At 71.5% G+C, this 97018-nt stretch carries 75 protein-coding genes and 1 riboswitch; of the genes, 34 read left to right on the top strand and 41 right to left on the bottom strand.

All coding sequences use genetic code 11. The features are described from left to right. Positions 1 to 164: 164 nt before the first annotated feature. From ACIBBA_RS09340 to ACIBBA_RS09330, 3 genes are all read right to left on the bottom strand, one after another. Positions 165 to 1247, bottom strand: coding sequence for a hypothetical protein (locus tag ACIBBA_RS09340; protein WP_396695407.1), 1083 nt, complete (start codon positions 1245 to 1247; stop codon positions 165 to 167). Next, entirely contained in the window at positions 1244 to 1810 is a 567-nt protein-coding gene (locus tag ACIBBA_RS09335) for an RNA polymerase sigma factor (RefSeq protein ID WP_396695405.1), read from the bottom strand. The genes ACIBBA_RS09340 and ACIBBA_RS09335 overlap by 4 nt, the downstream gene beginning before the upstream one ends. Before the next feature lie 130 nt (positions 1811 to 1940). Next, the gene (locus ACIBBA_RS09330) at positions 1941 to 2744 is read right to left on the bottom strand and encodes a DeoR/GlpR family DNA-binding transcription regulator (protein WP_396695404.1); all 804 of its coding nucleotides are present in this window, start codon (positions 2742 to 2744) and stop codon (positions 1941 to 1943) included. A 139-nt stretch (positions 2745 to 2883) separates the two neighbouring features. Between ACIBBA_RS09330 and ACIBBA_RS09325 the strand changes: the two genes are divergently transcribed. The 5 genes from ACIBBA_RS09325 to ACIBBA_RS09305 are packed head-to-tail and all read left to right on the top strand — an operon-like array spanning position 2884 to position 8012. Beyond that, positions 2884 to 4206, top strand: coding sequence for a four-carbon acid sugar kinase family protein (locus ACIBBA_RS09325; RefSeq protein ID WP_396695402.1), 1323 nt, complete (start codon positions 2884 to 2886; stop codon positions 4204 to 4206). Beyond that, on the top strand, positions 4203 to 5669 hold the full coding sequence (locus ACIBBA_RS09320) for an L-fuculokinase (protein WP_396695400.1): 1467 nt from the start codon (positions 4203 to 4205) through the stop codon (positions 5667 to 5669). The genes ACIBBA_RS09325 and ACIBBA_RS09320 overlap by 4 nt, the downstream gene beginning before the upstream one ends. Then, the gene (locus ACIBBA_RS09315; RefSeq protein WP_396695399.1) at positions 5666 to 6556 is read left to right on the top strand and encodes a hypothetical protein; all 891 of its coding nucleotides are present in this window, start codon (positions 5666 to 5668) and stop codon (positions 6554 to 6556) included. Before ACIBBA_RS09320 ends, ACIBBA_RS09315 begins: the two co-directional genes overlap by 4 nt. Continuing rightward, positions 6556 to 7359: a hydroxypyruvate isomerase family protein gene (locus ACIBBA_RS09310; RefSeq protein ID WP_396695397.1), complete on the top strand. Its 804-nt coding sequence runs from the start codon at positions 6556 to 6558 to the stop codon at positions 7357 to 7359. The genes ACIBBA_RS09315 and ACIBBA_RS09310 overlap by 1 nt, the downstream gene beginning before the upstream one ends. Then, a complete protein-coding gene (locus ACIBBA_RS09305) occupies positions 7356 to 8012 on the top strand; it encodes an aspartate/glutamate racemase family protein (RefSeq protein WP_396695395.1) in 657 nt (218 codons plus the stop codon). Before ACIBBA_RS09310 ends, ACIBBA_RS09305 begins: the two co-directional genes overlap by 4 nt. A 75-nt stretch (positions 8013 to 8087) precedes the next feature. Here ACIBBA_RS09305 and ACIBBA_RS09300 read toward each other — a convergent pair whose 3' ends face one another. From ACIBBA_RS09300 to ACIBBA_RS09245, 12 genes are all read right to left on the bottom strand, one after another. Further along, a complete protein-coding gene (locus ACIBBA_RS09300; RefSeq protein WP_396695393.1) occupies positions 8088 to 9476 on the bottom strand; it encodes a GH1 family beta-glucosidase in 1389 nt (462 codons plus the stop codon). Then, positions 9473 to 11356, bottom strand: coding sequence for a hypothetical protein (locus tag ACIBBA_RS09295; protein ID WP_396695391.1), 1884 nt, complete (start codon positions 11354 to 11356; stop codon positions 9473 to 9475). Before ACIBBA_RS09295 ends, ACIBBA_RS09300 begins: the two co-directional genes overlap by 4 nt. Beyond that, complete coding sequence (locus ACIBBA_RS09290) at positions 11356 to 13893, bottom strand: glycosyl hydrolase 2 galactose-binding domain-containing protein (protein WP_396695389.1); 2538 nt, start codon at positions 13891 to 13893, stop codon at positions 11356 to 11358. The genes ACIBBA_RS09295 and ACIBBA_RS09290 overlap by 1 nt, the downstream gene beginning before the upstream one ends. Next, on the bottom strand, positions 13890 to 16520 hold the full coding sequence (locus ACIBBA_RS09285) for an alpha-mannosidase (RefSeq protein ID WP_396695387.1): 2631 nt from the start codon (positions 16518 to 16520) through the stop codon (positions 13890 to 13892). The genes ACIBBA_RS09290 and ACIBBA_RS09285 overlap by 4 nt, the downstream gene beginning before the upstream one ends. A 39-nt stretch (positions 16521 to 16559) precedes the next feature. Further along, the gene (locus ACIBBA_RS09280) at positions 16560 to 17153 is read right to left on the bottom strand and encodes an SIS domain-containing protein (protein ID WP_357054467.1); all 594 of its coding nucleotides are present in this window, start codon (positions 17151 to 17153) and stop codon (positions 16560 to 16562) included. Beyond that, the gene (locus ACIBBA_RS09275; protein WP_396695384.1) at positions 17150 to 18121 is read right to left on the bottom strand and encodes an ROK family protein; all 972 of its coding nucleotides are present in this window, start codon (positions 18119 to 18121) and stop codon (positions 17150 to 17152) included. Before ACIBBA_RS09275 ends, ACIBBA_RS09280 begins: the two co-directional genes overlap by 4 nt. 6 nt (positions 18122 to 18127) lie before the next feature. Continuing rightward, complete coding sequence (locus ACIBBA_RS09270; RefSeq protein WP_350873913.1) at positions 18128 to 19054, bottom strand: carbohydrate ABC transporter permease; 927 nt, start codon at positions 19052 to 19054, stop codon at positions 18128 to 18130. A 1-nt stretch (position 19055) separates the two neighbouring features. After that, on the bottom strand, positions 19056 to 20015 hold the full coding sequence (locus ACIBBA_RS09265) for a carbohydrate ABC transporter permease (RefSeq protein WP_396695382.1): 960 nt from the start codon (positions 20013 to 20015) through the stop codon (positions 19056 to 19058). Next, on the bottom strand, positions 20015 to 21370 hold the full coding sequence (locus tag ACIBBA_RS09260) for an ABC transporter substrate-binding protein (protein ID WP_396695380.1): 1356 nt from the start codon (positions 21368 to 21370) through the stop codon (positions 20015 to 20017). The genes ACIBBA_RS09265 and ACIBBA_RS09260 overlap by 1 nt, the downstream gene beginning before the upstream one ends. Positions 21371 to 21577: 207 nt before the next feature. Beyond that, positions 21578 to 22717 carry a LacI family DNA-binding transcriptional regulator gene (locus ACIBBA_RS09255; RefSeq protein ID WP_396695378.1) on the bottom strand — a complete coding sequence of 380 codons (1140 nt, stop codon included), beginning with the start codon at positions 22715 to 22717 and terminating at the stop codon, positions 21578 to 21580. Then, positions 22701 to 24521 carry a hypothetical protein gene (locus tag ACIBBA_RS09250; RefSeq protein WP_396695376.1) on the bottom strand — a complete coding sequence of 607 codons (1821 nt, stop codon included), beginning with the start codon at positions 24519 to 24521 and terminating at the stop codon, positions 22701 to 22703. Before ACIBBA_RS09250 ends, ACIBBA_RS09255 begins: the two co-directional genes overlap by 17 nt. Further along, positions 24518 to 26332 (bottom strand): MBL fold metallo-hydrolase, encoded by a 1815-nt coding sequence (locus tag ACIBBA_RS09245; protein WP_396695374.1) that lies wholly within the window; start codon positions 26330 to 26332, stop codon positions 24518 to 24520. Before ACIBBA_RS09245 ends, ACIBBA_RS09250 begins: the two co-directional genes overlap by 4 nt. Before the next feature lie 110 nt (positions 26333 to 26442). On the opposite strand from ACIBBA_RS09245, the gene ACIBBA_RS09240 reads away from it, so the two are divergent. Beyond that, entirely contained in the window at positions 26443 to 27276 is an 834-nt protein-coding gene (locus ACIBBA_RS09240) for a PIG-L family deacetylase (RefSeq protein ID WP_396695373.1), read from the top strand. A gap of 166 nt (positions 27277 to 27442) precedes the next feature. After that, positions 27443 to 28018, top strand: coding sequence for a sigma factor (locus ACIBBA_RS09235; RefSeq protein ID WP_396695930.1), 576 nt, complete (start codon positions 27443 to 27445; stop codon positions 28016 to 28018). A 112-nt stretch (positions 28019 to 28130) separates the two neighbouring features. Here the strand turns inward: ACIBBA_RS09235 and ACIBBA_RS09230 are convergent, their stop codons facing one another. Continuing rightward, complete coding sequence (locus tag ACIBBA_RS09230; RefSeq protein ID WP_396695371.1) at positions 28131 to 28841, bottom strand: YcnI family protein; 711 nt, start codon at positions 28839 to 28841, stop codon at positions 28131 to 28133. A 203-nt stretch (positions 28842 to 29044) separates the two neighbouring features. On the opposite strand from ACIBBA_RS09230, the gene ACIBBA_RS09225 reads away from it, so the two are divergent. The 3 genes from ACIBBA_RS09225 to ACIBBA_RS09215 all read left to right on the top strand — a co-directional run bounded on the left by ACIBBA_RS09225 (position 29045) and on the right by ACIBBA_RS09215 (position 31598). Further along, positions 29045 to 30487 carry a PepSY-associated TM helix domain-containing protein gene (locus ACIBBA_RS09225; RefSeq protein WP_396695369.1) on the top strand — a complete coding sequence of 481 codons (1443 nt, stop codon included), beginning with the start codon at positions 29045 to 29047 and terminating at the stop codon, positions 30485 to 30487. 205 nt (positions 30488 to 30692) lie between these two features. Continuing rightward, entirely contained in the window at positions 30693 to 30851 is a 159-nt protein-coding gene (locus tag ACIBBA_RS09220) for a hypothetical protein (protein WP_396695367.1), read from the top strand. A gap of 63 nt (positions 30852 to 30914) precedes the next feature. Next, positions 30915 to 31598 (top strand): hypothetical protein, encoded by a 684-nt coding sequence (locus ACIBBA_RS09215; RefSeq protein WP_396695365.1) that lies wholly within the window; start codon positions 30915 to 30917, stop codon positions 31596 to 31598. A gap of 64 nt (positions 31599 to 31662) precedes the next feature. Here the strand turns inward: ACIBBA_RS09215 and ACIBBA_RS09210 are convergent, their stop codons facing one another. Together ACIBBA_RS09210 and ACIBBA_RS09205 are read right to left on the bottom strand one after the other, a co-directional pair. Then, the gene (locus tag ACIBBA_RS09210) at positions 31663 to 33054 is read right to left on the bottom strand and encodes a protein kinase (protein WP_396695363.1); all 1392 of its coding nucleotides are present in this window, start codon (positions 33052 to 33054) and stop codon (positions 31663 to 31665) included. Between the two features lie 43 nt (positions 33055 to 33097). Further along, positions 33098 to 33250, bottom strand: a complete 153-nt coding sequence (locus ACIBBA_RS09205) for a hypothetical protein (RefSeq protein ID WP_396695361.1) — start codon at positions 33248 to 33250, stop codon at positions 33098 to 33100. A gap of 331 nt (positions 33251 to 33581) precedes the next feature. Here ACIBBA_RS09205 and ACIBBA_RS09200 point away from each other — a divergent pair, with 331 nt between their 5' ends. Genes ACIBBA_RS09200 through ACIBBA_RS09180 form a run of 5 tightly spaced genes read left to right on the top strand, consistent with a single transcriptional unit; the run spans position 33582 to position 37629 of the window. Next, entirely contained in the window at positions 33582 to 33932 is a 351-nt protein-coding gene (locus ACIBBA_RS09200) for an RrF2 family transcriptional regulator (RefSeq protein WP_396695928.1), read from the top strand. Then, the gene (locus tag ACIBBA_RS09195) at positions 33929 to 34948 is read left to right on the top strand and encodes a sulfate ABC transporter substrate-binding protein (RefSeq protein WP_396695359.1); all 1020 of its coding nucleotides are present in this window, start codon (positions 33929 to 33931) and stop codon (positions 34946 to 34948) included. Before ACIBBA_RS09200 ends, ACIBBA_RS09195 begins: the two co-directional genes overlap by 4 nt. After that, the gene (cysT, locus tag ACIBBA_RS09190; protein ID WP_396695357.1) at positions 34945 to 35793 is read left to right on the top strand and encodes a sulfate ABC transporter permease subunit CysT; all 849 of its coding nucleotides are present in this window, start codon (positions 34945 to 34947) and stop codon (positions 35791 to 35793) included. Before ACIBBA_RS09195 ends, cysT begins: the two co-directional genes overlap by 4 nt. Beyond that, positions 35786 to 36619, top strand: coding sequence for a sulfate ABC transporter permease (locus tag ACIBBA_RS09185; RefSeq protein WP_396695355.1), 834 nt, complete (start codon positions 35786 to 35788; stop codon positions 36617 to 36619). Before cysT ends, ACIBBA_RS09185 begins: the two co-directional genes overlap by 8 nt. After that, the gene (locus tag ACIBBA_RS09180) at positions 36616 to 37629 is read left to right on the top strand and encodes a sulfate/molybdate ABC transporter ATP-binding protein (protein WP_396695353.1); all 1014 of its coding nucleotides are present in this window, start codon (positions 36616 to 36618) and stop codon (positions 37627 to 37629) included. The genes ACIBBA_RS09185 and ACIBBA_RS09180 overlap by 4 nt, the downstream gene beginning before the upstream one ends. 56 nt (positions 37630 to 37685) lie before the next feature. Here the strand turns inward: ACIBBA_RS09180 and ACIBBA_RS09175 are convergent, their stop codons facing one another. Then, positions 37686 to 39086 (bottom strand): PLP-dependent aminotransferase family protein, encoded by a 1401-nt coding sequence (locus ACIBBA_RS09175; protein WP_396695351.1) that lies wholly within the window; start codon positions 39084 to 39086, stop codon positions 37686 to 37688. Positions 39087 to 39114: 28 nt separating this feature from the next. On the opposite strand from ACIBBA_RS09175, the gene ACIBBA_RS09170 reads away from it, so the two are divergent. Next, positions 39115 to 40101 (top strand): DMT family transporter, encoded by a 987-nt coding sequence (locus tag ACIBBA_RS09170; protein ID WP_396695349.1) that lies wholly within the window; start codon positions 39115 to 39117, stop codon positions 40099 to 40101. 72 nt (positions 40102 to 40173) lie between these two features. Here ACIBBA_RS09170 and ACIBBA_RS09165 read toward each other — a convergent pair whose 3' ends face one another. Further along, complete coding sequence (locus tag ACIBBA_RS09165) at positions 40174 to 45651, bottom strand: carboxyl transferase domain-containing protein (RefSeq protein WP_396695347.1); 5478 nt, start codon at positions 45649 to 45651, stop codon at positions 40174 to 40176. 342 nt (positions 45652 to 45993) lie between these two features. Next, positions 45994 to 46227: riboswitch (cobalamin riboswitch) on the top strand. A 202-nt stretch (positions 46228 to 46429) separates the two neighbouring features. On the opposite strand from ACIBBA_RS09165, the gene ACIBBA_RS09160 reads away from it, so the two are divergent. Together ACIBBA_RS09160 and ACIBBA_RS09155 are read left to right on the top strand one after the other, a co-directional pair. Continuing rightward, on the top strand, positions 46430 to 48751 hold the full coding sequence (locus tag ACIBBA_RS09160) for a ribonucleoside-diphosphate reductase subunit alpha (protein ID WP_396695926.1): 2322 nt from the start codon (positions 46430 to 46432) through the stop codon (positions 48749 to 48751). A 37-nt stretch (positions 48752 to 48788) separates the two neighbouring features. Continuing rightward, positions 48789 to 49808, top strand: coding sequence for a ribonucleotide-diphosphate reductase subunit beta (locus ACIBBA_RS09155; protein ID WP_396695345.1), 1020 nt, complete (start codon positions 48789 to 48791; stop codon positions 49806 to 49808). Positions 49809 to 49898: 90 nt separating this feature from the next. Here the strand turns inward: ACIBBA_RS09155 and ACIBBA_RS09150 are convergent, their stop codons facing one another. The 4 genes from ACIBBA_RS09150 to ACIBBA_RS09135 all read right to left on the bottom strand — a co-directional run bounded on the left by ACIBBA_RS09150 (position 49899) and on the right by ACIBBA_RS09135 (position 52094). Then, on the bottom strand, positions 49899 to 50222 hold the full coding sequence (locus ACIBBA_RS09150) for a plasmid stabilization protein (protein ID WP_350873890.1): 324 nt from the start codon (positions 50220 to 50222) through the stop codon (positions 49899 to 49901). A 187-nt stretch (positions 50223 to 50409) separates the two neighbouring features. Next, positions 50410 to 50904 carry a hypothetical protein gene (locus ACIBBA_RS09145; RefSeq protein WP_396695342.1) on the bottom strand — a complete coding sequence of 165 codons (495 nt, stop codon included), beginning with the start codon at positions 50902 to 50904 and terminating at the stop codon, positions 50410 to 50412. Further along, positions 50897 to 51472, bottom strand: coding sequence for an NADAR family protein (locus ACIBBA_RS09140; RefSeq protein ID WP_396695340.1), 576 nt, complete (start codon positions 51470 to 51472; stop codon positions 50897 to 50899). The genes ACIBBA_RS09145 and ACIBBA_RS09140 overlap by 8 nt, the downstream gene beginning before the upstream one ends. 67 nt (positions 51473 to 51539) lie before the next feature. Next, positions 51540 to 52094: a hypothetical protein gene (locus ACIBBA_RS09135; protein WP_396695338.1), complete on the bottom strand. Its 555-nt coding sequence runs from the start codon at positions 52092 to 52094 to the stop codon at positions 51540 to 51542. A 235-nt stretch (positions 52095 to 52329) separates the two neighbouring features. Between ACIBBA_RS09135 and ACIBBA_RS09130 the strand changes: the two genes are divergently transcribed. The 5 genes from ACIBBA_RS09130 to ACIBBA_RS09110 all read left to right on the top strand — a co-directional run bounded on the left by ACIBBA_RS09130 (position 52330) and on the right by ACIBBA_RS09110 (position 57928). After that, on the top strand, positions 52330 to 52671 hold the full coding sequence (locus ACIBBA_RS09130) for an ArsR/SmtB family transcription factor (RefSeq protein ID WP_396695924.1): 342 nt from the start codon (positions 52330 to 52332) through the stop codon (positions 52669 to 52671). Positions 52672 to 53181: 510 nt separating this feature from the next. Next, positions 53182 to 53619 (top strand): DUF6069 family protein, encoded by a 438-nt coding sequence (locus tag ACIBBA_RS09125; RefSeq protein WP_396695336.1) that lies wholly within the window; start codon positions 53182 to 53184, stop codon positions 53617 to 53619. A 14-nt stretch (positions 53620 to 53633) separates the two neighbouring features. After that, a complete protein-coding gene (locus ACIBBA_RS09120) occupies positions 53634 to 54776 on the top strand; it encodes a sensor histidine kinase (RefSeq protein ID WP_396695334.1) in 1143 nt (380 codons plus the stop codon). Continuing rightward, positions 54776 to 55384: a response regulator gene (locus ACIBBA_RS09115; RefSeq protein WP_396695332.1), complete on the top strand. Its 609-nt coding sequence runs from the start codon at positions 54776 to 54778 to the stop codon at positions 55382 to 55384. Before ACIBBA_RS09120 ends, ACIBBA_RS09115 begins: the two co-directional genes overlap by 1 nt. A 267-nt stretch (positions 55385 to 55651) precedes the next feature. Then, positions 55652 to 57928, top strand: a complete 2277-nt coding sequence (locus ACIBBA_RS09110) for a penicillin acylase family protein (protein WP_396695330.1) — start codon at positions 55652 to 55654, stop codon at positions 57926 to 57928. A 151-nt stretch (positions 57929 to 58079) separates the two neighbouring features. Here ACIBBA_RS09110 and ACIBBA_RS09105 read toward each other — a convergent pair whose 3' ends face one another. Continuing rightward, the gene (locus ACIBBA_RS09105) at positions 58080 to 59639 is read right to left on the bottom strand and encodes an acetolactate synthase large subunit (RefSeq protein ID WP_396695328.1); all 1560 of its coding nucleotides are present in this window, start codon (positions 59637 to 59639) and stop codon (positions 58080 to 58082) included. A gap of 129 nt (positions 59640 to 59768) precedes the next feature. Next, positions 59769 to 60788: an aldo/keto reductase gene (locus ACIBBA_RS09100; RefSeq protein WP_396695326.1), complete on the bottom strand. Its 1020-nt coding sequence runs from the start codon at positions 60786 to 60788 to the stop codon at positions 59769 to 59771. A 156-nt stretch (positions 60789 to 60944) separates the two neighbouring features. Between ACIBBA_RS09100 and ACIBBA_RS09095 the strand changes: the two genes are divergently transcribed. After that, a complete protein-coding gene (locus ACIBBA_RS09095; protein ID WP_396695324.1) occupies positions 60945 to 61532 on the top strand; it encodes a TetR/AcrR family transcriptional regulator in 588 nt (195 codons plus the stop codon). Positions 61533 to 61773: 241 nt separating this feature from the next. Further along, entirely contained in the window at positions 61774 to 62880 is a 1107-nt protein-coding gene (locus ACIBBA_RS09090) for an aromatic acid exporter family protein (RefSeq protein WP_396695322.1), read from the top strand. On the opposite strand, the gene ACIBBA_RS09085 is transcribed toward ACIBBA_RS09090, so the two are convergent. Together ACIBBA_RS09085 and ACIBBA_RS09080 are read right to left on the bottom strand one after the other, a co-directional pair. Beyond that, the gene (locus tag ACIBBA_RS09085) at positions 62862 to 63536 is read right to left on the bottom strand and encodes a response regulator (protein ID WP_350873880.1); all 675 of its coding nucleotides are present in this window, start codon (positions 63534 to 63536) and stop codon (positions 62862 to 62864) included. The genes ACIBBA_RS09090 and ACIBBA_RS09085 overlap by 19 nt on opposite strands. After that, complete coding sequence (locus ACIBBA_RS09080) at positions 63533 to 65224, bottom strand: ATP-binding protein (protein ID WP_396695320.1); 1692 nt, start codon at positions 65222 to 65224, stop codon at positions 63533 to 63535. Before ACIBBA_RS09080 ends, ACIBBA_RS09085 begins: the two co-directional genes overlap by 4 nt. Positions 65225 to 65323: 99 nt before the next feature. Between ACIBBA_RS09080 and ACIBBA_RS09075 the strand changes: the two genes are divergently transcribed. From ACIBBA_RS09075 to rraA, 4 genes are read left to right on the top strand one after another with little or no spacing between them, the layout of a single operon-like run. Further along, a complete protein-coding gene (locus tag ACIBBA_RS09075) occupies positions 65324 to 66331 on the top strand; it encodes a Bug family tripartite tricarboxylate transporter substrate binding protein (protein ID WP_396695318.1) in 1008 nt (335 codons plus the stop codon). A gap of 5 nt (positions 66332 to 66336) precedes the next feature. Continuing rightward, positions 66337 to 66987, top strand: coding sequence for a tripartite tricarboxylate transporter TctB family protein (locus ACIBBA_RS09070; protein ID WP_396695316.1), 651 nt, complete (start codon positions 66337 to 66339; stop codon positions 66985 to 66987). After that, positions 66987 to 68492: a tripartite tricarboxylate transporter permease gene (locus tag ACIBBA_RS09065; protein ID WP_396695314.1), complete on the top strand. Its 1506-nt coding sequence runs from the start codon at positions 66987 to 66989 to the stop codon at positions 68490 to 68492. Before ACIBBA_RS09070 ends, ACIBBA_RS09065 begins: the two co-directional genes overlap by 1 nt. A 49-nt stretch (positions 68493 to 68541) precedes the next feature. After that, complete coding sequence (rraA, locus tag ACIBBA_RS09060; protein ID WP_396695312.1) at positions 68542 to 69024, top strand: ribonuclease E activity regulator RraA; 483 nt, start codon at positions 68542 to 68544, stop codon at positions 69022 to 69024. Between the two features lie 64 nt (positions 69025 to 69088). Here rraA and araA read toward each other — a convergent pair whose 3' ends face one another. The 8 genes from araA to ACIBBA_RS09020 form a co-directional block, all read right to left on the bottom strand. Beyond that, positions 69089 to 70603: an L-arabinose isomerase gene (araA, locus tag ACIBBA_RS09055; protein WP_396695310.1), complete on the bottom strand. Its 1515-nt coding sequence runs from the start codon at positions 70601 to 70603 to the stop codon at positions 69089 to 69091. Next, a complete protein-coding gene (locus tag ACIBBA_RS09050) occupies positions 70600 to 71355 on the bottom strand; it encodes an L-ribulose-5-phosphate 4-epimerase (RefSeq protein WP_396695308.1) in 756 nt (251 codons plus the stop codon). The genes araA and ACIBBA_RS09050 overlap by 4 nt, the downstream gene beginning before the upstream one ends. Next, on the bottom strand, positions 71352 to 73091 hold the full coding sequence (araB, locus tag ACIBBA_RS09045) for a ribulokinase (protein ID WP_396695306.1): 1740 nt from the start codon (positions 73089 to 73091) through the stop codon (positions 71352 to 71354). The genes ACIBBA_RS09050 and araB overlap by 4 nt, the downstream gene beginning before the upstream one ends. A 50-nt stretch (positions 73092 to 73141) precedes the next feature. Beyond that, on the bottom strand, positions 73142 to 74200 hold the full coding sequence (locus tag ACIBBA_RS09040; RefSeq protein WP_396695304.1) for an ABC transporter permease: 1059 nt from the start codon (positions 74198 to 74200) through the stop codon (positions 73142 to 73144). Then, entirely contained in the window at positions 74197 to 75282 is a 1086-nt protein-coding gene (locus tag ACIBBA_RS09035) for an ABC transporter permease (RefSeq protein ID WP_396695302.1), read from the bottom strand. Before ACIBBA_RS09035 ends, ACIBBA_RS09040 begins: the two co-directional genes overlap by 4 nt. Next, positions 75279 to 76856: a sugar ABC transporter ATP-binding protein gene (locus ACIBBA_RS09030; protein ID WP_396695300.1), complete on the bottom strand. Its 1578-nt coding sequence runs from the start codon at positions 76854 to 76856 to the stop codon at positions 75279 to 75281. Before ACIBBA_RS09030 ends, ACIBBA_RS09035 begins: the two co-directional genes overlap by 4 nt. Before the next feature lie 130 nt (positions 76857 to 76986). Further along, on the bottom strand, positions 76987 to 77979 hold the full coding sequence (locus ACIBBA_RS09025) for an ABC transporter substrate-binding protein (RefSeq protein ID WP_396695298.1): 993 nt from the start codon (positions 77977 to 77979) through the stop codon (positions 76987 to 76989). A 926-nt stretch (positions 77980 to 78905) separates the two neighbouring features. Beyond that, positions 78906 to 79313: a hypothetical protein gene (locus ACIBBA_RS09020; protein WP_396695296.1), complete on the bottom strand. Its 408-nt coding sequence runs from the start codon at positions 79311 to 79313 to the stop codon at positions 78906 to 78908. Between the two features lie 192 nt (positions 79314 to 79505). Here ACIBBA_RS09020 and ACIBBA_RS09015 point away from each other — a divergent pair, with 192 nt between their 5' ends. The 4 genes from ACIBBA_RS09015 to ACIBBA_RS09000 are packed head-to-tail and all read left to right on the top strand — an operon-like array spanning position 79506 to position 85391. After that, a complete protein-coding gene (locus tag ACIBBA_RS09015) occupies positions 79506 to 80627 on the top strand; it encodes an AAA family ATPase (RefSeq protein WP_396695294.1) in 1122 nt (373 codons plus the stop codon). Further along, positions 80624 to 81034 carry a hypothetical protein gene (locus ACIBBA_RS09010; RefSeq protein ID WP_396695292.1) on the top strand — a complete coding sequence of 137 codons (411 nt, stop codon included), beginning with the start codon at positions 80624 to 80626 and terminating at the stop codon, positions 81032 to 81034. Before ACIBBA_RS09015 ends, ACIBBA_RS09010 begins: the two co-directional genes overlap by 4 nt. Further along, positions 80923 to 82698: a hypothetical protein gene (locus ACIBBA_RS09005; RefSeq protein ID WP_396695290.1), complete on the top strand. Its 1776-nt coding sequence runs from the start codon at positions 80923 to 80925 to the stop codon at positions 82696 to 82698. The genes ACIBBA_RS09010 and ACIBBA_RS09005 overlap by 112 nt, the downstream gene beginning before the upstream one ends. Beyond that, positions 82695 to 85391, top strand: coding sequence for a bpX6 domain-containing protein (locus ACIBBA_RS09000; protein WP_396695288.1), 2697 nt, complete (start codon positions 82695 to 82697; stop codon positions 85389 to 85391). Before ACIBBA_RS09005 ends, ACIBBA_RS09000 begins: the two co-directional genes overlap by 4 nt. A gap of 91 nt (positions 85392 to 85482) precedes the next feature. On the opposite strand, the gene ACIBBA_RS08995 is transcribed toward ACIBBA_RS09000, so the two are convergent. Both ACIBBA_RS08995 and ACIBBA_RS08990 read right to left on the bottom strand, forming a co-directional pair. Continuing rightward, positions 85483 to 86487, bottom strand: coding sequence for a LacI family DNA-binding transcriptional regulator (locus tag ACIBBA_RS08995; protein WP_396695922.1), 1005 nt, complete (start codon positions 86485 to 86487; stop codon positions 85483 to 85485). An 869-nt stretch (positions 86488 to 87356) separates the two neighbouring features. Continuing rightward, positions 87357 to 90473, bottom strand: coding sequence for a beta-L-arabinofuranosidase domain-containing protein (locus ACIBBA_RS08990; protein WP_396695286.1), 3117 nt, complete (start codon positions 90471 to 90473; stop codon positions 87357 to 87359). Between the two features lie 267 nt (positions 90474 to 90740). Between ACIBBA_RS08990 and ACIBBA_RS08985 the strand changes: the two genes are divergently transcribed. After that, positions 90741 to 91931 (top strand): cytochrome P450, encoded by a 1191-nt coding sequence (locus ACIBBA_RS08985; protein ID WP_396695284.1) that lies wholly within the window; start codon positions 90741 to 90743, stop codon positions 91929 to 91931. A 20-nt stretch (positions 91932 to 91951) separates the two neighbouring features. Here the strand turns inward: ACIBBA_RS08985 and ACIBBA_RS08980 are convergent, their stop codons facing one another. Genes ACIBBA_RS08980 through ACIBBA_RS08970 form a run of 3 tightly spaced genes read right to left on the bottom strand, consistent with a single transcriptional unit; the run spans position 91952 to position 96913 of the window. Beyond that, complete coding sequence (locus ACIBBA_RS08980; protein WP_396695282.1) at positions 91952 to 93004, bottom strand: hypothetical protein; 1053 nt, start codon at positions 93002 to 93004, stop codon at positions 91952 to 91954. 58 nt (positions 93005 to 93062) lie between these two features. After that, positions 93063 to 93695, bottom strand: a complete 633-nt coding sequence (locus tag ACIBBA_RS08975; protein WP_396695280.1) for a hypothetical protein — start codon at positions 93693 to 93695, stop codon at positions 93063 to 93065. A gap of 41 nt (positions 93696 to 93736) precedes the next feature. Further along, positions 93737 to 96913 carry a family 43 glycosylhydrolase gene (locus ACIBBA_RS08970; protein WP_396695920.1) on the bottom strand — a complete coding sequence of 1059 codons (3177 nt, stop codon included), beginning with the start codon at positions 96911 to 96913 and terminating at the stop codon, positions 93737 to 93739. Positions 96914 to 97018 lie beyond the last annotated feature (105 nt).

Here is a 97018-nt window from a genome sequence, read left to right as displayed (position 1 = left end):
GGGCTACCCACACACCCCCCCCCCCGCCCGCCCACCCCCGGCGGCCGCGCCCCGGGGGGGGGGGGGGCGGGCGCCCCCCCCCCCCCCGCGGGGGGGGGGGGCGGGGCCGCCCCCCCCCCCCCCCCCCCACGACCGTCGCCCCCCGTGACGCGACGGCTGTCCGGTCAGTCGCAGCCCAGGGCTCCCTCGTACCCGGCCGGCGGCCCTCCGGCGGCGACCTTGTCGGCGATCTCCCAGAACACCTCCGGCCAGTCGCCCTGGTCGTTCATGTCGTGCAGCACCCGCCACTGGTGGCTGCCGCTCAGCGCGTCGGCGGCCCGCTGGAGTGCCGCGTCGTCGCCGGCCCGCTTGGCGCGCAGCCACTCGGCGATCCAGGCGCAGCCGACCCGGGAGGTCACCTGGGCGCCGAACTGGTAGGAGTCGTTGGTACCGACGTCGCCCAGCGCGGCGGCGTCGAAGCCCGGCGGCAGCGGCACCTCGGCCAGCACCTTCGCCGCCTGCGCGTCCACCCGGTCCGGCGTGACGATCTCCGGCGGAAGCGCGGCCAACCAGGTGCGCACGTCGACGCGCACGACGGCGGCGAGGACGTGGTCGAACTCGTCGCGGCTCCAGCGGCTCCCGGTACGCAGTTCGACGAAGACACCGTCGCGGGGCCGGAGCATGACCGCGAAGTCGCCGACGCTGTAACGGAACAACTCCCCCGGCCAACCGTCCACTCGCACCGGCTCCGGTGGGCTGACGTTGAGCCGGTCCGCGTAGAAGTCGTGGTAATAGTCAGCCGGATACCAGTTCATCTCCAGCTGCCGCCCGCCGTTGCTGAAGGCGATGGTGCCCTGCTGCTTGGCGAACCCGTAGACGGTGGTGGCCCGCCAACCGCGCTGGTTGATCAGCAGCCGCGGGTTCTCCTCGGCGGCCTTCATCGCCACCGGCGAGTAGACGACGGGCGTACTCGCGCTGGGGCTGTCGACGGGTGCGGCCTGGCGGTCGACCGGATGCTCGCGAAGCATGGTGGACGCGGCCACGACGCCGGTGAGAACCGCGGCCGCGGTCAGCGCGCCGGCGAAGCGGCGGACCATGCCGCGGCGCGGTCGGGGGCGCGTTTGGGGTGGTTCGACGACGGGACCGGGGGTCGGCTCGGACACGATCTCCTCCAGGAGGCTCTGCCTCGCCCCGTCGAGGTGCCCGATGACGTCGGGTCGATAGGGGTCGGCGTCTCGGACCATCCGGTCAAGGTGCTCCTCGGTCATCTGCCCTCCTCCGGGGTGGGTGCGGTCAGGACGTCGAGTACATGTCCGGGTGGGGCGGGGGCGTCACCGACGAGTTCACGCAGCCTGGCTCGCGCGCGCGACAGGCGGGTCCGGACCGCGGCCGGGCTCACCCGCAGGACGGCTGCCACCTCGCGCGGCTGCAAGCCCTCCCAGACGTGCAGCATCAGCACCTCCCGGTCCAGCTCGCCCAGCCTGGCCAGCGCGGCCTGGACGGCGAGCCGTTCGGGAACCTCGCGGCCCGGGTCGACGGCGCTCACGGCCGCTATCTGCTGCCGCAGCCGCTCACCCAGCCGCTGCCGGCGGGTGCCACCCCGGTGGTGGTTCGCCAGCACGCGGCGGGCGACGCCGTACAGCCACAGCCGGGCTTCGGCGTCGGCCGGCAACTCGTGCCGGCGGCGCCAGGCGACGAGGAAGGTCTCGGCGATGACGTCGGCGGCGTCCTCGGGGTGCTCGACGCGGCGAAGGGCGTACGCCAGCAGAGGTTCGAAGTCCTCGGCGTAGACCCGTCGGAAGCGGTCCTCGTGCTCAATCGCGGAGCTCACGTCCACCCCATGTCCGGTCGGGTCCCAATCGTGACAGGACCGGTCTGACGTGGGTGGCGTTCGATTCGAATGGCGCGACGTCACGAGCATTCGGCCGGCCACCGAACCGGCCCCACCGTTACCGCCCGGGCTAGCCGACGGCGATCAGCAGGCTGGTGACCGAGGCCAGTTGGGCGCGGTCGGCCTCGATCACCCCGTCGTCGGTGATGACCGCGTCGACCTGGACGTAGTCGCAGATCGGCACCGGCGCGGTCTGGCGCAGCTTGGACGAGTCCGCCAGCAGCACGACCCGGTCGGCGGCGGCGATGAAGGCCCGCTTCGCCTCGGCGTCCAGCGGCGTGCCGCAGTACGCGCCGCAGCCGGTCAGCCCGCTGGCCGCCAGAAAGAAGGTGTGCATCCGGAGCCGGCTGACCGCGGTCACGGTGTCCGGTCCGGTGAACGCCTGGGTGGCCGGTTGGAGAAGGCCACCGAGACCGATGAGGGTCGCGTCGGAGCGTTCGCCGAGTGCCGCCATGGCGGGCAGCGAGTGGGTCACCACGGTGACGTCGCTGTCGGGCGGCAGCAGTCGAGCCAGTTCGAGGGTGGTGGTGCCCGCGTCGATGCCGATGGTGGCGCCGGGCTCGACGAACCGCAACGCCCGGTGGGCGATGGCCCGCTTCTGGCGCGACTGCGCCTGGGAACGGGTGCCGAACGGGGAGCCGGGCTGCGCCCCGCCCGGCGGGACGGCACCGCCGTACACGAGTTCGGCCAGGCCGAGGTCGGCGAGTCGCTGCAGGTCGCGCCGCACGGTGCGATCGGACACCGACAACCGGGCGCTGAGTTCGGGCGCCGAGACGTAGCCGGTACGGCACATCCAGCGCAGGATCTCCTCCCGGCGTTGCGGCGCGGAGGTGTAGCGCAACTTCTCCTCGCCTGCGGGCTGTGGACCTGTCACGGCTAGACCGTACCGGTGCCGGGCCGCGTCTCGTCGGCCCGGTGACCGTTATCGGACGGAAGTTGTCCGACCCTTGACATCTTTCGTTGGCGGACGGAGAGTGAGGTCGGCAGCCGGCGACCGGAACGGGGGACGTTGCGTGGAGGAATCCGCCGCCTGGCGGGCGGAGATCGCGGTCGATCGTCGACCGAAGGTGATCGTCGACGACGACCCCACCGGGACCCAGTCCGTCAGCGACGTCGAGGTGATCCTGCGACCGGACCGGGCCGCGTTCGACCACTTCTTCGGCTCAAGGCAGCGCGCGACCTTCGTACTGTCCAACAGCCGCGCGCTTCCCCAACGCGCCGCGACCGCGCTGGTCGGCGACATCGCCCGCACGGTGGCGGCGGCCGCCCGGGCGGTCGAGCGGCCAGCGACCCTGATCCTGCGCGGAGATTCGACGCTACGCGGTCACGTGATCGGCGAGGCCGAGGCCGTGGCGCCGCGGACACCGATGCTGTTCGTGCCCGCGTTCCTCGACGGCGGCCGCTTCACCCGCGACGGCGTCCACTATCTGCGGACCGAGACCGGGGCGGTTCCGGTGGCCGACACCGAGTTCGCCCGGGATCCGGACTTCGGTTACCGCAGCCGGCACCTCAGCGACTGGGTGAGCGAGGTCAGCGGCGGCCGTCGCCATGCGGTGACCGTGCCCCTCCCCCGGCTGGCTGAGCGCGGACCCGACGCGGTCGCCGAGGCGCTGCTGGGCGCGACGCCCGAGGCGGTGGTGGTCCCCGACTGTGTCAGCGACGCCGATGTGCTGGCCATCGCGGCTGGCCTGATCAGAGCACAGAACCGAGGCGCCCGGGTGGTGGTCCGCTGCGCCGCCTCGCTCGCCGCCGCCCTGGCTGGCCTTTCCACGCGGCCGCTGGCGCGTCTCGAACTGCCACCCCCCGGCCGGGTACTGATCGCCTGCGGCTCGTTCACCACGGCCAGCACCCGACAGCTGCGGGCCTTGGGCGGGCTGTGGCATCGTCGCGTGGACATCCCGGTCGGCGCGCGGAAGGGCGAGGACGAGCTGCTGGCCAAGGCGGTACGCGAGCGTCTCGACCGGGACGGCCGGGCGCTGGTGTCCACCGACCGGACGCCCCGGCACGACACCGTCCCCGCCGCGCCCGAGTTGCTCATGGACACCCTCGTGGCGACCGTGCGGCAGCTCGCCGCCGACGTGGACCTGGTCGTCGCCAAGGGCGGCATCACCTCCGCCCGACTCGCCACCGAGGCGCTGGGCGCGACCAGCGCCCGGGTACGCGGGCAGATCCTGCCCGGCGTGCCGGTCTGGGATCTGCGCACGTCCGGGAAGAACTCGTCCTACGTGATCGTGCCCGGCAACGTCGGCGCCGACAGCACCCTGCGGGACATCCTGGACCGGATCGCCACGGCGCCCGCCGGGCGGTCTCCGCACGTCGAGCAGGGCGACCGGTGAGCGAGGTCGAGCCGCTGCTGGCCGGCCTGGACGTGGGCACCACGCACACCAAGGCCGGCGTCTACCGCACCGACGGCGACCCGGTCGCCCAACGCCAGACCCCCACCCCGGCCGACGCCGAGACGCTGCGGGACACCGCGCTGCGACTGCTCGCGGACTGCGTGTCGGCCGCCGGTGTCCCGCCGGTCGCCCTCGGGGTCGCGAGCATGGCGGAGACGGGCGTCCCGCTGGACGCCGCCGGCGCTCCGATCGGCGAGCTGCTGCACTGGCGGGACCGCCGCGCCGGCCGGCAGGCCGAGCAGCTGGCCGAGGCCGTCGGCCCGGCGGCCTTCTTCGCCACCACCGGGCTGCACCCGAGCGCGAAGCTGCCGCTGGCCCGCTGGATCTGGCTGCGCCAGCACGACTCGGACGTGCTGCGCCGGATGACCTGCTGGGCGAACGCCGCCGACCTGGTCGTGGGCGCCCTCACCGGCACGGTCGCCACCAGCCCGACGCTGGCCGCCCGTACCGGCGGCTTCGACATCGCCGCCGGGCGGTACCGGCCCGAACTACTCGACCTGGCCGGACTGCGACCCGACCAGCTGCCGCCGGTGCTCGCCGCCGACCAGGTCGCCGGGCGGGTCACCGTCACCGCCGCACGGCGTACCGGGCTACCCGCCGGCACCCCCGTCGTCGTCGCCGGGCACGACCACCTGGTCGCCGCCTGGGCCGCCGGGGTCCGCGCCCCCGGCCAGGTGGCCGACTCCATGGGTACGGCGGAGGCGGTCCTCACCCCCGTCGTCGCGCTGCCGCCCCCAGCCGTGCGGGCCACCGGGAACTCGGTCGGCCCGTTCGTCGACGGCCGATCGTTCTGCCTGATCAGCGGCCTGTCCAGCAGCGGCGGACTGGTCGAGTGGCTCCTCGACCGGATCGCGCCGGCCGGACAGCCGGACCGGCACGAGTGGTTCACCAACCTCGTCGGCCCACCGCCCTGCCGGCCGACCGGCATCACCGTGCAGCCCTACCTGCACGGGCGGGCCAGCCCCGAACCCGATCCACACCGGACGTTGGCCTTGCACGGCATCCGCCCGGAGCACACCCTCGCCGACATCGGCCGCGCCGTCCTGGAAGGGCTCTGCATGCAGGTGCGCTGGATGATCGAGACCCAGTTGAGCATCAGCGGGCACCAACCCGACTCGGTGCGGGTCTTCGGCGGGCCCACCGCCAACCCCACCTGGATGTGGATCAAGGCTCAGGTGACCCCGGCCCCCGTCGTCGTGCTGCCCCGGCACTGTGGCGCGGCGCTCGGCGCGGCCCAACTCGCCGGACGGGCGATCGGCATCCCGCAGACACCGCCGCCGGGACCGCCGCCGCGACCGGCAACGGAGACCACACCCGACTGGGAGGCGGCGTACCGCTCGCACTTCCTGCCGTCAGCCACGACCGCCTCCAACCCGCCCCTGAACAGTGAGGAAGAATCGTGACCGTCTCACCGGCACCGACCCTGGACCGGCTCGCCCGCGGCACCGGCACGTTCGCCATGGTCGCCATGGACCAGCGGGAAAGCCTGCGCACCATGCTCAGCGAGCAGGGCCACCCCGCCGACGACGCGGCGCTGACCTCGTTCAAGCTCGAGGTCGCCACGACGCTGGCGCCACATGCCTCGGCGTTCCTGATTGACCGGCACTACGCGTACGCCGAACTCGTCCGGGACCGGCTGCTGCCGACCGGCTGCGGGTTGATCCTCGCCGTCGACGCGCTGTCCCAGCCGCCCGGCGGGCCGGTGGAGGACACCGCCATCGACGGGGACGTCGACCTCGACCAGGCCCGGCGGAACGGCGTGGTGGCGTTGAAGCTGTTGGTGATGTGGAAGCGGGACGGCGGCGAGGATCGCCGGGTGGCGATGGCCGCTCGCTTCGTGGACCTCTGCCGGCAGGCGGGGCTGCTCTCCGTACTCGAACCGGTCGCCGTCGCCGCGCCGGGACAGCGGGACTTCGACCTCGACGCGGCCATCCTCGACGCCGCCGCCGCCCTCGGCCCGCTCGACCCGACTCTCTACAAGGCACAGGTGCCCCGCCGGGGCCGTGGCGATCTCGGGCAACTCGTGGCCGCCTGCGAGAAGCTGGACCGGCAGCTCGCCCGGCCCTGGGTGGTGCTCTCCAACGGCGTGGAGACGGCGGACTTCCCGACCGCGGTCGAGGCCGCCTGTCGGGCCGGGGCGTCCGGGATGCTGGCCGGCCGGGCGCTGTGGCGCGACGCCCTCGCCACGGACGACCCGGCGGCGGCGCTACGGGAGGAGTCCGTCGCCCGACTTCGGCGGCTGGTCGAGACCGTCGACCGGCACGGCCGCCGGTGGACCGAGGCCGGCTGATGCACCCCGTCGTCAACCTGGGCCTGCTCTTCACGGAACTGCCGTGGCGGCAACGGTTCGCCGCCGCGGCCGAGGCCGGCTTCCACCGGGTGGAGTTCCCCTGGCCCCCGCTGGCACCCGACGAGGTGACGCGGTTGGTGCGCGCGGCGGGGGTACAGGTCGGGCTGCTGAACATGGACGCCGGTGACCTCGCCGCCGGCGAGCGCGGTTACGGCAACGATCCACGACTTGTCGTACGCTGGCGCGACCAGCTGCGGCAGGCGCTGGACCTGGCCCGCGACCTCGACTGCCCGCTGGTGAACGTCCTCGCCGGACGCCGACTGCCCGGGATCGACGGGGCCGACCAGCTGCGCTGCCTGACCGGCAACCTGCGCTGGGCCGCCGACCTCGCCCGGCGGTACGGCCGGACCCTCGTCGTGGAGCCGATCAACGACCGCGACATCCCCGGTTACCTGCTGCCCCGCGTCGTCGACGTGCTCGCCGTCCTGGCACAGATCGACCACGAGGCGGTCGGGCTCCAGCTGGACGTCTATCACGTCGCGGCGATGGGCGACGACGTCACCGGCGCGGTCGCGGCGGCCGGCGGCCGGCTCGGCCACGTACAACTGGCCGACCACCCGGGCCGCCACGAGCCAGGCACCGGCGAACTGGATGTAGACGCGCTGCTCTCGGCGCTGACCGCGGCCGGCTACCAGGGCGGGCTCGCTCTGGAGTACGAGCCCAGCCTGCCCTCGGCGGCGAGCCTGCGCGTCGTCGCCGCGCGGTACCCGCGACTGCGACCGACCGAGGAGCGAGCCGCATGACCCGGATCTGCCTGCTGCACACGGTCACCGGCCTGCCCGCGGTTTTCGCCGACCTGCTCCGGACCGAGGTGGGCCCGGTCGACGCGGTCAACATCGTGGACGAGACGCTGCTCCGCGACACCGTCGAACACGGGATGCTGCCGCGTACCCGTCGCCGGGTGGCCAGCTACGCGGGGTTCGCGGCGGAGTCCGGCGCCGCCGCCGTCCTGGTCACCTGCTCGTCGATCGGTGAGGCGGCCGAGCAGGCGCGCGCCGAGGTGGGCATCCCGATCTACCGGGTCGACGAGCCGATGGCCGAGCAGGCCGTCAACCTCGGCCCGCGCATCGGCGTACTCGCGACCCTCACCGCCACCCTGCAACCCACCCGAGACCTGCTGCGCCGCAAGGCCGGCGAGCGCGGCGAGACGAGCGAGATTCGCGAGTCGGTGTGTCCCGGCGCGTTCGAGGCACTCCGGGGCGGCGATCCCGACCGGCACGACCAGCTCGTCGCCGCCGAGGTACGCCGCCTGGGCGGCGAGGTCGACGTGCTGGTGCTGGCGCAGGCCAGCATGGCGCGGGTGGTCGACGCGCTGCCCGCCGGTCAGGTGCCGGTGCCGGTGCTCAGCTCACCCCGGTCCGGCGTACGGCAGCTGCGCCCGTTCGCCACCCGTTGACCGCCGTCGAGGCTGATGCTCAGGCCGGCCGCCCGGTGCCGGGCGGCCGGCCCAACACCCTCGACCAGGGTCATCTCACGCCTTCCCGGCGAGGTCGTCGGTGTCGTCGACGACCCGGTTCGCGGCGATCACCGCCGCGTAGTAGCGGGCGCTGTCCTTGACGGTGCGCCGTTGGGTCGCCCGGTCGACGTGGACCAGGCCGAACCGCTGGCCGTACCCCTCGGCCCATTCCAGGTTGTCCAACAGCGACCAGTGCAGGTAACCCAACACCTGCGCGCCGGCGTCGACCGCCCGGGACAGGGCGAGCAGGTGGGCGCGCAACGCGCGTACCCGCCCGGCGTCGCGCACCCGCCCGTCGGGGCCGGGTTCGGCGTTCCAGACACCGCCGTTCTCGGTGATCAGCAGCGGGATGTCGTAGTCGCGGTGCAGGCGTACCAGCAGGTCCTGGAACACCTCGGGGACGTCCTCCCAGCCGCTGTCGGTGACCGGGACGCCCGGCTGCGCGGGCAGCACCCGCCAGGGCAGCCCGTCCGCCGGCGCAGCGCTGATCCGTCGGCGGGTGTAGTAGTTCACCCCGACGAAGTCCGGGCGGGCGCCGATCAGGTCGAGGTCGCCGGGCCGTACCCAGTCCAGCGGGCCAACCAGCCCCTCGAAGAGCTCGACGGTGTCCGCGGGGTACCGGCCGCGCAACACCGGATCGAGGAACCAGCGGTTGGTGTAGCCGTCGGACCCCCACGCCGCGGCGGCGTCCGCCGGGTCGTCGGTGACCGGATAGTTGGGGAAGAGGCTCAGTGGGATGCCGACCCGGGCGGCCGGCCGGCGCTCGCGGATGCGTTGCGTCGCCGCGCCGTGCGCCAGCAACAGGTGGTGCGCGACGAGCAACGAGGTGCGCAGATCCTGCTCCCCCGGCGCGTGCAGGCCGAGCCGGTAGCCCAGCACGGACACCACCCACGGCTCGTTGACCGTCAACCAGGTGTCGACCCGGTCGCCGAGCGCGTCGAGGCACACCTCGGCGTACGCCGCGAAAGCATCGGCGGTCGCCCGACTGGTCCACCCGCCGCGGTCCTGCAACGCCTGCGGCAGGTCCCAGTGGTACAGCGTCGGCACCGGCGTGATGCCTCGCTCCAGCAGGCCGTCGACCATCCGGTCGTAGTGCGCCAGGCCCGCCGGGTTCACCGCTCCGGTTCCGTCCGGGACGATGCGCGGCCAGGCCAGGGAGAACCGGTAGGCGTTCATCCCGAGCTGAGCCATCAGGTCCGCGTCGGCGGGCCAGCGGTGGTAATGGTCGCAGGCCTCCTCGCCGGAGTCCATCCCGCGCTCCGCCGTGAAGGTGTCCCAGATGGAGGGTGCGCGGCCATCCTCGCGGGCGGCGCCCTCGACCTGGTAGGAGGAGGTCGCGGCACCCCACAGGAAGCCGGGTGGGAAGCCGTTCGTCGGCTGCTCGCGGTGCTTGTTCGGGCTCACCAGCTGACCTCCGGAAGGTTGAGGGCCGCCTCGCAGCCGAGCAGCAGCACGCCGACGCTCCACGCGTGCGACAGCGTCAGCAACATGCCCTTCGCCTGGAAGCAGGCCGTCTGGTAGTAGCGTTCGCTGGCCATGCCCCGGTAGGCGTTGAAGTCGCCGTCGGCGCGGGCGATGAACTGCCGGAAACAGGCCAGGTTCTCCCGGGTCCGATCCAGGTAGTGCGGATCGCCGGTGGCCGCGGCCAGCTCGACCATCTCCGGCACGCAGATCAGGCCGTACGAGTGCAGGTGCTGGTTGCTCGGCGAGGCCTGGTCGGCGCCGCGGCTGCGGAAGCCGTACCGGCCGAGCAGGGTGTGCTCGTCGAAGGTCACGTCGTAGCTGTAGCGGAAGGTCAGCATCCAGTCGGCGGCGCGACGCGCCAGCTCCACCCAGCGGCGTTCGCCGGTGGCCCGCCACAACGCGACGTACGCCAGGATCGCGGCGTAGCCGTCCTCCGAGGTCGGCGCAAGGTCGACGTCCTCGGGCGCGCCGTGCAGAAACTCCTCGTGCACGAACCGGCTGTAGTAGTCGCCACCGCGCCGGGCGGCGGCCAGATAGCGCGGATCGAGCTCGCCCGCCTCGGCGAGCGCGGCCACCCAGGTCAGTCCGGCGGCGCCTTCCCAGGACAGCACCGCTCCGTCGGCGGCGTGCAACAGGCTGCCGAGGTTGCCGTCGGCTCGCTGGTTGCGTACCGCGACGTCGAGGTTGCTGCGTACCGCGTCCAGCCAGCCGGCACGGGTCGTGCCGACCGCCTCCTCGGCGCGGACCGCGCGGTGCAGGAAGAGGGTCGCCTCGGCGAGGGTACGGGCGTGCAGGCCGCCACGGACCGGTGTCCAGCTCTGACCCCAGCCACGCTCGGCGGTCCACTGCCCCCAGAATGTTCCCGCCGGGGCGAGGTTGGCGCAGATGTGCTCGATGACCGCCGCACCCGCGGCCACGTGGTCGGCATCGCCGCTTCGACGCCCGGACGCCAGCAGCGCGTGCGCGTACGGGATGCCGCTGATCCAGGCGACGTGCATCGCGGCCCGGTCACCCAGTCCCTTGACGTTGTCGTTGAACTCGCGGTCGAACGCCGCCGTCTCCAGCAGCACGGCCGGGTCCGGGCGGAAGTGCCACCGGTGCAGCCCGTACGCGGCCAACTCGGCCGCCTCCGCCACCCCGACCCAGGGCTGCAGCGGGGTCGTGGCGGACCGGGCGTGCCGCTCGCGCAGCACCGGCGCGTAGGCGTGCCGGTCGTCGGGCAGCCGATAGAGGCACACCTCGACCGTCTGCCGCTCGCCTGGCTGCCAGAGGTGGGTCTGCGCCAACGGGGTCGCGGGTTGCTGGCTGCCGAGGTAGCTGACCGGCGCCTCGACGTACGGGAAGTCGGCGTGCACCAGGGCGGCGCCGGCGTCGTGCGCGAAGCCGATTCCGGTCATGCCGAGCGGGCTGTGTTCGTCGACCGCCAGGGCCAGCCCGCCGGCCGCCCCCCAGGCGAACACCGCGGGGGTGGCCGCCCGATCGGCCCGGAAACTCCACTTCGGCGACACGAACCGCTGCGGGTCGGCGGGCTCGTCGGCGGTCCGCGCGAAGCGCGGGAAGAGCCGCGCGTTCTCCGCTGGGCGGTTCTCACCGTAGAACAGCCCGGGGATGAGCCAGTACGGATCGTCGGCCTCGAGCAGGGTGGCCGACACCCGCAGCCGCGCCTGGGCCGGCACGGCGCCGCGGTAGGTGGCGGTGATCGTCACGGTGACCCCGCCGGCGGAGGTGAGCGTCGGCGCGGCGCGCACCCGCACCTCGAACAGCTCCGGATCGAGCCCGCTGACGGTCAGTCGCGCCTCGTCCAGCCAGGTCGGCTCCATCAGTCGGTCTCCGTCAGTGTCCGGGCGGGCAGGTTCCAGCCGTCGAGGCGTACCCGCCGTTGCTCCGGTGGCACGCCGTCCCATCGGCCGTGCAGCACGCGTTCCTCACCAGGCAGCAGGTCAATGGCGTTGTCGTCCCAGCTCGGCCAGCCCGGTTCGCCGGCCGGGCGGGCGTCGAGCACCCGCAGGAACGGGACGGCCGGCCCCGTCTCGTGGCGCAGGCGCAGCGTCCAGGTCGGGCCGTCGGTGTGCAGCTCGGTGGTGATCCGGGCCGGCGGCAGGGTCAGCAGCGCGCCGAAGTCGACGCCGGCGGTGAGCAGGTAGCGGTTGGTCCGCACGTCGGTGTCCGCCTGCACCGACAGGTCCAGCAGGAAAGGCCCGCCGCTCAACTCGGCCACCGCGCACCGGATCTCACCGAACCGGTGCGGTCGCCCCTCGGCGAGCGGGGCCGACCATTGCGCCTCCGCCACCGTACGGCCGTCGAGGCAGCGCACCCGGGCAGTGACGGTCACCGGGCCGGAGTCGTTGTCCCACCACGCCCACACGGTGGCGGCGAATCGGTCGCCGCTGATCCGGGGCGCGGGCAGGGCCGCGCAGACGTGCAGCGGCCGGTAGGCGCGACGTACGTAGTGGTAGGCAGCCTTCGGCTCGCCGAAGTAGTCGACGGCGGCGGTGCACCAGCCGTTCGGGAACGACTCGTTCAGCTGCCAGGGCAGCACCCCGCAGTTCGCCGGCCGGCGCCGGTTGGCCTCGACGGCGTAGCGCAGCCCGTCCGCCTGCAGGAACTGGCTGGCCCGGGAGACCGCCGCGAGGTCGTCGAGCTTTCCGCCGAACGCCTGCTGCACCAGCGGTTCGTTGTTCCACCACCGGCCGAGGTGGTCCCAGACCGGGTTACCGGTCGTCGGGACTCGCCGATCCGGCTCGGGCACGACCGACTCGATCGCGCGCACGTTGCTCATGCCCTCGACACCGAACTCGCTGAGCAGCAGACCGCGGCCTTCGTCGTAGAGCCGGTACTGGTCGGACAGGCCCTGGTGCTCCCACGGCCCGTGCACGTCGTGGTGGTCCGGCCCGCTCCCGACGCTGTCCAGCGTGTTGCCGAACACCGGACCGGACGGTGACGTCGGCAGCCACTGCCGGTCCGGGTCCAGCCGCGCCACCGCGTCGTGCAGGGCCGCCAGCACGGGCGAATCCTCGTCGGCCAACGGCACGCCGTCCGCCCGCTGCAACTCGTTCCCGCCGCACCAGATGGCCAGGCTGGGGTGGTTGCGCCGGGCGGGGACGATCCGCTCGGCCTCGGCGGCCATCCGGGCGACGAATGCCTCGTCGTCGCTGGGCACGCTCCGCATCCCCGAACTGGACATGGCGAACTCCTGCCACACCAGGAGGCCGTAGGCGTCGCACAGGTCGTAGAAGGTCTCGCTCTCGATGAGGCCGCCGCCCCACACCCGCAGCATCGTCACCCCGGCGTCCCGGGCCAGTCCGAGCAGGTGCCGTAGCCGGGCTTCGTCGACGGCGCCGTAGAGGGCGTCGGCGGGTACCCAGTTCCAGCCCTTGATGTCGGTCGGGCGGCCGTTCAGCAGCAGCCGGTAGGGCAGCGCTGTCAGCGGGGCGTCGGCGTCGCGGCGGAACTGCACGTCCCGGAAGCCCACCCGGGTTTCGCGCTCGTCGCTACGCCGTCCGTCACGGTCGCGTAGCACCGTGCGCAGCGCGTACCGGTACGGCTCGCCGCGGCCATTCACCTCCCAACGCCGAGGCGAATCGACATCGATGGCGACCTCGGCGGTCGTCGAGTCCAGCGGCACGGTCGCCGCGGCGACGGCAACGCCGTCCGGGTCGTGCAGGCTGCACTCGGCCGTCGCCCCGGTGGCGTCGCCGTCGACCTGCAACGTGATCGTCACCCGCCCGGCCCCGCCCGCCACGGTGGGACGGGCCCACACGTCGGCCAGCCGCAACGGCCCGGTGGTCCGCAGCCGGGCCGGAGCCCAGAGGCCCTGGTGCACCAGCCGGGGGCAGAAGTCCCAGCCGTAGCCCATCCGTCCCTTGTGAACGCGAACCGCCGCCGTGTAGCCGACCTGCGGTTCGCTGTCGGGCGCGGGATCGATGACCACGGCCAGGCTGTGCTCGCCGGGACCGAGCAGCCCGGTCACCTCCAGCACGAGCGGGACGAAGGTGCCCTCGTGCGTCGCGACCCGTTCGCCGTCGAGGTAGACGGTTCCCGCGTAGTCGATGCCGTCGAACTCCAGGAAGGCCCGCTCGCCGCCGCCGAGCCCGGGCGTGCTCAGCCGGGTGCGGTACACCCAGGTCCGCTGCGGCACCCACTCCGACAGCAGGCTCTGCGTGCCGACGTACGGATCGGGGATCTGCCCGGCGGCCAGCAGGTCGGCGAGCACGCTGCCCGGCACCCGGGCCGGCACCCACCGCTGCCCGTCGTCGCGGTTGTCGCGGGCGTGCAGTTGGGCCCGGTGCAGCTGCCAGTCGTCACCGAGGAACCCCCGCAGCTGCCAGCCCGCGTCGAGGCTGGACACCTGGATCATGCCACCTCGCCCGCTCGCGCCGGCTCGTCGGCGGCTGCCGGCTCACCGGTTCCCGCCGGCTCGTCGGCTGGACCGGTCTCCCCGGTCGCTTCGGTCGCGTCGGTCGCGTCGGTCGCCGGCGCGGGGCGTTCCAGCAGATCGGTCTCGACGACGGACCGGGTGGGGTCGCCGGGGACCAGCAGCGTCTTGATCTCGTGCGGGCCGAAGGCGGCGGTCAGGGTACGGCCGAGGAACGGCAGGTCGATGGTGGCCTCAGCCGCCGCGCCGGCCGTCTCGTAGCCCCGTACGACGTAGTCGTCCGCGCCGTCCTCGGCCCGTTTGACCACCGTGATCACGACGTTGTCGGCGTCGGACACGGCGACGAAGGAGCGCTGCTGCGGCAGTGGCCCGGCGTGGTACGACTCCAGCAGCGCGACCGGTCGCTGGTCGAGTTCGGCCGCGACGCGGACCGTGCCGGCGGCCCGCCAGTCACCGGCGTGCGGCAGCAGCCGGTAGGTGAACCGTTGCACGCCCTGGTCCATGACCTCGTAGTCGCCGTCCGCCGGCAGCGGCTGCGGGGTGTGCCAGGCGTACGCGGGACTGCGCAGCGCGGTGAGCCCGATCTCGCCGCCGTTCACGTCGACGCCGTATTTGGCGTCGTTGAGAACCGACAGGCCGGCCGGGCGGCCGGACAGCTCGCCCGACACGTCCACCCACGAGTGGCTGACCGTCTCGTGCCCGTCGGCGGTGCGCTCCAGGTGGCCGTACGGGATCGCGTGCGTCGCGGTCACGCCGGTCAGTGCGGTCGGGAAGCGCAGCTTGAGCATCCGGAGCCGCTCGTGCCAGTCAATCGTCACCCGGACCTCGAGGTGCCGCGCCCCGGCGGCCAGCACGAACTCCTCCGTCAGGGTCGACGCGCCGTACTCGCTGCGCACCCGCAGCACCTGCCGGACCGGGCCGGACTCGACCAGGCGTACCGACACCGGGGCGAAGGCGCCGATCACGTCGCGGTAGGAGACCACGCCGTGCCCCCAGGTGTCGGTCTGGTCGTCCAGCACGACCGCGTGCCCGGCGCGAGCGGCGTCGTCGTCGATCAGCTCGGCGCCGGTGGCCCTGCACACCAGGCTGGACAGCCACCCCGTCTCCGGGTCGACCACGACGCGTAGGTGCTCGTTCTCCAGCACCGGCTCGGCGCCGGCCGGCTGCTCCGCCGGCACGCCGTGGTCGGGATACAGCCGGTAGAGGCGGTAGCCCAGCGGAGGCAGCTCCACCGGTACGACCAGACGCCGCCGCCCGCCGGTCAGCGTCACCGACGGGGCGACCTGCACGGCGGTGAGCGTCTGCGCGTCGTCGACCGCGACGATCGCACCGTTGCCGAGCGCGCTGCCGAACTCCACCTCGACGGTGTCCCGCACCGGCCACGGGTGCGGGTTGAACACCGCCAGCGGGGCCATCCGCTCCTCTTCGGGGATGTCGATCTGCCGGCTGATCCGCTGGATCGCCTGGTTCTGCAGACGGGCCGCGATCGACCGGGCCTCGCCGAGCTGGTCGCGCGCGTCGTCGTAGGCGCTGGGCAGCGCGGTGCCGGCCGCGGTGTCGTGGAAGTGGTTGAGCAGCACCTGCCGCCAGGCGTGTTCCAGCTGGTCGGTCACCCGGGGCATGCCGGCCACCGCTCCTGCGACGGCGGCCCACTTCTCGGCGGCCTGCAGCGCGTGTTCGGTGTGCCGGATCAGCTTCTTGATGCCGGAGTGCGCCGAGTAGCAGCCCACCCCGTGCGGCTGGATCTCACCGGCGTACTCCGGCAGGCCCCCGCCGGCGGCGGCAGCGTCGAAGAACGCCCGCACCGTGGAGAAGAGCATCTGCGGGTACTGGTCGCTGCGGTCCAGCTCCAGGATGCTGTCGATGTTCGCCCGCGTCGGTCCGCCGCCGTGGTTACCCACCCCGTAGAAGCACATCAGCGGGTCGCTGGTGTGCGGCAGCTGGGCCAGCGCCTTGCCGACGTGCACGCCCAGGTGACCGGCCGGGCTGCAGTACTCGTGCGGGATCCGGTAGGCCAGCACCCGGGAGCCGTCGGCCGCCTGCCACCAGAACGTCGGTCCGGGCAGCTGCGCCTCGTGCGGCTGCGGACGCATGAAGACGTAGCTGTCCATGCCGGACTTCGCCAGCAGCTGCGGGATGGTGGCGTTCTGCCCGAAGGGGTCTACGTTGCAGCCGACCGAGGCCATCACCCCGAACCGGTCGGCGAGGAACCGTTGCGAGTAGAGCGCGTGCCGGACGAAGCCCTCTCCCCCGGGAATGTTGCAGTCCGGCTCGACCCACCAGCCGCCGACGATCTCGAACCGGCCGGCGCGTACCTGCTCCTGCAGCGCCGCGAACAGCTCCGGATCGTGCTCCTCGATCCAGGCGAGGTAGCCGACGGAGTCGCAGGTGAAGACGAAGTCGGGGTACTCGTGGATGCGCTGCACGGCGGCGCGGAAGGTGGCCCGTGCCTCCTGGTAACCCTCCTGCCACGGCCACAGCCACACCGCGTCGATGTGCGCGTTACCGATCATGTGCAGGGCGCCGCGGGTGGCTCGGCCGGCGGGTGGCGCCGGCTGGCGGGGGATTGTCGGCCGGCGGATGCCGGGCTGCGGGTTCGCGCTGTGCATGGGGAAGTCGATGCCTTTCGGTGTGCGTCGCCGATCGGGTCAGGCGGTCGCGGCGGCCCAGCGGTCGATGTGCTCGCTGAGCAGGTGCAGGAGCAGAACGTGCGCCTCCTGTACCCGGGCGGTGCGCTCGGAGGCCACCGCGAGCACGCGGTCGGCGTACCGGGCGGCCGGCCCGCCGCCCGTGTCGGGCTGCCCGGTGAACAGGACCGTCAACGCCCCGGCGTTCTGGCCCGCGCGCAGGCCCGCGACGACGTTGGGCGAACGGCCGCTGCTGGTGAAGGCCACCACCACGTCGCCGGGGCGGGCCAACGCGGCGACCTGCCGGGCGAACACGTCGTCAAAGGAGTAGTCGTTGCCGATGCAGGTCGTGACGGTCGGATCGGTGGACACCGCCACCGCGGGCAGCGGTCGCCGCTCGCGGCAGTACCGGCCGATGAGCTCGCCGACCAGGTGCTGGGCGTCGGCGGCCGACCCGCCGTTGCCGAAGGAGTAGAGGATGCCACCACGATCCAGGCGGGCGTTCACCTCCTCCCCCAGGGATTCCAGGTCGGGGAGGAGCTTGCGGACCGACTCGATCACGGTGAGGTGTTCGTCCAGGTGCTGGACGAGGGGAGAGTGGTCATCGGGGATCATGCGGCTGCTCCATCGTCGAGGTAGAGAAGGGCCGATGCCGCCGCGCCGACGACGCCGACGGTGTCGCCGTGCGACGACAGCTCCACCCGGGCCGCGGCCCCGGCTGGTCGCATGGCCTGGGTGAGTGCGGCGCGGCGTACCGGTAGCAGGAGGTCGTCGCCGGCGCGGGTGACTCCGCCGCCGAGGACGACGAGTTGCGGCTCCACCACGTTGATCATGACCGCGATGGCGCGGCCCAGCGCGGCGGTGGTCTCGTCCCAGAGGTGGCGGGCGAGCGGGTCGCCCTGCCGGGCGTGCGACGACACGGTTTCGGCGGTCACCACGTCGAGGCCCCGCATGGACGACGCCGCACCGGTGCTCAACGCCTCGCCCGCCCGCCGTGCGATCGAGCTGCCCGAGGCGTACGCCTCGATGCAGCCCCGCTGCCCGCAGCCGCAGACCCGGCCGTTCCAGTCGATGACGACGTGGCCGAACTCGCCGCCGTTGCCGGCCGCGCCCCGGTAGACCTGCCCGTCGAGGATCAGGCCGCCACCCACGCCGGTGGACACGGTCAGGTAGAGCATGTGCGCCACGTCGCGCCAGGGCCCGAAGCGGTACTCCCCCAGTACAGCGGCGGTGCCGTCGTTCTCCAAGAAGGCCGGACGGTTGTAGGCGGCGGCGACGAGGTCGACGATGGGCACGTCGTCCCAGTACGGCAGCCCGGGCGGGCCCTGCACCCGCCCGGTCACCGGATCGAGCGGGCCGCCGCAGCCGATACCGATCGCGGCCATCTCGGCCTGACCGTGCCCGGCGGCGGCCAGCGCCTCGTGCCCGAGGTCCAGCAGCCGCTCGATGACCTTGTCCGGCCCCTCCTCGACTCTCGTGGGTGTGCGGACGAATGAACGGACCTCGCCGGTGCGGCTGACGACCCCGGCGGCGAGCTTGGTGCCGCCGATGTCGAGGGCGAGGACGTGGTCACGGAAGGGCACCTGGCCTCAGCCCTTCCGGCCCTGGGTCGCGATGCCCTCGATGATGTGCCGCTGAGCCACGGCGAAGATAATGATCATGGGTAGGGTGGCGATCAGGCTCGCCGCCATGACGATCTCCCAATGTTGTTCGCCGCCGTTGCCGAAGGTGTCGATGACCGCCTTGAGGCCGCGGGGCACGGTGAACAGCGATGTCTCCTGCAGGTAGATCAGGGGCCGGATCAGGTCGTTCCAGCTCGCCTGGATCTCGAATACGAAGACGATCGCCAGCGCCGGCCGGGCGAGCGGCAGTGCGATGCGCCAGAAGAGCCCGAAGAAGCTGGAGCCGTCGACGCGAGCCGCCTCGAACAGCTCACGGGGCAGGCCGAGGAAGAACTGGCGCAGCAGGAAGATGTAGAACGCCGAGCCGAAGATGTTCTGCGCCCACAGCGGCACCTGCGTTCCGGTCAGGCCGAGCTTGTTCCAGATCAGGTAGACCGGGATCATGGTGACCGCCTGCGGCAGCATCATCGTCGCGAGCACGAGCCCGAACAACACGTTGCGCCCAGGGAAGCGGAAGTACGCGAAGCCGAACGCCACCAGCGCGCTGCTGATGGTGACCGTCGTGGCCGCGGCGAGCCCCACCACCGCGCTGTTGCCCACCCAGGTCAGCACGGGCGCGTAGTCCCAGACGTCGGCGAAGTTCTCCAGACGCAGGGTGTGCGGGATCAGGGCGTTGTCGAACACCTCGGTACGCGGTTTGAGCGAGGCGCTGATCAGCCAGACGAAGGGGTACGTGAACACCACGCTGGCGAGGCCGAGCACGATCAGGTACGGCGCTCGTCTCCACCAGCGCTCGTCACGCCTGCCGGAAGCCGGCCGACTGCCTTCGGTCCGTTCGTGGCCCGGGCCGCCCGTGGTGGGGACGGCCGTCAGGCCGGGAGGCGATGTACTCATCTCAGTCCTTCTCGCCTTCGTAGTAGACGAACCGGCGCGAGACCCGTACCTGCACGGCGGTGATGATCAGAATGATCAGGAACAGCAGCCAGGCCAGCGCCGAGGCGTATCCCATGTGCAGGAACCGGAAGGCCTGCTGGAACAGGTAGATCACGTAGAACAGCGCGGCCTCGTTGGAGTAGGTGCTGTTCTGCTGGGCGCCGAAGAACATGGTGTACGCCTGGTCGAACATCTGCAGTGCGGAGATCGTCTGCACGATCAGGGTGAAGAAGAGCGCACCGCTGATCATCGGCACCGTCACCTTTCGGAACTTCGTCCACGCGTTCGCGCCGTCCATCTCGGCGGCCTCGTAGAGGTCCTTCGGCACCTGACGCAGCGCCGCAAGGTAGATGACCACGGTCCCGCCGAGGCTCCACAGCATGGTGATGACCAGACCGGGCTTGACCCAGTTGGTGTCGGTCGTCCAGTTGGGCCCGGTGATCCCGATCAGGCGTAGCGTGCGGTTGAGCAGGCCCTCCTGACCGTTGAGCAGCAGCAGGAACAGCGCGCCCACGGCGACCGTCGGGGTCATCACGGGCAGGTAGAAGACGGTCCGGAAGAAGCCCGACGCCCGCCCGACCCGGTTGAGCACCATGGCGAGGAGCAGCGCCACCACCATCGACGACGGCACGTACAGCACCGCGTAGATGAGCGTGTTGCCGAGGGACTTGGCAACCTTCGGGTCCGTGACGAGCTCGCGGTAGTTCGCCAGGCCCACGCCCTCCGGGGCGTCGATCGCGTTGTAGTCGGTGAACGACAGCACGAGGCTGGCGATCATCGGGCCGAGGGTGAACACCAGGAACCCGATGATCCACAGTGAGATGAAGCCGTAGGCGGCGCGGATCTCCCGCCAGTTTCTGGTTGGGCGTGCGCCACCCGGAAGCAGCTTCCGGGTGGCCACGTTCGCGGTTGTCACGGCCATCACTTCGCCGCGCTGAATGCCTTGCTCGCGTCCGCCTGCGCCTGCTTCATCGCCGCGTCGGGCTTCTGCTGGCCGGCGAGGGCCCGGTTCACCGCGTCCTGCCAGGCCGCCTTGATCTCACTGCCGGCCTTGGAACCGGGAATGGCGAACGCATAGCCGGTGGACGCGTAGTAGTTCTCGATGGCCTTGTGGAATCCGGTCTGGCCGGGCTTGACGTACTTGGCCTTGATCTGATCGTCCGCCGAGGGGTTGGCGGTGAAGAGGCCGGTGAAGATGGAGTTGTTCTTCTCCACCGTGGCCTGCCGGGCGGCGCCGGCCTTCAGCCAGGTGTCGGTGCTGGTCATGACCTTCATCCAGTTGATCGCCGCGGCCGGGTTCTTGGCACCCTTCGGCAGGCACCACGCGCTGCCGTTCTCGAAGCTGATCGGCGTGCCCTGCTTGTCGGTGAACGGGACCGACTGCAGGTCGAGCTTCGGCGAGGACTGGACGAGGACGTTGACGTACCAGCCCTCCCAGGGGAACGCGCCCGCCTGGTTCTTCACGAACTGGTTGCCGGCTCCGAAGAGGTCCCAGGTGTCGCGGAACGCCTTGAATTTCGACCAGCCGCCCTGCTCGTTGATCAGGCTCAGCGCGTACGTCAGCGCCTCGATGATCCTCGGGTCGTCGAGGTTCGGCGAACCGTCGGCGTTCACCAGGTCCGCGCCGTTGGCCTTCGCCCAGAGGGGTAGGAACTCGGGGAGCTTCGGGTCGAACCCGATCCGGGCGATCCCGCCACCGCTGGCCTTGTACAGCTTCGTGGCGACGGTGTGCAGCTTGTTCCAGTCGGTGGTGCTCACGTCGGCCAGGGTGAGCCCGGCGTCCTGCAGCGCCTTGCCGTTCACGAGGATGTTGCGGGTGTTGTAGAACTCCGGGACCCCGTAGACCTTGCCGTCGATCGTCACCTCCTTGATCGCGGCCTCGCGGTAGTCACCGGTCTTGATCCCGGCAGAGGCGAGGTGGTCGTCCAGGGGTTGGATGGCGCCCTGCGCCGCGTAGCTGCCGACCAGGTCGCGGTTGAGATACACCAGCGACGGGGCGTTGCCGCTGGCCACCGCGGACAGGAACTGCTGCGGATCGAAGTCGCCCTCGTTGATGGCGAGCTGCACGTTCGGGTAGGCGCTCTTGAACGCGTCGATACGCGCCTGCCCCACATCGTCTGGCTTGCCGAAGCCCTGGGTCGACAAGGAGCCGGTGTCGCCCTTGTCGCCGCTGCCGGTGTCGTTTCCACTCCGGCTGACACCGCCGCAGGCGCTCGTCGCGCCGAGCGCGAGAGCCCCTACCGAACCGGCCAGAAGACCCCGCCGGGTGATCGTCATGCGTCACTCCTCAAAGACGGCGGATGTCCGAGACAGGCACGCGTGGACCCCGTGGTGACCTGGGCTTCACCGCGTCGGCGGAGCCGTGGTCACCCGGCGGCCGGGCCCGGGACATCGAATGTGGCATCGTTACCACAGTGATCTGCAACATATGGCGGTCCCGCAGGAACTGTCAAGGGTTGGTTGCGGCAGTGTTACGTGCGCGAGTCAGCGCGGCGAGGGCGCGGTGGCGCCCGGACGCAATCCGCTGTCCGCGCCCTGGATGCGAACACCGCGCGGGGCCGCGGTCGAGCCGCGGATGACAACCGAGGGCTCGATATGCCGTACCGTCGCCAGGGTGGGCGCGGATCCACCGAGGCGGTCGATGACCAACTGGGCGCAGGTGCGGCCGAGGTCGTCGGTGTGCTGGTCCACAGTGGTGATCCCGGGCGAGACCATGGACATCCACGGCACATCGTCGAAGGCGACCAGCGACAGATCGTCGGGCACCCGCAGCCCACGCCTCTGCAACGCCTGGAACGCACCCTCGGCGAGCATGTTGTTCGCGGCGAAGAGGGCGGTGACGTCGGGACGCCGGTCCAGCAGAGCGTTGACCGCGTCGCGCGCCGCGTCCGGCTGGAACCTGGTCGGCACCACCAGGGTTGGATCCATCGGCAGCCGGGCGGCGCGAAGCGCGGCACGGTAGCCGGCCAGGCGGCCGGCGCCGGTTGTCCAGTCGGTCTCGTCGATGAGCAGCGCGATGTTGGTGTGCCCGAGGTCGACCAGGTGACTGGTGATTTCCTGCGCACCCTGGACGTTGTCGACCAGGACACCGTCGGAGGTCAGCCCGTCCACCATCCGGTCCGCCTGTACGACCGCGACCCCGTCGTCCATCAACATCCGCACCGCCCGCCCGGACACCGGCGTGACGATCGCCGCCGACACCCGTACCGCCAGGAAGGTCCGCGCGCCCTCCACCTCGGCCTCCGCCTGGCCGTCGTTGTTGACCACGATCACGTGATAGCCGGCCGCGCGGAGTTGCTCTTCGATGCCGGCCGCGAGGTTGGCGTAGAACGGGTTGCGGATGTCGGAGATCAACACCCCCACCGCCCGACTGGTGCGGTTGCGCAACGCTCGGGCGTTGCCGTCGGGGACGTAGCCGATCTGTTCGGCGGCTGCGAGCACCCGGGCGCGCACGTCGGCGGCGACGTAGCCGTTGCCGCTCAGGGCGCGCGAGGCGGTGGACGGCGAGATGCCCGCGGCGCGAGCCAGGTCCTGAATCGTTGGGCGCTGACGCTGGCGCTTGCGTGGACGGGATCCGGCCTCCCGCGGAGACCCGCCGCCACCGTCCTCAGGTATCCGCGCCATGAGACGGAATTCTATGCGGCGGGACCAGGCCGTGCGTCACGCGATAGCCGGCCCAGGCAGTCTCGATCGCCGACCAGGTCGCCGGGGTGAGCAGGTCAGGGTCCAGATCCATCCGATCCCCGTAGTAGAGCGCCGGCACGCCCAACGCCGGCGCGGCGGCGGCGTACGCCACCAGGTCGGCCTGGCCGGGCAGGCACCAGCCGTCGGTGTCGATCGGCAGCTCCGGGCAGGCGGCCTGCACCACCCGGGCCCGGTAGGTCATCTGCGCCACGACCGCGGACCCGGGATCGCCCGGCGGCGGTGTCCGCCCCACCGGATGGTCGAGGTGCAGCACGTCGTTGAGCCGGATCATGTCGGTGACGTCGAGGAAGCCCGGATCCGGGGTGTGCGTGACGATCAGCGAGTCCGGTTTGACCTGCTTGGCGGTCCGGTAGGCGACCCCGAGGAGTTCGTGCAACAGGTCGAAGCCCCACGACGGGCCGGCGTGGCGCAGGGCCGTACCGGACGGTGTGCGCCCGGTGAAATCAATCTTGAGGCCGTCGGCGTTGAGCCCGTCGGGGTCAAGCATGTGGCGGACGGCGTCCTGGATGATCGACCGGCCGAGCGGGCTCTCCGGGTCGAGCGCCACCGGGACCCCGTCGGGATCGCGCACGCACGCGTCGTCGGGAGCGCCTTCCGGGTCCCACGCCTTCCACCAGAGCAGCACCCGTTGTCCCGCGGCGTGCCGGGCCGCGATGAAGCCAGCCAGGTCAGGCCACTTCAGCGGGTCGGACCGGCAGGTCGCGTACTGCGCCTGCCACTTGTCGTCGATTACGATCGTGCCCGGTACGACTCCGTTACGGGCCAGCATGTCGAGGAGATCCTCGTACAGCTCCTGGCGGGACATCTCCGGCGCGGGCGAGCCGTTCTCGCCGGCCAGCGCACACTGCGCGCCCCAACCGCAGAAGATCGGCTGACGCCAGTGGTCGGCCAGCGGGCGCCCGGTGGCCGGCGCCGCCAGGCCACGCGCGACGAGTTCCGCCCGGTACCGGCTCAGCCCCTCGTACGGATCCGCCGCCCCGAAGAGCAGCAGCACCGTCGGGGTGGTGAACGTGCCGTCGACCGTGGTGTGGCCCTGGTACTCACAACGCAGGCTGAACCCGCCCGGGGTCGGGTCGTAGCCGAACTCCACGAAGGTGCGCCGCCGTGCCGCCAGCCCGACCATCAGCCAGGGCCCCGCGGGCAGGTGCCGTTCGTCGTCGACGGGCTGGCGGGACAGACCGAAGCACGTCGGCGCCGGCGTGAACAGCCAGCGGCCCACCCCGGGTTCGCCGCCCTCTCCGTTCGCGCTGATCACCGCCGGCTCGGCCGCCGGTCTGGCGATGCGCCACGGGTGGTCGGGGTTGGGTGAGAAGACGGTCTGGTGGGCGGCGCCGCTGGGCAGCATCCCCTGCGGCAGGCGCGCGCCGCCGAGCAGGTGCACGGTGGTGATCCGGCCGTGGCCGTGCACGGTCGCGGCGAAGGTGATCTGGTTGGGGTGGAACTCCACGACCTGGGTGCGCCCGGACCAGCGGGTACTGGTGCAGGTGATGGTCAGTCGCACCAGATCGTCGTGGCGCTCGTGCGCGATCGCCTCGACCCGGATCGTCTCGTCCGGCCCGTCCAGCGCGTGCACGGAGGAGAGCAGTCGCAGTCGTCCCCAGGACCCTCCGTCCGCCGCCGTGACGTCGGCCAGCAGCCGCCGGCGGTCGATCCGGGCGGTGTAGTGCGGGGTACGGATCTCCAGTTGTCCGGGCGTCTCCACCACGGCGACCTCGGCGCTCATCGCACGTCCACGAGCGCCTCGGCCTGCTGGCCGAAGTTCCGGTCGCCGGCGGTGAGGTTCGCCGCCACCCGGGCCCTGCGCCGCGCCAGGCCGGGCGGCGGCACGACGTCGAACCGTACGCAGGCCTCACCGAGCGCGTCGACCTCGACTGCGCGCTGCCCGGGCGACACCTGCCAGCCGGCCGGCACCACCAGGTCGACGCGCAGCCCGCACCGGCGCCGGAACGGGTTGCGGACCTCCACCTCCAACTGCACCGGCTCCCCGCCGGTCACCGTCGAGCGGTACGGCAGGATCCGCGCCCCGAAGCCCTCCGCGCCGAAGTCGACCTCGTCGAGCGGCAGCAGCGCCCGGTGCAGCCGGGCCAGCTCCTCACCCTTGGTGAGCAGCATGTCCAGGTAGGCGTCGTCCACTCGGCGGGGCGCCCAGTGTCCGCTGATCATGAGATCTGGCGCCAGCTGGCGGTAGAGCAGCGCCGAGTCGACGAAGTCGTCGATGCGGAAGCGGTTGCGGTACTGGAAATTGAGCACCTCGGTACGCTCCCCGTCCACCCAGCCGCCGTCCTGTTGGTCGCCGGTGGCCACCACGGTGTTGCCGTCGACCTGGAACGCGATCGCCACGGCGTACAGGGTGTGGCCCGGTAGGGGCCACATGGTCAGCTCGTACTCGTGCCACCGCACCGGAACACCAGTGGGCACCACCCGGTCGACCGGCAGCGGGTCGTACCAGAGGCAGGGCAGGTCGTACCGGAGCGGGTCGCGCAGGATCGGCGCGATCGAGTCCGCCGCCCAGATGCGGGTGCCCTCCACCTCGTGCAACAGGTCGAATCCGGCCACGTGGTCGTCGTGGTAGTGGGTGGGCACGGCCACCTCGATCCGATCGATGCCGTACGAGCGCTTCAGCGCGTCGAGCGATGCGAGCCATGGCCGGCGTGACGACCGGTCGCTGCCGGTGGGCAGGCCGGCGATCATGTCGAAGCCGTAGTCGATCAGCAGCGCCGCACCGGAGTCGGAGAGCAGCGCGTAGCTGGTCGCGAAGGACGTGCGGTTGCGCAGCAGGTGCGGTGAGATCTCCTCGTACGGCTGCCGAAGCCGGGCGGTCAGGTCCCAGGGTTCGTCGCGCCGGAAGTCCACCAGCGCCTGCAGGTTGCGTCGGGTCTGTGCGAGCGCGGGCAACGGGTCGGTGATCGGACGGCCGTGCGAGGGCAGGATCAGCTCGGGGTCGCGGTCGGCGAGCAGATCCAGCGACAGCACCGAGGCGGCCGCGCCTTCCAGGCCGCTGTAACTCCACTGCAGCGCCGACACCGACCAGACCGTGCCGGGCCCGTGCAGCAGGTCGCCGGTGAACGCCATCCGCCGCCCGTCCAGCTCCGCCAGGTAGCTGACCGAGCCCAACGTGTGGCCGGGCGTGGGCAGGGCCACGAGGGTGACGCCGCCGAACCGGACCGGCCGGTACTCCGGCACCACGCCATGCACCGGCACGTCCTCCAGCAGCGAGAAGCGGTCCTGCCGCAGGTCGTAGTTGTTGTCGATGGTCCGCGTCCGCCAGTGCGTGCCGACCTTGGCGAAGAGGTCACGCTCCGACGACGGCACCCAGATGCGCGCCCCGGCGCCCGCCGCGCGAGCCAGGCCCTGGCCCTGGTCCCGGTGGTGGTGCGTCATGAGTACGTCGGTGATCCGCTCGACCCCGTAGTCGGCGAGATGATCAAGGACGGCGCCCGAGCCGAAGTCGATGGCGATGGCGTCCGACCCGCTGATGATCAGGTAGACGTTGCAGGTGTCGTGGTGCACGCACACGCGGTCCGTCAGGCGCATGTGGCAACGATTTCACAACTAGCCACCCCGAGGGAAGTGGGCAAACCAGGATGACCCGCTCCCCCGGCCTCGAGCCCTCGCCGTCACGACGACCCTCGTAGGGTGATGGCATGGCTGAGCGATCTCTGACCCTGATGGCGGTGCACGCCCACCCCGACGACGAGGCGACGAGCACGGGTGGCGTCCTTGCCCGCTACGCGGCCGAGGGGATCACGACGGTGCTGGTGACCTGCACCGACGGTCGTTGTGGCGACGGCCCCGGCGGGGTCAAGCCGGGCGACCCGGGGCACGACCCGGCCGCCGTGGTGGCGATGCGCCAGAGCGAGCTGGAAGCCAGCTGCGCGGCGTTAAAGGTCACCCACCTGGAGACGCTCGGCTACGCCGACTCCGGGATGATGGGCTGGCCGACCAACGACCTGCCCGACGCGTTCTGGAACACGCCGGTGGCGGAGGCGGCCGACCGGCTGGCCGAGCTGATTCGGCAGTACCGACCGGACGTCGTCGTCACCTATGACGAGAACGGCTTCTACGGGCACCCGGACCACATCCAGGCCCACCGGATCACCATGGCGGCCGTCGAGAAGACGGACATCCCCGCGAAGGTGTACTGGACCACCGTGCCGCGTACCGCGTTCGCCGAGTTCGGGCGGGTCATGAAGGAGCTCGGCGTCGAGTGGGCCGAGCCGGACGCGGCGGAGGCGGAGGCGGAACCGCAACTGGGCCTGCCCGACGACGAGATCAGCACCTGGGTGGACACCACCAGCTACGGCGCGCAGAAGTTCGACGCGTTGGCCACGCACGCCAGCCAGACCGAGAACATCTTCTTCCTGCAACTCGGCAGGGAGCGGTTCACCGAGCTGATGGGCATGGAGACCTTCGTCCGGGTCCGCGACAGCACGGGCGCGCCGCTACCCGAGGACGACCTGTTCGCGGGACTGCGCTGACCGGCCCGCCGGTCCGGGTCTTCCGGGAAGCGAAGATTCTCTATCGGACTTCTCGGCGGAGCTCGGAACTTTCCCGCTCTCCGGTCCGACTACTGCTGCATGCGAGCGATCATTGCGACGCAGGCCGGCGGCGCCGGTGGGTAGCGGCGTCCTGGCGTCCGGTCTGCTGAAGCGAGCCCGTGGCGACACCACGGACGACGATGCCGCGGTGACGGCGTGGGCGCTCGCCGCGGGACGAGGCGACCGGGAGGCGGCCACCCGGTTCATCCAGGCGACCCAGCACCAGGTGTGGCGCTTCGTCGGTCACCTGGCGAGCCCGGGCGAGGCTGACGACCTGACTCAGGAAACGTACCTGCGGGCGCTGCGGTCGTTGCCGACGTTCGCCGCGCGCGCGTCGGCACGGACGTGGCTGCTCGGCATCGCCCGGCGCGTGGTGGTCGACCAGATCCGGGCCGCCACCTCCCGCCCGCGGACCGTGCCGTTGTCTGAGCGGCACGACCTGGCGGACACCGGCGGCGGGTTCGACGGGATGGTCGCGCTCGAGGGTGTTCTGCTGACCATCGACGCCGACCGGCGGGAGGCATTCGTCGCCACGCAGATCACCGGTCTCTCGTACGCCGAGGCCGCGGAGGTGTGCGGCTGTCCGGTCGGCACGATCCGCTCCCGGGTCGCCCGGGCCCGGGAGGACCTCGTGGTGGCCCTGAACGCCGGCCAGGCGTCGCCGCGGGGGCGGGCCGGCTGAGCATCGCGCCGTCGTGACCGGCGGCGCACAGGCGCGGCCGGGACGACCGTCCCGGCCGACGCGGATGATCGGATGCCGGCCGGCCGCTGCGGCCGGCCGGCATCGACGAGGCTCAGCGGGCCTGTGCCGCGCGCCGGTAGGCGAGCAGACCGGCGACGAGCCCGGCGAGGCCGAGCAGGATACCGACGATCCCGTAGACGCTCCCGGTGCCGCTGTCGCCGCTGTCCTCGGCTGACGTCGCCGCGGCGGGGACCGGTTGGGCCGAGCCGGCGGCGGGCTCGGTGTCGGCGGCGGTGAGCTTGAGCACCGGTGCGGGATGCTCCGGCTCCTGGCCCGGGGTGGGCTCGTCGATCCAGCGGACGATGTCGCCGTCGGAGTACGTCTGCAACGCCTTGAACACCAGTTGGTCGGCCTCCGGCAGCGGCCCGAGGGACACCTCGAACTCCTGGAACTGCTTCGGCTTGATCACGGCGCCGGGGCTGGCGGTCCAGGTGATCCTGCTGACCGCTTCGGTGATCTCGCCGTCATGGTTCTTGATCGGCGTGGTCAGTTTCGTCGTCTCGGTGGTGGCCGTCCAGCCGGCAACCGGCCTGAGCGACACCGAGGCGATCGGGGTGGCGGTCGGCAGGTTCACCTCCACCTTCGTCGTGTCCGCACTGTCCTTCTCATTGGGCACGCGGAACGAGACTTTCATCCAGCCGCCCTGCGTGGCGGTGCCCGGGTTGACCGTGACGTGCGCGGACGCCGGACTGGCGACCGCGACAGTGAGGGCCGCCGCGCAGGCGGCTATGGCGGCCAGGCGCGCGAGCAGGGACCGATTCATGGCGCTCGTCCTCGTTCTTCGGGTCATGGGGAGGCCGGCGGGTCCGGCCGTCGTGTGTCAGTCGGACGGGACCGCGAACTAGTTCCCGGTCTCCCCCGAACGGTCATTTCCGGACAGCGCAGGCGAACGAGCGGGAACTGATCGACGACATCGTCCGACTACCGCTGTCGACGCCCTGTCCCGGAGGAGATCGGACGGTCCGCATGACCACCACGACAGACAGACGCTCGGCACCGGCTTCCCGGCCCCCGGCCCCGGCTGCCGACAGCCGGAGCTGGTCCGGGCTGCTGCTGCGCATCCACTTCTACGCCGGAATTCTGGTCGCCCCGTTCCTGGTGGTCGCGGCGCTGACCGGGCTGGCCTACACCGTCACCCCGCAGCTGGACCGGGTGATCTACGGCGAGCAGTTGCGGGTCGACGAGGTCGCTGGGCCGGCGCGTCCGTTGGCCGAGCAGGTGGCCGCGGCGCGGGCCAGCCACCCGCAGGGGACGCTGGCAACCGTGGCACCCGGCGAGGGGGGTACGACCACGCGGGTCGTCTTCGACGTGCCGGGGCTGGGCGAGGACCAGCACACCGTCTTCGTGGACCCCTACACCGGCCAGGTGAAGGGAACGCTGACCACCTGGTTCGGGTCGACGCCGGTGACGACCTGGCTGGACGACCTGCACCGCAACCTGCATCTCGGCGTGGTGGGCCGTCACTACTCGGAGATCGCCGCCAGTTGGCTCTGGGTTCTGGTCCTCGGTGGGGTCGTTCTCTGGTGGCGTCGGCAGGGTTCGGGGGTCGGCCGGCTGCGCCGGCTCGTCCGTCCTGACCTGGCCGCCCGTCGCGGGGTGCGCCGCACGCGCGGCTGGCACGCGGCGACCGGGTTGTGGTTGGCGGTCGGTCTGCTGTTCCTGGCGGCGACGGGGTTGACCTGGTCCCGCTACGCGGGTGAGAACTTCGGCGCGGGCCTGGACGCGTTGAACTCGCGGAGCCCGGAGCTGTCCACCGCCCTGCCGGGCGCCGCCGGGCCAACGGGCGGGACCGGCCACCACGGTGGCGGCACGACCGCCGCGAGCGACCCGACCCCGGTCGACCCCGCACTCACCGACTCGGTCCTCGCGATCGCCCGGGGCGCCGGACTGCACGGCCCGGTCGAGATCACGCCCCCCGCCGACGCGCAGTCGGCCTGGGCGGTCACCCAGGTCGACAACTCGTGGCCGGTGCGCAAGGACCGGGTGGCCGTCGACCCGGGCACCGCCAGCGTGACCGCTCGTAGCGATTTCGCGTCCTGGCCACTGTTGGCGCAGCTCAGCAGCCTGGGAGTCCAGGCGCACATGGGGCTGTTGTTCGGGCCGGTCAACCAGATCCTGCTCGCCGCCCTCGCGGTCGGGCTGCTCTGCGTGGTCGTCTGGGGTTACCGGATGTGGTGGCAGCGGCGGCCTACCCGCACCGACCGGCGGGCCCCGGTGGGTACCGCGCCCGTCCGAGGCGCCTGGCAGCGTCTGCCGGGCTGGGGCATCGCGCTCGGCGTGCCGGTGGTCTTCGCCGTGGGATGGGCGTTGCCGCTGTTCGGGGTGACACTGCTGGGCTTTCTCGCCCTGGACCTGGTGGTCGGTGCGTGGACCGCGCGTCGCGCCCGCGCCGCAGCGGCCACGACGTGAGCCTGGCCGACCTGATCGCCGAACCGCTACGCGCCACCCGAGCAGCCGAGCCGGCGGTCCGCGAGCGGGTCGCCGAACTCGTGGGCCTCACCTCGGATCTGCTCCCCCGCCGGCCGCACGCGGTCTCCGACGGGCAACTGCAACGTGCCTGGCCCGGGCCCTCGTCCACCGGCCCGACTACCTGCTCTGTGACGAGGCCACGGCGATGCTCGACGCGTCCACGCAGGCCCACGTCGCCGCGGTCATCGCCGACTACCAGCGCGCCCAGCACGCCGGGGTCCTGGTCATCACCCACGACCAGGCCCTGATGAGCCGCTGGGCCGACCGGGTCGTCGACCTCGACCCCAGCCGGGTCACCGCTTAGCGGTGGCGGGGAGTTGGACAATGGTCGTTGTCCGGCGGTGTGACGGAGCCCGGGAGGCCCACGGTGTGGATCTACGCAAACGCGGTCACGGCCACGTTCCACCGAGACCTGGCAGACCTGCTGGACGAGCTACGCGCCCGCCGCGTCGGCGATCCTCCGGTGACGTTGCAACGGACCGCCGAGTGGAGCGATGTCGACTACACCTTCGGCGGCAGCGTCAGCGTGACGTCGGCCGCCGGCGGAAAGGATCGCCAGCCGGTCGCGGTACGGCCGCACGTCTGGTTCGCGACCCATCCGCTGGTCCCGGGCCGGGCTGCCGAGCGGCGGCTGGACCCGAACTTCCACGGCACGGACGACGTGACCTGGCTGCTGTGTCAGCGGGTGGGTGGACGCGACCTCGCGGTGGGCGACGACGGCCCGCAGTTCGTGCTCGACCTCGCCGGGAGCCGGGAGGCGCAGCAGGCGGCGGCCCCCACCGCCAGGGACATCGAGGCCTGGCAGGAGCAGCGCTGCCAATGCGCCCCGGCGGCCGGGCATGACGAGCCGTGCGAGGGGCCCCGCGACCTGATCCGCGTGCTCGACGACGACACCGTGCGCCTCGGTTGTTACGGTCACGCGGTCGCTGCGCTGAGGCGCAACTCGTCGGCCCGACCCGGACCGGGCCCGACACCGGGATACACGAGGGCGGCACTGGAAGCGGCGGCACGAGAAGTGGCCGACCTCGCCGGGGCGCGACGCGCCCCCTGACGATCCGGCGACCGCCGTTCCTGCGGGTGGATCGGCCGTGGGGATGGAGCCCACCCGATCGGGCTCATCGGGGCGTCTGCTCCACCGCCGGCTGGCCCGGACGCCCGCCACGCGCGCCGACCGTCGACGCCACCGTCGACGTTGGTCCGGCCGTCGCACTGTTCGTCGGCGACGCGGTCGGTTCCTGGCTGTTGCCCGCCGATCCGGTGGGACTCGGCGCGCCGCCGCCGGTGCTGTCACCGGAGGGCTCGGGTCGCTGCGAGGGGGTGGCGGATGCCGGATCGTCGGGCGTACGAGCGGTCGACCCGGGCGCCTGACCCGGCCCATCGGCTGACCTGCTCACCGCCGGCTCGGCGCCACCGGCCCCCGGGCTGGGTTTCCCGCTGGCCGGTGTCGTCGACGGTGACTCCGTCGGCCGCCCACCCGGTCCGGGCATCAATCCCGTCGGGTCAGCGAACGCCAGGACGGCGACCAGCGCGGCCAGCGATCCGAGGAGCACCATGGCCACCGTCCGCCCTCGACGGGCGACGCCGGCGGGGGCGACGCCGGCCGGCTGCGGGTCGGCCCGTTCCGTCACCGCCGCCCGCACTGGCGCTGCCGCGAGCGGGGCGGTGACCTGCGGGTCGGACGAGCCCACGAGGGCCTGCGCCGCGGTGGCCATCGCCGCCGCCGTCGGATATCGATCGGTGGGCTCTTTCGCCATGGCGGTGGCCACCAGGTCGCGAGCCTCGGCCGGAACGTCGTCGGGCAGCGGCGGCGGGTCGTCTTCGAGGTGACGCAGGGCGACGGCCAGCGGGTTGTCCCCCTGGTACGGGGGCCGGCCGGTGAGGCACTGGTAGACAACGGCACCCAGGGCGTAGATGTCGATCGCGGGGGTCGTCTCGTTCCTGGACACCTGCTCCGGTGCCATGTAGAGGGCGGTGCCGACGACCTGGTTCGCGGCGGTCAGGCTCGCCGCCTCCGGCAGCACGGCCACGCCGAAATCGACCAGCACGACGTGCCCGTCGGGTTCGATGATCAGATTGCTGGGCTTGACGTCACGGTGGACCATGCCGACGTCGTGTGCGGCCTGCAGGGCGCGGGCGGTCTGCGCCGCGACCGACATCGTCTCGGCCGTGTCGAGGCGGCCGGCCTCGGTGATCCGCTGCGACAGCGGCTGGCCCTGAACCAGCTCCATCACGATGTAGGCGAGACGCGGTGTCTCGGGCCCGGACGTCTCGCCGTAGTCGTAGATCTCCGCGATACCCGGGTGGCGCAACGACGCCATCGCCCGGGCCTCCCGGCGGAACCGTTCACTGAAGCCGATGTCGGTGACCAGCCGGGGGTGCAGCATCTTGACGGCGACCGGCCGCTTCAGCGTCTCGTCGACGGCTCGCCACACGTCGCCCATGCCGCCGCCGGCGATTCGACCGGTGAGGCGGTAACGGTCTCCGACGAGTTGCCCGACACTCGACATACGTTCCTGGTACCCCAGGTTCCTCCGCCTCAAGCAGGCGCGGCTAACGCAATGCGGTGTCGCACAGCTCGCGGTCGGCGCGCAGGCGGTAGGCGCAGGGCCAGTAGGCCTGGCAGTCCCGGCACCGACGGGGGTCGTCGGAGCACTGTCGATGGCGCTCGGCCAGCGTCTGCCACTTCTCCGCTTCCAGATCCATGACGGTCAGGTACCCACGCGACGCCCGGCCACTCATGTCCGCGCCATGACTCGGGCCACCGGCGACGCCCGCAGCATCACCGGCGAGGTCGCGGCCCGGGGTGGCCGCGCGGACGTGGCCGGCTCCTCCGAACCGCTATTGACGGGTCGGCACGCCTAGGCCACTATTCCTACATGTCAGGTAGGATACATCGAGAACGGGGGGCGGGCCCTGTACGTCTCGGCGCGGACCGACTACGCCATGCGGGCGATGCTCGCGGTGGCGGCGCGGCACCCGGAGATCGTGAAGGCGGCGACGCTGGCCGCCAGCCAGGACATCCCTCCCCCCATTCCTGCGGAACATCCTGCTCGACCTGCGCCGCGCCGGCCTGCTGCACAGCCTTCGGGGCGCCGACGGTGGCTACTGCCTCACCCGTGGACCGGAAGAGGTCACGGTGGGCGACGTGCTGCGCGCCACCAACGGGGCGATCACCACGGTCCGAGGTCTCTCCGTGGACGCCGCCACCTACCAGGGTGTCGCCGCGGGACTGGGTGAGTTGTGGGGGGCGGTGCACCGGTCCGTCGCGGACATCGTCGACAACGTCACTCTCGCCGACCTGCTCGGGGCCAGCCACGAGCAGCCGTCGTCGTTGGCAATTTCGTTCTGCGCGGAGACGCGCCAAAGGAGGTTGGGTTCCCCATGAAGCACAGAGGTAGGGCGACCGTCGCTCTCGCGCTCGTGGCCGGGCTGGCACTGTCGGCCTGCGGGGGTGGGGCGTCGGCGGGCGACGCGACGACGCTGAGCATCGTCGGCTACGCGGTGCCCGAGGCGGCGAACAAGGCGATCGCCGCGCAGTGGAACAAGACCGACGCCGGCAAGGGGGTCCGGTTCCAGACCTCGTACGGCGCCTCGGGTGACCAGAGCCGGGCGGTGGTCTCCGGCCTCAAGGCCGACTACGTCCACTTCTCCGTCACGAGTGACGTGACCCGGCTGGTCGACGCCGGTCTGGTCGAGCAGAGCTGGGACGACGGCCCCAACAAGGGCATCGTCTCGTCGTCGGTCGTCGTGCTGGCCGTACGCAAGGGGAACCCGAAGAACATCCAGAGCTGGGACGACCTGATCAAGCCGGGCATCGGGATCGTCACGCCGAACCCCGGCTCGTCCGGCGCCGCCCGTTGGAACGCGCTCGCCGCCTGGGGACACGTCACCGCCAACGGCGGCAGCGACGCGCAGGGCGAGGAGTTCCTGACCAAGCTCTTCGCGAACGTGGTGGCGCTGCCCAACAGCGGCCGCGACGCCACGACCGCCTTCCTCGGTGGCACCGGCGACGTCCTGCTCGCGTACGAGAACGAGACGATCCTCGCCCGGCAGAACGGCGAGGAACTCGACTGGGTGCTGCCCGCGACGACCATCCTGATCGAGAACCCGGGCGCGGTCCTGAAGAACGCGAACCCGAAGGCGAAGGAGTGGCTCGACTTCGTCCTGGGCCCGCAGGGCCAGCGCCAGTTCGCGCTGACCGGCTTCCGCCCGATCATCGACGGCGTCGAGACCACCGGGGTCAAGGGCGCGATCGATCCCGACAACCCGTTCCCGGCGCCGCAGAAGCTCCTCACCGTGGAGAAGGACTTCGGCAGCTGGTCCGAGCTGTCCAAGAAGTTCTTCGACGAGAAGGACGGCATCGTCACCAGGGTCATCGCGGCCTCCGGGAAGGCGAAGTGAGCTCGACGGCACTCGCTCCGGGCCGGCCGGCGGACACCCGCCGGTCGGCCCGGGCCGGCCTACCGCTGAGCCGGGTCTCCGGCCTCGGGCTCGGGGTGGCGATGCTGTGGTTCAGCCTGCTGGTGCTCATCCCGCTGGCCGCCGTGGTCGTGACCGCGTCGCAGGGCGGCTGGAACTCGTTCTGGGAGACGGTGACCAACGAGCAGACCGCCGCCGCGATCCGCCTCACCGTCGGCACCGCGTTCCTCGTGACGCTGGTCAACGTCGTGATGGGCACTCTGATCGCCTGGGTGCTGGTACGCGACCGGTTCTTCGGCAAGCGGCTGCTGGAGATCCTCATCGACATCCCGTTCGCGCTGCCGACGATCGTGGCCGGCCTGGTGCTGCTGTCGTTGTACGGCCCGGGCAGCCCACTCGGGATCGACATCGCCAACACCCGCGTCGCCGTGTTCCTCGCCTTCCTGTTCGTGACGCTGCCGTTCATCGTGCGCACCGTGCAGCCGGTGCTGGCCGAACTCGACCCGGAGGTGGAGGAGGCGGCGGCCTCGCTGGGCGCGAGCCGGCTCACCACCTTCCGGCGGATCATCCTGCCGAGCCTCACCCCGGCCGTCGCGGCGGGCGCAGCGCTCTCCTTCGCCCGCGGAGTCAGCGAGTACGGCTCACTGGTCCTGCTCTCCGGCAACCTGCCCATGCGTACCGAGGTGGCGTCGGTGCGCATCCTGAGCAGCATCGAGAACGACAACCCGGACGGCGCGGCGGCGGTCGCCGTCGTGCTGCTCGCCATCTCGCTCGCCGTCATCGTCGTGCTCGACGTGATCCAGCGGAGGGTGGTGCGCCGTGGCTGACCGTTCCCTCGCCACCCGGGCCGGCCGGCGCGGCCCCGGCCGCCATCTGCTGCGGCTGGTGGTCACCGCCTACCTGTTCCTCCTCGTCGCGTGGCCGCTCTACCTCGTCGGGCGCAACGCGTTCGCGGCCGGTTTCACCGACCTGAACATCATCCTCACCGACCCCGACGTGGTGCACGCGCTGCGGCTCACCGTGGTCATCGCGCTCGTCGCCGTCGTGATCAACACGGTCTTCGGCGTCGGCGTGTCGATTCTGCTCGTCCGCTACGAGTTCCCGGGCAAGCGGCTGCTCAACGCGCTGCTGGACATGCCGCTGTCGGTCTCCCCCATCGTCGTCGGCCTCGCCCTCGCGCTGGTCTACGGCGGCCGCAACGGCTGGTTCGGGCCCTCGCTCGAGGCGGCCGGGCTGCAGATCATCTTCGCCGTGCCGGGCATGGTGATGGCCACGGTGTTCGTGGCGCTGCCACTGGTCATCCGGGAAGTCGTGCCGGTCCTGCAGGAGGTCGGCGACGAGCAGGAGCAGGCCGCCCGCAGCCTCGGCGCCAACGCACTGCAGACCTTCCGCCGGATCACCCTGCCCTCGATCAAGTGGGGCGTGATCTACGGGGTCGTGCTGAGCCTCGCCCGGTCGTTGGGCGAGTTCGGCGCGGTCAAGGTCGTGTCCGGCAACGTGCTGGGTCAGACCCGCACCGCCACGCTCGTGGTCGAGGAGAAGTACCTGAACTTCGACAAGGGCGGCGCGTACGCCACCGCCTTCCTCCTCGCCCTCGTCGCGGTGGCCGCCATCATCGTCGTATCCGCCATCAGGCCAAAGGAAGCCCGTTGAGTATCGAGATCGCCAGTGTCGGCAAACGGTTCGGCGGATTCGTCGCGCTCGACGACGTGTCGGTGAGCATCCCGGCAGGTCAGCTCACCGCGTTGCTCGGCCCGTCCGGCGGCGGGAAGTCCACCCTGCTGCGCATCATCGCCGGGCTGGAGCGGGCGGACAGCGGACGGGTCGAGATCGACGGAGTCGACGCCACCAACCTCGCACCCCAGAAGCGCAACGTCGGCTTCGTGTTCCAGCACTACGCGGCGTTCAAGCACCTGTCGGTGCGGCGCAACGTCGCCTTCGGACTGGAGATCCGCAAGCGCGGCAAGGACGAGATCCGTCAGCGCGTCGACGAACTGCTCGCGCTGGTGCACCTGGAGCAGTTCGCCGACCGGCTACCGTCGCAGCTCTCCGGCGGCCAGCGTCAACGCATGGCCCTGGCCCGCGCGCTCGCCGTCGAGCCGACGGTGCTGCTGCTCGACGAGCCGTTCGGCGCCCTGGACGCCAAAGTTCGCAAGGAGCTGCGCGACTGGCTGCGCCGGCTGCACGACGAGGTGCAGGTCACCACGGTCTTCGTCACCCACGACCAGGAGGAGGCGCTGGAGGTCGCCGACGAGATCGTGGTGATCAACGAGGGCCGGGTGGAGCAGATCGGGTCACCCGACGAGCTGTACGACAACCCGGCCAACGAGTTCGTCATGCGCTTCCTCGGCCCGGTGACGCAGCTCGGCGACCAGCTGGTGCGCCCGCACGACCTCCAGATCCGCACCGGCGACCCGGATCCGACCGACGTTCCCGCCCGGGTCACCCGGGTCACCCGCATCGGCTTCGAGATCCGGGTCGACGTCACCACCGCGGCCGGCCAGGACGTCGCCGTCACCCTCACGCGCAACGAGTTCCTCGCCCTCGGCATCGCAGCCGGCGCGGCGGTGTGGCTCCGGATCACCCCGAACAGCCCCACCACCACCGCGGCGGACTCCGGCCAGTCGCCGTCCACCGCACCGAGCCTCGCCGTGTCCCGCTGAGCGGCGACGAGACCCGACATCAGGAGACGGCGAGGTCGAGCAGCCGCAGGAGAGGATCAGGGCGTTCGCTGTCCGAGGGCGCGGGCGATGCGGCGGACGGCCTCGTCCATCAGCTCGGGTGGGGCCGCGGCGTAGGTGAGGCGCAGGTGCTGTGCCGGGGGTTCGGCGGCGTGCCATGGGCGGCCGGGGAAGACGATGACGCCTTCGGCGGCGGCCGCGGCGGCCAGCGCGACGTCGTCGACGCCGTCGGGCAGGCGGACCCACAGGTGCAGGCCACCCCGAGGGATCGTCGCCGGGACGAGTCCCGGCAGGTGGCGGCGTAGCGCGGTCAGCAGCGCCTCGCGCCGCGTCCGCAGCGCGGTGCGCAGGGCCCGGCGGTGCCTCGTCCAAGCCGGAGCGGTGACGATCTCCAGCGTGGCCTGCTGCAGCGGGCCGGCGACGAAGAAGTCGTCGAGCAGTCTCGACGAGCGCAGCCGGGCACCGGCTGGGCCGCGGGCGCCGATCGCGGCGACCCGCAGGCCAGGGGCGGCGGACTTGGTCAGCGAACGCAGGTAGACGACGTGCCCGTCCGGATCGTCGGCGGCCAGCGGTGACGGGGCTTCACCGTCGATGGTGAGGTCCCGGGCGTAGTCGTCCTCGATCAGGAACGCTCCGGCGTCGCGTACGGCTCCGGCGACCTGGGCTCGGCGGTGAGCGGCCAACGTCGCACCGCTCGGGTTTGCGTAGAGCGGTTGGCAGTAGAGCAGTCGCGCGCCGGTGCGCGCGAACGCGGCAGCGAGTTGGTCAGGGAGGACGCCGTCGGCGTCGGCGGGCACCGGCACCACCCGCAGCCCGGCCGCCCGGGCCGCGGCCATCGCCCCCAGGTAGGTCGGGGACTCGACGAGCAGGGTGTCGCCGGGTACGGCGAGCGCGCGCAACGCGGACGACAGCGCGGCCTGCCCGCCCGGGCAGATCACCATCTCGTCGGCGCGCAGTCCGGCGCCGGTCTCGCGGGCGAACCAGGCGCGCAGGTCCGCACGCCCCTCGGCCGGCCCACGCTGCCAGGCGGCGGGCTGACGGGCAGCGCGGGCGAGCGCGGCACCGAGCGCCGCAGCCGGCTGTAGATCCGCATCCAGGTAGCCGCCGGACAGCGGGATCGCTCCCGACGGCGGTAGCGCGAGCAACGCCTGCATCTCGTCCTCGCCCGGCCTGCGGGCCCCCAGCGCCACCGTCTGCCAGGACAGGTCGGGGGCGCGTCGCTCGTCCGGGAGTGCGGCCACGAAGGTGCCCTTCCCCGATCGCGTCTCGATCAGCCCCTGCGCCACCATCTGCCGGACCGCCTCGGCGACGGTCACCGGCGAGGCCTGGTGCCGAGCGGTCAACTCGCGCACCGAGGGCAGCCGGCTTCCGGGCTCCGCGACTGCCACGAGCCTGCGCAGATCTTGGATAACGCGGGCCACTGCGTTACCGTTTTCCATGAGGGACGAGAGTAGCGCTACTGGCGCCATGACGGTAACGGCCGATCGGGCCATCGGCCTGACCCTCGGCGCACTCGGTGTGCTCGCCTTCAGCATGTCGCTGCCGGCCACCCGCGTCGCCGTGCAGGAACTCGACCCGTGGTTCGTGGCCTTCGGCCGGGCCGTCGGTGCGGCGTTACTGGCCTGGGTCTACCTGGGACTCAGCGGCGCGCCACGACCCACCCGGACCCAGTGGCGGCGGCTGTCGATCGTCGCCCTGGGCGTCGTCGTCGGCTTCCCGCTCTTCACCTCGCTGGCGCTGACCACCCAGACCTCCGCGCACGGCGCGGTCGTCATCACCGTGCTGCCCGCCTTGACCGCCGTGTTCGCCGTGCTGCGGGCCGGCGAGCGCCCACCGCCACTGTTCTGGATCGCCAGCGTCGGCGGGCTGGTGGCGGTGCTCGCCTTCCTGGTCACCAGTGGGGCGGTGCACGGCGCACTGGCGGCCGCCGACCTGTTCCTGCTCGCGGCGGTCGTGTTGTGCGGCCTGGGATATGCCGAGGGCGGCGCGCTCGCCCGGGAGATGGGCGGCGCCCGGACGATCTGTTGGGCGCTGCTGCTCTCGCTGCCCGTCACCCTGCTCGTCACGCTCGTCGCCGCGGCGGCCCACCCGCCGCTCGCCGGCGCCGGCGCCTGGTCGGCGTTCGGTTACCTCACCGCGATCTCCATGTTCCTGGGCTTCTTCGCCTGGTACGCGGGGCTGGCCCGGGGCGGCATCGCGCAGGTCGGCCAGATCCAGCTCGCGCAGCCGGTACTCACCCTGCTCTGGTCCGTACTACTGCTCGCAGAGACCGTCAGCCCCGCCGCGATCGGGGCGGCGCTGGCGGTGCTGGCCTGCGTCGTACTGACTCAGCGCACCCGGGGCGCGGCGCAACCGACCTGGACGTCGCCGGCGACGCGTCACGCCGTGCCCCGCCGCGCCCGCGCCTGGCGGCGGCAGAGCCGCCGCCAGGACGTCGGGCCCGGAGCACGCTGACGCGGCGAAATCACGTCCTCGCGCGCGCCTGACGTACGAGCGGGCCGGCTTCCACCGTCACGGGCGAGGTCCTCACGGTTGGGCCGGGGCGCGCAGGCGGGACTCGATGGCCTCGATGATCCGTGGCCGCAGTTCCGCGGCACGGATGACCGCGTCCACGGAGCCGACCTCGACGGCGCGCTCGATGTTGTGCACGCGATCGAACTCCGTGGCCACCTCGCCGAGCTTCTCCGCGCGCACCGACGAGCGCAGCTCGTCGAGTTCCGCGGTCAACGCGGCGCGCTCGGTGCCGGTCGCGGCCGCGGCGCGCGCCTCCAGGTCGCGCACGCGCGGGTCGGCCGCGGTGCGGGCGTTGACGTCGCCGGCGAACACCACCGCGGCGGCCGGCGCGCCGCCGAGCACCGAGGCGAACGAGCCCTCCAGCGCGAGCACCGTCATGTTCGGGTTCAGCGCCTTCGAGAACACCACGAACGCGCCGCCGTGGTAGCGCGAGATCACGCAGAAGACGATGGGCCCGCGGAAGTTCACGATCGCCCGGCCGATCTCGGCGCCGTACTCCAACTGCAGCTTGCGCATCGACTCCGGCGAGCCGTCGAAGCCCGACAGGTTCGCCAGCACCACCAACGGCCGGTTGCCGCTGGCCGCGTTGATCGCCCGCGCGGCCTTCTTCGACGAGCGCGGGAAGAGCGTGCCCGCCGTGTAGGTGTCCGGGCCGTCGGTGGGCGGGAAGCCGCGCCGCGGCACGGACCGCGACTCGATGCCGACCAGGCTCACCGGGATACCGCCGAGGTGGATGTCCTGCACCACCGCGGTCTCCGCGTCGGCCATACCCGCCCAGCGTTCCAGCACCGGGTGGTCCTGGTCGGAGAGGGCGCGCATCACCGTCCGGATGTCGAACGGCTTCTTGCGGTCCGGGTTGGCCTCGGCGGAGAAGATCTCCCCGACCGTGCTGAACACGCTGCCCGGCACGTCGTGCGGGAACGCGGAGATGTCGCGGTCGACCGGGTCCGTGGTGGTCGCCCGCCGTGGCGCGTCCTCGCCGGGCGCGACGTACGTGTGGTCGTAGTGCGACATCATCACGTCCCGCGCGGCGGTCAGGTTCGGCGCCCAGTACTGCGCCTGCCCGTTGGGCCCCATCACCCGGTCGTAGCCGCCGATGCCGAAGTTGTCCTCGGCAGAGACGCCACCGGAGAAGTCGAGCGACTGCTTACCGGTGAGCACCATCGCCGAGTCCGGCGTCATCACCAGGATGCCCTTGGTGTGCATGAGCATCGTCGCCTCGGCGTTCCAGTACGGCTGGGCGCCGACGTTGATGCCCGCGACGACGATGTTGATCTCACCGCCGGCCTGGGTGAACTCGACGATCCGCTTGAGCGCCGCGGCCACCCAGTCCATGTTCTCCGTGCCCGAGGTCATCGAGATCCTGGCCCCGGCCGACAACGCCCACCACTCCAGCGGCACCCGCATCCGCTCCGCCAGGTCCAGCGCGGCGATCACCCGCCGGCACTCCGGCTCCGACAGGGCGCCCAGCGACTTCGTCGGGTCACCGAGCAGCACGACCCGGGTGACGCCCTGCGGGTGCCGCTCGGTCGGCGTGGTGAGCACCCCGGCGACGATCGCGGCGCTGTTGCGACCCCTCGGCCGGTCCACCGGCACCAGCGCGTGGTCGTCGTCGAGGTCGTGCTCGACGAAGTCACCGAGCCGGCCGGTCAACTCGTACGGGTACACCGTGTTGCGGCTGCTGGCCCGCAGCACCTTCAGCCGGTAGTCGTCGAGCGGCTCGACCGGTTCCACCGGCGGGGCGCCGATGCTCATCAGCTCGGCGCCGCCCGCGGCGTCGAAGGAGATCCGCAGTGCGATCTTCGTCAACTCGCCGGTCCGGCGGTCGCGCTGGCGGGCGATGAACAGGATCTCCTCCAGCCCGGCGCCCGCCGTCGTCGGGCGTACCCGCCCGGCGATCATCTGCATCTCCTCAGGGGTCAGCTCGCTCGGCGGCCAGACGTAGATCACGATGCGGTTGGTGTTGAAGCGCGTCTTCGACGGCCGCCGCGACTGGGCGCGGCGGATCGAGTCGAGGCAGGCGGCGATGGCGTCCTCGGTGGTCGGCAGCGCGACCAGCCGGCCGTCCTGCTCCCGCAGCTCGGTCAGGTCACGCACCTGCGCGAACGCGACGAGGCGCTCGTCCGACCGGTTCTCCCGCGCCACGCACTGGAAGAGATAGACCTCCTCGTCGGAGGACGGCAGCCGGGTCAGGTCGAACTTGTGCAGCCGCTCCAGCTGCATCCGCTGCGCGATGTAGGGGTGCAGGCCCCGGATCAGCCGGTCCTCGCTCATTCCCGCGCCCGACGGCCGGAAGGTGAAGTGGTGGTGCATCACCGCTCCGCCGCGACCCGCGACGGTGGTGGTGAGCCGGCGGACCTGGGGCGGCAGCGGGTGCGCGGCGATGACCTCGAGCAGCGCGGCCGCCATCGCGTCGAAGTCCTCCGGCTGGTTCTCCCAGCCGAGGTAGATGTCGGCGTCGACCTCGTCCGCGCCGGCGGCCAGCTCGGCGAGCCCGTGCAGCGCGCTGCCCAGCGCGTCGAAGCTCACCGCGGCGGACATCACGCTGGAGTCCGCGCGTTCGGCGACGACGAAGGTGCAGCCCGCCACCGGGCGGGTGTGGACGCTGGTGAGTGCCTTGTTGCCGTAGTACCGGCGGGTCAGCACCTCCAGCATGACCGCGTTGTCGAGGTGGTCGTGGACCAGCCGCTGGCCGAGCAGCCGCACCAGCGGCTCGGTGCTGCGTACCATCTGCGCGATGCGCTCGGTGCGGTCCGGCGCGTCCGGGTGCGTGTCCAGGTGGCGCAGGTGCCCGCGGACCTCGGCGTAGACGCGGGCGCGGTTGCGGCGCAGCAACGGCTGGGCGAACCAGGCGAACACCACCCCACGGGCGAGGTCGGCGACCGCGGGGAAGCGGACCTGCGTCGCGGCCACCAGCCGCTCCAGCGCGAGACCGGCCGGCTCGCGCAGCGTGTCGTCCGGCGGGGTCTCCCCCAGCCAGGCGCGCAGCAGCGTCGCGATGACCGTGGCGTCGGCGGACGCGCGCTGCTGGGCGAGGAAGATCCGGAACACGGCGGCTTCGAGTTCTCCCGAGCGCTCCAGGTCGGTGACACCGTAGTGGCCGAGCGCCTTGGCGAGCTTGGCCTGGAAGGCCGCCGGCAGCCCGGCCCGCTCCACGTCGAGGCTCTGCAGGTAGGTGTGGAAGTACTCGCGGGCGCTGTGCACGTGGGCGCCGCTCTCCTCACCGGTCGGCCGGTTGCGGCTCAGCTCGGTGAGATCGGCGAACACGTCGACGAGGTCGAGCTCCGCGGCCAGCGTCCGGTGACCGTCCTCGGTGGCCGCCCGCCGCGCGGTGAGGTATTCGTCGAGCACCCGACGCTCGTCGTGCGGGTCGACGTCGAAACCGAGCAGCAGGCCGCGCAGGTCCTCCTGACCGCGCAGGCTGCGCTGCAGCGCCGGGATCTGCTCGGGTACGGCGGGCAGGTCCAGCTCGACGGAGACGGCGGCCGGGCTGCTGGCGGCCTCGGCGGCCTCGCCGGCGAGGGGCTCCAGCCGCAACAGCGGCGCGCCCGCCTCCACCTGGCTGCCCACCGAGACGGCGCACTCCTTGAGCCGCGCCTTGAACGGCGCCCGCAGCACCGTCTCCATCTTCATCGCTTCCAGCACCAGCACCGGGGCGCCCGCCTCGACCTCGGCGCCGACCTCCAGCGGCGTGGCGACGACCAGCGCGGGCATCGGCGAGCGCAGGACGCCGCCCTCGTCCCGGCTGACCCGGTGCGTCACGCCGTCCACCTCCACCAGGTGGGTCGGCCCGTGCGTGCCGGTGAGCAGGCGGTACCGCACGCCGTTGACGACGATCTGGCCGGTGTGCCGGTCGAAGCGGTCGAGCTCGACGTCGGCGGTGCGCACGGCGTCGCCCGCCTCGATGCCGACCCGGAAGCGGTGCGCGCCGACCCGCGCCACGCGCATGCGGTAGGTGATGCCGCGCAGCTTGAGGTCGAGCGGCCGGCCGCTGGCATGTTGCACCTGCGGGCGTCCGCCGGACGCCGTGGACAGCAGACGCTGCCGCTCGACGCGCTCCTCCTCCTCGTACGCCTCGATGGCGGCCGCCGCGAGCGCGACCGCGGAGTGCCGGTGCGCGACGAGCCGGCCCTCGCCCCGGACGCGGTCGATCCAGCCGGTGTCCGCGCTGGCGTCGATCACCTCGGGCTGGTCGAGCAGGTCGAGCACGAAGCTCTTGTTCGTCGCGCCACCCTCGATGATCACGGTGGTGTTCTTCATCGCCCGGCGCAGCCGGCCGAGCGCCTCGTCTCGGTCGCGGCCGTACGCGATGATCTTGGCAATCATCGAGTCGAAATCCGCCGGGATGGTGTCGCCCTCGCTGACGCCGGTGTCCACCCGGATGCCCGGGCCCGCGGGCAGGTCCAGTCGCGCGATGCGACCCGGGGAGGGCGCGAAGTCGCGGTCGGGGTCCTCGGCGTTCAGCCGGGCCTCGATGGCGTGCCCGCGCTCGACCGGCGGCTCGCCTTCGAGGCGGCCACCGGAGGCCACCAGCAGCTGCGCCTTGACCAGGTCGAACCCGGTGGTGGTCTCGGTGATCGGGTGCTCGACCTGCAGGCGGGTGTTGACCTCGAGGAACGCGAACAGCTTGTCGGCGGGGCGGTAGAGGAACTCGACGGTCGCCGCGCCGCGGTAACCGACCGCGATGGCGAGCCGTTCCGCCGACGCCTTCAGCTCGGCCGCCTGCACGGCACTGAGCACCGGCGACGCCGACTCCTCGATGACCTTCTGGTTGCGTCGCTGCACCGAGCAGTCGCGCACGCCGAGCGCCCACGCGGTGCCCTCGCCGTCGGCGATCACCTGGACCTCGACGTGCCGGGCGCCGGTGACCAGGCGCTCCAGGAACACGATGCCGCTGCCGAACGCCCGCGCCGCCTCCTGGCTGGTGCGCAGGTAGGCGTCGGCGAGTTCCGACGAGTTCGTGACCACGCGGATGCCACGCCCGCCGCCGCCCGCGGTCGCCTTCAGCATCAGCGGGTAGCCGATCTCGGCCGCCGCCGCCAGGGCGGCGTCCAGGGTCTCGACCGCGCCGCGGCTCCACGGCGCGACCGGCACGCCGACCTCCTCGGCGAGCAGCTTCGCGCCAATCTTGTCGCCGAGCTGGCGCATGGCCTCCGCGCTCGGCCCGACGAAGGTGACCCCGATCTTCTCGCACAGCTCCGCGAACGCCGGGTCCTCCGCGACGAAGCCCCAGCCGACCCACGCGGCGTCGGCCCCGGTCTCCACCAGCGCGCGCTCCAGCACCCTCAGGTCGAGGTACGGGCGCGCGGACGCGGGACCGAGGTCGTAGGCGATGTCGGCCTCGCGCACGAACGTGGCGGCCCGGTCGACGTCGGTGTGCAGGGCGACGGTCTCGATCCGTGCCCCGGTCTCCGCGGCGATGTCCCGCACGGCGTGAATGAGCCGCATGGCGGCCTCACCACGATTGACGATGGCGACACGACTGAACACTCGACCGAGCCTTCCGATAGACCGACAACGCGCGCGGCGCGACACGGCAGCCGCCGACACGGTTCACCCTTCCCGCTACCGGCGGGCAGCGCCATGTCGAAAGTTGCGGAGACTCACAGCGCGCTTTGTAGGGAACCTACAAAGCGCGGGCGTGACACCAGGTCTCTCCCGGCCGCGGCGGCCCGCACCTTCATAGCAGTGTCACGCCGTGACGCGTCGACACCATGCCTCACGCCGTCGGTGGCGACGCCCACAAAGGCGTCGCTCCCGCTCACCCCGACTGTGTCCTCAGCAACACGCCGACACGACATCTGGTGTGCGCGCTTCCCACCTCCCCCATATATAGTCCGTGACGCAACTGGTTCAGCCGGGCATCCAACCCGGCTGAGGCAAGAGGGAACCCGGTGGAAGTCCGGGACTGCCCCGCAGCGGTGAGTGGGAACGAACGCCGTCACACAGCACTGGGCGACAACCGGCATCAGCCGAGCGCCCGGGAAGCGACGGTCAGTAGGAGGTCGCGATTCTTCGCGGCCGTGCCCGCGAGTCCGAAGACCTGCCAGTCGCGCCGCGCCGGTGAACCGTGCGCGGCGGTCCGAGGCCGCGCGGGACGGTCGACGGCTGCGACGTACGCCCTCGCGTGCGTCTCCGCCTGCCTGCGCGTGCTCCGGACCTCGTCGGATGCGAGCACGAGGAGCGACAGGTGACGGTCACACAGTTGGTGGCGGGCGACCCGGCGGCGGAGCAGGAGCTGACCGTGCCGGGGCAGCGGCGTACCCCGATGCAGGTGCGCAAGCGTAATGGCGCGCTCGAACCGGTCGACGTGAACAAGATCGTCCGCGCCGTGGAGCGGTGGGCGGACGACCTGACCGACGTCGACCCGTTGCGGGTGGCCACGCGGACGATCAGTGGCCTCTACGACGGGGCGACGACGGCCGAGCTGGACCGGCTCTCGATCCAGACCGCGGCCGAGATGATCGGCGAGGAACCCCAGTACTCCCGGCTCGCGGCCCGGCTGCTGGCCGGCTACGTCGACAAGGAGGTACGGGGGCAGGGCATCGCCTCGTTCAGCCAGGCGATCCAGCTCGGTCACGAGCACGGGCTGATCGGTGACCAGACGGCACAGTTCGTGTCGCTCAACGCCCGCAAGCTCGACGACGCGATCGACCCCGCGGCCGACCTGCGCTTCGAGTACTTCGGGTTGCGGACGGTCCACGACCGCTACCTGCTGCGGCACCCCACCAGCCGGTTGGTGGTGGAGACGCCGCAGTACTGGCTGCTGCGGGTCGCCTGCGGGCTGTCGCGCACCCCTGCCGAGGCGATCGGGTTCTACCGGCTGATGTCGTCGCTGGCGTACCTGCCGAGTTCCCCGACGCTGTTCAACTCCGGCACCGCGCACACGCAGATGTCGTCCTGCTTCCTGGTCGACTCGCCGCGCGACGAGCTCGACTCCATCTACGACCGGTACGCGCAGGTGGCGAAGCTGTCGAAGTTCGCCGGCGGGATCGGGATCGCCTGGTCGCGGGTGCGTTCCCGGGGCGCGCTGATCCGGGGCACGAACGGGCTCTCCAACGGCATCGTGCCGTGGCTGCGCACGCTGGACGCGAGCGTGGCCGCGGTCAACCAGGGGGGCCGGCGCAAGGGGGCGGCCTGTGTCTACCTGGAGCCGTGGCACCCGGATGTCGAGGAGTTCCTGGAACTGCGCGACAACACCGGTGAGGACGCCCGGCGTACGCACAACCTGAACCTGGCGAACTGGATCCCGGACGAGTTCATGCGCCGGGTCGAGGCCGACGAGATGTGGTCGCTGTTCGACCCGGCTGAGGTGCCCGAACTGCCCGACCTGTGGGGCGAGGAGTTCGACACCGCGTACCGGTCCGCCGAGGCCGCCGGCCGGTTCGTGCGCCAGGTCAAGGCCCGGGACCTGTACGGGCGGATGATGCGCACGCTGGCCCAGACCGGCAACGGGTGGATGACGTTCAAGGACCCGTCGAACCGGTTGTGCAACCAGACCGCCGAGCCGGGCAACGTGGTGCACTTGTCCAACCTCTGCACCGAGATCGTCGAGGTCTCCAGCGACGGCGAGACCGCGGTCTGCAACCTCGGTTCGGTGAACCTCGCGGCCCACCTGGCCGGCGACGACATCGACTGGGCGCGGCTGCGCGAGACCGTACGGACCGCGGTGGTCTTCCTCGACCGGGTGATCGACATCAACTACTACCCGAGCGTCGAGGCGGCGGCGAGCAACCCGCGCTGGCGGCCGGTCGGGCTCGGCCTGATGGGCCTGCAGGACGTGTTCTTCGCGCTCAGGCTGCCGTTCGACTCCGAAGCGGCCAGGGAACTCTCCACCCGGATCTCAGAGGAGATCTACCTGACCGCCCTGGAGACCTCCGCCGGCCTGGCCGAACAGTTCGGTCCGCATCCGGCCTACCAGCAGACCCGGGCCGCTCGGGGCCAGCTCCAGCCCGACCTGTGGGGAATTACCCCGGCGCAGGCCGAGCGCTGGGCCGCCGTCAAGGAACGCGTCGCGACGCACGGGCTGCGTAACTCGCTGCTGGTCGCGATCGCCCCGACCGCCACCATCGCCTCGATCGCCGGCTGCTACGAGTGCATCGAGCCGCAGGTGTCCAACCTGTTCAAGCGCGAGACGCTCTCCGGCGAGTTCCTGCAGATCAACACCGCGCTGGTCCGGCAGCTGAAGGACCTCGGGATGTGGACCGAGGAGATCCGGACCGAGATCAGGCGGGCGGAGGGGTCGGTCCAGAGCATCGAGGCGCTGCCGGCCGAGGTACGCGAGCTGTTCCGGACCGCGTGGGAGCTGCCTCAGCGGGCCCTGATCGACCTTGCCGCCGCCCGTTCGCCCTTCATCGACCAGAGCCAGTCGCTGAACCTGTTCATGAGCGCGCCGAGCATCGGGAAGCTCTCCTCGATGTACCTGTACGCGTGGAAGTCCGGGCTGAAGACCACGTACTACCTGCGTTCCCGGCCGGCCACCCGGATCCAGCAGGCCACCGTCGCGATCAGTCGCCCGGTGGTGGTCACCGACGAGGAAGCCCTCGCCTGTTCCCTGGAGAACCCCGAATCATGCGACGCCTGCCAGTGACCCGCTCCCCCAGCCGCAACGACAGTAAGGCACTGCGATGACCAGCACCGCGAAGACCGCCATGTTGCTCGACCCGGGGATGGATCTCACCCTGCGGCCGATGCGCTATCCGCACTTCTTCGACCGGTTCCGGGACGCGATCAAGAACACCTGGACGGTGGAGGAGGTCGATCTGCACTCCGACCTCGCCGACCTGGACCGGCTCTCGCCCGCCGAGCGGCACCTGGTCAGCCGTCTCGTGGCGTTCTTCGCCACCGGCGACACCATCGTCGCCAACAACCTGGTGCTCAACCTCTACCAGCACGTCAACTCCCCGGAGGGACGGCTCTACCTGTCCCGCCAACTCTTCGAGGAGGCCGTGCACGTCCAGTTCTACCTGAACCTGCTCGACACCTACGTGCCGGACGAGGAGGAACGCTTCGCCGCGTTCGACGCGATCGAGAACATCCCCTCGATCCGTCGCAAGGCCGAGTTCTGCTTCCGCTGGATCGACTCGATCTTCGAACTTCGGGAGCTGAGAACCCGCGAGGACCGGCGGGCGTTCCTGCTCAACCTGATCTGCTTCGCCGCCTGCATCGAGGGGCTGTTCTTCTACGGCGCGTTCGCGTACGTCTACTTCCTGCGCTCCCGTGGTCTCCTGCACGGGCTCGCCTCCGGCACCAACTGGGTGTTCCGCGACGAGTCGATGCACATGGCGTTCGCGTTCGACGTCGTCGACACCGTACGCCAGCAGGAGCCCGACCTGTTCGACGACGATCTGCGTCAGCAGGTACGCGAGATGCTCGCCGAGGCGGTCGAGTGCGAGGTCCAGTTCGCCGAGGACCTCCTCGAACAGGGCGTCTCCGGGCTCTCGCTGCCCGACATGCGGGAGTACCTCCAGCACGTGGCCGACCGGCGGCTCGCCCAGCTCGACATCGCCCCGATCTTCGGTGCGAAGAACCCGTTCGCCTTCATGGAGTTGCAGGACGTGCAGGAGCTGTCCAACTTCTTCGAGCGGCGGGTGTCGGCGTACCAGGTCGGCGTGACCGGCACGGTCAGCTTCGACGACGACTTCTGACCGGTGCTGGTGGGTGGGCCAGCCGGCCCACCCACCAGCATCGCCGGTCGGCCTCGCCCGGGGCTGGCCGAGGGAACGGCCGGGAGGCGTTCAGCGGGACAGGGCCTTCTCCAGCTCTGCCTTGGACATGGATGAGCGGCCCTTGATGCCGCGCTTCTTCGCCTCGTTGTAGAGCTGCTCCTTGGTACGTCCCTGCGCCCCGCTGTGTGAGCGCTTGCCACCGCGATGCCCGGACGAGACGTCGTTGAGGGAGGAGCGGCTCGCGGTACGGGACTCGCCGGAGCGGGCCCGCTCCTTGTTGACGGTCCGGGCGGCGATCTCCTCGGCCCGGTCGGTGGAGACGCCGCGCTTCTTCGCGCTCGCCTTGATGTGCTCGTACTGCCGCTCCCTCTTGGGACTGGACCCTGCTGGCATCGGATGCCTCCCGGGTGACTCGAATGGGACGGAAACCGGCGACCCGTCCAACGGCACCGTCGGCCAGGTCGTCAGTGCTGACGCGACCAGCGGAGAGATGCCCTGAGCGGCGAGCGGCAAAACGTCGCGGGAACGGACTCGGGCGGCTCAGCGCGCCAGCCGGAACACGGACCCGCGCACCGTGCACTCAGCCGGTGGCCGCGAGCCTCGGCGCGCTCGGAGGACGGAGAAGGTGATCACGGCACAGCCGACGCACGGTGGCGGCGAGCTTCTGATTGCCGCGCCCCCAGCCCTGGTCCCACTCGTCGGCCAGGGCGTGCAGGTCGGTGAACGGGCTGCGCCAGACCTCCTCCAGGTCCAGGTGCCACGACACGAACGCCGACGTCTGCTCGCTGACGGTCCGCTCATCGACCTCACCGCCGAGCAGTCGTTGCGCCAACGCGGCAAACCACGCGTCGGACGCCTCGGCCGCGCTGGGAATGGGTACGTCGAGTTCGGCGAGCGCCGCGGGCAGCAACTCGCCGATCAGCGGTGGGTCGGTGCCGTCGAGGCCGGCCAGCTCCCGCAGCCTCGGCCCGTCGTGCCCGTCCGCGAGCCAATCCGCCGCGTACCACGGCACCCGCTCGACATCGGCGCTGCCCAGGGCGTACTCGGCGGCGACGAGCTCCGGCGACTTACCCACCGGAGGCTGCCTCTGCACGCAGCATCGCGTGCGTCTGCATGAGCGCGAAGCCGAGCAGGTTCAACCCGCGCCACCGTGCGGGATCGACGGCGTCCGGGTGGTCGACGGCCAGACCAATGCCCCACACCCGGTCGAGCGGGCTGGCCTCCACCAGCACCCGCTCACCGGTGTCGAACAGATACCCGCGTAGCTCCCGGTGCTGGCCGAACTTCGCCAGGTTGCCCGCCACCACGACGTCGTAGCGGTGCTGCTCCCACACCTGCTCGTCGAAACCCGTGATCTGCCGGCCGAGCGTCTTCGCCGCGTGCGGGTGCACCACCGTCAGAATCCTGGCGGCTGTCGCCTCGTCGCCGAACAAGATGGCTTTGCGCCACATCATGTAATGCTCGGCGGTCCCGAACTCCAGCCCGTCGACGCTGAACGGCGCCGGCCACCACTGGCTCAGACAACCAGCCCCGATGCTGCCGTCGTGCTGCGGCTGGTGGCCCCAGAAGAACAGAAACTTCACCCTGGAGCCGGCACGCATCGCGTCGGTCAGTTCGGCGACGCTGCGCACCGACGCGACCATGCGGGCCAGTCTGCCGCACCGCCGGCCCGCGACGCATCGCCAATACCGCTGACGCCGGCGTCGGGGCCTAGCTCCCCGCGTCGCTCGACTCGGGCGGTGGCAGCGGCAACTCGACGGCGGCCACCGGCCCGACCGGCACGTCGGAGTGCGCTGGCGGCAGCTTGTCGGCGCGCGGCGAGCGACTGTGCACCCAGCCCCGGCCGGTCGGGTCCGAGCGCCTGCTCACCTCGCAGGTCACCATCTGGATCGGCGCCGGCGGCGCGGTCAACCGGCCGGCACCCCAGCGCACCCAGAGCGCGATCCGCCCCGCGTCCGCTTCGGCGAGCAGTTTCTCCCAGGTGCGGCGGCGCGTACTGTGATCGATCTCGACGACGACCGGCGGCCCGTCCGGGCGGGCACAGGCCACGTCGAGCACCGACTGCTGTGCGGACATCGGCGGCGGCAGCGGCAGCACGCTGGGCGCCCGCCGGTAGACCCGCCAGCCCTGCTCCCCCGCCCACTCGACCACCGCGTCGATCAGCCGGGCGGTCACCTGGTCGGTGGTCAGGTCGGTGAAGGTGACCGCGTCGAGTCGGTCAGCCAGCGACTCCGCCAACCGCTCCCCGTCCGCACCGACCACCACCGCCGCAGGGTAACCGCGCCACCGGCCGTTCCCGCCAGCGGGGCGGCGCCTCTCCCGGGCTCCCGAAACGCGACCTGACCGGACTGCCGAGGTGGCCGGTGACCTCGCCGCCCGGGCCTTCCGGACCTCCCGGACCGCGTCCTCACGATCGCCATCGGTGTGATGCTTCCGGTTCCACCGGCCTATCGATGGTTCTGGTGGAACGATGGTAGGCGTGGGAACTGCGAAAACTGCCATGCCTGCTATTTCGCCGCTGGCCGGCGAGCCGATCAAGCGCGCCGATGCCGAGCGGCTCGCGGGGGTGCTGAAGGCATTCGCCGATCCGGCCCGACTGCGGCTGCTCAGCCTGATCCAGGCCGCTCCGGAGGGCGAAGCGTCCGTGACTGACCTCACCGCGCCGCTGAATCTCTCCCAGCCGACCGTGAGCCATCACCTTCGGATCCTCACCGAAGCCGGCCTGCTCGAGCGCGATAAGCGCGGCGTCTGGGCGTACTACCGCCTGGTGCCGGAGGCGATCGCGGCGATAGCCGACCTCTTGACGCCGCCCCGCAAACGAGCGACGAAGAAGACCCGCTGACCGGCACCTCGAGGACCGCCCCGCCGTAGCGGGTCGGCACGGTGATCCGGTTGCCAGCACCGCTCGCCTCGCGGCGTCCTGTCCGCGTGCCGGCGAGCGCTTTTCGCGTACCCGGTGTCACCCACGCTGGCCGACCCTCCCGCCCCCGGCGGCGGCCGCACCGCCGCCTCTTCGCGCCTCCCCCGCCCCGCCCTCCGGCCGCGGGGCCTCAACGGCGTCAATTGTCGGGGGCTTTACCCAGTCTCTGACCATCCTCGCTCCCCCGCCTGTCGAGCCGGATCCACAGCGGGGCGACCGACGCTGGGCCGCACCCGACCCTCATGCGGGCACCCTGCGTCACTCCCGCGCCCGTGCGGAAACGCCGTCTACGCGGGCCGCTCCGCCACGGGTGCAGGACATTCGTCCTACGGATCAGGTGACATCTCAGCCTGCCGCGCACCCCCGCCGCCGCCGTAGCGTCGGGGACGCAAGAAGGTGGAGCACCGGTCGGACAGGAAGAGGCGAAGGACCATGACGCAGACAACGAGCATCGCCGATCATGCGGCAGAACCCGGCCGGAGCCTGCGCGGCGGGGTGACGCTGGTCGCCGCGTCCGCCGTCGCGCTGGCGGTCTGGGCGATCAGTGTGCCGATCGCCGGGCTGGACCTGACGGTGGGGTCCGGCCCGACGGCGCAGACGGTCGGCCCGGCGTCGGTCGCCGTCGTGCCGCTGCTGGTGGGCGCCGCGGCATGGGGACTGCTGGCGTTCCTCGATCGACGGTTCCGCCGCGGCCTGCGCGCCTGGCGGATCACCGCCTGGGTGGTCTTGGCGTTGTCCCTGCTCGGGCCGGCCTCCTCCGGCGCCTCGGGCGCGGTGCTCGCGAGCCTGTCGGCCATGCACCTCGCCGTGGGAACAGTGCTCATCTTCGGCCTCGCGCCGACCTCGACCGGTCGGATGCGGTCCCGTTGAGTGTGGACGCGGCGATGAGGACGCACGACGAGACCCTCGACTGCGTCCGGACCGAGCCGGCCTTCGCGTGGGTCGCACGCCATCCCGGCCCGTGGTTCGCGCTCATCTGGGCGCCGGTGCTCCTGCTCGCACCGGTCGTCGATTCGCTGGCCGACGGGCAGGTCCTCCGGACGGCCCATCTGCTACTTCTCGGCGCGGCCTACGCCCTCACGGTGTGGCTGCCGTTCCGGGTGGGCCCGCGCGACGGCCGCACCTCGGAGGCAGCCCTGCTGGTCGTCGCCGTCCTGTGCACCGCGTACCTCGTGGTGTGGCGCACCGACCGGGAGTTCGTCTTCCCGCTGCTCGCGATCGCCGCGGCCGTCGCCGTGCGGCAGCGGTGGGCGCTGGGCATGATCGCCTCGCTGACGATCAGCGGCGCAGTCGCCGCCGGGCTGGAGAGCGGCTCCCTCGACGTGGCCCTCTTCCTGGGCTTCTCGACGTTCTTCGCCGGAGTGGGGACGTACCTGGTGCAGTACCTCGTGGGCGTCGTCGGCGAACTCACCCGCACCCGGGAGCAGTTGGCGCGGGTCGCGGTCTCCGAGGAGCGGCTACGGTTCTCCCGGGATCTGCACGACCTGCTCGGGCACACGCTGTCGGTGGTCGTGATCAAGGCCGAAGCGATCAGGCGCCTCCTCGGGCGGGATCCCGAGGCGGCCACCGAGCACGCCCGGAACATCGAGACCATCGGCCGGCAGGCCCTCACGGAGGTACGCGAGGCCGTGACCGGCTACCGCTCGGTGCGCCTGCGCGAGGAGCTCGCCAACGCCAGCACGGCGCTGTCGGCCGCCGACATCCGGGTCGACGTCACGCCGCCGGCGGTCGAACTCGACGCCCAGGTCGACTCGTTGCTCGGCTGGGTCGTCCGCGAAGGCGCCACGAACGTGCTGCGGCACGCCGGGGCCACCAGCTGCCGCATCACGGTGACGTCCGACGGGGAGCACGCGAGTGTGGAGGTCGTCGACGACGGGCGCGGCCGCGCGGCAACCGACGGGAGCGGCCTGCGCGGCCTGCGGGAACGCGCAGAGGACCTGGGTGGCGAGCTCACCGCGACCGCGACGCCGTCCGGGTTCCGCCTGGCGGCGTCCGTACCCGCGCAGGCTCGGTCGGGGCGACGCTGATGCCCACGACGATCCTCATCGCCGAGGACCAGGCGATGTTGCGCTCGGCCATCGCCACCCTGCTCGACCTCGAGGAGGACCTGACGGTGGTGGCGAGCGTCGGGCGCGGTGACGAGGTGCTGGCTGCCGCCCGGGACACCCGCCCGGACGTGGTGCTGCTCGACATCGAGCTGCCTGGCCGCAGCGGCCTGGATCTCGTCGGCGACGTGGCGAAGGCGCTGCCGGACTGCGCGGTCGTCGTGGTGACGACGTTCGGCCGTCCCGGCTACCTGCGCCGCGCCATGGAGGCCGGCGCGAAGGGGTTCCTGGTGAAGGACGACCCGGTCGAGGAGCTCGCCGCCTCGATCCGCCGGGTCCTCGCCGGCGAGATCGTGGTGAACCCACTGCTGGCCGCGCAGGCGCTGAGTGCCAGTCCGAACCCGCTCAGCGAACGGGAACGAGAGGTGCTGAGCGCGTCCACGGGCGGGGCGACGATCGCTGGCATCGCCGGCCGGTTGCACCTGTCGCCGAGCACGGTGCGGAACTACCTCTCGGCAGCCATCGGCAAAACCGGAACCCGCAACCGCGGCGAGGCGTTGAGTCTCGCCCGCGACCGCGGCTGGCTCTGACCGCGCAGCGATGGGGCTGTGCCGCTCCGGCCAGCCCGCACGTGGCATTGATCGAGGTCTTGCTCCCCCCAACGTATACAACATACGCTCCTCGAATCGAGCATCCGAGGAGCTGCCCATGACGGACCTCTCCTTCAGCGCGGTGAGCCCGCGTCCACACCATCCACTCCGGGCCGCTGCCGGGCACCCCGCGGGCGCGCCCCACCACCCCACCGATCGCGCTGACCGCGCAAGATCGGTTGACCTCCCGAGAAGGTGGACCAAGCCATGAACCACCCGCAGAACGAAGGGCTGAGCCGGCGCCGCATCCTGGGCGGTGCGGCCGGACTGGCCGCTGGAGCCGTGGCGGCCGGACTGCCGGCCGGCGGCGCGTCCGCCGCGCCCGCGCAGCACGCTTCCGACCTCGCCCGCTGGCGTCGGCAGGCGGCGAACGTGACGATCACCCGCGACGACTGGGGGATCCCCCACGTGGTGGGCAAGACCGACGCCGACGCGGTGTTCGGCATGATGTACGCCCAGGCCGAGGACGACTTCAACCGGGTCGAACGCAACTATCTGGTCAGCCTCGGCCGCCTCGCCGAGGCCGAGGGCGAGACCGCGATCTGGCAGGACCTGCGCCAGCGGCTGTTCATCGACCCCGAGGTGCTGAAGCGGGACTACGCGAAGAGCCCGGCCTGGTTACGCAAGCTCATGCAGGCCTGGGCCGACGGGTTGAACTACTACCTGGCGACGCACCCCGAGGTGCGGCCCCGCGTGATCACCCGGTTCGAGCCGTGGATGCCGCTGAGCTTCTCCGAGGGCAGCATCGGCGGCGACATCGAGCGGGTGCCGCTCACCCAGCTCGAAGCCTTCTACACCGAGCGTCCGGTGGAGATGACCGAGGAGGAGCGTGGTCTGCTGTTCCGCGAGCCCAAGGGTTCGAACGGCATGGCGATCGCGCCGAAAAACACTCGGGACGGCCACGCGCTGCTGCTGATCAACCCGCACACCAGCTTCTTCTTCCGCTCCGAGCAGCACGTGACCAGCCGCGAGGGGCTGAACGCCTATGGCGCGGCCACCTGGGGGCAGTTCTTCATCTACCAGGGCTTCAACGCGCACACGGGCTGGATGCACACGTCGAGCGGCGTGGACAACGTCGACGAGTTCGCCGAGACCGTCGTGACCGGGGCCGGGGGCCGCCGCTACTACCGCTACGGCACCGGACTGCGGCCGGTGACCACGAAGACGATCACCCTGTCGTACCGCACCGCGGACGGCGCACGGGCCCGGCGCAGCTTCACCACCTTCGCCACCCACCATGGCCCGATCGTGCGCGAGGCCGACGGCAAGTGGATCGCGTTCGCGTTGATGAACAAGCCCCTCGAGGCGCTGCAGCAGAGCTTCCTGCGCACCAAGACCCGGGACTACGCCGACTACCTCCAGGTGGCGGGCCTCAAGGCCAACAGCTCCAACAACACCCTCTTCGCGGATTCCAAGGGTGAGATCGCCTTCCTGATGCCGCAGTTCATGCCCGTCCGGGACGACCGCTTCGACTACCGCAAGCCCGTCGACGGCAGTGACCCGGCGACCGACTGGCGCGGGTTGCACACCCTCCGGAGCCTTCCGCAGGCGGTGAACCCGAAGACCGGTTGGGCCTTCAACACGAACAACTGGCCGTGGACCGCGGCCGGGCCGTACAGCCCCAGGGCCGCCGACTACCCCCGCTACTTCGACCAGGCCGGCGAGAACCCGCGCGGACCGCAGGCCATCCGGGTCCTGACGGCGCGGCGGGACTTCACGCCGGAGACGCTGATCGAAGCCGCCTTCGACACCTACCTCACCGCCTTCGCCCGGCTCGTGCCGGGACTGGTCGCGGCGTGGGACAAGCTGCCTGAGGGCGACCAGCAGAAGGCGGCGCTCGCCGAGCCGATCGAGCTGCTGCGCGGTTGGGACTTCCGCTGGAGCGCGGAATCGACCGCGACGTCGCTGGCGGTGTTCTGGGGCGAAGCGCTCTGGGCGCCCCTGTCCCAGGCGGCGCGAGACGCCGGCATGTCCATGTGGGACTACCTGGCCGAGCGGGCCACCGATGCGCAGCGGCTCACCGCGCTCGAAGCAGCGGCGGACCGGCTGACCCAGGACTTCGGCGGCTGGCAGGTGCCCTGGGGCGAGATCAACCGCTTCCAGCGCAACGACGGCGCGATCACGCAGACCTTCGACGACGCCAAGCCCAGCCTTGCGGTGCCCTTCACCTCCGCGCAGTGGGGTTCCCTCGCCTCGTTCGGAGCCCGGCGCTACCCGGGAACGAAGCGCTACTACGGCACCAGCGGCAACAGCTTCGTGGCGGTGGTGGAGTTCGGGCCGAGGCTGCGTGCCTGGGCGGTGACGGCGGGTGGCGCGAGTGGGCATCCGGACTCGCCGCACTTCAACGACCAGGCCGAACGGTACGCGAGCGGCGAGCTTCGGCCCGTCTACTTCTATCCCGAGGACCTGACGGGCCACATCGAGCGGAGCTACCGGCCGGGCGCTGCCGTTCCCCGGCAGGCCCCGGCGGGGGACGGCAGCTAGTCGCCGACCGGGAGCCCGTCGACGACCGGTGGTAGGACGTCGCGTCGACGCCGAGGCGGTCAGGCCGGCCAACCGGTCGGTGCGCGCCTCGGCGTCGACGGGCACGGCCGCCGCCCGACCGTGCGTCAACAACCGTCGTCGCGACGGGAGATCAGGCGGCAGGTGGGATCACGGCCTGGATGAGGTGCGGGCCCGGTTCGGCGAGGGCCGCACTGAACTGCTCCGCGAACTCCTCGGCGGTCGTGGCGCGGGTGGCGGGCACGCCGAACGACTCCGCCAGCCGGACGAAGTCGACCGCCGGATCGGCCAGGCCGAACAGCGGGTTCGCGTCCGGGCCTCCGGCGCTGGGCCGGCGGCTGAAGTGTGCCCACTCCTGACGCAGGATGGCGTACGCGTGGTTGTCGAGGATCACCGTGGTGATGTTCAACTGCTCGCGTGCCTGGGTCCAGAGTGCGGTGACCGTGTACATGGAACATCCGTCGGCCTCGAGTGCCACCACCGGCCGGTCGGGCGCGGCGACGGCGGCGCCGACGGCCAGCGGCAGGCCGTCGCCCATCGCGCCACCGGTCTGCATGAGCACGTCGTGCCGGGGTGCGCCCGCGGTGGCGGCCGCCAGCGCGGTACCGGAGCTGACCGTCTCGTCGATGACGATCGCCCGTTCGGGGAGCAGCGCCGCGATGACGTCGACCCAGTTCTGCAGGGTGAGCGGGCCGCTGGGCAGCGCCGGCCGCCGGGGCTCGGCGACGTCGGGCGCCGCGCCGGTGGCCACCAGGTCGGCGAGTTGGACGAGCGCGGCGACGGCATCCTGGCCGACCTCGGCGAGGACGTGCGCCTCGGCGCCCTCCGGGACCAGGCAGCTCGGCTGGTCGGGGTAGGCGAAGAACGCGACGGGGACCTTGGCGCCCGCGACGATCACCTGGCGTACCCCGGCCAGTTGTTCGAGTACCTGCTCCGGGTAGAAACCCAGCCGGGGAAACGTGGGCAGGCCCGCCCCGTGCTCGACCCGGTTGGAATAGAGCTCCTGGAACACCCGGACGCCGGTGGCGGCGGCGATGCGGCTCGCCGCGTACAGGCCCGCCTCGCGGAGCGCCGGCCCCCCGATGACCAGCGCGGTCGCCTCGCCACCGCGAATGACCTGCGCTACCTGGGCGATCACCTCCTCGGTCACCGCCGGCGTCGGCCTGGGGGCCACCGGTGTGCCGACCACTCCGCCGTCGGCCCACGAGACGTCCGCCGGCATGATCATGGTCGCGATCTGTCCGGCTGGCGCCACGGCGTCGGCCAGCGTCGCGGCGGCGTCGGTCCCGGCGCCCGCGGCGTTCTCGGTACGGCGGACGGGACCGCGCAGCCAGCCGCCGAGCGCGGCGATGTCGGAGGTCAGCGGCGAGTCGAACACGTTGTGGTAGGTCGGATGGTCGCCGACGATGCTCACCACCGGCGAGTTCGCGCGCCGGCTGTTGTGCAGGTTGGTCAGGCCGTACGCGAACCCCGGACCGAGGTGCAGCAGGGTCGCGGCGGGCTTCCCGGCGATGCGGGCGTACCCGTCGGCGGCGCCGGTGACCACGCCCTCGAAGAGGGCGAGCACCCCCCGCAGCCGTGGTACCGAGTCCAGCGCCCCGACCAGGTGCAGCTCGGTGGTGCCGGGATTGGTGAAGAGGACCTCGACCCCGCCGTCGGCCAAGGTCCGCAGCAGTGCTTCAGCCCCGTTCACGACATCGCCCTTCGTTCGGACCACTGGTCGCCAGCATAGGCGGCCAAATACCCTCAAAGCGGTGCATTCGACTGGCACCGGTCGGCGGACCGGTGCCGGTCGAATGCGCGGGGCTTCGGGCGCGAGCGATCAGCGGCGCCGCAGTGCCGCGTCGAGCAGGGCGGGCGGAGTGTCGAACTTCTCGTGTGCGGCGAGGTCGGTGCCGGGGGCGACGATCGCGTCGATCGCGTCGAGCACGTCGGCGGAGAGCACGGTGTCCGCGGCGGCGAGCTGTGAGTGCAGGTGCTCCAGGGTGCGAGGGCCGATGATCGCGCTGGTCACCGCGGGGTGGGCGGTGACGAAGCCCAGGGCCAGCTGGATCAGCGTCAGGCCGGCCTCGTCGGCGACCTTGGCCAGCTGCTCGACCGCGTCCAGCCGGACCCGGTTGGCAGGGATGGCGGTGTCGAAGCGCTGCGGCATGAAGGTCGAGCGGTTGGTCGTGACCTCCCGGCCCGCACGGATCGCGCCCGAAAGCCAGCCCGAGGCCAGCGGGCTCCAGGCCAGCACACCGAGACCGTACTGCTCGGCCACGGGCAGGACGTGGGCCTCGATGCCGCGCTGCAGGACCGAGTAGCTGGGCTGCTCGGTGACGTAGCGGCTCAGGTGGTTGTCCCGCGCGGCCCACTGGGCCTGGACGATGCGGTAGGCCGGGAAGGTCGAGGAGCCGAAGTAACGGATCTTCCCGGCACGCTGGAGGTCGGTCAGCGCCGACAGCGTCTCCTCGTCGCTGGTGCGCGGGTCCCACCGGTGGATCTGGTAGAGGTCGACGTGGTCGACACCGAGGCGACGCAGGCTGTTGTCCAACTCGGTGACCAGCCAGCGGCGCGAGCTGCCCTGGTGGTTGAGCTTGTCGCCCATCGGCATGCTCGCCTTCGTGGCCAGCACGATGTCGTCGCGGCGCCCGGCGATGGCCCTGCCGACCATCTCCTCCGACTCGCCCTGGCTGTACATGTCGGCGGTGTCGATGAGGTTGATGCCTTTCGCCAGGGCCGCGTGGACGATGGCGGTCGCCTCGTCCTGGGTGGTACGCCCGATGTCGCCGAAGTTCATCGCGCCGAGCACGAGCGAGCTGACCTGCACGCCGGTGCGGCCCAAGGTGCGGTACTGCATGGGGTGTTTCCTTCCCTGTCGCTGAGGGGTGGTGGTGACACGTGGCTTGGTCGCCGGCCCCCGGGTCTGGCATCATGAGCCAAACGGAACCTTGCTCCGTTAACGATACGGAACACTGTTCCGTTTGCCAAGTCGAGTGGCGGAGGGAACAGAGCGGTGATCGACGACGGGGGTACCGAACGCGCGCCTCAGCGCAGGAGGGCGGACGCGGTACGCAACGAGAAGACCCTGCTCGACGCGGCCGCCGCGGTCTTCGTCACCGCCGGAGTGGAAGCGCCCGTACGGGACATCGCGGCCAGAGCGGGCGTCGGCACCGGCACCATCTACCGACACTTCCCCACCCGGGCCGACCTGATCATCGCCGTCTACCGGCACCAGGTCGAGGCCTGCGCCGAGGCCGGTCCGGCCCTGCTGGCGAGCAGCTCGACCCCGTACGCCGCCCTGGCCCGATGGATCGATCTCTTCGTCGACTTCCTGGTCACCAAGCGCGGACTCGCCGGCGTGCTGCGGTCCGACGACGCCGGCTTCGACACCCTGCACGCCTACTTCCTCGACCGCCTCGTGCCCGTCTGCACGCAACTGCTCGACGCCGCCGCCGCGGCCGGCGAGATCCGCCCCGGCATCGCCGCCTACGAACTCATGCGCGGCGTCGGAAACCTCTGCATCGGCGCCGACAACGACCCCCGCTACGACCCACGGCACCTGGTCGAACTGCTCGTCGCAGGACTGCTCCGACCTCGGTAGCGGCGGCCCGACCCGCCACGCCCTCATCCGCTGCCCCACACCCGACCGAGCGGCACCGTGACGATCTCGTGATGGTCTTGGAGTTGGTCGGATCTGCTGGGCGTCGGCGTGGTACGAGTGCTCGATGAGTCCTGATGGCCGCCGCCGGAGAGGCGTTGACCGGTCGCGGCTCGAACGTGTCGACGAAAAAGCGAAGGCGACCGCTGCCAGGTTCCGGGTCCGAGGTGGGCGGGCGGGACGGTTGCGGCTGAGTCAGCTGGAAGCCGCCCTGGTGATCTCGGTGCAGGCGGGGCTCGCCGCGGCCCTGGCCTGGTCGATCGGGCACGACGTGCTGGGCAATCCCTCGCCGATCTTCGCCCCATCCGCCGCGGTGGGTACGATCGTCGCCTCACTCGGCCAGCGCGCCCACCGCACGATCGAACTGCTGCTCGGCGTCGGACTCGGTATCGCCACCACCGACTTCCTGCTGGCCTTTCTGGGCACCGGATTCTGGCAGACGGGATTCATCGTCGGATGCGCCATCCTCGCCACGCTCGTGCTGTTCGGGCGCAGCGGGGCGGCCGTCGGCCAGGCCGGCGGTACGGCGGTGCTACTCGCGGCGTTGGCTCCGGCCCAGACGGACCTCGAATGGCCTCGGATCGTCGAGGCGATGGTCGGCGGCGGCGTGGGCCTCGTGGTGGTCGCGTTGCTGGTGCCGCTGAACCCGATGCGCATCCTCGACCGCGACGCAGCTCCGATCTTCCGGTGCCTCGCAGGTCAGCTGAGGGAGGTCTCCGCCGCGCTGACGGACGGCGATCAGCAGCGGGCGGTTCGCGCATTGGACACGCTGCGCGGCATGGGACCCGACCTCGACCGGATGCACCAGGCGCTCAGCGGCGCCGAGGAGGTGGTCAGCCTGGCACCTGCCCGTTGGCTGCGCCGCCAGGACGTCGAACGTTTCGCCCGCGCGACCGTGCACCTGGAACGAGTCATCGAACACAGCCGAGGGGTGGCCCGCCGATCCGCGATGGCGCTGCAGTACCACGAGCCGATCCCCGCCGAGCTGCCCGCCAGCGTCGGACGACTCGCCGATGCGGTCGAGCTGCTGCGCCGTGAGCATCGCGCCGGGCGTCCCACCGAGAAGACCCGCCACGCGGTACGCGACGCCGCCTACCGGGCCGCCCGAGCCCGAGCCCGGGGAGTCGACGAGTTCGGAGACGCGGTGGTGACCCAACTCCGTACCGCCGCGAGCGACCTGCTTCGAGCCACCGGTTGCGACCCGACGTCGGCGAACCAGGAGATTCGGCGTGCGACGCAGAGCGGCGAGAATTCCGTTCGAGCGGCGGGCCGTCAGGAGAGCCAGCTGTAACGCCGCTCCGGGCGGCCGGCGGAGCCGTAGCGGAGACCGACCTGGGCCCGACCGGTGTCGGCGAAGTGTTCCAGGTATCGCCGGGCGCTGACCCGGGAGATGCCCACCGCGTTGGCGCACTCAGCGGCGGAGAACGTGCCGGCGTGCCCCTGCAGGGCCCGCTTCACCAGCTCGGCGGTCTCCGCGCTGAGCCCGCGCGGCAGCGCCGAACTGGCGATGTGCGAGCCGCTGCGGGACAGTACCCGGTCCACGTCGGACTGGTCGCTGACCACCGTGGCGCGCAGCGAGTTGCGCCGGGCGGCGTACTGCTCCAGGCGGGTCCGCAGCTCGTCGAAGCCGAACGGCTTGAGCAGGTAGTTGACCGCGCCGTAGCGAACCGCCTGCCGCACCGCCTCGGCCTCGCGGGCCGCGCTGATCACCAGCACGTCGCAGTCGTGCCGGGCGGCCCGCAGCCGGGTCACCACGTCCAGGCCGAACATGTCCGGCAGATAGAGGTCGAGCAGCACCAGGTCCGGACGGAGTTCGTCGACGGCCGCGACCGCCTCTTCGCCGGTGCTGGCCGTGCCGACCACCTGGAAACCGTCGATCCGCTCGACGAAGCCACGGTGGATCCGGGCCACCATGAAGTCGTCGTCGACGACCAGTACGTCGATCACCGGCTCGCCTCCAGCGCGCCGGTCACCGACATCCGGGCCGTGAACATCGCACCCTCCTCGGTGTTCGTCACCGCGACCTCACCGCCGCGACGGTGACAGACCAGCCGGGTGAGCGCCAGCCCGATGCCCCGTTCGCCACCGCGCGCCGCCTTGGTGGTGAATCCGTGGGTGAAGACCTCCCGGGCCAGTTGCGGGGCCACCCCGGGACCGGAGTCGCGGACCACGATCTCCACCGAGGAGGCGTCCCGGCGCAACTCGACCTCCACCCAGGCCGGTCCGTCCGCGAGGTCGGCGCCCTCCTCGGCGGCACCGGCCGGGCCGCCGGGCGGCGGGGTTCGGCTCTCCCGGCCGCCGGCCACCGCCTCGACGGCGTTGTCGACCAGGTTGCCCAGCACCGTGGCGACGTCCGCGGCGACCGCCGGATCCAGGCGGTCCAGGCCGGTCCGTTCGGAGATCCGCAGCTCCACCCGGCGCTCGGCGGCCAGCGCCGACTTCGCCATCAGCAGGGCCGCCACCGCCGTGTCCTGGATCCGGCTGGTGACGGTGAGGTCGAGGGAGGCCCGGTGCCGGCTCAGCGCGTCGACGTACCGGACGACCTCGTCGTGCTCACCGATCTGGATCAGCCCGGAGATGGTGTGCAGCTGGTTGGCGAACTCGTGGGTCTGGGCGCGCAGCAGCTCGGTGGTGCTGCGGAACGAGCCGATCTCCTGCTCCAGCCGGGCCAGCTCGGTGCGGTCGCGCAGGGTGGTCACCGAACCCAGCCGGCGGCCGTCCTTGCTGACCGTCATCCGGTTCATCACCAGCACCCGGCCGGCGCGCACCACCACCTCGTCGCGGGCCTCCGGGTCGTTGTCGGCGCCGGCCAGCACGTCGCGCAACCGACCCGAGATCCCCAGTTCGGCGAGGCTCCGGCCGAGGCAGTGCTCGGGCAGGTCGAGCAGTCGCCGACCCACCGCGTTGACCAGGGTGATCCGCAGCTGCGGATCGAGTGCGATAACCCCCTCGGCGATGCCGTGCAGCAGCGCCTCCCGGTGCTCGGCCAGGCCGGCGATCTCCCGTGGCTCCAGGCCGAGGGTCTGCCGTTTGATCCGGCGGGCCAGCAGCCAGGACCCCACGAGGCCGAGCACGCTGGCGATGCCGAGGTAGGTGAAGAGGTAGGACGAGGCGCCGACCAGCCGGGCCGACCAGCTCGGCGAGGCTTCGCCGATCATCACGACGCCGAGCTGCTGGCCCAGGTTCCACTCCCGGTCGCCGAGCACCGGCACCTGGGCGACCAGCTCCAGGGAGTCGCCGACGGCCAGCTCACCGGACCAGCTCCGGCCCCGTGCCACCGCCCCGTCGCCCAGCACCAGCGGGCTGCCGACCAGCGTCGGGTCGGTGGAGCTGACCACCCGGCCGCGGGCGTCGGCCACGGTCACCGAGGTCACCCGGGACTGGGTCAGCACGTTCTGCACCAGTGGCGCGACGAGTTCCGCCGGCGCCGGCGAGTTGAGCTGCTCGCGTAGCAACGGGCTGCCGGCGAGCTGCTCGCCGAGGGCGGCCACCCGCCGCCCCTCCACCCGGTTGAAGGTCGCCGCCGACTGGGCCAGCGAGACGGCGGCCACCGCCACCAGCACGACCACGATGATCGCGAGCTGGAGCACCAGCAGCTGCCCGGCCAACGTACGGCGAGGCGTGACCGCGACCACAAAGACCTCAATTTCCGCTGCTGACACAAGGCAGACGTGGTGTCTGCCCGGGGGCCATCATCTTGCCGCCGGACTCCTTCGAAACGGAAGAGAAACATGATGGCAACTCGGAGAAACCTGCTGGTGATGGGCGTGGCCGCCGCCACGGCGTTGGCGCTGGCCGCCTGCGGCGCCACCGCGGACAAGAACGGCAGCGGGTCCGGCGGCGACGGTGAGCCGGCCACCGGACTACGGATCATGGTGCCGAACACCCCCGGCGGCGGGTACGACACCACCGCCCGCACCGCGGCCAAGGTGATGGAGGACGCCAAGATCGCCACCGGGGTGCAGGTCTTCAACCTGCCCGGCGCGGGCGGCACCGTTGGCCTCCAGCGGATGGTGAACGAGAAGGGCAACGGCAAGCTCGCCATGCAGATGGGGCTGGGCGTGGTCGGCGCGTCGTACACCTCGAAGTCGTCGGCGACGCTCACCCAGACCACCGCCCTGGCCAAGATGATCGAGGAGGCCGGCGCCATCGTGGTGCCGAAGGAGTCTCCGTACCAAAGCATCGGTGACCTGGTCACGGCCTGGAAGGCCAACCCCAAGGCCATCGCGGTCGGCGGTGGCTCCTCCCCCGGCGGCCCGGACCACCTGCTGCCGATGCAGCTGGCCAAGACCGTCGGCATCGACCCCCGCCAGGTCAACTTCATCTCGTACGACGGCGGCGGCGAGCTGCTGCCGGCCGTGCTCGGTGGCAAGGTGGCCTTCGGCGCGAGCGGCTTCGGCGAGTTCCTCGACCAGGTGGAGGCCGGCCAGCTCCGGGTCCTCGCGGTCACCAGCGAGGCGCCGATCGACGCGCTCAAGGACGTGCCGACGCTGAAGTCGGCCGGCATCGACCTGGTCTTCACGAACTGGCGGGGCATCGTCGCACCGCCCGGCATCAGCGATGCCGACAAGAAGGTCTGGATCGACGCGCTGACGAAGATGCACGAGTCCGCCGAGTGGAAGGCCGAGCTGACCAAGCGGGGCTGGACCGACGCCTTCGTCACCGGCGAGGCGTTCGCCACCTTCCTCACCGAGCAGGACAAGTCGGTGGCGGACCTGCTCAAGCAGCTCGGGCTGGCGTGAGCGGCATGACGACCCGACCGGACCGGGGCGGCGACCCGCCGCCCCGGTCGGCCGCCGACGCTCCGGCGGTCGTACCCCCGGTGCCGGCACAGCCGAGCGGCCCGGAGGCGACAGCCCCGGCCACCGACCCGCCGGCCGCGCCCGTCGCGGAGATCGTCGCGGAACCGGCTGCCCGGCCGGACCGCGCCCAGTACGGGGTCTGCGCGTTCCTCGTCCTGGTCGGCGGGCTGGTCATCGTCGACGGGATCCGGACCGGGCACGCGATCAGCACCGCCGACCCGATCGGCCCGAAGCCGCTGCCGATCCTGCTCGGCGTGCTGCTGCTGATCGTCGCCGCGATCTACGCGGTGGACGTGTCCCGTGGCGGCCGCGGCGAGCCGGAGGCCGGCGAGGACGTCGACCTCACCACGCCGATCGACTGGCGGACGGTGCTGCTGCTGATCGGCGCGTTCCTGGTCAACGCGGTGCTCATCGACCCGCTCGGCTGGGTGATCAGCGGAACGCTGCTCTTCTGGGGTTCGGCGTTCGCGTTGGGCAACCGGCACCACGTACGCAACCTGCTGATCGCCGTCGCCCTGTCGTTGATCACCTTCTACACGTTCGCCATCGGGCTCGGCGTCAACCTGCCCGCCGGCGTGCTGCAAGGAATCCTGTGATGGACAACCTCGGAAACCTGCTCGACGGGTTCGCCAACGTGGTGACCCCGATGAACCTGCTGATCGCGTTGCTCGGGGTGACCATCGGCACCGCCGTGGGCGTCTTGCCCGGGATCGGCCCGGCGATGACGGTGGCGCTGCTGCTGCCGGTCACCTACGGCATGGAGCCCGTCCAGGCGTTCATCATGTTCGCCGGCATCCTCTACGGCGGCATGTACGGCGGTTCCACCACCTCGATCCTGCTGAACACCCCCGGCGAGTCCTCGTCGGTGGTCACCGCGATCGAGGGCAACAAGATGGCTAAGGCGGGTCGTGCCGCGCAGGCGCTGGCCACCGCCGCCATCGGCTCGTTCGTCGCCGGGACCATCGCCACCCTGCTGCTGGTGCTGGTGACCCCGCCGATGGTGCAGTTCGCGATCAGCCTCGGCGCGCCGGACTACCTCGCGCTGATGCTGCTGTCGTTCGTGGCGGTCACCGCGGTGCTCGGCGCCTCCCGGGTACGCGGCTTCGCCTCGCTGCTGCTCGGCCTGGTCATCGGCACCGTCGGGATCGACGCGGTCAGCGGCCAGCAGCGACTCACCCTGGGCATCCCGCAACTCGCCGACGGCATCGACGTGGTCGTGGTGGCGGTCGGCATCTTCGCCGTCGGCGAGGCGCTCTGGATCGCCGCGCACCTGCGCCGACGCGCCGCCGAGGTGATCCCGGTCGGACGGCCGTGGATGGGGCGTCAGGACTGGAAACGGTCCTGGAAGCCGTGGCTGCGCGGCACCGCGTACGGGTTCCCGTTCGGGGCGCTGCCCGCCGGCGGCGCGGAGATCCCGACCTTCCTGTCGTACGCCACGGAGAAGAAGCTGACGAAGCACCCGGAGGAGTTCGGCCGGGGCGCGATCGAGGGTGTCGCCGGCCCGGAGGCGGCGAACAACGCCTCGGCCGCCGGCACGCTGGTGCCGATGCTGGCGATCGGCCTGCCGACGAACGCGACCGCCGCGGTGATGCTGGCCGCCTTCCAGCAGTACGGCATCCAACCCGGCCCACTGCTCTTCGAGCGGGAGTCCACCCTGGTCTGGACGCTGATCGCCAGCCTCTTCGTGGGCAACCTGCTGCTGCTGGTGCTGAACCTCCCGCTCGCGCCCGCCTGGGCCCGGCTGCTGCGCATTCCGCGCCCGTACCTCTACGCCGGCATCCTCTTCTTCGCCTCGATGGGGGCGTACGCGGTCAACGCCCAACCGTTCGACCTGTTCCTGCTGCTCACCCTCGGCCTGCTCGGGTTCGGCATGCGGCGCTTCGGGCTGCCGATCCTGCCGCTGATCGTCGGGGTGATCCTCGGTCCCCGTGCCGAGTTGCAGGGCCGGCGGGCGTTGCAGCTCTCCGGCGGCGAGCTGCACGGCCTGATCGGCGGCTGGGTCTCCTGGACCATCTACGCCGCGGTTCTGGTGGTGCTGCTCTGGCCGGTGCTCGGCCGCTTCGTCGGACGAGGGGTTCAGGAGAGGCTGGTGACCGGATGACCGTGCTGGTGGGAGCCCCGCCGAGCCGCCCCGACCAGAGAGAACGAGCATGCTGACTCCCACCGCAGACCTCTACGACCGCTACGGCGACCTGCTCGGCTCGTGCGACACCCAGCTACGCCAGTTCGGCGGCGTCCGTGCCTTCGCCGGGCCGGCGGTCACGGTGCGCTGCTTCGAGGACAACGCGCTGGTCAAGTCGATCGTCGCCGAGCCGGGGGTGGGCCGGGTGTTGGTGGTGGACGGCGGCGGGTCGGTGCACACCGCCCTGATGGGCGATCTGATCGCGGCCGCGGCGGCGGAGAACGGCTGGGCGGGGGTGGTGATTCACGGGGCGGTCCGCGACGTCGCCGCGCTGGCCGCGCTGCCGATCGGCATCAAGGCCCTCGGCACCAACCCGCGCAAGAGCGCGAAGAGCGGCGCCGGCGAGCGGGACGTGCCGGTGACGTTCGGAAACTGCGTCTTCTTCCCAGGGTCCGAGGTGCACAGCGACGACGACGGCGTCGTCGTCCTGCCGGTGGACGCGCGGCAGTAGCCCTCCGGCCAGGGCCAGCGAGGTCGGTGGAGGGCCGCCGGGACGCCGGCGGCCCTCCACCAGCTCACAGCCCCTGGCTCAGGCGGTAGTAGGCCTGGTTCCACCGCAGCTCCCGCTGGAAGTCCCGAACGGTGGTGCTCTCGTCGATGACGACCAGTTCGGTCTTCGCGATCTCGGCGAAGTCGCGGAACACGTCGAGGCCCACGGCCGTCGTCATCACGGTGTGGTGGGCGGCACCGGCGACGAGCCAGCACGCGGTCGAGGTCGCGAAGTCGGGCATCGGCCGCCACACGGCCCGGCCGACGGGGAGCCTCGGCAGGTCGGGCGCCTCAACGTTCTCGACGACGTTCGCGACGAGCCGGAAGCGGTCCCGGATGTCGCTCATCGCGACGACGAGGGCCGGACCGGGATCCGCCGTGAAGACCAGCCGGACCGGGTCCTCCCTGCCGCCGATGCCCAGCGGGTGGATCTCCAGGCGTGCCTTCGACGTCGTGAGCGAGGGCGAGACCTCCAGCATGTGAGCGCCGAGGATGCGCTCCGAGCCGGGCACCAGATCGTAGGTGTAGTCCTCCATGAGGCTCGCGCCGCCGGGAAGACCGGCGCCCATCACGTTGGCGACGCGGACCAGGATCGCGGTCTTCCAGTCGCCTTCCGCGCCGAAGCCGTAGCCGTCGGCCATCAGCCGCTGCACCGCGAGGCCCGGTAGCTGCTTCAGCGCGCCGAGGTCCTCGAAACTCGTGGTGAACGCCCCGAAGCCGCCCTCCTCGAGAAACGAGCGCAGGCCCAGTTCGATCGCGGCGCCGTTGCGCAGCGAAGCGTGCCGTTCGCCGCCGGCGCGCAGCTCGGGAACGACGTCGTACAACTCCTCGTACTCCGCGACGAGAGCGTCGACGTCGGCGTCGGCCACCGCGGCCACGGCATCGGCCAGCTCGTTGACACCCCACGTGTTGACCTGCACGCCGAACCGCAGCTCGGCCTCCACCTTGTCGCCCTCGGTGACGGCGACGTAGCGCATGTTGTCGCCGAAGCGGGCGAGCTTGAGGCTGCGGACCGCCGCCCAACCGGCGGCCGCGCGCTGCCAGTCCTCGACCTGCCGGATGACCTGCGGGTTCGACACGTGGCCGACCACCGTCTTGCGCGCGACGCCGAGGCGCGTCTGGATGTACCCGAACTCGCGATCGCCGTGCGCGGCCTGGTTCAGGTTCATGAAGTCGAAGTCGATGTCGGCCCACGGAAGCTCGACGTTCGCCTGGGTGTGCAGGTGCAGCAACGGCTTCTGCAGCGCGTCCAGGCCGCCGATCCACATCTTCGCGGGGCTGAACGTGTGCATCCACGCGATGACGCCGATGACGTTCTCGGCGGCGTTGACCTCGAGGGCGAGGCGTCGGATGGCGTCGGGGTTCTTGAGGACGGGCTTCCAGACGACCCGGACCGGCACACCGGCGCCGAGCTCCTCGGCGATCGCCCGGGACTGCTCGGCGACCTGGCGGAGGGTCTCCTCGCCGTACAGGTCCTGGCTGCCGGTCAGGAACCACACCTCGTAGGGCTCGAAGGTGGTGGCGAGCGGGCTGCGGGTCATGCGTAGATCTCTTCCTGTGCGGGGGCGTGTGGGGCCGGGGGGACGCGGCGGGCGTCGTCGGCCTGTCCGTACACGTTCTGGTACCGGTCGTACAGGCGGTCGATCGCCTCCGGCGGTATCGGGATGAGCGTCCCCGCCTCGCGGGCGAGGTGCACCGTGCGCGCGACGTCCTCGACCATGACCGCGGCCTTCACGGCGTCCCTCGGCGTCGCGCCGATGGCGAACGGCCCGTGGTTCTGCATGAGTACGGCCCGCGAGCGGTGGCCCGTGAGGGTCTCGACGATGCCGCGGCCGATCGAGTCGTCACCGATGATCGCGAACGGCCCGACCGGGACCGCCCCGCCGAACTCGTCCGCCATCCCGGTGATGACACAGGGGATCTCCTCGCCGCGCGCCGCCCACGCCGTGGCGTACGTGGAGTGCGTGTGCACGACGCCGCCCACGTCGGGCATGTGGCGGTACACGTAGGCGTGCGCGGCGGTGTCGCTCGAGGGCGCCCGCTCACTGCCGGGGGTGTCCGGGACGACCGTGCCGGCCAGGTCACAGAGGATCATGTTCTCGGGTGCCAGTTCGTCGTAGGAGACCCCGGACGGCTTGATGACGAACAGGTCGGCGCCCGGCACCCGGCCCGACACGTTGCCGGACGTCCAGACGACGAGCCCGTACCGGGTCAGCTCACCGTGCAGGCGCGCCACGTCCACCCGGACGGCATCGATCGCCGACTGCACGTCGTCGCTGAACAACCCACTCATGCCCTGACTCCCTCGACGAGTTCGGGGGCGGTCTCCGCCGCCCGGTTGGCGTTGCGCAGCGCGGCGCGACGGAGGGCGCGCAGCCGTTTCATGCCCCCGTTCGCGCCCCGACCGAAGTAGTCGTGCAGCGTGCGGTACTCGGCGTACAGCTGGTCGTAGACCGCGGCGTCCGCCTCGTTCGGGAGGTAGACCGAGCGGTGGACCGCGCCCATCGCGGCGGCGGCGGCCCGGATGTCGGCGTACGCGCCGGCGGCGACGGCCGCGTGGATGGCCGACCCGAGCGCGGGGCCCTGCTCGCTCGCGATCACCGAGATCGGCAGCCGCAGCACGTCCGCGTACGTCTGCATCAGCTGCGGGTTCTTGAGCAGCCCTCCGGCGACGATGAACTCCGTCACGGGCACCCCGGCGGCGGCGAACGTCTCGACGATCACGCGGGTGCCGAACGCGGTCGCCTCGAGCAGTGCCCGGTAGCCCTGTTCGGGGCGGGTCGCGAGGGTCTGGCCCACGATCACGCCGGACAGCTCGTGGTCGACGAGCACCGAGCGGTTGCCCGAGTGCCAGTCCAGTGCCACCAGACCGTGGGCGCCGGCGGGCTCGGCGTAGGCCAGTTCCGTCAGGTGCTGGTGGATGCTCCGGCCCGCGGCGGCGGCCTCGTCGTGCAGACGTGCCGGCACCTGGTTGTGCACGTACCAGGCGAAGATGTCGCCGACCCCGGACTGGCCGGCCTCGTAGCCGTACAGTCCGGCGACGATGCCCCCGTCGACGACACCGCACATGCCCGGGACCTCGGCGAGGCGGTCGTGGCTCATCACGTGGCACGTCGAGGTGCCCATGATCGCGACCAGCTGGCCTGGCTCGACGGCCTGCGCGGCCGGCGCGGTGACGTGCGCGTCGACATTGCCCACCGCTACCGCGATGCCCGCGGGCAGCCCGGTCCACGCCGCCGCTCGGGCGCTCAGGGTGCCCGCGACGTCCCCCAGCTGACCGATCTCGTGGGCGAGCTTGTCGTCGGCGAAGCCCGCGAAGTCGGGATTCAGCGCCGCGAGGAACTCCCGGCTCGGATATTCGCCGTTCTGGTAGATGCCCTTGTAGCCGGCCGTGCAGGCGTTGCGCACGTACCTGCCGGTGAGCTGCCAGACGATCCAGTCGGCCGCTTCGACCCAGTGCTCGGTCCGGGAGTAGAGCTCGGGGTCCTCCTCCAGCAACTGGAGTCCCTTCGCGAACTCCCACTCGCTCGAGATCAGGCCGCCGTAGCGCGCCAACCACGGCTCGCGCCGGTCACGCGCGAGGGCGTTGATGCGGTCCGCGTGCGGCTGGGCGGCGTGGTGCTTCCAGAGTTTGACGTAGGCGTGCGGTCGCGCGGCGAGCTCGGGCAGGTCACTCAGCGGGGTGCCGTCGGCGAGTGTCGGCACCATCGTGCACGCGGTGAAGTCCGTGCCGACGCCGATCACCTCGCCCGGGTCGATCCCCGCCGCCGCCACCGCGGCCGGGACCGCGTGCTTGAGGACCTCGACGTAGTCCTGCGGCGCCTGCAGCGCCCAGTCCGGGCCGAGCCGCACCGGTCCGGCGGCGGCCGGTGCGGCGGTGAGGACGTCGTCCATGACGCCGTGCTCGTACTCGTGGACGGCTGAGCCGAGCTCCGCCCCGTCCGAGACCCGGACGACGATCGCCCGGCCGGACAGGGTGCCGTAGTCGACGCCGATCACGTACCGCTCTTGACTACCGTTGTTGTTCACCCGGACACCTCCGTCAACACGCTGGCGAACCTGCACGATCGATACCGTCCCTACTGGCGTCTTCGTGCCGTCAGTGCCCGCTGCAGCAGCACGAAGACCAGCAGGATGCCGCCGGTGATGATGGTTGTGGCCTCGGGCCGGATCCCGCCGTCCCGGGTGATCAGCACGTTCATCAGTCCGAGGACCAGCGCCCCGACCACCGACCCGAGGACGAATCCCGCGCCGCCGGTCAGCAGCGTCCCGCCGATCACGACGGCCGCGATCGCGTCCAGCTCCCAGCCGATGCCCGTGATGTTCTGCGCGATACCCAACCGCGAGGTGTAGACGACCGCGGCCAGACCGGCGAAGGTGCCGCTGATCGCGTACGCCCAGAGCTTGGTGCGCACCACGGGCAGGCCCATGAGGGTGGCGGACTGCTCGGAGCCGCCGATGGCGTACACGGTGCGACCGGTCCGGGTCCGGTGGAGCACGAAGAAGCCGACGATGACGACGAGGACGGCGATCAGCACGCCGGGCGTGAGGACCAGGTCGTTGACCCGCTCACCGTCGATGATCTTGAACTTGGTGGCCAGCGATCTGATGGACGAGTCGTCGGCGAGCCGTTCGGGCGTGGTGCTCAGCGTCGACGCCAGCCCGCGGGCGAGGAACATCATCGCCAGCGTCGCGATGAAGGGCTGCACGTTGAAGTACTGGATCAGGACGCCGGACGCGACGCCGAAGAGCGTGCCGAACCCGATCATCAGCAGCATCACCACCCACGGGTTCCACCCGGCGTTGGCCAGCAGCAGCCCGGCGACGCTGGAGAACGCGATCACGGCGCCGACGGACAGGTCGATTCCGCCGGTCAGGATCACGAACGTCATCCCCACCGCGATGATCACGAGGTGGGCGTTGTTGATGAGCAGGTTCGACAGGGTGTTGTACTGCGTGATGCGGCCGTAGGCGAGTTCGCCGTAGACGATCATCGCAATGAAGATCACGACCGCCGCGAGGGTCGGGAGGGCGGCGAGGTTCGTCCGCCAGGTCCGTACGGCGGCATCCCGCAACCGGGGGATCGGTGACTTCGACGGTGTCCCGGAAGGACCGCCGGGAAGAGCGGTGATGGTCATACGGTCACGCTCGCTCTCGGCGCCTCGGCGCCTGGTACGCGGGCATCCGGTACGCGTCGCTGTCTGAACAGGCCGCGTACCCGCTCCGACTGAAGCAGGCACAGGACGATGATGACGGCGGCCTTGAAGGCCGGCGTCGCGGACGAGGAGACGCCGAGGAACACGATCGTCTTGTCCAGCGTCGCGATCAGCAGGGCACCGACGACCGCGCCGCCGAGGGAGAACTTGCCACCGGCGAGAGAGGTGCCGCCGATCACCACGGCGAGGATCGCGTCCAGCTCCAGCTGGTATCCGGTCCGGGAGACGTCGACGGTCATCACGCTCGCGGTCGCGAAGACGCCGGCGATGCCGGCCAGCACGGCACTGAGCGTGTAGACCGTGATGAGCAGGCCGCGGGGTTTGATCCCCGCCATCCGGCTGGCCTTCGGGTTGATACCGATGGCCTCGATCATCAGACCCAGCGCGCTGCGACGGACGACGAGCGCAACGATCACCACCACCACGACGGCGAGCAGCACCACGACCGGCAGCCCGATCACGTATCCGTTCGCGATCCACCGGAACGGCTCGTTCGCGGCGGCGGTGTTCTGCCCTGACGTGATCACCTTCGCCAGTCCGCGGCCGGCGAGCATCATGACCAGCGTGGAGATGAACGGCTGAAGCCCGACGACCGAGACCAGCAGGCCGTTGACGACGCCCAGCAGCGCGCTGACCGCCAGGGCCAGCCCCAGCGCGCCGAGCGCGACCCCGCCGGAGGCGCCGTCACCGCTCGCCTTGATGAACTCCATGGAGACCGCGCCGGCGACGACCATGAGGGAGCCGACCGACAGGTCGATCCCGCCGGTCGCCACGACCAGCGACATGCCGACCGCGATCATCAGGATCGGCGCCGACGCCCGGAGGATGTCGACGAGGTTGCCCACCAGGTTGCCGTTCAACGAATTGACCGACACCGCGAGGAAAGCCGGGTCCTTGACCACGTTCACCAGCAGGAGCAGGACGATCGCGATGATGCCCCAGAAGTACTGCCGGCGGATCAGGCCCCGCACCGCCACGCCGGTCCGCCGCTCTGTCGTACTCACGCGGTGCCGTCCTTTTCGTCGGGATCAATGATGGCGCTGTCGAGCGCGGCTTCCTCGCCGTGTGCGGCGATGATCGCGACGACCTCCTCGGCCGTGACGTCAGGCCCGTTGACGATTTCGCCGATCTTGCGGTGGTCCTTCAGGACGACGATGCGCTCACTGAGCCGCACCACCTCCTCGAGCTCCGAGGAGATGAACACGACGGCGACGCCGCGTCCGGCGAGCTCGGCGACGCTCTCCTGGACCTCGGCCTTGGCGCCCACATCGATCCCCCGCGTCGGCTCGTCGAGGATCAGCAGTTGCGGGTCGGTGGCGAGCCAACGGCCGAGCAGCACCTTCTGTTGGTTGCCCCCGGAGAGGTTCTTGATCGGCAGCTCCGGATCGGCGGGGCGCACGTTCAGCGCCGACATGTACCTGCCGACGATGGCGTCCTGCTCGCGGCGCGACAGCGGCCGCGCCCAGCCCCGCTTGGCCTGAACGGCCAGGACGAGGTTCTCGCGGACCGTGAGATCGCCGACGATGCCCTCCTCGCGGCGGTCCTCCGTGGAGTAGGCGATGCGGTGTCCGAGTCCGTCGACCGGGTTGTGCAGCGCCGACCTCTCCCCGTCGATCTCCACCTCGCCGCTGTCCGCGCGGTCAGCCCCGTAGAGCAGGCGGGCGAGTTCGGTGCGACCCGAGCCGAGCAGCCCCGCGAAGCCGACGATCTCACCACGATGGAGGTCCAGGTCGGTGGGCTCGATCGAACCCGCCCGGCCGATCCCGGTCGCCTTCACGAGTGGGACGACGGTACGGTCGCGATCTTCGGTCTCCCGGTTGGATCCCAGCGACTTCAGCGCGTCGAGATCCTTGCCGATCATCTTCGAGATGAGCGCGGCGCGGCCCAGCTCGCGGGTGACGTACTCCCCCTCGTACCTTCCGTTGCGCAGCACGGTGAGGCGGTCGCTGATGGCGTACACCTGGTCGAGGAAGTGCGACACGAAGAGGATCGCCACGCCCTGGTCACGCAACCGGCGCATCACCCGGAAGAGTCCGTCGACCTCGTTCGCGTCGAGGCTCGACGTGGGCTCGTCGAGGACGAGCACCTTGGAATCCGTGACCATCGCCCGGCTGATCGCCACCAACTGCTGCAGGGCCAGCGAGATGCTGGCCAGCGGGCGGCGCGGGTCGAGATGCCCGAGCCCCAGCTTGGCGAGCGCCTCGGTGGCCGCCCTGTTGGTGGCCCGCCAGTTCACCCCGAACCGCCCGCGTACCTCGTGTCCGAGCATGACGTTCTCACCGATCGTCAGGTTCGCACAGAGGTTCACCTCCTGGTAGACGGTGGAGATGCCGGCCGCCTGGGCCTCGGCGGTGCCGTGCAGGTTCCGCTGCTCGCCCGCGATCAGGATGGATCCGGAGTCGATCCGGTAGACCCCCGTCAGCGCCTTGATGAGGGTGGACTTGCCGGCTCCGTTCTCGCCCATCAGGGCGTGCACCTCACCCGGGAGGAGTCGGAAGTCGACGTTGTCGAGCGCCTTCACGCCGGGGAACGCGATCGAGATCCCGCGCATCTCGACAATCGGCAGTGATCCTGTCATTCCCTTACCTCGCAACCGCCGCCTGCAACCACCACGACCGACTCTCAGTAGTGGGGGTGCTGGAGCCTTCCCTGCGGAAGGCGCCAGCACCGCCGATCCGTGTCCGGGTCGACCGGGCCTGCGCCCGGAGCTAGAACTTCCGTTCGGGGAGGACCTTCGTGGCCGCCTCCGGCGAGTTGAACGTCAGGCTCGGCACGACGATGTACGACTCGACCTTCTCCCCCTTGAGCACCTTGTTCACGACGTCCAGGGCGGTCTCGCCGAACAGCGGGTTGTACTCCGCGACGAAGCTGAGCTTTCCGTCCGCCAGCGCCTGGAGGGCGTTGCGGGTGCCGTCGATCGTGGCGATCTTGACGTCCTTACCGGGCACCAGACCGGCCTCCTCGGCGGCGAGGACGGCGCCGAGACCCATCTCGTCGTTCTGCGCGAAGACGAGCTGCACCTTGTTGTTGTTCGACTTGAGCACCGTCTCGAAGACGCTCTTCGCCTCTTCCGTCGACCAGTTGGCCGTCTGCGCGCCGAGCTTCTTGAACTCCGGCTTCGCGCCGATCGTGTCGTTCCAGCCACGGTTGCGCTCGTTGACCACCGAGACGCCCGCCGGGCCCTCAAGCACGAAGTAGTTCGCGCCCTGGGGGAAGGTCTCGACCGCCCAGCTGGCGACCGAGCTGCTGACCTTGAGGTTGTCCGGCGCGATGCGCGTGGCGTACAGGTCGGTGGCGTCGGGCTCGATGCCGCGGTCGATCAGGATGACCGGGATCTCGGCCTCCTGGGCGCGCTTGAGCGAGTCCTCCCAGCCCGAGCCCTCGGTCGCGGACAGCAGGATGACGTCCACACCTTCGTCCACGAAGGAGGTGAAGGCATCGATCTGCGACTTCTGGTCCAGGTTCGTGGCCGGGGCGTACTTCAACTCGAAGCCCGCCTCCTTGGTGAACGTCTCCTGCATGTTGGCCTCGTTGGCCTGGCGCCACGCGCCCTCGGGTCCGACGGCCACGAAGCCGATCGTGGTCACGCCGTCGTCACCGCCGGCGTCGTCACCGCCGCCGGAGCAGGCCGCCAGGCCCACTGCCAGGACTCCCGCGCTGGCGACGCTCAGCAGCCGACGGAAAAGCTTGGTTCTCGTCATCTGGTCTCCTCCTCAAGATCCGCCCGACGCAGTCCTGAGTCGGGTGGCAGTTATGTCCTGCTGGTTACGTCGAGGGTGTTAAGGAGCGGTCAGATGTTATCGCTAACACTCATGGGCCACAACCCGTCCGTCGGCACTCGACTCAGACCGACTCGGTGGAAACGTCCAGACGGCGGGCCTGCCCCGGCGGCGGCCTCAGGCAACACCGCTCTGGGCGATCGGGAGCGCGGCAGGGGCGCCCCTCGTCGCGCCGAGTCGCGACGAGCACGTGCCACCTCGCGTCGTGTCCATGGAAGGCCCGGCACGCCATCCCCGGCGGTGAAAGGAACGGCGCGCCAAAGGCGACGTCGGCTCCACCCGCCACACACCTCTGACGGAGGACCTGCCGTCCCCACACTCATGCGACACTGCGGCGTGCCACGGACCGCCGCGGGTGGCTGCTCCCCGTCTCGCCAGGAACGCCGCCGCCGTAGACACCGCGAGCTGGAAAGCCCGGGCAAGGAATCGAACAGGCGCCCGTGTTAGCGCTACCAGAAGAGCTTGCCGACGTTCTTGCCCCACCACTGCCTGCGGCGTACTCTCCGCCCGGACCGTCGCATCGTTCGGCTCCCCCACACCGCGTCGCCGAGCACCGTGCCGGTTCCCACCGAAGCTCGATAAGCCGGCTTGGCTGCCGCCCTCGCTGCAACCCCCTGAGGCCGGAGAGCCAGCTAGATCACTACGACACCGCAGGTCCGCCAGGTGCGCGGTAAGGGTGCGAGCAGGGGCGGTCAAGACGCCGACCGCCGTGGTGAGGTCAAGCAGAGGCGGGGGCTACCCGTGGCCAGCCGGGACGTGAATGTGGCCCGCACCGTTCGGTGCGGGCCACGTCCCGTTCAGGTCGCCTCTACTCCGATCGCGGCAGGGGGGCCGGCCGGGGGCGGCGGCTAGAAGCCAGCGGACTCACACGCCCTGTCGTAGACGGGGTAGTCGTTCCCGACGCTGTCGTACCAGGTGCCGGACACCACAGTGCACCACTGCTGGTTGCCGGCCCAATTCTGGCCAACGGCGGTGTCGCTGATGTGCGGGGCCGCGTAGCCCGTCGAAGTCGAACCCCGGGAGGCGCCGTTTGCTGTGATCGTCACCGTGATCTCGGCATCGGCCCACGGGCTGCAGTAGATGTGGCCGGTCGCGTAGACACTCGGGCTCCTGTACCAGGGAACGTCCGCGACCGCGTAGCAAGAGGTTGCGGCGGCTGCCTGGCCGCTGACTTGCGCCTGGGCGGTGCCAGGTGCACTGACTATGGCGGCCACGGCCCCCACGGCGATGATGCCCGACGCGACTTTTTTGATCACTTACGGTCTCCTCTCGATCAACCTTCTGTGATCAGACGCTCCCAGGTGGCGGTGGAAGCGCCGTGGAAGGAGTGGGGACACCGCCGCCGAACGGCTGGTGCCCGCGGCGGCCGGCAAAGTATGTGGTACGCGGTGAACGCTCTGCTTTCGTAGACTTCGCCGGTGCAGATGATCTCCACGCAGCCTGCCCCCATGTCCGCGGACGCCGTCGTCCTTCGGGAAGCCATCACGCGGGCACGAACCGGTCTGGTCGATCGGGAGGTGGTCGCCGAGGTCGTGGTGCTGTGCGCCGTCGCCGGTGAGCACCTGCTCGTCATCGGTGCACCGGGCACCGCCAAGTCCGAAGCCGTACGGCGAACCGCCGACCAGATCGGTGGCCGGTACTTCGAGTACCTGCTCGGACGGTTCACCGAGCCGAGTGAGATCTTCGGCCCGGTCGACCTGCGCCGGCTGCGTGAGGGGATGGTGGAGTTCGAGACCGCGGGCATGCTGCCCGAGGCGGAGGTGGCGTTCCTCGACGAGGTCTTCCTCGGTTCGACGGCGGTCCTCAACACCCTGTTGGGGATCTTGAATGAACGAGTGTTCCGGCGCGGATCGACTCTCCTGTCGTGCCCGCTGCGGGTCTGCGTCGGCGCCGCCAACAGCCTGCCCGACGATCCGGCTCTCGCCGCGTTCGCGGACCGGTTTCTGGCCCGCGTCTTCGTCACTGCCGTCCCGGACGCGCGACTCGACGAGCTGTTGGAGGTGGGGTGGAGCGCGGGTTCCCGGCCGTCCGACCCGACCGGATCACTGCTGCCAGCGTTGGATCGGCTGTCCGAGGCGGCTCGTGGGTGTGACCTCAAGGGAGTGCGCGGCCTGATGGGTACCGCGATCCGCCGGTTGCGTCAGGCGGGCGTACCACTCAGCGACCGGCGGGCGGTGCGTTCGCAGCGTCTGGTGGCCGCTGCGGCGGCACTGGACGGGCGCACCGCGGCGACCGCCGACGACCTGTGGGTGCTTCCGCTGATCGCGCCAACCCTCGACGCTCAGGCCTCGGCCCGGGAGGTGCTGTCCGACCTGGTGGCGCAGGCACGGAACGCCAGTCTCGTGTACGCGGCGGAGGAGTTCGCCCGGGGCCAGCAGGCCCGCGCGGGCCGACTGGTCGAGGCAGGCCGACGCCTGCTCGACGAGCTCGGCACCGGGCCGCTGACGCACGACGACCGGCTGCGCGTCGAAGCGACGCTGCGGGAGATCGACGCGGGGTTCGTCCTGGCCGATGCCCCACCGGCGCTGCAGGACATGCGCACCCTCCTGGTCGCCGCGATCCAGTCGTGAACGCACCCTCCTTGTCCCTGCGGTGGCGTCGGCGCGACGACCCGCTGCCCGCTGCGGCCGTGGCCGCGTCCGGTGCGGTGGTGGTCGAGTTGCGTACGGACACGCTGATGCGGGTGACCGCTGGAGCCCGCCTGCGCGCCTGCATCGGCCGGGAACAGAGCTGGCTGATCGTGCTCGGAGACCCGGCAGACCTGCCGTGGGCCGACGGAGCGGTCTACCTCGGGTGGGACGGTGGCGTGCTGGTGCCGACGCTCGCCCAGCCTTGGCCGTGCGCCGACCTGTTGCGCGAGCCGCTGTGCCGCCTCACCGACCAGCAGGCAGGACTGATCGCGTTGTTGCCCGGGCTGGTCCTGGCGGGTCCACTGCCTCAGGAGCCGGTCGATCCGGTACGGCTGGCGCCCTCATGACCGACCACCTGACCCTTCCGGCTGCGCTGGCCCCCTGGGCGCCAGCGCTGTCCGCTTTGACCAGCGACGTGGCACTTGCCATGGGCCCCCTGATACGACAGATCGACGATTTGCTCTCGAGGACGGAGGGCGGCTCGACGGAAGGCGACCAACCAGACGGATACGCCGGACTGGCCGTCCGCGGCACCATCGAGCGCCTGCTCCCGTCGCAGTTGCTGCTCATGCAGGAGCTACCGGACGAGTTCGTCCGCCGCGCCGCAGGCGGGGAGCTTTTGTACCTGGCGTCGGCCATGCAATCCGCCGCGTTGCGTGGCCGGGTGGCCGTGCTCGTCGACACCGGCCCGGGGCAACTGGGCGCTGCCCGGCTGGTCCAGCTCGCCGCGCTCGTCGTGCTGCATCGGCGGGCCGCCAGCCAGGGGCGGTCGTTGGTGGTCGGGGTGTTGAGTGACCGGCCGGGCAACTGGCGCGGTGGTGACCTGGGTGCACAGCTCGCCGGCTGGCTGGCCGCCCGCAGAGCTGCCGAGCCGACTCCGTCGAAAGTACGGGAGTGGAGGGAGCAGCTCGATGCGGCCGATCAGGCCTGGCTGCTGACCGGGCCGGAGCTGGCCAGCCACCTGCCGAACAGGAACAGGATGCTGGTGAGTGAAGAGCAGGAATGGGGTGTCGACGGAGCGACCACCGTACGGGTGGCCGTCGGTGATCGACACCTCGACCTCCCGCTGCCTCCCGTCGAGGTTGCGCTGCGGGTCCTGCGCGGCAGCGGCTTCCGCGACGCCTCCGTCGGTGTCAGCGCCGGCACCGGTCCGCTGCGCGCGCCGATGTTCCCGAGTGCCGCGCCGTACCTGATCGCCCGCGGCGACGGCCCGGCCGAGGTCGTCTCGGTCCGGGTGCCGACCGGGCGACCGCGACGACATCGGCTGCCCGGTCCGGTGTTGGCAGCGTCCTGGTTGGGTCGCCGGCTCGTGGTCCTGACCTGCGTCGACGAGACGCTGCGGGCGGTCGTGATCGGTAAGCCGTTGGGCCGACTGCAGGACCTCGCGATTCGGCTGGCCGCCGTCGGCATGTCGGTCAGCGATGTCGAGGCGGCCGCGGCAGGGGCGCTGTCACCACTCTTCTTTCAGAGTGGCGACCTGCTGTGCGAGCTTGGTGGCGGGTGGTGGCGGCTGTCTACGAGGGATAGTCACTCGCTGTCGTCCTACGCGGCGGTCGCCCCCGGTAGGCAGATGGACGGCCCACGCATGGCCTGGCGCGGCGACACCCAGATCGGCGTCTCGGGCCTGTCCGGCGAGGTGGGGATCCCCGCTGCTGCCCAGGTTGTCCTCGGTGCCGGGGCGAGGACGGCCTGGTCGCTGGACGGCACCACCTGGCGCGTCCATGCCGCGTCCGGCCTCGTCGGCGACGTGACGGTCACGGCGGAGACGAAGGTCATCGGAGTGGTCGACATCGACGGCCCGCAGCTGGTGACCGTGTCGAGCGGCGGACTGATCGTGCGCCTGGTGTCGCCGGCAAGGACCCGGACCCTCACTCGCTGGTCGGGTGGAATCGGTGAGCCGGCCGTGCACCCGAGCGAGCCATGGTTGGCCGTGCCACGCCCGGACGGGCTGATCGAGGTCGCCGATCTCGCCGCGAACCACCTCCTGCGCGCGGTCCGGAGTACCGGGTGAGCGCGTTCCGCGGCCGGCTCCCGGCTCGCGCCCTCGTGATCGAGGTATGCCTGGTCGGGGAGGCCGAGGCGCGCCGGCGTGTCGTCGAGACCTGGCAGCCCGGTGCCGCGCTGTTCGAACTGCCCGGCGGGGCGTGGCTGCTGGAGTTCGACCAGGCGGTCGAGGTACGCGCCGAACTGGCTCCGGGCCTCGTTCTCGTCGACAGTAGCGGCGTCCTGCACCCCAGCGGCACGCCCGTGGAAGGTGCCCGGGCCGGCGACGTGCTGATCCCGCACGCAGGCGCGACCACCCGGGTCAGCCGGGCCGAGCTGACCCTTGTCGACCGGAGTTCCTGGATCGACCTGACCGCCCTACAAATCGAGCCGCTCGCGGCACTGGACCGCCCGGTTGCCAGGGCGGCGACACCGCCGCCCTGGCAACCGCCCCCGACGGCACCGGACCTACGCGCGATGGCCGGTGTCGCGCCGCCGCCGCGGCGGACCCGCCGGCTACTGGCCGCGCCCACCCGACCCCGCCGGCGAAGCCGGCTTTCCGGTGAAGCCGTCGGGAAGATCGTCGCGGTCGGCGCGAGCATCCTCGTGTTCGGTATCGCCGCGCTCGTCGCGGCGCCGCTCCGGCTGCTGGTCGTCGGCGCCGGCGCGGGCCTGCTGTACGGCTTGAGTACGGTGCTCGCTTCGGGCACCGCCGCCTCGGCTGGCGGTGGCGCACCGCAGACCAGCCGCGGTACACGATCGGGCCGCTGGTGGAACTCGCTGCTCACCCGGCTCGTGCTGACCAGTCCCGCCGCCCGGCTCGCTGTCCGCGCGCAGCACCGCTACGTACGGCGGCTCAGCGCAGCATTCGAGCGTCGTGACTGGGACAAGGCCCTGCGTGAGGCGATCGCTGTGGGCGGTTCCGGCGGGCCCCTGACTCTTCGGCTTCCCCGACCACGCACCGGCGACCTGGTGCCGCACCCGCACATCGAGGGCGGGAGCGCCGTGCCGCTCGGCTTAGGAGCCGAGCAGCACCTGCGAACGCTCTACCGGCAGGCGGCCACAGAACTCGACCGCGCCGGGCGCGTCGAGGAGTCCGCGTTCATCCTCGCGGACCTGCTCGGCCTGCCGGCCGAGGCGGTCGGGCTGCTGGAGCGACACCGCAGGTACCGGCTCGCCGCCACGCTTGCCGAGGGACGTGAACTCGATCCAGACCTGGCGGTGAGGCTGTGGTGGCGGGCCGGCGATCGGGACCGCGCGCTGCAGGTGGCGCGGGCCCGGGGCGCATTCGCCGGAGCCGTGGAGCGGCTGGCCCGGGTCGACGTCGCGGCGGCCCGGCAGTTGCGTGCCGAATGGGTACGCGCACGGCAGGCCGCCGACGATCATGTCGGTGCCGTCGACGCGGCCTGGTCCGACGACGAGCTGCGCCCACTCGTGGTGACGAACCTCCAGGCCGGCATGGCGCTCGGCGGCCACACCGCGGGGTATCTGTTCGCGCACCTCGTCGCCTGGCGCCCGACCACCGACGCCATGACCACCGCGATCGCGCTGCTCGACAGTCGTGACCAGGAGTTGGCGCCGGCCCAGCGCGGCTTCGTCTCGGCGCTGGCCGAGCTGCGCTGCGCCGACACCGCACAGGACCGCCGACTCTGCACCGCCGCGCTCCGACTCCTGGTCCGCGACGCAGCCGGTGATCCCGGCGGAGATGCCGGCGAACGCCGGCGGGTCGACAGGAGGCTGCGGGACCGGGCAGACCGGCTGGCCGCCGCCGACCTGCCACCGCCGCCGGGTGGGCGGGCGCCCGCACGGGGCGCCCCGGTCGACATCACAGTGCTCGGCGAGTCGGGACAACTGCCGATCCATGACGCGGTCATGCTGTCCGGCCGCACCATCCTGACCGCGCACGGCGAGTTCGGCGTACGCCTGATCGGCCTCGATGGCCGGACCCGCGCCAGCTGGGACGCGCCCGCACACCAGCTTGTCGTCGCCGACCACGGCGCCAACGTCCTGCTCGTCGCGCGACGCGGTCCCTCCTGCGAAATCCGCGGCCTGGACCTGAGCGCACGCCGGCTCCGGCCGCCCGTAGCCATCACCGCGCACCACGTGCTGCCCAGCTACGACGGTGCGCTACTCACCGTGGTCGACGACGATGGCATCGCTTTCGTCGACCTGACCGCCGACACTCCCCGCATCACCTGGCGCGAACTCGACCCCACCATCACGGTGCTGGACATCGCCCGGAGCCCGACCAGCCTCGCCGCTCTGGTCCGGGTCACCCACCAACCGGGCTTCGGAGCGGCCAGCACCGAGGTGTGGCGCTGGGACCTGCCCTCGCTCATGCTGCGGACCCGCCTGCCAGTCGATCTCGACGGCCTCGCCAGCGTCGCGGTGCTCGCGTCCTCGACGCTGATGACGACCAGCCACGACGAGCACACCGACACCTACCACGTCACCGGGCACGGTGCGGCCGCCCGGACTGTGGATACGAAGCCGACGCTACTGGCCGGCGGCAGTACTTCCGCCCTGCGCCTCGACCGCCCGGACGGCACCACTGTGGAGATCGCCGACGATAACCTCCGCGTCGTGTTTCCGCCCGCCGTCGGCGCCATCGGCATTCGGCGCCACGCTGACACCCTCACGGTATGGGAGCAGAACGGTCGGCTGGTCGTCATCGACCTCACGCTCCGCCAGGCGGTCACTCGCCAGCGGACGCGCCTCTAGGACGGGCCCGTGCGTGTTCGGCTCCGGCCACTTCGCTGAGGGACAGATGGCGGGCCGGCGCGCCGGGGCGGCGCCGCCACCAGAGCCGCGGTCAGCGGCGGGCCGGACCAGCCACGCTCTGCCGCTCGATGAGGGTCGGCGCGATGGAGTGGCGCAGTGCGGTCACGCCGCCCGACTCGATCTGGGTCAGCAGCATGTCCAGACTCGCCTGAGCCACCGCGGCGAAGTCCGGCTGCACGGTGGTCAGCGGCGGGATGAAGTACGAGGCCTCCGGCACGTCGTCGAAACCGACCACGCTGATGTCGTCCGGCACCCGCCGGCCGTGTTCGTGCAGCGCGCGCAGCACACCGAGGGCGAGGTGGTCGTTGGCGGCGAAGACCGCGGTGACCTCCGGCATCCGGGCGAGCAACTGTCCACACCGGTAGCCGGCCGCCGCGGACCAGTCTGCCGGCATCAACGGCGGCAGCTCCGCACCCGCGGCCTGCAACGCCTCCCGCCAGCCCTCGATCCGCCCTGCGCTGTCGAACCAGCCCGGCGGCCCGGACACGTGCCAGACCGTGCGGTGCCCGGCGTCGAGCAGGTGCTGGGTGGCGGCCCGAGCACCGGCGACCTGGTCGACCGTCACCAGGGGCACCGGTCGCCGCGGGTCACCGTCGATGGTCACCAGCGGAACGTCCTTGGGCAGACGCTCCAGCGCCTCGCCGGCCGATTCGACCGGCGCGATCACCACGATGCCGGCGACCCGGTGCGCCAGGTGCCGCTCCACCGCCGCGGAGATGGACTCGTGGTCCAGGTCGCGCACGCTGCCCACGCTGACGGCGAAGCCCGTCTCGGCCGCCGCCTGTTCAAGCGCGGCGAGCAGTGACGCCGGGCCGTAGAGGGTGGTGTTCTGTGCGACCACGCCGATCACCTGCGACCGGCCGGTGACCAGTGCCCGGGCCGCGCGGTTGGGCCGGTAGCCCAGTTCGGCGATCGCCGCCTGCACGCGCAGGCGGGTCTGCTCGCGCACGTTGGGATGCCCGTTGAGCACCCGGGAAACCGTCTGGTGGGAGACGCCAGCGAGGCGGGCCACGTCCGTCATCGCCGGACCGCGCATGGTCATGTCGCTCTCCCCGCCTGCCTGCTGGAACCGTGGCCAGCCGGTGTTCACCGAATCGAACCGGAGTTTCCGGTGCTCTGTCGCGGACGGCACCCGGATGTTGTTTCCGCCTGCCGCCGCCAGATCGCCGAGTCTACGCCAGTTGCCGCGCTTACCGCGGCATGGCGGGGTCACCCCGGTGAAGCATGTCGAGATTCTCATGGATTCGTAGGGGTGACATTCTTGCCCCTTTCCGCTGGCGCTGCCGGACGCGACTGCCCGTCTTTGTCGGACCGATTAACCGAACGACCTGTTCCGGACCCGGACCGGACAGGTAACAGGCCTGTTGCGGGCGCTTTACGGCCGGTGGCAGGCCGCCACCGACAACCGCCCCGGCGGTGCGGGTGCGGCGTCGCCCGCACCGGCGCACCAGCGCCGACCTGCGGTCCGCGCACCGCAAGGCGGCTGCGGCCACCGGTTGCGCGAGCGCGTCGAGCCGACCATTTTCCCGTCACCGTTCCGACGTTGCCGTTCGAACCGCAGCACACTTACCCACGCTTGCCAGGCCCTGCGCGACGGGGATTGGAGAAACAAATCGGCGTCCCGCGAAATCGCCGGGGGTCTTGCCGACCCGACGTCGCCCACCGGAGTGGCCGCGATACCGTCGGTGGGCCGATTGCGGCCGCTCCAATCGTCGAACTTCGCAGCCAACCCGAATGCGTACCGCCCTGACCGACAAACACGGGATCGTATCCGCCGGTCAGGACGCCACCGGAGCCGGCGTCAGCACGGCGACACCGCGATTCGCCCCTGCTCCGCCCAGCCGCGGCCCGGTCGACTCGACCGGGCCGCGGCGTTCGTCGGTGTGCTGGGCGACGGGGCGTCGCCTACGGGGCGAGCTCCTTGTTCGATCGGGCGGCGTGCGTGGCGACGAGGTCCCGCTCCTCCTCGGTGAAGATCCCCGCCCGGCGGAACTCCGCCGCCACGCGGTTGACGGTCGACACGAACTGGCCGTGATTCTTGAAGGGCGCCTCGTCCCAGACCAGGTCGAGGAAGGTCGGGCCGTCGTCGCCGGGCGACGTGATGCCCGCCACCGGTACGTCGTAGTTCGGCAGGTTGTCGTCGCGCTTGCGGTTGGGCACACCGGTGTCGACCGATCCGAACACCACTGTCGGCTCGACCCGACGGAAGTACGACGAGGCGGCCTGCGTGTCACTGATGTAGTACGGCCGCAGATTGAAGCCGTGCGTGGTGAAGAGCGGGTCACCCGCAGCCGTGGTGCTCGCGTAGGTGATCGCCGAGCGACCATAGTCTCCGTCCCGCTTCAGATGGCGGTACAGGGACAGTTCACGGTAGCTACCACCCCCCGGGTTCCCCAGGATCTGCATGAGCAGGGGACCCCAGAAGATCGACTGCGTGTCGGGGCGGTCCAGCGCCCGCTCGATCCGGATGCTGAACGGCATCCGGATCTCGATGGTGTCGCCGGGCTTCCAGGTGCGGCTCAACGTCAGGTAGCTGCCAGGCTTGGCGGTGGTCTTCTGGTGGACCCCGTTGATCGTGACAAAGAAGCCCCGCTGCACCCAGCTCGGCACCCGCAGCTTGATGTCGAGCCGGCCGCGGCCGTTCACGGTCAGCTTGGTGTGGTCCTCCCGCGGGTAATTCGTCTCTTGGGTGATGACGAAGCCCTTCTGGGCCCAGGTCAGCGTCGACGCCGCGTACAGGTTGACCCACAGCGTCCTGCCGTCGGCCGACTTGAAGTAGATCGTCTCCTGGTACTTGGTGTGGTTTTCCAGCCCCGTCCCGCCGCAGCAGGTCCCGGTGTTGCCGTAGCTACGGGTGACGCCCGGGGTCAACGGCTGGAAGTAGGTGACCTGGGGGTTGCTGACGCTCGTCGTGTCGGCCCGCGAGCCCACGATCTGGTTGAGCAGCCCCCGCTCGTAGTGGTCCATGTACGCCGGGTCGTGCTCGTGGAGGAACAGATTGCGGGCCAGCTTGAGCAGGTTGTACGCGCTGCAGGTCTCCGCACCGCCCTGGGCGATCGAGTTCGCGATGTTGTCCCGGTTCTGGAACAACTCGGTGTTGTTGTTGGAGCCGGGGAAGTTGCCGCCCAGACCACCGTGCGCGTACCTGCGGTGCGGGACGAGCATTCCGTAGAAGTTCTTGGCGGCCTGGAAGTACTCGGGGTCCCCGCTGTGCTCGTAGACGCGCATGTACCCGACGAACTGCGGTATGTGCTGGTTCACGTGCAGCCGATCCGGGCGGCGCCGGCCGGGGCGGGTGGCCGGGGTGGTGACCAGGATGTCCCGGTTCTCGACGCAGGCGTCGAAGAGCGACTCCCGGTTGTCGAAGCACTTGGCGGTGTCCAGGTGCTTCGCGTCGCCGGTGAGCGCGTAGATCTCGGGGAACACCTCGTTCGCGCCGCCGGACTCGCCGGCGATGTAGAGGTCCCACATGTAGTTCAGGTTGTCCCGGGTGATCGGACCCGTGTACTGGGGGTGGTTCTTGTCCCCGACGGTCAGCGCGAGGTGCGCCCAGTTGGCCATCTTGACGACCACGTCGAGGGCCTTCTGGTTGTCGGTGTGGTAGTACGCGTCGAGCAGACCGCGCATGATCTTGTGCTGCGTGTACCACGGCGCCCACGTGTTGGTGGCCGCGTTGCCGCCGTACACGGCCCACCGCGGCGGACCGAGCCGCAGTACCGTGTCCTCGGGCAGCGCGCCCAGATAGCCGGGGTGGGTCGGCACCCAGTCGGCGGGCCCGCTGCTCTGGCTCGCCACGATGCCGCCGTCCCGCCCGTTGGGCGAGGCGTCCTTGATCGCGGTACCGCCCTCCTCCTCGAACCGGTACCAGGCGATCGATCCGCCGGCGGTGCTCCCGGTCGGCGAGTCCTGCATCGACTGGACCTCCGCCGGGCTCAGGGCCCGGTCGAAGATGTGGAACTCGTCGATGGTCGCGTCCAGGAACGCGTCGCCGTACTGCGACCGCCCAATCCACCGGTTTCCGGGGTTCCCGAGATGGGACGGGTTGAGGGTCATGTTCGTGTTCTGGCCGGCCTGCTGACCGTTGACGTACAGCGTGCCGGTGTTCTGGGTGAGCGTCACGGCCAGGTGCACCCACTGGTTGGTCGGCAGGGCCGCGTTGCCGTCGATCCGCTGTTCCCCACCGCCGCCGCTGACCGTGATCGCGAACCGAGGCACGTTGCCGGTGACGCCGGCACGCGGGGTCAGGAACATGTTGACGGTGGTGTTCTGACCGAAGTCGAACAGCCGACTCCAGCTCTGGGTGGCGCCGAGATTCACCCAGGTGGCGATGGTGAAGTCGGCGAGCTGGCTGATCGCCTCCTGAGGAAGGGTGACGTGCTGCGCCCGGCTGGGGCCGTTCAGCCGGAGGGCGTTGCCGAAGCGGCCCGGCACCCGACCGATCTCCGGCTCCTCCGGATCTTCACCGCCCGGGCCGCCGTTGCCCATCCGCGCGGTGATCGCGGCCTGGCACGCCGCGAGCTCGTCGACCATCCAGTCGAGCTTGGTCTTGAAGATCGGCTCGCCAAGGTCGGCATAGCCCTGGGCCAGGGCCGTCATGTAGTGCCCGGCCCAGTGACCGCTGAGCAGTCCGCCGTCCTCCCAGCCGCCGGGCACGGCGACACCCGGTGGGTTCGGCCGACCGGCCTGGTTGTTGAACAGCACCAGGAAGCGCCGCTCGTCGAACTGGCGGAGGTAGTCCTTCGTGCGGTCGCGCTTCTCCTGGAGCAGGCCGTTGCCCAGGTTCACGTCGCGTAGCTGGAAAGGCCGGACCGGTGCGGTGCCGCCGGGGCCGGGTTCGGGCGGGGTCGCGGGCAGCGGGGCCGGGCCGGCTGCGGCCTCGGTGGCCGTCGCCGCCTCGGTGGCCGTCGCCGCCTCGGCGGCTGCCGCCGGGAGCGCGCCCGCGCCGACCGCGGCGGCCACGCCGATCGCCGATGCCTGAAGAACGTGGCGCCGGCTGACAGGGACCTTCTCGGGTTCAACCACTGTGGATCATCCTTCCCAGGTAGCTAGGGACTGACCGCTCGGCCGTTTCCCGCACGGAACCGTTGTGCTTGGCCCACCGACGTCGACGCACTCAGCGGCCGCGGAAGGGGACTGGGTTGTCGGCGGCAGGTTTCGCGATCGCGCCGGGGATTGTGAGCGTTAACTCTATGGCCGCCGACCCGCACTGACAAGGACTTGAACCTAGTTGACATCTCTGCGAAACAGTCCTATGTTAGCGCTCACCCAACTGCCCTTCATGGAGGCTACGTGGCCGCCGAGTTCGGCGTCTCGGAGTTGTGGGACCCCGCGGTACGCCGTGACCCGCACCCGTTCTACGACCGGGTGCGAGCCGCCGGCCAACCCGTCCTTCAGGTCGACCCGGCGGGCACCAGGTTCTGGGTGATCGCCGGACATGCCGACGTGCTGCAAGCCCTGCGCCATCCGGCGATAGGGCACGAGATCCAACGGCACTGCCCCGGCGGTCGGCGACCTGCCCCGCACGAACTGTCCGAACTGGCGAGAATCGAGTCCCGGCAGCTCATCAGTCTCGATCCGCCGGACCACACCCGCCTGCGAGGGCTTGTCAGCGGCGGCTTCACGGCCCGCGCGGTGGCCCGGTTGGAGCCGTGGATCAGCCACCTCACCGATCAGCTGGTCGCGCGGGCGCGCCGGCTCGGACGCATCGACGGGATCGCCGACCTCGCCGACCCGGTGCCGGTCAACGTCATCGCGGAGCTGGTCGGCATTCCCGAGCAGGACCGGTCGCAGTTCCGCGCCTGGTCGGCGGAGATCGTGGCGGCCGGGAACGGAAGCTCGGCAGCCACGCTGGCGTTCGGGGCGTACCTCGACGAGCTGGCCGCCCGGCGGCGGGCCGTGCCCGCCGACGACCTGATCTCGGAACTGGTGACCATCGAGGACCGAGGCGACCAGCTCGATCGCGACGAGCTGGTGGCGCTCGTGCAGCTGCTGCTCGTCGCCGGCCAGGAGACGACCGTCGACCTGATCGGCAACGGCATCCGCCTCCTGCTCGCCCACCCCGAGCAGTGGCAGGCGCTGCGCGACGATCCGCGGCTGGCCGCGGCGGTGGTCGAGGAGACACTCCGGTTCCGGGGGCCGGTCGAGATCGTGCCACCGCGATTCGCCCTTCAGGACGTCGAGCTGGCCGGTGGCCGGATTCCCGCCTTCGACCGCGTGGCCCTGTCGTTGTGGGGCGCCAACCGGGACCCCGACGTGTTCGACCGGCCGCACGTGTTCGACATCCACCGCGCGGACGTTCGCAGGCACATCGCCTTCGGGCATGGGATCCACTTCTGCCTCGGGGCTCACCTGGCTCGGCTGGAGAGCCGAATCATGATCGAGCGCATCGCGGAACAGCTTCCCGACCTGCGTCTCGCGGTCGACCCCGCCGACCTCGACGGCTTCCGGCTCCACCACGATCAACTGCCACTGGAGGTGTAGCGGCGGGGCGTCCGGCGGCGTCACGACGCCGGTGGCGGGCCACCGATGAGCGTGGCCTCCCAGCCCTGCGCCCGGCCTTCCTCCCGGGCCTGCGCGAGCAGCCGCCCGAGCCGCCGGCGGCGCTGCCGGGCGAGGGCCCGCATTGCGAGGACGAGGACGGCGAGGAGTGCGGCGAGGGCCAGTTGCGGCCAGGGCACCGTCCAGACCGTCACGGTGCCCGAGGCCGGCCGGATGTCGACGGCACCCTGATCGCCGCCGAGGACGGCGGGGGTCACGTCGACCCTCGTCCGCAGCGGGCCCAACGCCCAGACGCCGGCGACGCGGTTGCCGACCTTCCGGCTACCGCCCGGCAGGAGTTCCTCACCCTTGGCCTCCGGGGCACTCTGCCTGCCCAGGCCGAACGGACCCGTGACCGTCACCCGCCCGCTGCCGGTCGCGGCCACGTTGCCGTCGTTCGTCGCGGTGTAGCTGATCTCGACCGCGCCGGCCGAGAAGGGGTTCCACGAGCGCCGGTAGCTGGCGGTGAGGTCGCTGATCGCCACGGCGGCCGTGGCCGTGCCGCTGGCCCGCATCATGACCCGGAAGCCGACCCGGCTCTCGACGGCGACCGTGCCCCCGGCGCTGGTGACCGTCGCCGCGATCCCGGCCGGGTGGTCCCCCGGTGTGGCGTCCGGGGGCGCGGTGATGGTGAACGGCACCACCTTCGTCTCTCCTGCGCCGACGGTGACCCTCTGCTGCACCTGGATCCAGGTGCCGCCGTCCACCGACTCCTGGTCGGACGAGAGCATGTTGAAGCGTCCCTTGTCGGTGAGGTAGCCGTCGGCCGCCTTCAGGGCGAAGACCACGCTGCCGCCGCTGAAGTTGCGTACGGCCAGGTGCTCCGTCATGACCTGACCCGGGTCGAGCGTGAGTTCGATCCACCGGCGGCCGTCCGGGCCGTGCCGGTCGGCCGGCTGGACCGACCAGGTGAGCTTCGGAGCGGCCGGCTGCGCCGGAGCGGCGGCGGGCGCGATCGGCACGGTGACGAGCAGCGCGGCCAGCACGGCGAGCAACCGCGGCAGGGTTCGGTTCATGGGGAGCCCTTCGACACGGGAGGCGCGGTGGGGGGCCGCGCGGCCCCCCACCCGTGCGCTACTCGAACAGGGACAGGGTCAACGTCGAGGTGTACTCGCCGGCGGCGACCTCCGCCGGGGTACGCAGGTACACGTCGGCGTTGACCGAGTACGAGTCACCGGCGACGGCCCCGGAGTCGAACGTCGAGACCAGCAGCTCCTGGTCGACCAGGCCCACGTTGTTGCCGGGCTGGGTCGGCTCGTCGAGGACGGTCACGACCTCCTCCCCCTCGGTGACCAGGCCGGTGTCGCCGCCGTCGAGCAGACGTGGCGCCCAGCCGAGATGCCCGGCGCTGATCGGCGCCTGGCCGGCGCTGCCGGCGAAATCGGTGGCACTACCCAGCACGGCCCACGCGGCGCCCGCCGGCACCTCCTCCTCGGTACGGGTGTCGGTGACGGTCACGGTCGGCAGGGTGCCGACGAACTGGCGTACCAGCAGCGTCGAGCCGTCCTCGGACAGCGCGACGGAGTCGCCGGCGATCGACATCGCCAGGACGCCCGGTTCCCTGATCTCCTCGATGTCGACCGTCACCCGTACGTCGGCGCTGTCGTCGGGATCGGCCAGGGCCGGCGCCTGCAGCGCCATCGTCCCGGCCAGGGCGGCACCGGCGGCACCCGCCGCGACCAGCCGCCTACGCTTGAACGTGTTCATGCGATGCTCCATCGTGATGTGTGGATGTCGGACAGGGTGGGTCAGCCGGCGCAGTCGACGCCGGGGTGTTCCTCGGTGAGGACAGTCGTCACGTCCTCGCCGTCGACGGTCCCGGTGGCCCGGACGGTCACCGAGCCCGCCGCGACCGAGACCGCCCGCGTGCCGAACGACTGGTAGGCGTTCGCGCCCGGCACGACGTCGGCGAAGGATCGCTGGCCGTACGCGGTCTCCAGGGCGATGTCCACCGGCGCGTCGTGGTCGTTACGCGCCTGCACGGCGACGTACGCCCTGCCGGCGAGGCACCGCGACTGGACGGTGACCGTGACCGGCAACTCGGGCTGGACACCCGGATCGTCGGCGAAGACCCGCCAGTCCGTGATCGCGACCGCGGAGTAGGTGGTGCCGTTGCCGTTGGCCCGGATCGTGGCTCGGACCCGGGGCGTGGTGACCGGGTCGAAGGTGACGGTGTTGAACGCGGTGGTGCTCGTGCCGTAGGCGCCGGCGCCGGTCACGTCCCGCCAGGCCGCGCCGGCCTCGTCCCAGTACTGCAGCACCCACCCGTCGGGCTCGGCGACGCCGTCGCCGGTGCCGCGGTTGGCGTCCCGCCAGAACTTCAACTCCGTTCCGGTGATCCGGACGGGACGCGCCCAGTCGTACTGGACCCACAGGGTCGCGGGGCGGTTGCCGGACCAGGTGCCCCAGAGCTGAGCCTGGCTCGGGTTCGACGGGTCGGTCCCGTCGTTGAGGGCGGTCAGGCTGTTCCAACCCGCCGTGTAGGAGGCGGTCGGGGTCGCGATGGGCGCGATGTTGCCGGTGAGCGGCCCGGACAGGTCCGCCGGGATGGTGACCGTCCTGGCGGTCTCCAGGTTTCCGGCCACGTCGAGCGCGCGGAACGACACGGTGTGCCGGTCCGGGTCCGGTGCCGCGATCGCACCGGCGTAGGCGGTCCACGGGCCCGACCCGATGGCGTACTCGATCCGGGCGACGCCGGAGGTCGCATCGCTCGCGGTCACCGTGACCGCCCGGGTGGAGCTGTTCACGGTGGCCGTGCTGACCGGCGCCGTGGCGTCGATGCGTACGGTGAGGTTCGCGGCCTCCGAGAGGTTGCCGGCCCGGTCGGTCGCGGTCGCCGTGACGCTGTGCTGGCCGTCCCCGGAGACGTTGACGTCGACGGAGCGGACGTCGGTCACGACGACCGGCTGGCCGTCGTCCACCCGCGACTCGATCCTCAGCCGGCCGCCACGGTCGTCGACGCCGGCGGCGCGCACCCGCACGGCGGACCGGAACCAGCCGGCGCTGCCCGCGCTGCCGCTGGGCGTGAGCGTCACCGTCGGCGGGGTCTCGTCGCCCTCGGTGTCGCCCGGCGAGATGACCGTCACCTGCGCGGAGACGCGACCTGCCGCGTAGCCGAGCACGGTGCCCCGGGTCGTGAACGTCCCCGGCGCCGCGACGTCCTCCGGTCGCACCGGGTCCCAGTAGACCGGCACGGGCAGCGTCTCCTCGCCGAACGACACGGCGGTGGTGTCGGGCAGCTCGGTCTCCCCCACCTCCACCGTCAGCCGCGGCTCGGCCACGGTCGTCGGCTGCGCGGCGAGGATCTTCCACTCCTCGACGGCCACCGCCGAGTAGGTGCTGCCGTTGGTCGACGCGTCGAACACCGCGCGAACCTGCGTGGTGGTCACCGGGTCGAAGCTCGTGTCCTGGAAGCCCTGGGTGCCGGTCGGGAAGCCGCTCGGGTTGGGCACGTCGGTCCACTGCCCGGCGCCGAGGTCCCAGTACTGCACGCGCCAGCGGGAGGGAGCGGCGACACCCACGCCGCTGCCCTGCGGATTGTCGTTCCAGAACTCGATCTGCGAACCGGAGATCCGCATCGGCTGGTCCCAGGTGTACTGCACCCACTGCTGGGGCGGGTTGTTGCCGGTCCAGGTCCCCCACATGTCCGGCGGCAGCGGGTTCGACCGGACGATCTCGTCGTTGAGCGCCTTCACCCAGTACTGGGTGGGCACCGGCTCGTTGGAGACGGTGACCTTCGCCGCCTGGGCGATGTTCGGCCGGGGGGTCATGTCCCGACCCTTGACCGGAGTCGGCGTGACGAGCTTCATCCGCGGCGGGGTCTGCGTGTCGTCCCACTCGACCGGGTCGATCGCCACCGACCGGCGGAAGTGGCCACCGCCTGCGGCGTCGGCGGTGTGGTACGCGATGTACCACTCGCCGTTGAACTCGAGGATGCCGGGATGGCTGGTCGTCGAGGAGACCGGCCGGAGCATGGTGCCCCGGTAGGTCCACGGCCCCTCCGGCGACGACGCCGTCGCGTACGCGATGCAGGCGTGGTAGTTCGCCGGGGTGCACTGCGACGTCGGGCCGGCGTTGTTCCCGGCGTAGGCCAGGTAGTAGGTGCCGTTGCGCTTGAAGATCCAGGCAGCCTCGAAGAAGCCGGTCAGCCCGGTGACGGTGCGCTGGGTGCCCACCGGGGTCTTCATGTCCGGTTGGAACTCCTGCAGGCGCAGTTGGCTGAAGGAGCCCCAGTAGACGAACACCCGCTGGTTCGGCGCCGTGCCCTCGATGAGGATCGTCGGGTCGATGTTGTGGATGTTGTTCGGGGTGGGCACGCGCTGGGAGATGATCGGGCCGCCGGCGTGGTCGGTCCACGGGCCGGTCGGGCTGTCCGAGACGGCCACGCCGATCGCGAACTTGTCGGACGCCGGGCTGTCCCGCTCGTTGATCGGGACGTACCAGTAGTAGCGCCCGTCCACGCCCCGGACCACCTGGCCGGCGTAGGCGCGGCCCGGCGTCGCCCAGGCGAAGACCTGCTCCGGGCGCATCAGGGACGGAAAGTGGGTCCACTCGCCGGCCTCGACGTCGGCGGTGCGGAACGCGCCCCACTCGTTCATGACGAAGTCGTTGGTGGAAGGCCCAGCCTGGTCGTGGCCGGTGTAGATGTAGAGCTGCTCCCGGCCGCTGTCGTTGCCGGGCGCGCCGGCCGGCACGACCACCGGCGCCGGGTCGGCCGAGTAGTAGCTGCCGTCGCCGAGGATCGGATTGACGGTGTTGGTGAAGGTGTACGAGTCGGCGGCGGAGGCGGGGGTGGCGGTCGCGAGCAGGCCGCCGGCGGCGAGCCCGACGGCCGCCGCGGCGGCGACCACCCTGCGGAACCGGTGCGACCACCGGGGAGTCGGTGGGGCGGCTGCGCGCCCCACTGTGCTGTTCACGGTGTCGATCTCCTCGCTGCTGGGGCGGGGTGGGGGGGGGGGGGGGGGGGGGGGGGGGGGGGGGGGGGGGGGCCGCGGGGCAAGAGGGCCGGGCGGGCCGCGGCCGGGGTAGGG

It is taken from the genome of Micromonospora sp. NPDC051006 (genome assembly GCF_044456245.1).
Taxonomy (GTDB): domain Bacteria; phylum Actinomycetota; class Actinomycetes; order Mycobacteriales; family Micromonosporaceae; genus Micromonospora.
Note: the sequence above shows the minus strand (reverse complement) of the source record. Positions and strands in the feature narration are given on the sequence as shown.

Excerpts from the sequence above, each read along its gene's own strand:
- ACIBBA_RS09310 (WP_396695397.1), top strand. The coding sequence starts at position 6,556 with ATGCACCCCGTCGTCAACCTGGGCCTGCTCTTCACGGAACTGCCGTGG.
- araA (WP_396695310.1), bottom strand. The coding sequence starts at position 70,603 with ATGACCCGCAGCCCGCTCGCCACCACCTTCGAGCCCTACGAGGTGTGG.
- ACIBBA_RS09285 (WP_396695387.1), bottom strand. The coding sequence starts at position 16,520 with ATGCACAGCGCGAACCCGCAGCCCGGCATCCGCCGGCCGACAATCCCC.
- ACIBBA_RS09210 (WP_396695363.1), bottom strand. The coding sequence starts at position 33,054 with ATGTCGAGTGTCGGGCAACTCGTCGGAGACCGTTACCGCCTCACCGGT.
- ACIBBA_RS09195 (WP_396695359.1), top strand. The coding sequence starts at position 33,929 with ATGAAGCACAGAGGTAGGGCGACCGTCGCTCTCGCGCTCGTGGCCGGG.
- ACIBBA_RS09110 (WP_396695330.1), top strand. The coding sequence starts at position 55,652 with ATGAACCACCCGCAGAACGAAGGGCTGAGCCGGCGCCGCATCCTGGGC.
- ACIBBA_RS09115 (WP_396695332.1), top strand. The coding sequence starts at position 54,776 with ATGCCCACGACGATCCTCATCGCCGAGGACCAGGCGATGTTGCGCTCG.
- ACIBBA_RS09065 (WP_396695314.1), top strand. The coding sequence starts at position 66,987 with ATGGACAACCTCGGAAACCTGCTCGACGGGTTCGCCAACGTGGTGACC.
- ACIBBA_RS09220 (WP_396695367.1), top strand. The coding sequence starts at position 30,693 with ATGCTCGACGCGTCCACGCAGGCCCACGTCGCCGCGGTCATCGCCGAC.
- ACIBBA_RS08980 (WP_396695282.1), bottom strand. The coding sequence starts at position 93,004 with ATGAACCGAACCCTGCCGCGGTTGCTCGCCGTGCTGGCCGCGCTGCTC.
- ACIBBA_RS09260 (WP_396695380.1), bottom strand. The coding sequence starts at position 21,370 with ATGACGATCACCCGGCGGGGTCTTCTGGCCGGTTCGGTAGGGGCTCTC.
- ACIBBA_RS09205 (WP_396695361.1), bottom strand. The coding sequence starts at position 33,250 with ATGGATCTGGAAGCGGAGAAGTGGCAGACGCTGGCCGAGCGCCATCGA.
- ACIBBA_RS09155 (WP_396695345.1), top strand. The coding sequence starts at position 48,789 with ATGACCAGCACCGCGAAGACCGCCATGTTGCTCGACCCGGGGATGGAT.
- ACIBBA_RS09030 (WP_396695300.1), bottom strand. The coding sequence starts at position 76,856 with ATGACAGGATCACTGCCGATTGTCGAGATGCGCGGGATCTCGATCGCG.
- ACIBBA_RS09225 (WP_396695369.1), top strand. The coding sequence starts at position 29,045 with ATGACCACCACGACAGACAGACGCTCGGCACCGGCTTCCCGGCCCCCG.
- ACIBBA_RS09100 (WP_396695326.1), bottom strand. The coding sequence starts at position 60,788 with ATGCAGTACCGCACCTTGGGCCGCACCGGCGTGCAGGTCAGCTCGCTC.
- ACIBBA_RS09265 (WP_396695382.1), bottom strand. The coding sequence starts at position 20,015 with ATGGCCGTGACAACCGCGAACGTGGCCACCCGGAAGCTGCTTCCGGGT.
- ACIBBA_RS09175 (WP_396695351.1), bottom strand. The coding sequence starts at position 39,086 with ATGGAAAACGGTAACGCAGTGGCCCGCGTTATCCAAGATCTGCGCAGG.
- rraA (WP_396695312.1), top strand. The coding sequence starts at position 68,542 with ATGCTGACTCCCACCGCAGACCTCTACGACCGCTACGGCGACCTGCTC.
- ACIBBA_RS09245 (WP_396695374.1), bottom strand. The coding sequence starts at position 26,332 with ATGCGCCTGACGGACCGCGTGTGCGTGCACCACGACACCTGCAACGTC.
- ACIBBA_RS09120 (WP_396695334.1), top strand. The coding sequence starts at position 53,634 with ATGAGGACGCACGACGAGACCCTCGACTGCGTCCGGACCGAGCCGGCC.
- ACIBBA_RS09240 (WP_396695373.1), top strand. The coding sequence starts at position 26,443 with ATGGCTGAGCGATCTCTGACCCTGATGGCGGTGCACGCCCACCCCGAC.
- ACIBBA_RS09340 (WP_396695407.1), bottom strand. The coding sequence starts at position 1,247 with ATGACCGAGGAGCACCTTGACCGGATGGTCCGAGACGCCGACCCCTAT.
- ACIBBA_RS09270 (WP_350873913.1), bottom strand. The coding sequence starts at position 19,054 with ATGAGTACATCGCCTCCCGGCCTGACGGCCGTCCCCACCACGGGCGGC.
- ACIBBA_RS09140 (WP_396695340.1), bottom strand. The coding sequence starts at position 51,472 with ATGGTCGCGTCGGTGCGCAGCGTCGCCGAACTGACCGACGCGATGCGT.
- ACIBBA_RS09075 (WP_396695318.1), top strand. The coding sequence starts at position 65,324 with ATGGCAACTCGGAGAAACCTGCTGGTGATGGGCGTGGCCGCCGCCACG.
- ACIBBA_RS09125 (WP_396695336.1), top strand. The coding sequence starts at position 53,182 with ATGACGCAGACAACGAGCATCGCCGATCATGCGGCAGAACCCGGCCGG.
- ACIBBA_RS09255 (WP_396695378.1), bottom strand. The coding sequence starts at position 22,717 with ATGGCGCGGATACCTGAGGACGGTGGCGGCGGGTCTCCGCGGGAGGCC.
- ACIBBA_RS09130 (WP_396695924.1), top strand. The coding sequence starts at position 52,330 with ATGCCTGCTATTTCGCCGCTGGCCGGCGAGCCGATCAAGCGCGCCGAT.
- ACIBBA_RS09305 (WP_396695395.1), top strand. The coding sequence starts at position 7,356 with ATGACCCGGATCTGCCTGCTGCACACGGTCACCGGCCTGCCCGCGGTT.
- ACIBBA_RS09040 (WP_396695304.1), bottom strand. The coding sequence starts at position 74,200 with ATGACCATCACCGCTCTTCCCGGCGGTCCTTCCGGGACACCGTCGAAG.
- ACIBBA_RS09280 (WP_357054467.1), bottom strand. The coding sequence starts at position 17,153 with ATGATCCCCGATGACCACTCTCCCCTCGTCCAGCACCTGGACGAACAC.
- ACIBBA_RS09150 (WP_350873890.1), bottom strand. The coding sequence starts at position 50,222 with ATGCCAGCAGGGTCCAGTCCCAAGAGGGAGCGGCAGTACGAGCACATC.
- ACIBBA_RS09230 (WP_396695371.1), bottom strand. The coding sequence starts at position 28,841 with ATGAATCGGTCCCTGCTCGCGCGCCTGGCCGCCATAGCCGCCTGCGCG.
- ACIBBA_RS09050 (WP_396695308.1), bottom strand. The coding sequence starts at position 71,355 with ATGAGTGGGTTGTTCAGCGACGACGTGCAGTCGGCGATCGATGCCGTC.
- ACIBBA_RS09250 (WP_396695376.1), bottom strand. The coding sequence starts at position 24,521 with ATGAGCGCCGAGGTCGCCGTGGTGGAGACGCCCGGACAACTGGAGATC.
- ACIBBA_RS08975 (WP_396695280.1), bottom strand. The coding sequence starts at position 93,695 with ATGAACACGTTCAAGCGTAGGCGGCTGGTCGCGGCGGGTGCCGCCGGT.
- ACIBBA_RS08995 (WP_396695922.1), bottom strand. The coding sequence starts at position 86,487 with ATGCGCGGTCCGGCGATGACGGACGTGGCCCGCCTCGCTGGCGTCTCC.
- ACIBBA_RS09160 (WP_396695926.1), top strand. The coding sequence starts at position 46,430 with ATGCAGGTGCGCAAGCGTAATGGCGCGCTCGAACCGGTCGACGTGAAC.
- ACIBBA_RS09170 (WP_396695349.1), top strand. The coding sequence starts at position 39,115 with ATGACGGTAACGGCCGATCGGGCCATCGGCCTGACCCTCGGCGCACTC.
- ACIBBA_RS09070 (WP_396695316.1), top strand. The coding sequence starts at position 66,337 with ATGACGACCCGACCGGACCGGGGCGGCGACCCGCCGCCCCGGTCGGCC.
- ACIBBA_RS09015 (WP_396695294.1), top strand. The coding sequence starts at position 79,506 with ATGTCCGCGGACGCCGTCGTCCTTCGGGAAGCCATCACGCGGGCACGA.
- ACIBBA_RS09025 (WP_396695298.1), bottom strand. The coding sequence starts at position 77,979 with ATGACGAGAACCAAGCTTTTCCGTCGGCTGCTGAGCGTCGCCAGCGCG.
- ACIBBA_RS09295 (WP_396695391.1), bottom strand. The coding sequence starts at position 11,356 with ATGGAGCCGACCTGGCTGGACGAGGCGCGACTGACCGTCAGCGGGCTC.
- ACIBBA_RS09290 (WP_396695389.1), bottom strand. The coding sequence starts at position 13,893 with ATGATCCAGGTGTCCAGCCTCGACGCGGGCTGGCAGCTGCGGGGGTTC.